Origin of the sequence: Flavobacterium sp. ABG (genome assembly GCF_001027725.1) — a bacterium.
Classification (GTDB): Bacteria; Bacteroidota; Bacteroidia; order Flavobacteriales; family Flavobacteriaceae; genus Flavobacterium; species Flavobacterium cupriresistens.
Map to the genome: position 1 here is coordinate 1 of NZ_LEKS01000004.1, position 115,343 is coordinate 115,343.

Sequence of the window (115,343 nt, forward strand, 5' to 3'; positions counted from 1 at the left end):
GGCTGCTAGTTTTGCTTGTAGTGCTTCTGCATCGGCTTTGGCTTTTGCATCGGCTGCTAGTTTTGCTTGTAATGCTTCTGCATCGGCTTTGGCTTTTGCATCGGCTGCTAGTTTTGCTTGTAATGCTTTTGCGTCGGCTTTGGCTTTTGCATCGGCTGCTAATTTTACTTGTAATGCTTCTGCGTCGGCTTTCGCTTTTGCATCGGCTGCTAGTTTAGCTTGTAATGTCTCTGCATCCGCTTTAACTTTTGCGTCAGCTGCTAATTTTGCTTGTAATGCTTCTGCGTCGGCTTTCGCTTTTGCATCAGCTGCTAATTTTATTTTCAATGCCTCTGCATCGGCTTTCGCTTTGGCGTCGGCTTCTAACTTAGCTTGTAATGCTTCTGCATCCGCTTTCACTTTAGCGTCTGCCGCTAATTTTGCTTGTAACGCTTCTGCGTCGGCTTTAGCCTTAGCATCTGCTGCTAATTTTATTTTCAATGCTTCAGCATCGGCTTTAGCTTTGGCGTCGGCTGCAAGTCTTGCTTGTAGTGCTTCTGCATCGGCTTTAACTTTTGCGTCAGCCGCTAATTTTTCTTTTAAGGCCGCTTCTTCGGCTGCTTTAGCTTTGGCATCAGCTGCCAATTTTGCTTTGTTTGCAGCATCAATGCTAGCTTTTGTTTTTGCAGCTGCTGCAGCTTTTGCTTTTGCATCTGCAGCAATTCTTGCCTGAAGTGCATCAGAATCAGCTTTGGCCTTAGCATCGGCAGCTAAGATGGACTGTAAATCCGCTTCTTCCGCTTTTGCTTTTGCATCAGTTTTACGTTTCGCTTCAGCTGCGTCAGCTTTGGCTTTAGTATCTGCTGCTAATTTTATTCTTAAAGCTTCAGCATCTGCTTTCGCTTTAGTATCTGCTGCTAATCTTGCTTTTGCAGCAGCTTCCGCGTCTGCTTTAGATTTATCAGCTGCTAATTGTGCTGCTGTTTTTTGAGGTGCTACTGGTGTTGCTGTTTTAGCTTTAGCCGCTCCTTCTGCGTCAGCTTTTGCTTTTGCAGCTGCTAATCTTGCTTTCGCAACAGCCTCAGCATCTGCTCTCGATTTATCAGCCGCTAATTGTGCTGCTGTTCTTTGAGGTCCTGCTGGTTTAGCTACAGTTCTGGTTCCGGCAGTTTTTGCTCTTGCTTCAGCTACAGCATCGGCTTTGGCTTTGGCATCGGCTGCTAATCTTATTCTTAAAGCTTCTGCATCTGCTTTCGCTTTAGTATCTGCTGCTAGTCTTATTTTTGCGGCAGCTTCTGCATCTGCACGAACTTTTTCGGCTGCCGCAAGTCTTGCTTGCTGCGCTTCTGCATCTGTTTTAGCCTTCGTGTCAGCTGCTAACTTCGCTTTTTCTGCACCACTCACTCTTGTTACCGGAGTTGTAGAAGCAGTAGTTTTTTTAGACGGTACCGGCTTTGATTGTGCAGGATCAATAAGAGAACCTTCTTCATCATCACCATAATAATAATTTCTGTTTTTAAATTTATAAGCAATAGCAAATTCATGAGAACCTCCTAAATTAGACAGATTACCCAATCCTCTTTCATAGTTATATTCAATAGCAATGCTTGGTGAAATATTAACACCAAGACCCGCTGAAACACCGTATAATGAATTATATCCTGCTTGTGCCCAAACTCCTTTTGGAATCGCCACCATAGCAAGTCCAGAAATGATAGTTTTATCTTGCTTGATTTCTGTTTTTAAGATTCCCGAAAATTTACTTCTGTCAAAAAAACCATAAGCATCAATATAACCGGTATACATAGCATGTAACTGAATGGCTCTTTCCGGATCTTCTTTAACTACTCCTGAACCAAAATTATACAGCACTAAATTATTCACAGACAATCCAAAATCAAGGAATGCAGTACCATAATTAATCCCGGGATTGATCGTTAACATGGTGTTTGAAGGATAATCTGCGTTTAAAACGTCCTGATCATCAGATACAATCTTTCCTTTATTCAAACTGCTTTGATAAATGCCCGCGTTTAAACCAAAAGTCAAATTGCTGTCTTCCTCCAAAACGATATTGTGAGCAAAGTTTCCAACTCCGCCAAACACTGTCATTAGACCATAATTTTGTTGAAAAAGGCTAAAAGCAAAAGCTTCATTTTCTCTAAAACGTCCCGAATAACCGAAAACATAGGTGTTTGGGGCGTTCTCAAACTGAGTCCATTGTCTTTTGTTGTAAAAACTTATATAGGCATTTTGCTCTCTAACAAAGCTAAATGCAGGGTTGATTAGGTATCTATTAAACTTTAAAGAATTTCTGATAGGTAACGAAAACGAAACAACTCCATTCTCAGGGACAGCTGTGTCCTGCGAATAGAGTACATTTGAAAAACCGTAAAATAAAGTTATGAATAGGTAAATTTTCTTCATATTATTTTATCACAGTTATTGATCCTTTTTTATCACCCGAGCTGGATTTAATGACGTAGTAATAGACAGGATTAACATTTTTAAAATCTTTTATAAACGAATTGAATTCGGGATCGTAATTACTTCCAACATCATCATACATTACTTCTCCGTTTGAACTCAAAATTGTAATTTTTGTATCAGGCGTTTTGTATACTTCCGGTACATTCCAATAAGGAGAACTACTACTTAGTTTCACAATATTTGGAACAACATTCGTTTTTGCATCTTCTTCAGAAGTAACTCTGAATGCAAATTCTTTAGAAGAAATACAGCCTGAAGACTGTGAAATTTTTGCTCTGTAGCTACCTCTTACCGCTATCTGATAGGTATCTGTGTTAGCACCATCAATAAGATTGTTGTTTAGATACCACTCGTAAGTTGGATTGGTCGCATCAGAAGTTATAGACACTTTTAAAGTTTCGCCTGCTTTAAGTTTATAGGTATCTGCAACATCAATACTGGCAGAAAAACTATTGCTTTTTAAGTCGATAGTTCCATTAGCCACACATCCTCCAAAATCTACTGCAACCGAATATAATCCGCTTTCATTTGCATTGATAGAACGTGTTGTTTGTCCTGCTAATACTTTACCATCTTTACTCCAAACATAACTGTTTCCTGAAGTAGCAGTCAAAACTGTACCCGCTCCACTGGAACAAAAAGGATTCCCTAAACTTGAGGTTACTGAAACCGCCGAACCGGAACCTGATGACGAAACTGTCACACGATTTGAATACGATTCGGAGCTACAAGTTCCATAATTTGTTTCTACATAATAAACTCCCTCGGCAGTTACGCTGTAACTAGGACCGGTCGCAGCAGCGACTAAGGTTGGAGGCACAGAAACACCATTATCTTTGTACCAGTTATAAGTTAAAAAATCATACTTTAAAGGAGATTCATTTAAAGGATCTGCTCGATCAGGATCAATCGTTAACAAATAACTTCCTCCCGCACAAAATGTAGCGGTTCCTTTAAAATTATTTATAGTATACTGATTGTCATGTGCTTTAAAATAAATTGGGAAAGCCGTTTTATGAGCAAATGAAGTGAATTTAGCACTTGCATAACCGGCAGTTGAAACTCTAAGACTATAAGTATCCGATCCCTTAAGAGTTGAAGGAACCGCAAATTTTATTGTTTTTTGAGTAGGAGTATCGTTTATAACAGGCAGAATTGTAGCAGCAGGAATTACCGTTACAAAATTATCGGTAGATAACTCAACTGTAAACTCTGTTCCCGCCGGAAACCCACTATAGGTAAAAGTGGCATTATATTCATTGTGCACCGTACCCGCACAAATCCTATCAAAAGATAGTATTTCCGGGTTTACAACTTTCGTTTGAGCAAACAAACTCGAGTTGGCACAGAATAACATGCCAAATAAAAGAAAAAATTTGGTAAAAATTAGAGTAGTTTTTTGAATCATATAGTGCGTGTTCTGGCTAAATCTATATCTTCAAAAAACAAAATGTTTATAAATGATTCTGAAAAATCATATCTGTAATTCTCAATAATATCTTTTGCAAGTACTGAATAAGTAGCAGCTATTGATGAATTCTCTTCACATTTAAAAGTAATTAGATTACACTCACCAGTTGTAGCAAGGCTATCCTTGGGGATGGATAGCCCTTCTATAAACTGATTAGAATCAGTATCTAATTGGCTGATACGTTGCTCAGCTATATCTTTGTTTTGGTCAAGCGTTGACGCTGTCTTTTTACATTTATTAAGTACAGAAAAAGTAGGTTCTTCTATTGTACTTTGTGCATATAGACTTAACGTCATAGGCAAAGCCAAAAATATAATACAAGTAAAATATTTTTTTATTGTTGGGGCCATTATATTATGATCTTTATTTGAGTCCGATTTAAGACGAATACATAAATTGTGTCTGGGGACTTAATTAATAAAATTTACGCTCTAAAATAAAAATCTATGTCTTATCTATCTGTTTCCGCTAGAAGCCGTAATCTTTCCTAATTGTAGTCTGAAATCAGGTTTCTTTGGGTTAAAGATGTCAATAAATGTCTCTTTGTTATCACTTTGTGAATACACGTTAAAGAATACGCTATTACCATACCAGCTCTCTAAATCTTCATTGTTAGAATTGTATTCTGTAAAGATATTTCCGTTACATAGGTTGAAATACATTTCTTCAAATCTGATTTTTTTAAGATTGGCATCATTAATCTCTGTTTTACTGTCTAATAATACAGCTGGATTAAATCCGGAGATCACGCTACGTTTCATTTCAAGTGATGCAGTTTCTGCAACATAAATAGCTTCTTTTACTAAACCAGACTGAATGTCAGCTTTAATATTTTCACTATCGTTAAGCATTGTAATATTCGAAGCAACTACTAAAGTAGGTTTTTTAGTAAAATCTGTTTCGCTTTTCTTATCGTATGTTCTAACCTCCATACAACGAGATCCGTCTTTTGTACTAGACAAATAAGAAGATCTGATTGCTAATGAGTTGTATAAACGACATTGAACTCCTTGTGTGAATTTAAAATCATCATTGATTGATTTATAAGAAACCAATTTAGTTGCATTTAAGTCTCCACCATAGAAAGCAAATGAATTACCACCTGAGTAGCTAACCATTACGTTTTCAATTATTGTTTTGTTTCCAACACCTGCAACAGTTAATCCGTTGAAAGAATCTAAACCTTTTACTTTTTTTCCTGCGAATTCGATTCTAACGAATCTTAAAATTCCTGAGTTACCGGCAACATTATCACCACCATAAGTAGTAAGAGTAGGATCAAGATCAAGGTTGTAAGAACCGGCGTTTCCGAATTTATTAATTGGAGAATCACCAAGAATTACAAGTCCTCCCCAATCACCAGCTTTTTTCTGGCTACGGTTTGAAGTAAATACAATAGGATCAGTTTCTAATCCGTCTGCAATAATTGATGCACCTTTTGTAACTACCAATGTTCCTTTAGTTTCGAAATCACCAATGATTAACGTACCTGGTTCAATAGTTAAAACAGCATTATTAGTAACATAAACGTTTCCTTGTAAAACATAAACATTCCTTTTCATCAATTTTGTATTAACAGAAATGTTTCCTGCTAAAATTTGATTTGCTTCTCCATAGTCTACTTTGTTAGGCTTAAATTCGGTCCAGTTATTCAACCAATTGTTGTAGCCCATAATTCCTTTCTCTTGCTGAGCACTCATACTGGTTACTGTCAAAAGGATGCAGATGATTTGAGTAATTTTTTTCATGATAAGGGGGTATTACGGTTAATAATAAATTTGGGTATGCGTATGCGTAATATGATAAAAACTCATCTCGAATTATCTGATCGTAATCAGGATCCTTCGAGAACGAGTTGTTATTTGTACTTCTACTTTTAAAATTTTATGAAACTCTAATAGATCAAAGATTTACATTGTTTTATCGCTCGCTTAGAATAAGAGCTTCAAGTAAACTGTTTTACAGTACTTTAACACTTCTTTTTCTCTTTACAAATGAACTTAAAAAATCAATACTTAGCTTATACAAACAAACAACTAAGTTGTTATAGTTTATACTCGTCACCATATTAATCATTTAACAAGTAAAATACTTTGACAAAAAGGTTTCAGAAATTTTAAAATATTACATTTCGTTCAATTCGTTGAACTCATGTAAAGACTTTAATGTGCTTTCGTAAAATAAAATGGCTGCGATTAGATTTCCTTTATCAGAATATGGCATCATTTTTCTTTGGAATTCAACTGTAGTGTCCAAAAACGTAGCAGTTCCAGTTGCCTGAGAATCCAATACTTTTTTGTGCTCACTGTCGTCCGGAATACCTAAGTCTGCCATCGTAACACCTGGTTTAGTCACCAATGCAATGTAAGGGAGAGTTTTAACTAGTACTTTAATACGCTCGATATACAGTTCCAAAAGTTCACCTTTTTGCATACCACTCAATTCTTTTTGATCGTGATACTTGCGAATAAGCGCTGTTGTACTGATTATACTTCTAGGAGCATTCTTAGCCTGGGCAGAAATTGCTCCAGTTGTCATTAAACAAAATAAACTTAAAAAAATAATTTTCCCTTTCATAGATTCTTATTAAAATTGGTTGTTGATGAAAACAAAAATATGTAAATTATGTTAAAACGCAACTTTAATATTTTCTTTTTTGAAAAATTAAGCTTTTAGATCCTCCGAAAAACTGCCGTATGTCGAGAAAATATGCGTTTTAGCGAGTTTTTTGTTAATTTTGTTAAAATATATATTTGTAGGAATTGACTTTATATATAGTCTCCTTTACGCATTATTGTAGGTAAAAAAAAGATATGTTTTAAATATTTTTATAAAAACTATTAACAAAAAACCATTAATATCTCACCAAATCCCACCCAGTACTTACCCAAGACGAGCCAAAAAAAATAAACAATTTAACAAAACGCTGCCTGTTAAAAATAAAAAAACAGAAACATAATTAATCTTTAATTCCGAAAATTTTTGACTACATCATTTTCTTCTATCTTTGCTACATGCAATTTTCTCAAATTTTAGGTCAAGATTACATCAAAAGTCACTTGATACAAAGTGCATCTTCCGGAAGAATTCCGCACGCACAATTATTTGTCGGGCCAGAAGGAAGTGGTACGCTATCAACTGCTATTGCTTACGCGCAATATATTTTATGTAACAATACGGGCACTGAAAACTCAAACGGAAATGATTCCTGTAATCTCAAATTCCAAAACCTTTCACATCCCGATCTCCATTTTATTTATCCAACCGTCACCACCGAAGATGTAAAAACGAAACCCAAAAGTTTAGATTTTATTCAAGACTGGCGTTCCTTTATACAAGAAATGCCTTACGGAGGTTTATTCGACTGGTATAAAATTTTGGGTGTTCAAAACAAACAAGGAGAAATCAGAGTCGAAGACGCACAGGAAGTTTTGAAATCACTTGCCTTAAAATCGTACGAAGGCGGTTATAAAATTATGATTATCTGGATGGCCGATAAAATGAATATCGCTGCTTCAAATAAATTATTAAAACTTCTCGAAGAGCCTTCAGATAAAACTATTTTTATACTAATCTCTGAAAATGAAGAAGATATCATTCAAACGATCCGTTCTCGTTGTCAGGTGATTCATTTTAACGGATTACCCGAAAAGGTAATCGCTGAGGCCTTGGTTGCTAAAGAAAATATCGATTCTAATTTAGCTTTAAAAATCGCACATCAGGCACAGGGAAATTTTAGTAAAGCACTTTCTATACTCAAAGAAGATGACTCGGAATATCCTTTTGAACAATGGTTTGTCAATTGGGTACGTGCTGCTTTCAGAGCCAAAGGTAATGCCGCTGCCATTCAGGATTTAATTTCCTGGAGCGAAGAAATAGCCGCTCTTGGACGTGAAAGTCAGAAGAAATTTATCCAGTACTGTATCGAAATGTTCCGACAAGCTCTTTTGCTTAATTATCAGGCACCAAGCCTCGTTTACATTGAGCCGAAAGTAGATAAATTCAAACTCGAAAATTTTGCTCCATTTGTTAACGGAAACAATATTCATGACATTTTTAAAGAACTTTCGGAGGCGATGTATCACATTGAACGGAATGGAAATGCAAAAATAATTTTAACAGATCTATCTATAAAACTCACACGTTTAATTCACAAAAAATAATTTGCTAATGAACAATACTGCCACAATTTTACTGTTGGTTTTTCTAGCCTTAACTTTTTTGCAATCCGGTTATGAAAAAGTTTTCTACTGGAAGGATAATGTTTCCTGGTTGAAGGAGCATTTTTCCAAAACAATCTTAAAAAATCAAGTACCACTAGCCCTCTTTCACCTTTTAATTTTAGAATTAATTTCGGGAATTTTATGCGTGGTTGGTGTCATACAATTGCTTACAGACAGCGGTCGTGAATTTGGCTTCTACGGCGCTATTTTCTCTTGTATTTGTTTGTTAATGATGCTCTTCGGTCAACGATTAGCCAAGGATTATGATGGTGCAAGAACCATTGTTATCTATTTTATTCCGGCAGTTATGGCGGTTTACTGGCTGAATTAAATCTACCAAATCCTATTTTACATAATGTTTCAATAGGTAAGATAAAACATCAAATCCAAAAAAGTCTATTTATGCACTTTGATAAAGATTTAATAACCTCACTCAATTATGAGGAAAAAAAACCACAGAATAAAGGATTAAAATGATTAAATAATCTGTGCAAATCCTTTTAATTCAGTGGCAAAAAAAACAATTAGTGCCAATTCGTGAAATTCGTGGCAAAAAAATAAATTTTTACATTAAAAAAATGAAATCAAAACATCCTGCAGAATCTCTAACTATTTTAACCGATTTAGTTTTACCAAGCGAAACAAATCCTTTGAATAACCTTTTTGGTGGTGAACTTTTGGCCCGAATGGACCGTGCGGCAAGTATCGCAGCCCGAAGACATTCGCGTCGAATTGTAGTAACAGCTTCTGTAAATCACGTTGCTTTTAACAGAGCTATTTCTTTAGGCAGCGTTGTTACCGTTGAAGCAAAAGTATCCCGTTCTTTCAAAAGTTCTATGGAAGTTTTTATTGACGTTTGGGTAGAAGACCGCGAATCTGGAAACAGAACAAAAGCCAACGAAGCCATTTACACCTTTGTTGCGGTTGATGATACCGGCAGACCGGTTGAAGTTCCTGCGATCGAACCTGAAACGGAACTTGAAAAGCAGCATTATGATGCCGCTTTACGTCGTAAACAATTGAGTTTGTTGCTTGCCGGTAAAATAAAAGCTGAGGAAGCTACAGAACTAAAAGCATTGTTTTTATAGCAATAAAACAACGTTGTAACTTCAAAAAAAAGAAGTATTTTTACAAAATTACAAGCCCTTTCAAATCTAAATCAGGACGTTATTTGCGGTTTTGATTGGCTTTGAAAAAGAAAAAAATTATAACAATTTAGATGAAAGAAAAGATGAGTTCAGACAAAGAGGCCAAATTAAAAGCGCTACAACTTACGCTTGACAAACTTGATAAAACTTACGGAAAAGGAACCGTAATGAAAATGGGCGACAAAGCCATTGTAGAGGTAGAAACCATTTCTTCTGGCTCTCTTGGTGTTGATTTAGCTCTTGGGGTAAATGGTTACCCAAGAGGAAGAATCATTGAAATTTACGGGCCAGAATCGTCTGGTAAAACCACACTTACCTTACACGCGATTGCCGAAGCTCAAAAAGCGGGTGGAATTGCTGCTTTTATAGATGCCGAGCATGCTTTTGACAGAAATTATGCTGAAAAATTAGGCGTTGACATCGAAAACTTAATTATTTCTCAACCGGATAATGGAGAGCAAGCTTTAGAAATTGCAGAAAACCTGATTCGTTCAGGAGCAATTGATATTGTGGTAATTGACTCGGTTGCAGCCTTGACTCCAAAAAGTGAAATTGAAGGAGAAATGGGAGATTCTAAAATGGGTCTTCACGCTCGTTTAATGTCTCAGGCCTTAAGAAAATTAACCGGAACAATCAGCAAAACAAACTGTACAGTTTTCTTCATCAACCAGTTGAGAGAGAAAATTGGTGTAATGTTCGGAAATCCGGAAACAACAACAGGTGGTAACGCCCTAAAATTCTACGCTTCGGTACGTATTGATATTCGTCGTTCTTCACAAATTAAAGACGGAGAAAATGTAATAGGAAACAGAACCAAAGTAAAAATCGTTAAAAACAAAGTAGCTCCACCTTTCAAAACTGCCGAATTTGACATCATGTATGGCGAAGGGGTTTCAAAAACAGGAGAAATTTTAGATTTAGCTGTTGAATTTGAAATCGTTAAAAAAGCAGGATCATGGTTCAGCTATGGCGATACTAAATTAGGTCAGGGACGTGATGCCGTTAAGTCTTTAATTAAAGATAATCCGGAATTAGCTGACGAATTAGAAGCAAAAATTAAAGCGCACATTAAAGAATTAGCTAACGCATAAAACGTTACAAATCTGATTGTTGCAGATTCTTATACTATAAACCCGACCGTTCTAAAAGCGGTCGGGTTTTTTATTTTGAAAAAAAAACGGAAAAAAATCTACTTCTTGACGCAACCATTTTCCTTTTTGTTCATCTAATCATTATCATGTGACTTTTATTACAAGTTAAAAATCTAATTACCAAGGCTATTTCCTTTAAAACAATTAAGGAAAAAACTAAAAAGCAATTGATTTTGATTTCGATAAAAGTATTGATAAAATAAGATTTTGAATATAAAAGGGGTTTTAAATTCAAAAGAAAACCCGGCATGATTCATACTCAATGCCGGGTTTAATATTTAATTCTTTTTGCTTTTACTTTACGCTCTTAAATTCCAGTAATTTATTGTAAATCACCTGTCTGACCTGATCTCTCAGCTCTTTTCTGTTCTCGCCTGTAAGCCCTTTAGTTTCAATAAACGATAATATCTTACCTCTCATTTTACCGGGACTTCCGCTTAAAAAAGTATACGAAAATCGTTCTTTATTATCCGCAAAAACAATCGGAACAATTGGAATTTGATGCTCTATCGCCAATCTAAACGCCCCATCCTTAAACTCGTCCAGTAAAATCGATTCATCATCTGGAACTCCGCCTTCCGGAAAAATACAGATGCTTAATCCTTGATTTAGACGATCCTGAGCTCGTTTGAAAACATCATTTTTACTCTTCGATGAATTTCTGTCTACCAAAATACAAGTTCTTTTATAGAAAAATCCGAACAACGGAATCTTTACAAGCTCTTTTTTTCCAACAAAAACAAATGGATTTTTAATAATCGCCAGCATTAGCATAATGTCTGTCATTGAAGTATGATTGGCCACAATCATATAACTTTTGCCTCTTTCAAGCTTTTGTTCCCGTTTGATTTTGTAATAGAATCCCATTCCGTAAAGGATGAATTTCGCCCAAATTCGCGCCATTCTGAAAAAATACGGATAACCACTTTCGGTTATAATGGAAGCCAGTAAAAATGGCAACATAATCAATATCGGGATGGCCATTAAAATATAAAACCAAATGCGCCAAATGACCCAAAAAACAATTTTTATTCCTTTCATGGTTTCAAAAGTAATAAATCGAAGGTGATTTATTATAAAAGAATTTATTTTCGTAAAAACTTTGCCAACTTTACGCCAAAGAACAAATAAACTTTGTGTACTTTACAAAAAACTTTGCGAACTTTGCGATCAGGAAAATAAACCTGGCAAACTTTTCAATTAAAAAATACGAAATTTAGGGTTAAAATCAACAATAAACCATGCGAACTTTGCGGTTAAAACCTTGCATCTTTGCGGTTAAGAGAAAACTAGAATGGCAAAAATACTTACCGGTGTTCAAAGTACAGGAACACCACATTTAGGCAACTTATTGGGAGCAATTATTCCCGCAATTGAATTATCTAACAATCCGGCAAACGAATCTTTTTTGTTTATCGCTGATTTACATTCAATTACACAAATCAAAGATGGTAAAACATTAAGAGAAAACACCTACAGTACAGCAGCAGCCTGGTTGGCCTGTGGTTTAAATCCCGATAAAGTTACTTTTTACAGACAATCTGATGTAGCTCAAACAGCAGAACTAACCTGGTATTTAAGCTGTTTTTTTCCGTTTCAACGCTTGACATTAGCCCATTCTTTCAAAGATAAAGCAGATCGTTTAGACGATGTAAACGCTGGACTTTTTACTTATCCGATGTTAATGGCAGCCGATATTTTATTGTACGACGCTCAATTTGTTCCTGTTGGAAAAGACCAATTGCAACACTTGGAAATTACTCGTGATGTAGCCTCTCGTTTTAATCACCAAATGGGTGAAACTTTTGTAATTCCTGAGGCTATAATTCAGGAAGACGGCATGTTGATCCCCGGAACTAATGGCGGAAAAATGAGTAAATCTGCCAATAATATCATCAATATTTTTCTTGACGATAAAACCTTACGCAAGCAGATAATGAGCATCGAGACAGACAGTACGCCACTTGAAGATCCAAAAAACCCGGATACTTGTAATGCCTTTGCTATTTATTCTTTACTGGGTACCGAAGCACAAATTGCCGAAATGAGAGCCAATTATTTGGGCGGAAACTATGGTTATGGACACGCCAAACAAGCCTTGTTTGAATTGATCACAGAAAAATTCAAAACCGAAAGAGAAAAATACAATTACTATATGACAAACCTTACTGAAGTAGAATTACTTTTGAAAAAAGGAGCTGATAAAGCAGCCCTGATTGCGAACGGTGTTTTACAACGCGCCCGCATTAAACTTGGCTTTGAACCATCATAATTAGTCGTTTTAAGACATTATTTATCCCTTTTCAAGCAGAAACTTGGAAAGGGATTTTTATTTGAGAACACCCCGTTAAATAGCCTCAAACAATTTACCCGGTAAAGGTCTTATTACTCCCTTAAGCTCCATTTTTAAAAGGATTCCGGAAATTTTATAAACAGGAAAATCACAACGAAGCGCAATGATATCCAGTACTTCTTTTCCGTTTTTTATTAGAAAATCGTAAATGTTTTGTTCTGCTGCATCTAAAGCTACAAACAGCTGTTTTTGTACTGGTTTTGCTTTATTTTCAATATCCCAGTTCAGCATGTAGATCAAATCGGCCGCACTGGTAAGCACGTTGGCCTTCTGGGTTTTAATCAGATCATTGCACCCCTTACTGTACACATCTGTAACGCGGCCCGGAACAGCAAAAACATCACGGTTGTACTCATTTGCAAAATGAGCTGTAATGAGCGACCCTCCCCGATCTGCAGATTCAATTACAATTGTGGCCTCCGAGATTCCGGCAACAATGCGATTTCGACGAACAAAATTTTCCCTGTCCGGATTAGACGAGCTCCAAAACTCGGTGATAAAACCCCCTTTTTCTTCCATTCGGGCGATATACTTTTTGTGCGCTTTAGGGTAAACCTGATTTAATCCGTGGGCTAAAACACCGATGGTCTGTAAGTTGTTGTCCATTGCAAACTGATGCGCCACAATATCAACTCCATAGGCAAAACCGCTAACAATTACTGGATCCAATGGTGCTAAATCTTCCAGTAGTGTCCTACAAAATTCCAAACCATAGGAGGTAATCTGACGCGTTCCGACTATACTAATTATCTTTCTGTTTTTTAAATCAATATTCCCCGCAGAAAAAATCAAAACCGGCGCATCAAAACAATGTTTCAGACGCTCCGGATACTGTTCTTCCTGAAAAAAAGAAACCTTTATCGCATTTGCTTTTATAAATTCTAATTCGGCATTTGCTTTTTCAAAAACGGTTTTGTCTTTTATATTTTTTAATAAAACAGAGCCGATTCCGTCAATAGCAGCTAGCTGATTGGTTTTTGTTTTAAAAAAAGCCTCCGCACTACCACAATGCAGCAACAATCTTTTAGCCAAAATATCTCCAACTCCATCCACTTTAAGTAAGGCTAATAAATAAAATAATTCCTGATCTGACATCTTGTTAAAATATTATGTAAAATAGAGTCTGTTAAAAATTCGATTTGAGGTTGCAAATATCTATAAATTAAAGTAATTTCTTAATAAAAGACAAGATAAATCGTTTTCGTGCCCTACTCAACATGAAGCAAAAACACTTAACCATTTGAAAATTAATTGTATATAAAATAAAGCGAATTGTTAATAACAATTGTGAATAAAATTTTGATAACTATATTCATTACCTAACTTTGTTACTATGAAAATCGAAACTTACATATCGCAGTTATTGTATCGTTATCAGTGTGTAACGGTTCCAGGGTTTGGAGCATTTCTAACCGAAAATCACCCGGCAAGACTTAATGAAAGCACCAATTCGTTTTCTCCACCTAAGAAAACGATCGCATTCAATAGTCTTTTAAAAAACAATGACGGATTATTAGCCAATCATATCGCTCAGACTGAAAATACTTCTTACGGTTTTGCCGTAAGTGCTATTACACATGAAGTTCTAAATTGGAAAAAAATATTAGACGAACATGGTGTTCTGAATTTTAAAAACATTGGTGATATTCGTTTAAACGCTGATCAAAACATGGTTTTTACACCTAATGATCAGACCAACTTCTTATCTACTTCTTTTGGGTTAAGTCCGTTTGTTTCTCCTGTAGTAAAAAGAGAACTGTTCGAGAAAAAACTGGAAAAAATAGAAGAAAGAGAAACGGTTGCTTTATACGATAATGAAGAGCACGTTAGAACTTCAAAACCATACTTGAGATATGCTGCTATTTTTGTTCTAGGTTTAGGAATTACCGGAAGTATCGGATATCCTTTGTACCAGAATCAAATTGCAAGTCAGACTCTTATTGTAGAAAGTGCTGTACAGAAAAAAGTACAAAACAAAATCCAGGAAGCGACCTTTTTTATACAAAGCCCATTACCGGCTGTAACACTTTCTGTAGATTCTGCTAAAACTGCAACTGAAGAAGTAGAAATAAAAACAATGCCTTACCACATTATGGCAGGTGCTTTCAGAAGCGAACAAAATGCTAGAAAAGCCTATAACCAATTGGTAAAAGACGGCTACAAAGCCAGAATGCTTGGTGAAAACAAACATGGTCTGTTTCCTGTTTTATACGGAAGTTATGCCACTATGAATGAAGCACAAAAAGCACAAAAAGAAATTCAAAAAGGAGAAAATCCGGATGCCTGGATTTTAGTCGAAACGTTATAAATTTTCAATTGCCACTTACTTAACTAAATCCTTTTTTCTTAAACCGAAAAAAGGATTTTTTATTTATACACGTGTCAGTTTTACAAAATCTATTTCTCGTATATCTGTTCCACGTGAAAATAACTTTTGCCTTCAGAAGTTTAATTATTTACGAAAGTTTGTTGAAAGGAAAATGACACTTTTTTAGCAATTACTTTTAAATATTACCAAGACGCTGTTTTAAAAAAACGAATTATCACAGCCAAAGACCTTTACTCCTAGTCATTTTGTTCCGCAACTCGTTTTAATTTCGACAAAAAACTCCCCGATTTAATTCACAAATAACGCCGAAGGCGCCGTTTTTTTTTAAAAAATTGACTTCTAAAAAAATTACATCCCTAAAATAAGTTCTATAATTTCCTATATTATTACTGCCTAAAATCTATGATTTAACCCAACAGTCACCCTGAGTGAATTCGAAGGCTACGTTAGAAAATTTTCGCCTTTTTTCAGTTTTTCTGTGCTTCCTGAAGTTTAGAATTTGATAGATACTTATCCCTAGACCAGCCTTCGACTTCGCTCAGGCTGACATAACGTGCATAAGTGAGATTTGAAGTTTTAAAACTAACGTACATTATTTTGTAAAGCTTATCCCTTCCACGTGAAAACTACATTGCAAAAATGGCTTTAGATCATGGAGCTACTTTTATCAAAAACGAAATAAAGAGATCAAACGATTGTTTTCTTGTTTCACGTGAAATTTTTTAGTTTTTCTGCTGCCTAAAGTTTCTAATTTAACCCAACAGTCAACCTGAGCGAAGTCGAAGGCTACGTTAGAAAATTTCACCTTTTTTCAGTTTTTTAGTGCTTACTAAAGTTTAGAATTTGATAGATACTTATTCCTAGACCAGCCTTCGACTTCGCTCAGGGTGACATTTCGACTTCGCTCAGGCTGACAGAGCGTATATCAGTGAGATTTGAAGGTTTAAAACTAACGTACAGTAATTTGTAAAGCTTAGCCGTTCCACGTGAAAACTACATTACAAAAATGGCTTTAGATCTTGGAGCTACTTTTATCAAAAACGAAATAAAGAGATCAGAGGATTGTTTTCTTGTTTCATGCGAAATTTTTTGTTTTTCTACCGCCTAAAGTCTCTAATTTAATCCAACAGTCACCCTGAGCGAAGTCGAAGGCTGTGTTAGGAAATTTTCGCCTTTTTTCAGTTTTTATGTGCTTCCTAAAATTTAGAATTTGATAGATACTTATCCTCTAGACCAGCCTTCGACTTCGCTCAGGATGACATAACGTATATCAGTGAAATTTGAAGATGCAAAACTAATGTGCATTCTTTTTGCAAAGCTTAGCCGTTCCACGTGAAAATTACATTGCAAAATGGCTTTTGATCTTAAAGTTACTTTTACAAAGGACAAATAAAGAGATTTAAAGGCTTGTTTTTTGTTTCAGGCGGAAGAGTGGCTTTTTATTGTAAAAACAAAAAATACGGCTTAAAAAGCATGGTTTTGCGACTGTTTTCAAACTAACCAGCCATTTTACTTTTATCCAATCACTATTTGTTGCTATTAATGCTAAAAAACGCCGAAGGCGCCGATTTTTTTTTTTCGAATTTAAGCAAAGTCTTGGTCTTCCTTCGAAGTGATGCAAAATTCAATAAGTTTCACAACAAACTCCCCGCCTCTACTCCACAACCAAATCGTCTTGAAAAAAATCTCAAGAGTTTTATCTAAACTGGTCACACAACTTCTACCCAAAATATTCCTGCACAGGGTTTGCGCGAGTGATTCACTTATTTTAAAAATTATCGATTCAAGAATCGTGTTTTATCGCTGTTTTTTTGCCGTTTTGGCATTTAGAAACCAAACGAGTCTTCGTCAAAAAAATTATAATTATAAATTAACACATTGCTAATCAATATATTAATAATAAAAAACAGGTAATTAGTCTAATGTTTTAGTGAATCCAAAATGTTCCACGTGAAACTATTTTCGAATCAAAAGCGTTTTAATCTATCAAACAATTCAAAAAACAAGCAAAATGAAGGCAATACAAAACGCTCTTTTTTAAGTACATCACAGCTGGGTCTTCTTTTGCTATAAAATCGCATTATCAAAACAATAACAATTTACCGTTATCAAATTACATTTTTATCAAACTTATTACTTTGATTTTCGAATATCTCAATAAAATATTTCTTCTTCAGCCTTCGACTTCGCTCAGGGTGACACCCGTCTAAAATTGATCATTAAATAGCTAATAATGCCAATTTATCCCACATTTGAAACTTGAAACTTGAAACTTGGAACTTGAAACTTGGAACTTGAAACTTGAAACTTGGAACTTGAAATTTGGAATTTGGAATTTGGAATTTAAAAACTTGGAATTTTAGTTTATGCTTGCCTTAAACATTTTAAGCTCATCCCAGGTAAATTCATCACCATATTTTTCCTTCAACGGGTTAAGCGATTCTTCTTGATAAAATTGAAAAGCTTCTCGCAGAGCCAGTATTTTATCGTACGGCAATACGTCTGAAATATCCACTTTTTTAGTCTGAATTAGTTTGACTAAATGCATCTCAATTGTCTGCACCGTTAGCTTTCGAATTCGGGCAATATCCTGAATCGAATTCTTTTCTACCCATAGGTCGTAGGTTTCTTCTACCGTGGTTTTTTTGATCGTTTTTGGCTCATTATTGTCGCGCTTTTTTGAAGTGTAACGTACAACCGGTTCTTCCACATTGAAGATATCCGTGTTGCTCATTTTAAACTCTTCACGAATCTTTTCAAGCTTATTTATTTTGAAGTTTTTAATAGCCGATGAAGTCAATTTTTCTTTGCAAATTGTTTCTCCCGCAACCACAATTTCAATCAATAACTTAGCTTTCATCAAGCGTAGAACCGCTTTTGTTTGCAAATCATCCAGCAAAGTCAGCTCTTCGTAAAACTCTTTTACTTTTTTAAACTTCTGAATTTCAGCCATTTTTTGCAGAAGATCTGTCACTAATTTGTCCATTGGACCGAAAAAGTAATCATAAGCTGCCACCATTCTTTCTTCAACAAAATACAAATCGACTGTTTCTTTATTGAAAATTTTGTTGAGTTGTTGGATAAACTTTTGCGAAGGATCTATCAGCTGCTCTATGGTTTCTAAGCGCTTTTGTGCCCAAATAGCATGTTTGGCTTTTTCTGACGCAGCAGCATTTTCGTTGTAACTAAAACGGTGATTGCGCCATTCTTGTGCCAAATCTGACCAATTAAAACTGTTAATCAAATAGTTATGAATAAAGTTTTTTGTTTCGAAATGCAACGATTTCTCTAAAACGTCCTCGGTAGCTTTATTCAAAGCATAATCCATCACATCCTGATCGTTAGAAATCCCATTCATACGCATCGGAGAAAGCAAAATAAGCCCATTTAAGGACCTTAAACGCGATAATGCTACATAGGCCTGCCCGGGAAGGAAAACTTGCGATACATCAAGCGCAGCTTTGTCAAAAGTTAATCCCTGGCTCTTGTGTACCGTAATGGCCCACGCTAATTTGATCGGATAATGCGCAAATGTGCCCAAAACTTCCTCTTCAATCTCCTTGGTGAGCTCATTTACTTTGTAACGGATGTTTTTCCATTCGTACTTTTCTACCTCAATTGTTTTATTCTCTTCGGGGAAATGCACAAAGATTTCTTCCGGTGAAAGGGACTTGATTATCCCCATTTTTCCATTAAAATAGCGTTTTTCAAAGCTCAAATCGTTTTTTACAAACATGACTTGCGCTCCAACTTTCAACTTTAGATTTTCTTCTACCGGAAAAATTTTCTCCGGAAAATCACTTACGATAAAGGGTTGAAAAGAATACTCTTTTCCTGCTAAATCGTTTATCGCCTGCTCGTTAATAGAATCTGCTTTGGCATTATGAGTTGTTAAAGTAATATAACCCGGGTTACTCTTTAAATCAAAATCTGGCTGTACATATTGGTTCAAAAACTGCACATCATCCGCTGAAATCTGATTGTTACGCAGATTGTTCAAAACCGAAATAAAGGCATCGTCTGTTTGACGGTAAATTTTAGATAACTCAATGTACAACGGCGGGTTTTGCTGCATTACGTGAGAATGAAAAAAGAATTTTCCTTTGTAATAATTGCGTAACGTTCGCCATTCTTCATCCCTAATTACGGGTGGTAACTGCAATAAATCACCTATAAACAGTACTTGAACGCCACCAAAAGCATACGAATTTCTGCGAACAGTCTGCATCATAAAGTCAATGGCATCAAGCAAATCGGCCCGTAACATACTTACTTCATCAATAATCAATAACTCCATATTGCGGATTACATTACGCTTCAGACTGTTCATTTTAAAGTGCCTGCGCAACGTATCTTTATTCTCAAATTTCACTGTTTCGGTAAACTGCGAATTCGCCTCAAAAGAGGGTATAAAAGCGGAAAATGGCAGCTGAAACATCGAATGAATCGTCACGCCGCCCGCATTTAAAGCCGCAATTCCAGTTGGGGCAACCACCACAGTATTCTTGTGCGTTGTGGCAATAATTTCCCTCAAAAGTGTCGTTTTTCCTGTCCCGGCTTTACCCGTTAGAAAGATCGACTTTTGCGTTTGATTGATAAATTGTAAAGTGTAAGCTGCTGCTTCTGAAACGTTTTGCATTATGGCTTGTATTGAAAAACTAAAAGTATCGTATTTTTTATAAAAGAAAAAACCTAAATCCGTGTAGATTTAGGTTTTTAGAAATTAGTTTGTTTTGTGTTTTATTTTTTAGCTTCCACACCTTCTTTAGCAGGAGCTTTTTCTTCAGTTTTCGGTGCAGATTTGTACTTATCGTTCAATTCTTTAACGATAACTTTTGTAATATCGTATTTATCTTCAGCATATAATACTGTTGCAGCATCACCTGTACCGTAGATATAAGAATAACCGTTTTTCTTACCGTATTCTTTGATGTATTTTTTCACTCCGCTTACAAGAGAATCCATTTCAACTCCGCTTTCTTGTTGCAATTGTTGCGACAAAGCTTGTTGAGCGTAACCCAATTGTTGCTCTCTTTTTTGCAATTCAGCACCTCTTTGTTGTGCCCATGCCTGACCGTTTGCTTGCGCTTGACTTTGAAAATTAGCAGCGTCTTGTTTAAAACGAGTAATTTCAGCTTGCAGTTGTCTTCCTTTTTCTTCTGCTTGAGATTTGTATTTTGCTTCAAGATCTTTTGCTTCAGTGTACTCTTTCATTAAAACCGAAGTATCAACGTAAGCTGTTTTTACTTCTTTAACTTCTGCTGTTTTACCACATGAAACAACTAAAATTGAAACCGCGATAATTACTAATGCTTTTTTCATTTCTTTAATTTCTATTTTTTTAATGTTGAAGACAAAAATATAAAAAAATAAATAGCATCAACATAAAGTTTAAAAAATGCTCTTTTTTTCTTGTATCAATTTTTGTTATCGGACTTAAGTTATGTATAATTTACTGTTATTAATAATGGATTTCATAGCTCGTTTTTAAGCGAATTTCTAAAAAAAGACACATTCAGAGTCCTTCTTACCTAAAAACGTCGCTAAAACGCGCTAAAAATAAGTTTTAGCTGTTTTTTAGCACGTAAATGTGCGAAGAATATTCCATCGTACGTCTGGCTTTTAGATTTGACTTCAAACCGATCAAAAAAGCACTGATGTAGTTCATTTTTCCTGTTTTGTATTTTTCGGATAATAAACTCACATAAAAAGAATCAAATTTCATCGGAAGCACTTTTTCCAATTTCATATCCACTTTTTCAAAAAGCGATTGAATGGCTTTTTTAGAGAAATGCCAAAAATGAATCGGCACATCATAAGCTGCCCAAAATGAATCGTAATGTTTTGCGTCGTATGATTTAAAATTTGGAACCGCAACAATTAAAGTTCCAGTTGGTTTTAATAAACGTTTCAATTCTGCAATTTGCAATTCCAAATTTGGAACGTGTTCTAAAACGTGCCACATTGTAATTACATCAAACGAATTATTTTCCAGAGCGCTGATTTCGTCCACAAATGAAATTCCTTTTTTAACTGCAATTTCTTTTGCTCTTGCGCTGGGTTCTACTCCAATCGTTTCCCAACCATCATTTTTTGCTGTTAATAAAAAATCGCCAGTTCCGGCACCGATGTCCAAAATTCTGCCTTTCTGAGCTTGCTCTGCATTAATCAAATTCAGCTTATTTTTTAAGGCTATATTTTTCACAAAGTGATAGGCTTTTTCAAATAACGAACGTTTGTTGTCTGTGTGCGAAATATAATCTTCACTTTCGTAATACCTTCCTAAATTTTCTAAATCCGGTTGTGGAGACGTAATTAACATGTCCAGGTTTTCATCATAATACAATTCGAAAATTTCTTTAGAAACGGAATGATCTTTTACCGTAAGAAAGTGTTTTTTATTTAAAACGTTCATTTTATAAATATTGGGGTTTTGATTTAACTTCATAGCAAACCCTAAAAATGAAAAATTCACTTTTAGGGTTTATTCTATTTTATATACTTTTTTAATACTTCCAATTTATTTTGACGGCAGACATTTTCTCGCCTTCATATCTCTTGTCTTCAACCACTACAAATCCATTTTTAATATAAAACGGCAATGGAGATTTGTATGACTCTTTATTTAGTTTCACGTCATTCTCATGATCGATCACCCAACCATTCAAACTTCTTTTATTCTTTTTTAATTCGTTTATCAAAAGCCTGCCGTTACCACTCCCTTGAATATCGCTATCCAAAATTATAGCAAACCAATCTTCTCCCTCTCGTAAAAAAGTAAAAGCCCAGCCTTTGATCCTGCTATTCTCATCAAGCAACAAATAATGCTTCTTTTCCGCCAAAGCATCCAGATACAAATCAAAATCATGCATAGCCTGATAATTTAATTTCACCGGATATTCGTTATTCCAAAGTTGCAACAACGTTTCTTTATCTTGCAATGATAAAACTTCTTTCTCAATTATCTTCATGACTAAACAATAACTTAAATAAAATCTATCACAAAATAGTTTCACGTGGAACAATTATAATTTTAGATTGTGGATTTTCGATTGCGTGGAATCGAAAATTTAAAATCTACTTCCTACGCTCAACAATCTAAAATCCACAATCTAAAATACCTTTATCTTCCCATATAGATCAATAACACCGAAATATCACTTGGTGATACGCCGCTGATTCTTGATGCTTGCGAAATGGTCACCGGACGAATTTTGCTTAATTTTTGTTTTGCTTCAATTGACATTGATTTGATTTTGTTGTAGTCAAAGTTCTCTGGAATTTTCACATCTTCAAGTCTTGTCAATTTGTCTGCGTTATTTCTTTCCTTCTCGATGTATCCGGAATACTTCACTTGAATTTCGGCTTGCTCTAAAATTTCCTGATCAAGATCGTTTGCTGCGATGTATTCTTTCACTTTCTCAAATTTCATGATATCCTCCAAATCAATTTGTGGACGAGAGAACACTTTAAACATTTTATCACCTTGTGTAATCAATGCAGTATCCTTCGCTTCCAAAATAGGATTTGCCTCTCCAACCGAAACACTTGTTTCTTTGAAAAAGGCAACCATCTTTTCAGACTCATTTAATTTGTGTTCCATTCTGCGCAAACGCTTTTCAGAAGCCAAACCAATTTCATGTGACATTGGTGTCAATCTGAAATCGGCATTATCCTGACGCAACAAAGTTCTATACTCTGCTCTTGAGGTAAACATACGATACGGTTCTTCTGTACCTTTCGTAATCAAGTCGTCGATCAGTACTCCGATATATGCTTCATCACGTTTCAAAATCAATGGCGCTTTTTCATGCACTTTTAAATGCGCATTTATACCGGCCATCAAACCTTGCGACGCGGCTTCTTCATATCCGGTCGTTCCGTTTATTTGCCCTGCGAAATACAATCCTTCCACCAGCTTTGTTTCCAAAGTATGTTTCAATTGTGTTGGCGGGAAATAATCATATTCGATCGCGTAACCAGGACGGAAAAACTTCACGTTCTCAAAACCGGCAACAGAACGCAATGCTTTAAATTGAATATCCTCAGGAAGCGAAGTAGAAAATCCATTCACATAAACCTCACAAGTATTCCAACCTTCCGGTTCAACAAATAACTGATGACGTTCTTTATCAGCAAAACGATTAATCTTATCTTCTATCGACGGACAGTATCTTGGGCCGATACTTTTTATACGACCGTTGAACATTGGTGAACGATCAAAACCAGATCTCAAAATATCATGCACGTCCAAGGACGTGTACGTCATATGACATGATCTCTGATGAATCAAAGGCGACGTCACATCCGAGTACGAAAACTTATCCGGCTTTGCATCTCCCTTTTCTTCATTCATTTTAGAATAGTCCAAAGAACGTCCATCGACTCTCGGTGGCGTTCCTGTTTTCATTCTTCCAGATTCAAATCCTGCTTGAACTAAATCTTCGGTGATTCCGTACGCAGCACTTTCGCCTGCTCTACCCCCACCAAACTGTTTGTCTCCAATATGAATCAGACCATTCAAAAAAGTACCATTTGTCAAAACCACCGACTTCGAACGAATCTCAATACCAAGCGAAGTTTTCACTCCCTTGATTTTTCCATTCTCAATAATCAAACCTTTGACCATCTCCTGGTAGAAATCCAAATTTGGAGTTCCCTCCAACATCATTCTCCATTCTTCGGCAAAACGCATTCGATCACTTTGAACTCTTGGCGACCACATTGCAGGACCTTTTGACTTGTTCAACATTTTAAATTGAATTGCCGTCCGATCCGAAACGATTCCGGAATATCCTCCGAGCGCATCAATCTCACGAACAATCTGTCCTTTTGCAATTCCACCCATTGCAGGGTTGCAAGACATCTGTGCAATGTTCTGCAAACTCATTGTAACCAGCAGCGTTTTGGATCCCAAATTTGCTGCCGCTGCCGCGGCCTCGGAACCGGCATGACCAGCACCCACCACAATAACATCGTATTCTTCTAAAAACATTTTGTTTTATTATTCTCCGGAAACCCTTTAAGGTGGCTCTCAGAATTAACTTTATACTCTTTTGTTCCACGTGGAACTTTTCTAAAATTCCAAAAAAATGAAATACCAAATTCCAAAACTTGGGGGTTTTAGCTGCGCTAAAACGGGGCTCAAACTGTTCCACGTGGAACGGATTTGATTTCAAAATTTCAAAACTGAGCGTTCCACGTGGAACGTTTCACGAACTCAAACTCAAAATTTCTTTTTGTTTCACGTGGAACGTTTTCTGGATCTGTCTACAAAAACAGAATATGTTTCACGTGGAACACCTTTTTCAAACTTTCAAAAAGATGTTTAAGCTATAGTTCCACGTGGAACATGGCGATTTTTTCATCTTCTTTTGAGCGCATTAACGCTGCATCAGCATCACTTTTATCTTTGTATCCACAGTAATGTAAAATACCGTGGGCTAAAACACGCTTCAATTCTTCATCAAAAGAAACATTAAAATCCTTAGCATTGTCTTCTACTCTTTCAACAGAAACAAAAATATCTCCGTTTAATTCGTTACCAACAGTGTAATCAAAACTGATAATATCGGTTAGTGTGTCGTGATCCAGATACTCTACATTTATTTTATGAAGATATTCATCGTCACAAAAAATGTAATTTATCACTCCCTCGTTTTTGTTTTCAGAAACAATTACAGCACTCAACCAATCAGTAAAGGCTTCTTCGTTCTCTAAATTAAATTCTGTTTCGTAATTAAAATTGATCATTTTGTATTAAAATATTCTTGAACTTTTTGATTAAAATTCGAGCGCAAAGGTAGTGATTGTCTATTTAAAATCTCCACGCTGTTTAAATAATCCAATAACGAGCTTGGCAACGCATTAGTTCTATTTGTAAATTCAGCTTTATTTGTTTCAGATTGGCGCTTGGTATCTTGACCTTGTTGCTGCACTGCATTGTTTAATTTTAATAATTCTTGCTGGATATTTAATATTCTTTGCAAGTTTTCATTCTTAAAACCTTTATTCAAAAGTTGCTTTTCGGATTGTTTCATTTGCTCAATAACAGATCTTCCTTGAGAATCTAATCCTTGTTTGGCTAATTCCTTTTGTAATGCTTCACGAAGTTTAACTTGTTCTTTATAAATTTCCATTATCGCTTCAGCATCTCCTTCTCCATCTTCACCTTCTTTTCCGTCCTTTTCTCCTTTGCCATTTTGGTTTCCTTTGCTTCCTCCATTCCCACTTTTACCATCTTTACCTTGTCCATCTTTACCTTGACCGCTTTGTCCCTGACCTGATTTTCCGTCTTTACCTTCTTCCGGTTTTTGTCCCGGTTGACTACCCGGCTTCATTCCTTCTTTCATTTTATCACCTAATCCTTTTTGTTTTTGAATGATATCCGGCAATTGCATTCCTTGTCCGTCACCAGGTTTTGGTTTTCCGCTTCCGGGTTTAGACATTGACATCTGCATGTTGTTTAATAAATCACTTAAAAAATCAGCTAATTTATTGGCAGATGAAACAGCATATTGTTGGTGCGAAACTCCTTTTGGAACCTGAACATCGGTTAATGACTCAATAGCTTTATCAATATTGTATTGTACATTTCCTATTTCCTTCGTTACATCTTCGGCTACTTTAGGGTTTCTTAAAGACAAAGCAAACAGACTATCGTCAACGTGTTTGAACTGCTGCTTTAAATTTTGCTGCACTTTTATATTCTTCGTATATATAGATGATCCCAATTTCATTGATCTAAATTGTTTCATTACATCTTCCTGAGATAAAGAATAGGCTAAAAGATTATCCAAAATCTGACGAAGCATAGCCACATCTTCTTCCATTTGTTCTTTCTCCTCACCTTCCATACCGGACTTCATATCTTGTGCCAAGCTTTTCATTTTCTTAGCAGCACTCTTTTGTTTTGGTTTGGCCGAAGAAGTATTCTTTTTATTCAACTCTTCCGAAGCTTTATTCAAATCTTCTTTTACGTCTTTTTCTTTTGAAGCATCTGAAGGAATTTCTAAAGGAGTTTTTAATGATTTATTTTCTTCTTTTAAGTCCTTTAAATCGTCTTGAATTTTCTCGAATGCTTTATTAATTTCTTCTTGTTTATCGGAAGTATTTTCTTTTTCTTTATTAGAAAGCTTTTCTTCTTTCTCAGCAAGCTTGTCTAATTTATCTGCCACTTGTTCGGCTTTCTTTGAAACATAAAAACGCTTTGTAAGTTCGACCAATTGCTCTAAGTTTCTCGATTGGTTTTTACTGATTTGTTTGAACTTTTCCATCTTGTCAAACAACTCTTCGTTGTTTAATTTGTCGTTTAAGTTCTTCAATTCGTCTAATAACTTTTGATTTTTTTCTAAATCTTTATCTGCATTCTCTAAACGCTTTTGCAAATCTTCTGCAGTTTTATCCTTTTTATCTTCTTTGAATTTATCCAGATTCTTGTTCATCTTCTCTGCAAACTGCTTCATCAATTCATCTTGTTGCTTCTGGCGTTTCAGAAACTCATTTATCTTTTGCTGATCTTTAAATTCTAAATTATCTTTCTCTTTTCCGGTATTCTGAATCTTATCCATTTCAGAAAACTGTTTGGTTTGATTCTTTAAAGATTTCTCTAAACTATTAATGTTTTGATTTTGCTGTTGTAATTCTAAGTCTTGCACTTCATCAGTAGTAGCCACTCGATCTGAAAACACAGAAGACTTTGTACTCTTAAAATTATGAGGCGCGTCATTGTCAAAAATTTCAAAATAGTATTCATACGATACACCTTCTTCAACTGCTAAATTACTTGGAAACGAAAAAACGAATTGATCAAAAACAGCTTGCTTTACCGGAATAGTTCCACGTTTGGCAGTCTGTGGTTTATTGCGTTCGTAATAAACAATCTGTAATTTAGATAAACCATAGTCATCCCCAAGTCTTCCTAAAACATAATTTTTGTCTAACTTCAAACTGTCCGGTGCCTGTGCAACAGTGATCGTTGGATGCTGATCTTTGATAACAGAAAGCTGATAATCGAGTTTTTCGTAGTTTTTGACCTTATTATTGGAGGTAAGAATTTGATATTCTGTATTTTGACCTATGTTTTTACTCAATTTAAACTCATTTTCGGCTTTATTGAACTTAAAAACTGATTTTTCATCCTTCCAGACGATCTCTTCCGTAGCCTGAGTTTTCATTTTCCAAGTCACTAAAGTTCCTTCCGGTACAATAGCATTTCCTGTTCCCTGAATGGTTTCTGACTTTTTCTTTAAGTACAATGGGAAGTTTAAAACCATTTCGAAATTGGCAATCGATGGAACTGTGATTACTTTCAATTCATATTCATTAGATGAAACTGAATTCCCTTCAAATGAAAAAGTAACATTCTCTATCGGTTTCTCGATTTTAAATTCAAACTTTCCTGGTTCTGAAGATTCCATAAAATAACTTTCATCACCAATATGAATCATAACATTCTCCGGAACGATCTTTCCAAGAGATTCCATTTTTACAACAAAATCTTTGTTTTGTTCTGTTTGCAAATTCTGATTTAACACCACAAATTTGAAAGGTGCAGGAGGTAAAAAAGTAGCATTAAAATGGACTACCCTATTTAAACTTTGAGAAATAATCGTGCTGTTCCCTGAAATATAAAACACTGCAAAAAGCAAAATTGGAATCAATGCCAATGGCAAATACTTTTTATTCGAATTAAAATTGATTGCATTTCCAAATGGAATTGGTTGCAATGAATTTGCTTTTTGCTCTATTGAAGCCAGCATTAATTCTGAACTTTCTGCTGAATTTTCAGAGGCTGACAATTGTAAAAAGTTCGTCAGTTTATCACTTACTTCTGTAAAATGATTTCCAATAATAGCAGAAGCCTGATTGTAATCAATTCCTTTTTGAAGTTTGAATAACTTAAAAATTGGAAACAAAATAAAACGAAACAAAAGGAAAACTTCCACTCCTATAAAAAGCCAAAACAAAAGAGTTCTTCCCAATGGTTTTAACCAAAGGAAATACTCAATAAAAAGGGTAATCAAAAAATACAAAAGTCCAAAACCGGTAAAAAGAAGCATTCCTTTTATGAGTTCATTGGTATAATATTTTTTAATAAAGGCTTCTAGCTTTAGATATATGGCAGACGTTGTTTTCAAAATGAATCTGTTTTACTTATAACCTATAAAAGTACTAATTATAGCAATTCAATTTCCAAAAAATAAATTCCAAATTCCAACTGCTATAGTGATTTGGAATTTGGAATTTTAAAAAATTTGGATTTTAACTAATATTGTATCTTTGCATCAAAATTTTAAACAAATGTCAAAGCAAGTTCGTGTGCGTTTTGCACCAAGTCCAACAGGGCCATTACATATTGGTGGTGTTCGTACTGCCCTATTTAATTATTTATTTGCCAAAAAAAACAATGGTGTTTTTTACCTGAGAATTGAAGATACTGATCAAACTCGTTTTGTTCCCGGTGCTGAAGCTTATATAATGGAAGCATTAGAATGGTTGGGAATTGCTCCTGAAGAAACCGTTGGGAAAAATGAAAAATTTGGTCCGTACAGACAAAGTGATCGTAAAGCAATCTATCAAGAATATGCCGATCAACTGATCAATTCGGGTTGGGCTTATTATGCTTTTGATACTCCCGAAGCACTTGATGCTTTAAGAAAAGAACATGAAGCAGATGGAAAAACATTTATTTACAACCATCACAATCGTGAAAAGTTAGATACATCGCTTGTAATTTCTGCCGATGAAGTTGCTAAAAGAATCGCAAATGGAGAACATTATGTGATCCGTTTTAAAACTCCGGTTGATGAAACTTTACATTTGAAAGACATCATTCGTGGAGATGTAAAGTTTGAAACGAATCTTCTTGACGATAAAGTTTTGTTTAAAAGTGACGGAATGCCAACCTACCACTTAGCTAATATTGTGGATGATCATTTGATGGAAACTTCACATGTAATTCGTGGTGAAGAATGGTTGCCGTCTATGCCTCTTCACGTTTTATTATACAGAGCTTTTGGATGGGATGCTCCGGAATTTGCTCATTTACCTTTGATATTAAAACCAGTTGGTAATGGAAAATTATCTAAAAGAGATGGTGATAAATTAGGATTCCCTGTGTTTCCGTTAGAATGGAAAACTGAAGAAGGTATATCTTCCGGTTACAGAGAGAAAGGTTTTTTCCCGGAAGCTGTTATCAATTTCCTTGCTTTATTAGGTTGGAATGACGGAACGGATAAAGAATTATTTTCATTGGAGGAACTAGTAGATGCTTTTGACTTAAACAGAGTGCACAAATCAGGAGCAAAATTTGATCCTGAGAAAAACAAATGGTTCAATCACCAGCATTTAATCAAACAAAATGATGCAGATTTAGCCAAAGACTTTACTCCTATTTTGGAAGAAAAAGGGTTCTCGACTTCGCTCGAACTGACAACACGTATTGTGTCTCTTATTAAAGAACGCGCTCATTTTGTTTCTGAATTTTGGGATCTTACTGATTTCTTTTTCCAGGCACCAACTTCTTATGATGAGAAAGCAAGCAAAAACTGGAAGGAAGAAACACCGGCTTTGATGCAGGAACTGATCTCCGTTTTAGAAAATATTACTGATTTTACTTCTGCGAATATAGAAACAATTGTAAAAGATTGGTTGACAAAAAACGAAATTGGAATGGGTAAAGTAATGCAACCTTTCCGACTGAGTTTGGTTGGAGCGCTTAAAGGTCCTCACCTATTTGACATTGTAGAAATCATCGGAAAAGAAGAAACTATTTCGAGAATTCAGAAAGCAATTGCTACTTTATAAAAACAAAAAAGCTCCCAAATTGGGAGCTTTTTTTTAGTCTTTAAATAATAAAACTTTATAAGTTTCTTTATTATCAGTCTGTATTAACCAAATACCCTGATCAGAAAAAACAGTTTCATAATACAATTTCTTACCTTCCTTTGATACACTCTTTAAATAAGTAACGATATTAGGATTTACAATCATGGCAACAAAAGTTATTTGCGAAAAAACTTTATTTTTAAAATCATCGCTAACATAACTGTTATTAACAAAAGCTTTACTTCTTAGATTACTTGTATTATTGTTATACTCCACAAAGCTAACTTTCGAAATAGATCCAGTCGCTTTATCAACTATAGCTGCATTAGAGAATTCAGTAAAAGAATTTACAGATACAGAAAAAGCTAAATTTTTATTATATTCTAATAAATTTACTTGCAATTTCGCACTTTCATGTACTCTCTCAAAAAAATCTTTACCTTCAATCGCATTGATAGATTCCCATACTTTCCTACCCTCTTTATCGAACTTAAACACATAAAATCCTTTAGGATTACAGCCTGCATCTATCTTTTTTGTCGCTTTATCACTATAAATTCCATAAAAATAAATATCTCCGGTTGTTCTATCTTCAAAATAATGATTAATAGACATTGTACCTAAAGTTACATTAACAGTACTAAAACTACTTCCCGGCATAGCTGGTGTAGAATTAATATCCTTAGGACCACCCTGATTATCTGATGTTACAAAAAATTTATCTTTAAGATTTAAAGTAAAAGGTAACTCTTTAATTTTTTTACCATCAAAACTATAAGTTGTTTTATATACAATGGTAGTTTGAAAATCAGATGAAACAGATTTGGTGATTATATCAAAGTTTTCATTCCCGTTTAATTTACTGTTAAAAGATGTTTTCAGTTCCGCTTTTGCAAATGCGTCTCCTTTTAAAAGAGCTAAATCAGGTTTATCTAACTTCATTCTCTTTCTCGCATTATTCTTAATTTCAACCGTCTCCAGATAAATATCATCCTTTTCAAAATCAACTTTGTCTTTTTGCTTTTGATTAGTAAAACCTAAATCATAAACATCATTAAAAGAAGCATTAAAAGGTACATTCGGCCATCTCATTGTTACGGCACACAAAACATTATTATAGTCGTATCTTCCAAAAAAATTAGAATTTAAATCTTCAAGCGCATCGTGATTTACAATTTGAACTCCATTATTTTGGAAAAATTTATAATTTGCTTTCATTGAAAATTTAGTAGCGTCGTAAGCCTTATAAGTATTCTCTGTAACAGAAAATGTAGGACTAACTAACTTCTCCTTCTCAAACAAAACTGTTTTTTTTCCTTCAATATCAAAACTTAAAGCATTAGTAGTTATATAAGAAAGTGTCATAGTTATACCAAAACCTTTATAAACAACAAATTTCTTAGAATTTGGAAGGTATTGAAAACTAACTGGTTCGTTATCATCCTCAAACTTTTCATTAACAATCACAGTCTGAGCTGATAAATAAACAGAAGATAATAAGGCAATACTCAAAAGTATCTTTTTCATAAATTGCATTTTTAATTAAATTATGAGGCAAAAGTATAACACAATTTAACAGAAAAATTCACCCCAAAAGTAAATAATAAGCAAACTCCTTAATATAATTCGTAATTTTAAGAATTAATAAAAACTAAATCAATCTCATTATGTTCACACCATTTATTATCATTTTAGTATTTGCGTTCTTTATTTTAATGTCTTCCTTTTTTACTGTGAAACAACAATCTTCAGTAGTTATTGAAAGATTTGGAAAATTCTTGAGCGTTAGAAATTCAGGATTACAATTGAAAATCCCGATAGTTGACCGATTAGCAGGACGTGTCAATCTTAAAATTCAACAGTTAGATGTTATCATTGAAACCAAAACTAAAGACAACGTTTTTATCAAAATGAAAGTTTCGGTTCAGTTTAAAGTGATCCAGGAAAAAGTATATGATGCTTTTTATAAACTGGAATATCCACACGATCAGATTACTGCTTATGTATTTGATGTGGTTCGTGCTGAAGTTCCTAAACTAAAACTGGATGATGTTTTTGAAAGAAAAGATGATATTGCGATTGCAGTAAAAAGAGAATTGAATGAAGCGATGACTACTTATGGGTACGATATTATCAATACTTTGGTGACTGATATTGATCCGGATATCCAGGTAAAAAATGCAATGAACAGAATTAATGCGGCCGATAGAGAAAAAACTGCTGCTGAGTTTGAAGCAGAAAGTTCAAGAATCAGAATTGTTGCCAAAGCAAAAGCCGAAGCAGAAAGTAAACGTTTGCAAGGTCAAGGTATTGCAGATCAACGTCGTGAAATTGCAAGAGGTTTAGTAGAAAGTGTTGAAGTTTTAAACAATGTTGGAATTAATTCTCAAGAAGCTTCAGCCCTGATTGTAGTGACACAACATTATGATACGTTACAAGCCATTGGAGCTGATGCCAATTCTAATTTAATACTTCTTCCAAACTCTCCGCAAGCTGGAAGTGATATGCTAAATAATATGGTTGCCTCGTTTACTGCTTCTAATCAAGTTGGTGAAATGATGAAGAAAAACAATAAAAAAATTGAAAAACCGAAACCAATTCAGCCACAATCGGGTTATGAAGATGATATAACACCGGAAGAAAAATAATCATAAAAACAAAAAAGAGGCTTAATTGCCTCTTTTTTTATTGATAAACCACCCGATAATATAGGGCAAAATAGACTGTAAAATACTCACATAGGAATTTGAAAAGTACTCTTTGTACGAGGACAAAAAGCCATTAACAATATTCTGTGGTGTTATCGTCTCCTTAGTTTTCTGAAAACTTAAAACTAATTTCTGATAATTAATGTCTTTTTGAAGTTTCAGTATTTCTAACTCTCTTTCAATTTCAGCGTATGAAGCGTATTTTTTTGTTTCCATAATTAATCATTAAAAAAGATTTCTGAAAATTTCTCCAAAATTGGTCCTTCAACAAACTTATCTTTGATAAAGAAAAGTAAAATAGTTGCCACCAAATACATCCCTCCTACTGTTAAAAATCCTAAGGTATAACTCCCAAACATGTTGCTAAAAGCAAACGCTGCTGCAACAGAACCAAATAACAAAACCATAGCAAAACACAATAAAATTAAAGTAAACTTAAAAATTAGTGTGGTAGACTTCATGGCTACTTTAAAACCCCAAAGTTTGTAATATGCTAAGTGACTGTCTAAATACTCTTTAGCCTGATCTTGCATATTTTCGGTATGTTCTTTTAATTCTTCAAAAGCCATAATTTGATTTTTAGTTAAATAATAAAGCACAAAACGCACTTTAAAAATTGCCATTTCCATATTAAAAGTAACCAAATAAACTGGAAATGCAATCTATTAAAAAATTCGTTTTGTGCCTGACTTAGAAATTTACTTTTGAAGTTTGGCGTTTTGCGCTTTCAAATCCGCAAGCTTAGATTCTAAAAATGAAATTACTTCTTCTGTTTTGTAACTCATATTCGAAAGTAAATCATCGTATGTTCCGTCAAGATTCTTTTTTGCATGTGCAAATTTTTCACGTAACACTTCAGAACTTGCTCCTATTGAATCCTTCAAATTATGTGTTGCATCATCTAAACCTTCTTTAAGTTTTGCTCGTGTTTTAGATCCTTTATCCGGAGCAAATAAAATTCCTACTGCGGCTCCTACTGCGGCACCGGCCAAAATTGCGGCGATTGTATTTGATTTATTAGACATATTATTAGATTTAAGTGATTAATAAAGATACTCTTTTTTATAATTACAAAATATTGATTAAAAGATGTTTACAAAAAATTAACAAACTAATTAATACACATAAGCAACTGCTTCGTATTTCCCATTATCTTTCTCGACAATACTTACAAACGGATAACCCTTTAAAGCTGACTTTGTTTTAATCAACATCGCAGTTTGCTTTTGCTGTCCCAATGGTCCCTCTCCTTTTGTCTTAACAGAAACTCCTTCAAAGTTTGCCACTTTTTTTAAACCAACCGTTTTATCCTCAGACAAAACCTGAACCTTATTGTAATCAGATTTCGAAACTACTTCTACCCTATCTGAAACTTTTTGAGTTTGATTGGTCTGTTTGTTGGTAACTTGAGAAACTGCATATTTGCTAATTTTCATTTCTTCAGCACTTCCGTTTAAAGCATAATAAATTAAATCATTTTCACTTTTAATGAAATTAACATCCAATTGTTCTCCATTGTGTTTTGTAATTTGATGTGTTTGAGAAATTGCCACATTGGCAAATAATACGGCTAATGTAAAATATAGTGTTTTCATAAATTTAGATTTAAAATTAAAACTAAAAATCAGAACGAAATTTAAAAGTTAAAACTATCGCATAATCAATGTTATGAAATTTCGAAAATTATGAAACCAATTTGAAAAATGTTTTATAGACAAAACAGCATCAAAATTGGCACACAATAAGAATTAGATCATAAAATTATTATTTTAAGAAATCAATTTAGAGTACACACTAAAACAAAAATTGCTTTTTTGATTCCAGCGAAACTCTCTTTAACATCTTAATACGAGATCATGAATTTTTAAAAAATCACTACTGACTTCTGGTATGATCGTAAAAATACCAACTTTATAAACAATTCTATGTTAATAACCCGTTAAACTAAGAAAAACGAAGATAAAAACTTAAATAAAGCACCCAAATCAACAATAATTTAAAATACACCTATTGGTATAAAAGAAAATAAAAAACAGCTTACGATAGTTTTATGAAGGTCAATTTTAATTATAAACAACTATTAAAATTTAAAATTCAATAGTTTTTATAAATGATTATAGAATACTTACTCAATTAATTTTATCATAACTAAAGTTGATTAAAACTTAGCGTTTCTCTTTTTACAGAAATTTACACACTTCAAAATGACAAATGTCTCTAAAAATAGGAAACCAATTGTATTCTCAACTTTATAAACAATTTGGTGTTAATAAACCAAAAATTCAAGCAAAAATAAGGCTAAAATTAAAATAAAGCTCTCTTTTTAATGATTTTAAAAAAGAGGAATTAGGAGTCGGAGGAAATAAAAAAACGTCTTAAAATACATTTATGAAAGCCGTTTTTAATTACAAATAACTATTAAAATTTAAATATTAATACTTAAAATCAATAATAAACAAATAAGCTAAATAATAAAATAACTATCAGAATAATTGATGATTAGTCTAAAAACCCATTTAGTTCAATTTTATTTTTTTCCCGATCAAAATCTACAAAATAAATTGCGTTTTAAATTTTATAGAAGATTCAGTACCTCACAACCCAAAAATGAAGGCAAAAAAAGGTAAACTTAAAATAAGGCTTCTACTTTAAAGGTTTTTCGAAATACTATTTAGTAGTCGCAAGAAATAAAAAGATGTCTTAAAAAACATTTATGAAAGTCACTTTTAATATGTAATAATTATAAATATTAACTTTATAATAGATAAAATATATAATAATTAAAACATACAATTACAAAACAAATTATCAATAAAATTTATACTAAAGTCCAAAAGTCTCTTTTTAAAACTTAATCCATTCTTCGAGTGGCAAAAAACTACAAAATGACTATAATTATCAACTTTATAAACAATCTAATGTTGATAACCCTAAAAGCAAGGTAAAACAGACGCTAAAATTAAAATAAAGCTCTTTATTTAATTATTTTTTAAAAGATGATTAATGAGTCGGCAGAAACTAAAAAACGTCTTAAAATCAATTTATGAAGGTTGTTTTAAATCTATAAAAATTATTAAACTATAATTTTCAATAGATAAACTATATAATAAAAAAAAGCGCTTTTAAAAGCGCTTTTAATAAATAATCTTGATATTATTTCTTTACCATTTCTCCAAGAATTTCAATTTCTCTCTCAGAAGCATTTTTCGGCGGATTTGAATATAATTTCAAAATGTCATCTTCAAACTGATTTTTGAAAGCTTCATTTTCCAAATCTCTTAAATTTAAAAGTGCTTTTGATCTTACATAAGTCGATTCACTTCTTAAAGACATTGTATATAATTTTTTGATTTCTTCTTCTTCAAAATCAGAAGATTTCAAACTTGAATATTTCAAAATAAACTGAGCAAATAACAACGAACTCTTATTATTATTGCTATTTTTCTTTAAAGAATTTTGCAATAAAGAGAAACTACTAACATTTTTTATGCTCTCCCCTATTGCACTTTCAATTGCAATACGTTCCGCTTTTGTTTCAACTTTGAAATATTTATTGATATCTTTCAAAGAATTATTAATACTGTTTTCTTCTTTTTTACCTTTTTCTTCCCAGGCATCTTTCAATCCAACCGTCTTGTTAAATACTAATTTTGAAGCAGTTGAGTCTTTATCAACCGTAAAATAACCTAAACGTTGAAACTGAAATTTGTCTTCATTTTGTGCTGAAGCCAAACTTGGTTCTACAAAACCTGTCACAATTTCTAATGAATTTGGGTTCACAAAATCCAAGAAATTCTTGTCTTTATAACCATCCGGAGCTTCATCTGTAAACAAACGATCGTACAAACGAACTTCTGCTTTAACGGCATGAGCAATAGAAACCCAATGTAAGGTACCGGATACTTTTCTTTGGCTTGCTTCTGTCCCACTTCCACTTAAGGAATCCGTATCATAAGTTACATGAATTTCGGTAATATTACCTTCAGTATCTTTTATAACACTCTCCCCTTTAATGATATACGCATTTTTAAGACGTACTTCTTTTCCTAAAGTCAAACGGAAATATTTAGCCGGAGCTTCTTCTAAAAAGTCTTCTCTTTCTATAAACAATTCGCGTGAAAAAGGTACTTTTCTGAAACCAGCACTTTCATCTTCCTGATTGTTTTCGGCTTCTAACCACTCTTCTTTTCCTTCCGGATAATTTGTAATAACCAATTTTACAGGATCTAAAACGGCCATTACACGAGGTGCAATTTTGTTCAAATCTTCACGAATACAAAATTCTAAAACCGATACACTAATCAAATTATCTCGTTTTGCAATACCAATAGTATTAGCAAAATGACGTAAAGAAGCAGCAGTATATCCTCTTCTTCTTAAGCCTGAAATAGTTGACATTCTAGGATCATCCCAACCATTAACATGTTGTTCTTTAACTAATTGCTGTAACTTTCTTTTACTTACAACAGTATGCGAAAGATTACGTCTGGCAAATTCTCTTTGCTTTGGACGTAATTTATTTTCATCTAAAATCTGATCTAAAAACCAATCGTATAATTCACGGTGAGGCAAGAATTCAAGCGTACAAAACGAGTGTGAAATTTGTTCTAAATAATCACTTTGTCCGTGTGCCCAATCGTACATTGGATAGATTTTCCAGGTATCTCCTGTTCTATGGTGTTCTTTATGCAAAATTCGGTACATAATAGGATCACGCATCAACATGTTTGTCGATTTCATGTCTATTTTTGCACGAAGAATATGAGTTCCGGCCTCAAATTCACCATTTTTCATTCTTTCGAATAAATCTAAATTTTCTTCAACAGAACGATTTCTATACGGACCGTCTACCCCTTCAGTTGAAGGTGTTCCTTTTTGAATGGCCATATCTTCAGAAGACTGACTATCAACATAGGCTTTATTATTTTTAATTAATAAAACAGCCCAATCATACAATTGTTGAAAATAATCTGAAGCATAACGTTCTTCTGACCAGGTATACCCTAGCCATTCAACATCTTTTTTAATTGCATCAACAAATTCCTGCTCTTCTTTTTCCGGATTAGTATCGTCAAAACGTAAGTTTACAGGCGACTGATAATCAAGTCCTAAACCAAAATTTAATGCAATAGAACTTGCATGTCCGATATGTAAATAACCGTTTGGTTCGGGTGGAAAACGAAAATGAAGTTTGTTATTTGACAGACCTGATTTCAGATCTTCTTCTATGATTTGTTCAATAAAATTGAGTGATTTCTCTTCTGATGCCATTATTTTATAGTAATTTTAGCAAAGATAAAAAAAAGGTTTCAGGTTTCAGGTTTAAAGTTATTTTAGTCACAGTAAACCTGAAACTTAAAACTTGAAACAAAGACAAAATGGGAGTTATAAAATTAAAAAACATCCGTACTTTTTCGTACCATGGGTGTTTAATTGAAGAAGGAAAAATTGGATCTGATTACACTGTCGATCTAAAAATTAAAGCTAATTTACAGCAATCAGCAGCTACAGATCAATTAGCTGACACGGTAGATTATGTCCATTTGAACAAAATTGTAACCGAAGAAATGGCTATTCGTTCGCATTTATTAGAGCATGTGGCTAAAAGAATCGTACTTCGTGTTCTGGAAGAGATAAAATCTATAGAAAAAACTACCGTTTGGGTATCTAAAATAAATCCTCCTATTGGTGGTGATGTTGAGACGGTTACCATAAAAATGACGGAAAAGAGAAAGTAATCCTTTTTAAAAAAGGCGTATTTTTTTAAAATTCTTCTCTTTAAACTTTTGAAATTTAAAGATTTTAGTTACTTTTGCCATCCGTTCAAGTACGGCGTCGTGGCCGAGCGGCTAGGCTGGGCTCTGCAAAAGCTCCTACTCCGGTTCGAATCCGGACGATGCCTCAAAAACCTTCAAAGCAATTTGAAGGTTTTTTTTATGCTAAAAATTTTCTTAAATCCCAATTTTTTAAAATTCCAAATTCCAATCTCCTAAAATACTGTAAAGGTTGTAAAGTTGCAAAGCTTAAACGTTCCGTTTTTTCTTTTGATGAAGGAGAAAAAACAATCAATACGTTGCACCTGACAGGTTTAAAAATCTCTTAGGTACAAAAATTATACTACCTTTTTCTATTTAATAAATTATGTTAAAGCGAATTACATTTAATAGGTATTATTCCCTATTTTTATTTAAAAAACATAAATATGAGAAAGCTACTGTTTATAATTCTATTTTCAAGTTTTGCATCTGCTCAAAACATAGCCCGAGACACTTTGTTAAGTAATAACCAACCTGCAACTATTCTAAAATTAGGAAAAACTAAAGTCTATATCCTTCAAAACAAAGATAAAATAACTCCATACGTGTTGCAAAAAGATGGTAGTTATATCTCTAAAGGTGTCCCCTTTGTTTCGGTTTTAATTGATAAAAAGTATTCAGGAGATACTAATGAGCTTATTAAGGCATTATTTGAAAATAAACAATCTGTACCGGGAGAAATCAATAAATCGATTGTTAAATCTGACGAAACAAACGTCTTTATCAGGACAATTAAACTTAAAAAAGAAAAAAAACTAAGCTTACATGTTACTTATCCTTTAAGTGATCGTTTTATAAATATGTCTTTCGCTGTTAATTATATCGATGATAAAGATGCTGAGGAAAAAGATAATGCAATGAGAGATATAATTCAAAATGGATTTATCGTTCTGGAAAATTATTACGAAACCAGGAAAATATAAACTAACTACAAATTTAGATTAGAATCTAAAAGATATTATTAATTACACCTAACAGGTTTTAAAAACCTGTTAGGTGTAGTTCTTATAAAACATAAAAAAACCTCTCAAATGGAGAGGTTTTATATTTTTATCTAAATGCTAAACTACTTATTTTCAATCTTTTCAAAGGCATTTTTTACCATTTCTTTTTCTTTAGGAAACCAGCCTTGTACGATTAAAACTAATCCGAAAACCATTAAAACGATGCTAATTACCTTTTTGATTTTTAAGATATTAGTCGGTGTCATTTTAGACTTTAATTGCTTGGCTAATAATATTTTAATACAATCAACTGCCAAATAAGTAATGATAACTGAGGTAAAGAAAGTCATCATTCTCGGAGTCTGCATTTGTAATTTTGGTCCGACAGAAATAATAACAGCCAACCAAAAACCAAGGACACCAATGTTGATAACGTTCAATAAAAAACCTTTTACAAACAAACTGGCATAATTTCTTTTTATAATATCGCGATCAATTTCTTCGTCATTAATCTTTTCTTCTTTCTTTAGTTTTACAAAGGAGATAATACCGTACGCCAGCATTATAATTCCGCCGAAAATAAAAAGAGCCGGTTTATCTTTTAAACTCTGAATGAGTCGATAACTCCCTAAATAAGCAATAGCTATAAAAAAAATATCACCTAATACTACTCCGAAATCAAAAACTATTGCAGCTCTAAATCCCTTTGTAATACTGGTTTCCAGCAGTATAAAAAATACTGGACCTACCATAAAACTCAGAAAAAGTCCCCACGGCAGTCCAGCTAAAATATCATTTATCATTCAAATACAATTAATTTACTTTACTTCTTCAATTTTTCCTCCGAAAACCGTTTTCTGATTGATTTGTTTTGGTTTTCCATAAATGTAAATAGAGCCTCCTGCGCTTACTTTAGCATCTACAAGGGTAGAAGCATTCACATCTGCTTTTCCTCCCGCAGAAACGCTTACTTTCGTTTGAGAGGTACTTAATTTACTTGCCAGAAGATATCCTCCTGCTCCCAAACTTGCATCCTGATTCGCTGCTTTACCTGATAAAGTGATTTCACCACCGGAAACAGAACTTACATTTAGTTTATCTACCTCTAATGCTACATTGATTTTTCCGCCTTCTTGTGCACTAACTTTAAAAACAGTAGCTTTTATAGCCTCTTTTCCGTCTACAGTTGCGCCTTCATTAACATCTATTAGCTCAAGATGTTTATAATATAGCGTAATATCCAAATCATTACCGGATAACAATTTAGGGAAAGGCATTCTTAATTTTAATAATCCCTTTTTGTTAACTACTTCAACTTCTGCTTCACGAGTCCCTTTTATAACAATTTTATTTTCTGAAGACGGCACCAGTTTTACACTTAGCTTATCAAAAACTTTTACAGAATCAAAATCTCCTAACTCTTTGGTTACTTGTCCAAAAGACAATTGTGCTACCAATATCGCAGCACCTATAATTAATTTTTTCATGTTCCTTTTCTTTTAATTTAACAACTATTCAGCTCTTCTTAAAAAATGAAAATCCAATTGTTTCTTAACTAAATCTGCATTTTTTACTTTAACGTAAATTTCATCTCCTAATTGTAAAATACTGTTTGAAGTCGCACCAACTAAGGCATACTGCTTTTCATCAAAAGTATAATAATCGTCTTTTATTTCGCGAATTCTAACCATTCCTTCACATTTGTTAGAAACGATTTCAACATAAATTCCCCATTCCGTAACACCTGAAATAACACCCAAAAACTCTTCGTCCTGATGGTCCTGCATGTATTTCACCTGCATGTATTTGATACTATCACGTTCCGCATTAGTCGCTAAACTTTCCATATTCGAGCAATGCAGACATTTTGTTTCATACACCTCTTCGTCTACAGAAGCTCCTTTGTCTAAATAATACTGCAGTAAACGATGCACCATAACGTCCGGATAACGACGAATTGGCGAAGTAAAGTGACTGTAATAATCAAAAGCCAGACCATAATGTCCAATATTCTCTGTCGAATATTTGGCTTTACTCATACTTCTAATGGCAAGAGTATCAATTAAATTCTGCTCTTTTTTACCGTTTACTTCTTCCATCAAAGCATTCAGTGATTTCGAAATATCTCCTTTGTTTCTAAAATCAATCTTGTAACCAAACTTCGCAATAACCGATTGCATGGCAATTAGTTTGTCTTCATTTGGCTCATCGTGAATTCTGTAAACAAATGTTTTCTTTTGTTTTCCAATGTATTCAGCCACTTTTCGGTTGGCTAAAAGCATGAATTCTTCAATCAGATGATTGGCATCTTTTGAAACTTTGAAATAAACACCTTCCGGTTCACCTTGTTCGTCTAAATTGAATTTTACTTCTACTTTATCAAACGAAATGGCACCATTGGCCATTCTTTTTCTTCTTAAAATCTTAGCTAATTCATCTAATTTTAAAGTAGCCTGAACAATTTCATCTGAAACTAAATACGAACTTCCGGTAATTGAAATATCAACCGGGATCGTATGATCTTTTGTTTCAATGATATATTGTGCTTCTTCGTAAGCAAAACGTTGATCAGAATAAATTACAGTTCTTCCAAACCATTGGTTGATAACTTGTGCATTTTCTGAAACTTCAAAAACAGCAGAGAATGTATATTTTTCTTCATTCGGACGTAGCGAACAGGCAAAATTAGACAAAACTTCTGGAAGCATTGGCACTACTCTGTCTACTAAATAAACCGAAGTAGCACGTTGATAGGCTTCATCATCTAAAATTGTTCCTTCTTCCAGATAATAGGAAACATCGGCAATATGGATTCCGATTTCATAATTTCCATTCTCTAACTTTTTGAAAGACAAGGCATCATCAAAATCTTTTGCATCTTTTGGATCTATCGTAAACGTAAGCGTATCACGCATATCACGACGTTTTGCAATTTCAGCTTCCTGAATAGTAGTGTCTATCTTTTGGGCATAAACCTCTACTTCTACCGGAAAATCTGCCGGCAAACCGTATTCTGCTAAAATAGCATGAATCTCTGTATTGTGTTCTCCTGGTTTTCCTAAAACACGAACCACAGATCCAAACGGACTGTCGGCTCTTTTTGGCCAATCTTCAATGGTAACCAAAACAACGTCACCATTTTCGGCTTCGCCTATTTTATCTTTTGGAATAAAAATATCGGTATACATTTTAGGATTTGCTGTAGAAACGAAGGCAAAATTGGCCTGAATGTCAATAACTCCGACAAAATCAGTTTTATTTCTTTCTACAACTTCAATTACCTCACCTTCAGGTCTTTTACCTTTTCTTCGGTTGTAAACGTATACTTTAACTTTGTCTTTATCCAGGGCACGATTCAAATTATTCGTTGGAATAAAAACATCTTCTGTAAAATCAGGGCAAATGAAATAAGCTGTTTTACGGCTTGTCATATCAATTGTTCCTTCGTAGTAATCCTGACTTTCTGCTTTTACTAAATATTTACCGGGTTCAGATTCTATAATTTTTTTTGAAGCAGCCAGAATCTTTAAATCTTTAATAATCTGGTTTCTGCTTTTGGTATCATCAAGTTCTAACTTTGCTCCTATCTGTTTGTAATTAAATGCTTTATTCGGGCTTTGCGATAAAATCTTTACTATCTTACTGGAGAAATCTTTCTCATTTTTTATCGGCTTTCTAATTTTCTTACTCATATATCTTTTCTTATAAGGTTTAAAATTACAAATAAGATATCAGATAACAGATTTTAACAAATAGAATTATTAAAAATATAACTTTCGTATCTTTACAAAAAGACCTTTTATGGAAACCTTTAAAACGATTGCCATATTCAATTTCGAGCACGAAACGGTAATTCTCAAACACTTACTGGAGCAAGAAGGAATTCCTTATTTTTTTGAAAATGAAATCACTTTATCTGTGGTTCCTTTCTACTCTGCAGCGCTGGGTGGAATCAAACTCAAAGTACATCCCAACGATTTCGAACAAGTTCAGGAAATCCTGGACAATCTCAACAATCCTTTGAAAATCGTTTGAAACAATTTACAATTTCAAAAATCAATTTCAATTACAAATCAATCTGAAAACTCAAATTCAGTTTTTTTCTTTTTAAACTTTCAAAGTTGTCAACATATATTAAATACAACAAAAAAGAAATTTTAAATTTAATTAAATTTTGGTTGTTATTATAGCGTGTTAATAGGTACAATAATTTTATTTTTAAAAGTATTGAAATGAAGTTTCTCTTAGTTATCTAGAGTTATCAACATACTTATATTTTGTTAAAGGATTAGTTTTTAAGACTTTTTGAATTTTAATTAACAACGGTTGACAACCTAAAATGAATTGATTTTGTAGATAAGTTCATATGTCGATTTTTGTTGAAAATGGTATTTTTGATCTTGATAACTTTTCTAAAAATTCATGAAACTTTATTAGGTTATTTCATTCCGGTTTTGGATTAGGTTTTTTTTTGACACGACCAAAAAAAACTTCTAATTTTCTATCTTTAGTTATTAACAGATAATGTTAATTTAAGGTTAACTGAATATCAATGAATTAGGTTTCAGTATTAACATTCTAAAATTTTAACAAAAACATTGTTTATTCTTAATTGATAATCAGCTTCTTATGGAGATACTAAAATTGTTAATAACGTTAACATTTTGAAATTAAGGCAGTTGTATTAGATGTTTTTTCGCAACGAATTGCAATAACTTCCACGGATTGAAAAAAGTGTTTATAAAGTGGCTATTTCTATAAATTTTGCATGAAAAATTGGTGAAAATTGGTGTAATTCGATGCAAACTTTTCTTTTAAAATTGGCTTAAAATAAAATATACTACTGATATATTGATAATCAGTAATTTATACAGATGTTGATAATTGTTAATAACGTTAACGTATTTAATATTAGGTAGTTATTTAGTTTTTTTTTTGCCACGAATTACATGAATTACCGCAAATTGAAAAAAAATGTTGATAACCTGTGTATTTCTGTAGTTTTAAAAGAAATATTAGTGAATATTGGTATAATTCGTGGCTAACTTTATATTTTTAAGTTATTTAATTTAGGGTTTGTTATCTTTAGTATCAATGAGTTAGATATAGGTAATAATAGGATATGGTTTAGAATAAAATACACTAATTATATATTGATTATCAGTGTTTTATATAGATGTTAGCAATTGTTAATAACGTTAATTGATTTAAAATCAGATAGTTATTTAGTGTTTTTTTGCCACTAATTGCACTAATTTTCACTAATTGGAAAAAAGTGTTTATCAAATACCTATTTAGGTAATTTTTAAAAAGAAAAATCAGTGAAAATTGGTGGAATTCGTGTTCAGCTTTGCGTTTTAAGCTAGTTTATATTAAAAATGCGCTATTTGTATCTTGATTATCAGTGATTTATATGGATATTAATAATTGTTAATAACCTTAATGTATTGAAAATTAAATAGTTATTTCATTCCCGAATTTCGTAAAATGCCCATTCCTATAATTTTAAAAAGAGGAATTAGTGAAAATTAGTGTAATCCGTGTTGAGCTTTAGGTTTTAAGTTAGTTTATAATAAAAGTGCACCATTTATATCTTGATTATCAGTGATTTATATGGGTATTAATAATTGTTAATAACGTTAAGGTATTGAAAATTAAATAGTTATTTCATTCACTAATTTCATAAAATGCCCATTCCTGCAATTTTAAAAAGAGGAATTAGTGAAAATTAGTGTAATCGGTGTTGAATTTTACGTTTTAAGTTAGTTTATAATAAAAGTGCACCATTTATATATTGATTATCAGTGATTTATATAGATATTAATAATTGTTAATAACGTTAAGATATTGAAAATTAAATAGTTATTTCAGCCACTAATCACGCTAGTTTTCCCGAATTTCATAAAATGTCTATTCCAGTAATTTTAAAAAGAGGAATAGGTGAAAATTAGTGTAATCCGTGTTGAACTTTTCTTTTGAAATAGATTTACTTCAAAATTCTTTGGTTAAATTTGTGCCACACAACTTAATAGTATTTAAAAATGAAAATCTCGATAGGAAACGATCACGCAGGACCAGAGTATAAAAAAGCAATTGTTGCGATGTTGAAAGCAAAAGGATATGAAGTAACCAATTATGGAACTGATTCTGAGGATTCTGTTGATTATCCTGATTTTGGACATCCGGTGGCCACTGATGTATCTGAGGGAAAAGCCGACTTCGGAATTGTAATTTGCGGCAGTGGAAACGGAATAGCAATGACAGCAAACAAACACCCAAAAGTAAGAGCTGGTCTTTGCTGGACTAAAGAAATTGCTTATTTAACCCGTTTACATAATGATGCTAACATTGTTAGTATTCCGGCACGTTTTACTTCTATTCCTCAGGCTGTAGAAATAGTTGAAACGTTTTTAACTACAGCATTTGAAGGTGGAAGACACCAAAATAGAGTGGATAAAATAAGTTGCTAATATATTTTGTGGTATGTTTAAAACCACAATTACAGAAAATAAACATTTGGTTATAAAATAGATAAATTGATAGCCGCTTTTGTTAGTGTTTTAACATTAATAATTGTGGCTTTGTCTTTATGATGAAATTGTGCGCTATTTTGCCCTCAAAAAATTGAATATAAATTTATTGGTTGAATTTCTCTTCTAATACTGTTGCTAAAAGTATAGAGGAGAAAAGTTACTAATCAGTATTCAATCTAAAATATAGAAAAGTAGAAAATTCTTAAGATTTTATAGTTTAAGAAAAATTTTCTGCGGTTATTATTGAAAAAAGTTATTTCAAATAGTAGTCATTTTAAAGAATATCTTATAAAAAAAATGAAAAAATACATTACAATATTCCTGTTTTCCTTTCAATTGTTTTCTCAGGAAAAGTCTAAAATAAATTTGGCAAGCGAAACCATTGTTATTAATTCTGATAATGGTTTAGAAATTGAATCTTTTGTATATGAAAGTAGAGTAGTTTCGAAAAGTAAAAATACAGAAGAATATTCGATTCGAATTCCATTTGATAGTTTTAATGAGATTTCAGATATTAAAGGATCTACTTTTGTTGTAGAAACTCAAAAAAGAACAGATTTAAATTCTTCATCTGTTCAAACATATGATACAAAAATTGAAAATATTTATAAGAGCGATAGTCAATTCAAATATTTTGTACTTCCAAAAGTAGAAGACAACTCGATAATTGAATTCTCTTATAAAAGTAAAATTAAACAACCTCGTTTGTTATCCTTTTTTCAATTTCAACATTCAATAAAAACAGAAGCTTCAAAATTTCAAATTAAATGTGCGCCCAGTATAGAAATTGGGTATAAAGTTTTTGGGAATTACCAAGACAAAATTGTTTTTACCAAAACAAAAAAAGATGGCTTTGATGTTTACACTTGGGAGGCAAAAGATATTCCGGAGTTTAAAAAGGAAGAAAACATGCCAAGTTTACTATATTTTATGCCACACGTTATTTACTACATCAAAAGTTATACTTATGAAGGTAATAAAAAGGAACTATTAGGCACACCGGAAAGATTATATGAATGGTATTTTTCACTTTTAAAAGATATTAATAAAACAGATCAAACAGTTTTAAAAAACAAAACATTAGATATAATAAAAGATAAAAAAACTGATTTTGAGAAAGCTAAAGCAATTTATCAATGGGTGCAACAAAATATGCATTATGTTGCTTTTGAAGATGGAATGGAAGGTTTTATTCCCAGAGATGCCGGAGCTGTTTATCAAAAATTATATGGTGATTGTAAGGACATGGCCAATATTTTGAATCAAATGCTGCGATATGCAAATTTAGATTCTAATATTACCTGGATCGGAACCCGCGGGAAACCTTACACCTATGCCGAAGTTCCAACTCCTTTGGTAGATAATCACATGATAACGAATGTTGTTATTGATGGTAAAAGTTATTTTTTGGATGCAACAGATAAATTTTGCCCTTTTACATTTCCGTCTCCTTTTATACAAGGAAAAGAAGCTTTAATAGGTGGTAAAACGGAAAATGATTTTAAATTAGAGATTGTTCCGCAAGTCGAATCCGATAAGAATAAAGTGGCAATTTTTATGAAATTGAATATCGAAAGTAATCATATTTTAGGAGATGTAAGTGCAACAATTTCAGGACTTAAAAAAAGTGAATTATTAAATAATCTTTCAGCGTACAATCAAAAAGGAAATGAAATTTGGAAAAATACGGTTACAGCTTATAATCAAAAAATACAATTAGAAATAAAGGAATTACAAAAGAATGATTATCAAGAACTTCCTTCAAAAGTAAATTTTAAATTAAAATTAGAAGACGGAGTAAAAGATGTTAATGGTAAATTATTATTAAAACCGGTATTAGTTTTTCCTTTAAAAGAAAGTTTAATAGATGTAGAAAATAGAAAACTTTCAATAGAAAATAGTTTTACTTATGTATACGAAATCCAATATGAGTATGAATTACCTTCAAACTATAAAGTTGAATTTTTGCCGGAAAGTGTAAAAACAGAAAATGATTTAGGAAGTTTTGCTATTCAATACAAAGTACAGAAAAACACAATCAATGTAACACAAAGGGTTGAACATAAAAAATTATTGCTAGAAACTAAAGATTTTGTGTTATGGAATTCTTTTATAAAAGCAGTAATTAAACAATACAATCAATCTATAATTCTTTCAAAATGATAAAAAAAATTACCTTAATTCTTGTCTTATTTTTTTCTGTTCACAGTTATTCGCAAGAAATAAAAAATTACGCATGGGATGAAAAACCTATTTTTAATGAAATTCCGGAAGAGTATAAAAATCAACCAGCAGTAGTTCTTTTTGATAAACGTTGGATACATACGCGAGTAGGATATTATGCCTTTGCTACTTTTGCAATGAACCACACTGCAATAAAAATTAATAAAGCGGAGGAAATTAATAAATACAATAAGATTAAAGCTCAAGATAATGGGTATATCAGAGATGTTAGGGATTTTCATGCACGTGTTATAAAACCTAATGGAGATATAAAAATATTACCTGAGGATAAAATTATTGAAACTGAGATCGATAAAGTAAAATCGATTGTTTTTGAAGGTGTCGAAGCTGGAGATATTTTAGAGTATTATTTTATTGTAAAAGAAAGTCCATCTTCGTATGGAGTTGAAATTTTTCAAAAAGATATTCCCGTTTTATTAGCTGAGTTTATCACTACAAAAGATGGAGTAACGTTCAACACTTTCGCTTCATCAGAATTTGAAATGAGCAATTTTAATGGCAAAACCATTGCAAAAGCTTCAAATATTCCTCCATATAAAGAGGAGGCAAATGCGCGAAATGTAAAGAATTTAATAAAATTAATTTATATGGTTTCTACACCACCGGTAGATACATATAGGTGGAATTATTTTTTACCTACTTATTATAAGAAGCCATTTTTTCAATATTTCAAAAAAAATCAAGCTCGTGATTTTATAGAAAAATTGAATATTAATAGTCTATCAACGGAAGAAAAGTTAATTACAATAGATAATTATATAAAAGAGAATTTTGATTTTGTTTGGAGAGGAGAAACAGCCAAAAAGATAACGAATTTGAACGATGGAAAACAAAAATTGAAGTCAAGTGATCTTTTTGAATTGTATGGATTTGTATTAAAAGAATCAAAAATCCAATACGAAGTTGTTGTTGGTATGTCCAGATTTTTAGGTGAAGTAGAAGGAGAAAGGTTTGTCTTGCCATTGTCACATGAGTTTATGTATTATATTCCGGAGACAAGGAAATTTTTATCTCCTTATGAGAAATATTTAAGTTATGGTTATCCAATGTATGAAATACAAGGATCAAAAGGAGTATCTTATAATCCAGCTCAAAAAGGAAATATAATTTCCAGAATTACTTTTCCAATAGCTCCCGCTGAATATACTGTAAACGAATCACAAAGTACGGTTTCGCTCTCAGAAGATCTGACTACTGCAACAATAGAAAAAACATATTCAAGCAGCGGGTATGATGGACAAATGTATAGAAATTGGATAAAATATCTTAAAGAAAATAAAGACGAAAAAGAACTCGTTGAAGCAATTAAGACGAAAACATTTGGGGATAAATTTAATTTAAAAATAACTACTTACAGCTTCGAAAATCAAGAATTTAAGTATAATTATATCAATACACCTTATGTTGTAAAAGTTAAGGCCGAAGCTGAGGAGTCTTTAATTGAAAATGCTGGTAATCTAGTTTTGGTTAATCTTGGAAAAATAATCGGTAGCCATATTAATTTATACCAAGAAACGGATAGAAAATGGGATGTTGATCTAGGTTGTGCCAAAACTTTTAGGCATAAAATAATTTTTGATATTCCAAATGGTTACGAAGTAGAGAGTTTTAAGGACTTGATAATAGATAAAAAAATGGAAGGGGGCGCAAGTAAAAATTGTTCTTTTAAATCTATTGCTAAAATAGAAGGAAACCAATTAATAGTTGAGGTTTTTGAAATCTATAATTCAATTAATTATCCAAAAGAATTATATCAAGATTATAGAATGGTTGTTAATGCAGCTTCAGATTTTACAAAAGCATCAGTAGTTTTGAGACCAAAGAAATAAGTTTCAGTACAAAAACGGGTAAATAAACTATAATTATCTAAAAATTTGAATACTAATTATTTAGATTTTGTTAGTTAGTTTAAGAAAGAGTGCTAAAATTTGAAGCAATATAATTATCAAAAACTTTACAATAAAAGACGTTTTACTCGTTTTATGTCTAAACAGTAGCATAGCCAATAATAATCCGACTGAGCCGCCAATTAAGGCCATTGTAAACAATGTATTTTCGGAAATTCTGCGTTTATTTTTGATTGCCAGGTATTTATCATATCCAGCAATGAGAAAAGTGAGGCTGTTTACAATTAAAAAATAGAGTAATAAAAATTTCATGGGACTAAAATTAGAAACAAAGATATCATTTAGTGAAAGGAATATTCAGGTGTGATTTTGATTTTAAAAAAAAGAATAAAATTAGTAAAAAATGCGAGATTTGTCTTGAATCTCGCATTTTTTACTAATTTAGTATAAAAATAGTTTTATGTTAGAGCATGCACCCATATCGAAATATGACACTAGCACTATCGATTTGCTTAAGCAACTTACATTATCAGGTGAATTGAAGGAGATTAATGATGACTATTTGTATTGGGATAAAGTAAAATATAAAACCAAATCAATTGAACCTGAACAGTATTGGAATGCTGTTAAATTATCCAGATCGTTCAATAAACAAAATATTCTGTTTGGAACCTATCAGTTTAATTTTAATGTTACGGATTATATTCTAAGACTTTTGCATCATTTTGATTTAAATATCGGAGGTAATTTAGGGAGTAATGTAGGTATAACAGAAACGGATAAGAATAAGTTCTTGATAAGTTCAATAATGGAAGAAGCTATTTCCAGTAGCCAAATGGAAGGTGCAAATACCACCCGAAAAGCTGCCAAGGAGATGATCCAAAAAGAACGGAAGCCAAAAAATAAATCAGAGCAGATGATTATGAACAATTATGCTACAATGAAGTATATTGTTCAGCATAAAAATGATGATTTAACGCCGGAAAAACTTCTTTTTATTCATAGGCTAATAGCTAATAATACTTTAGATTCCATTGAAGAGGAGGGGAAATTCAGAGAGAATAATGATATTTATGTTGTAAATTATTCTAATAGTGAAATAGTTCATATACCTCCAAAAAAGGAAGAAATTGAACTAATAATGAATGATTTATGTGTCTTTTTTAATGAAGAACAAAAAACATTTATTCATCCAATAATTAAAGGTATTATTATTCATTTTATGATCGGCTGGATACATCCATTTACTGATGGAAACGGAAGAACAGCACGCGCCTTATTTTATTGGTATATGCTTAAAAAAGGGTACTGGCTTACAGAGTATTTAACTATTTCAACAATTATAAAAGATACAAAAACTCAATATGAGAAAGCTTTTTTATATTCAGAAATAGATCAAAACGATCTTACTTATTTTATTACGTATCACATAAAAACAATGGAAAAAGCTTTTATTGCTTTGAAAGAGTATATTAGCAGAAAACAAAAGGAAGTGATTCAGGCAGCAAAATTTGTTAAAATACCGAACGTAAATGATCGTCAGGCTCAAATTTTAAAAATTTTAAATGAAGATTCGGATCGAGTTTTAAGTAGTAAAGAAATGGAAAACAGGTTTGGAATATCAAATTTTACCGCCAGATCAGATCTTAACAATCTTGAAAGTTTAGGTTTTCTCGAAAAAATACAAGTGAACAAAATAAAACACAATTTTATAAAAGCGAAACAGTTTAATAAAATTTTAAAATCTTATAAATTATAAAAATTACGAGATTATCATAAAATCTCGCAGTTTTTATATCTTTTTTAAAACAATAAATAATGACTAATATTCAATTCATTGCCAAGTCTGTTCAAACAGCAGCGATCAACATTCAAAACACGGTAAAATTATTAGACGAAGATTGTACGATTCCGTTTATCTCCCGTTACCGAAAAGATACTACGGGAAATCTGGATGAAGTGGTGATTGAACAAATTGCGAAGCTTCAGAAAGAGTATGATACGATTGTAAAACGCAAAGAAGCAGTTTTAAAATCTATAGAAGAACAAAAAGCGCTTACGCCGGAATTGAAGCAAAAAATTGAACAAAGTTTTGATTTACAGGAGATAGAAGATTTTTATCTGCCTTTTAAAAAGAAGAAAAAAACAAAAGCAGATGTGGCCCGTGAATTCGGTTTAGAGCCATTGGCCAAAATTATAATGTCACAAAATGATGTTGACGTTGATTTTATTTCGACGCAATATCTTAATGATAATGTTATTAATGAAGAAGCTGCAATGCAAGGCGCTCGTGATATTGTTGCAGAGTGGATTAATGAGAATATTTATGTTCGTAAACAACTTAGAAGGTTATATCAGCGCAAAGCAACGATCGCTACAAAAGTGGTAAAAAAGAAGGAGGAAGATGAAAATGCCAAGAAATTCAGTCAGTATTTTGACTGGGACGAACCCTTAACCAAAGCGCCTTCACACCGATTATTAGCAATGCTTCGTGCAGAAAATGAAGGTTTTGTTAAAATGAAAATCGAAGTGGATCTTGATGAAGCCTATGATATAATAGACGAGATTGTGATCAAAAAACAAAATAGCACCACAGCACATTTACAATTGGCGATTGAAGACAGTTATAAACGCTTGTTAAATCCGGCAATTGGAAATGAAACCCTCCAGGAAGCCAAAGCCAAAGCCGATGCTAATTCTATTCAGGTTTTTGCCAATAATTTAGGACAGTTGTTACTAGCACCGCCTTTAGGTGAAAAAAGAATTCTGGCGATAGATCCGGGTTTTAGAAGTGGTTGTAAAGTAGTTTGTCTGGACGAACGAGGTGATTTGTTGTACAACGAAACCATTTACCCGCATGCCCCTCAAAATGAGGAAACCATGGCAATTAAGAAAATCCGTTCGATGGTAAATGCGTATCAGATTGATGCCATTTCAATCGGAAACGGAACGGCTTCAAGAGAAACAGAGTTTTTTATTAAAAAAATTGCGTTTGACAAACCGTTGCAGGTTTTTATTGTTTCTGAGGCAGGAGCATCAGTATATTCGGCTTCAAAAATTGCGCGTGAAGAATTTCCAAATTATGATGTTACTGTTCGTGGTTCGGTTTCTATCGGGCGAAGACTTTCTGATCCTTTGGCAGAATTGGTAAAAATCGACCCAAAAGCAATTGGAGTAGGACAATACCAACATGATGTTGACCAAACGAAACTTAAAGAAGAATTAGACAATACGGTAATTCGTTGTGTGAACTCGGTGGGGATCAATATCAATACGGCAAGTAAACATTTACTAAGCTATGTGAGTGGAATAGGAGAGAAGCTGGCCGAAAATATCGTGCAATACCGTTCAGAAAACGGCCCTTTCGAAGATAGAAAACAGTTAAAAAAAGTGCCTCGCTTAGGCGAGAAAGCGTATCAGCAAGGAGCGGCATTTATCCGAATTTCGAATGCAAAAAATCCGTTAGACAATTCGGCTGTGCACCCGGAAGCTTATCCGGTGGTAGAGAAAATGGCAAAAGATCTGAAACTTTCCGTAAACGACTTAATTGCCAACAAAGAGAAAACAGCCCTAATTAAGGCCGAAAACTATATTACATCTGAAATTGGTTTACTAACGTTAAAAGACATCATAAAAGAGCTTGAAAAGCCCGGATTAGACCCTAGAAAGTCTGCAAAGGTTTTTGAATTTGATGCCAATGTAAAATCAATCAAAGATGTTAGAACCGGAATGATTTTACCGGGAATTGTGAATAACATTACCAATTTTGGCTGTTTTGTTGATATCGGAATTAAAGAAAGCGGATTGGTTCACATTTCGCAGCTAAAAGCCGGTTTCGTGAGCGATGTAAACGAAGTGGTAAAACTACACCAACATGTTGATGTGAAAGTAACGGAGGTTGATGAGGACAGAAAAAGGATCCAATTGACGATGGTACTTTAAAAAAAATCCAATTTTGAAATTCCAAATTTATTGGAGTTTTTGAGATAAAAAAAATCCCAAGACTACAGTGTAGCTTGGGATTTTTAATACGTTTAAAAAAACTATTGTTTTGTTTCTTCCTCTTCTTTTTTGGCAGCAGGAGCAGATTGATCGTCTTTGGCAGCATTTTTAAATTCCTTAATTCCGCTTCCTAAACCTTTCATTAATTCTGGAATTTTTTTACCTCCAAAAAGTAATATCACAATACCTACTATTACGAGGATTTCTGTAAGACCTAATCTTCCCATGATTGTATATTTAATGCCGAAGCAAATTTGTATCTAATTTTAGGCAAAGGTATATAGAATTAGCATACGGGAAATGATTTTGCTCGTAATTTTTTATCTTAATAGGCGTTAAATATTCCATAAAATAGTAATTTACGAACATTCCCTTAATTTTGGCAGGTATCAGAAAGATGATTAATTCTTATATTTGCTCGCAATAAATAACGATAATGGCCAGGAAGAAATTCAATTTCAGAAAAAAATTATTCATCAAAAACCGGTTAATTATTTTGAATGAAGATACTTTCGAAGAGCAGTTTTCGTTGAAACTGACCTTGATGAATGTGTTTGTTGTTTTCTCCTTAGGCGGTATTTTTTTGATTTTAATTACTACTTTCATCATTGCATTTACACCACTGCGCGAGTTTATTCCGGGATATTCTTCTTCTGAATTGAAACGAAATGCCACGGAGTTAGCCATAAAATCAGATTCTTTAGAAAGAGCCTTAAAGAAAAATGAGGCTTATATAAAAGGAGTTCAGAAAGTGCTGAGGGGTGAATTGGAGTATGCAAAATTCAATAAAGATTCCATTCTCGCAGAAACAGATGAAGCAGCTGAAGTAAATATGAAAGTTACAGAAGAAGAGCTTAAATTAAGGGAAGAAGTAAATAAGGCAGAGAAGGAGTCCAACGGAAAAATAGGAGATAAAAATAAAAAAGAGAAGAAATAATATCATAAAGGATGTCTATTAAAGCTGTAGCGGCAAAATTATTTGCCAGTAAAATATACTATCAAACATTTGCCTGGGCCAATAAACCGGTCGAAACCCAGCAAGAAGTTTTTAAGCAGTTAATTCAAAGTGCTAAAGAAACTCAGTTTGGCGTTGATCATCATTTTGATAAAATAAAGTCTGTTCACGATTTCAAGAAAAGAGTTCCAATTCGGGATTATGAAGATTTAAAACCGTACATTGATAAGGTTAGAATGGGCGAAAAGGACATATTGTGGAAAGGAAAGCCTCTTTATTTTGCAAAAACTTCGGGAACAACTTCCGGAGCAAAATACATTCCGCTGACCAAAGAATCAATGCCGTATCATATTGAAGCTTCCCGAAATGCGATTTTGCACTATATCTACGAAAGTGGAAATGCAGATTTTGTTGACGGAAAAATGATTTTTCTGCAGGGAAGCCCTATTTTAGTAGAGAAATACGGAATTAAATTTGGCAGATTATCTGGAATTGGAGCACATTTTGTACCGAAATATTTGCAAAAAAACCGAATGCCATCCTGGGAAACCAACTGCATCGAAGATTGGGATACCAAAGTAAATGCTATTGTTGAAGAAACAATTGAACAGGACATGACCATTATTTCGGGAATTCCATCTTGGGTTCAAATGTATTTTGAGCGTTTGCAGGAAAAAAGCGGTGGAAAAAAAATAGGAGAGTTATTCAAAAATTTTAATTTGTTTATTTACGGAGGGGTTAATTACGAACCGTATCGGGCCAAGTTTGAAAATATGATTGGCAGAAAAGTAGACAGCATTGAGTTGTTTCCGGCCTCTGAAGGGTTTTTTGCCTATCAGGATTCTCAAAAAATTAAAGGAATGCTTTTGTTACTGAACTCGGGAATTTTTTACGAGTTTATCAAAGCAGATGAATTCTTCGAAAGTAACCCAAAAAGTTATACAGTTGGCGAAGTAGAAATTGGAGTAAACTATGCATTGATCATTTCTACAAATGCAGGACTTTGGCGATATAATATTGGAGATACCGTTCAGTTTACTACCTTGTTTCCGCATCGCGTGATCGTTTCAGGCCGAATCAAACATTATATTTCTGCTTTTGGAGAACATGTTATCGCCAACGAAGTAGAAAATGCAATGAAAGAGGCGACAGAAGGAACAAAAGTCGTAATTAACGAATTTACAGTTGCACCACAAATCATACCGTCAAGCGGATTACCGTATCACGAATGGTTTGTAGAGTTTGAAACAGAGCCGGAAAGTATGGAAGTCTTTGAAGAAGCAATTGATAACGCAATGCGAAAGCAAAACATTTATTACGATGATCTGATTACCGGGAATGTTTTGCGAAAAGTAGTGGTGACAAAAGTTTCGAAAAACGGATTTCAGGACTATATGAAATCACAGGGAAAATTAGGCGGACAAAATAAAATTCCACGACTATCAAATAATAGGGATATAGCGGATAATTTAAAATAGAAATACAGCTTATTATTTATAAGTTTGAAAATTAAATAAAATGAAAGAGACAAAACACATATCAAGATCAAGAGCACAGGAATCATCAGCAGCGATAGAAAAAATGTACATTACCATGCGTCATTTGTTCAACCGTGGTTTTTACAAACCAATGGGAGTCTCAGGGGATAGTTTACGTGAATCTTTATTGGCGCTTCGTCCGGAAATTTATGGAAACATTGCTGAAGAAAAAGTAGAATTAAATGGACTTTTGTACGTAATAGAACGTCTTCCAATTGGAATTGAACAATGCCGATTTATTAATTTAACCTCAGATGAAGGGTATTCTAAATCTCATTTTCAAGCGATTGTTCCTCCAAAAAGAAGAAGAAACTGTTACCGCATTGATGAGGAGCAAATGAATGTTGAAATCACACGTGGTCGTTCAGATATTTACGATATACTTACGCATTTGACGTTTATTTTCATTGAATCACATAAAATAAAAAACAGAGTTTTACTGGATGATGGAGGCGAAGTTTCACGCGATTGGATGAAATTGGAGCAAGCCGTAATGCAAACCAAAAAATTATCTTTAATAGAAAAGGAAAAAGCCATCTCGCATGTTGCGAATATTTTAGGAAGAACCTTCGAAGAGGTTTTGGATATTTATGATGCTTTTGGTTCAGATGACGTTCCGGATCGTTTTTTACATGTTATTTATTGGTTAGGAAAACTAGCAATCGAAGAAGTAATTGACAACAATAAACGTACGATTACCTTTAGTCCGGTTTTACGAGAGCGTTTAGGACACCATATTCACGGAGAGATCTGGGCAACAAATATTAAGGAAGTTTTAAAAGCAAATAATCTGTTGAAGCGTCCAATACACGTTATTAGTGCCAACATGCACAGTGTAATGAATTCTATTTTTGCAACTCCGTTGTTGAAAACAAAATTCAAGGACAAATCTGATTTCTTTATTTATGAAGAGTTAAGTAAATCAGGTGCTAAAGAAACCAGAAAAGGAGTTGAAGACCTGGCATTGAAAAACGGAATGATTTCGTTATTGGATACCTCAGGAACCAATATTGACGTTCAGATTTTTGATACCGCAAAAATTGACTGGACAAAAACAGCTTTTCCAAAAGCAAAACTGGAGGAAGAAAAACCGGTTATCATTGTAATGGATTATGCTTTTGGAGAACAAGCGTATGAAACCATTGATGAACTTTTAAAACCGTTCAAAAAAGACACTTTGTTAGAAGTAAAATCAGTGTCAATAATGGGGAAAGCCGGAATTTTAGAGGGTGGAAAAGGAGATATCATGATTCCGACTGCCCATATAAATGAAGGAACAGCGGATAATTATTTCTTCGAAAATGAATTAACAGGAGCCATGTTTGAAGGAAATGACATTGCCGTTTTTGAAGGTGCTATGGTAACTGTTTTAGGGACATCATTGCAGAACAGAGACTTGTTAAAATTCTTTCACGAATCGACCTGGGGAGTGATTGGTCTTGAAATGGAAGGTTCTTATTATCAAAAAGCAATACAATCGGCATCAAAAATCAGAAAAAGTGTGCCACACGATATCAAAGTGAGATACGCTTATTATGCATCAGATAATCCATTAGAAACAGGAAGCACCTTAGCTTCAGGAGGTCTTGGAACGACTGGTGTAAAACCAACTTATTTGATCACGATTAAGATTTTAGAGCAAATTTTTAACATAAAATAGAACTTATAGATGAGTACAAAAGTACCTCAAAGCCAAGAAGATCAGGAAATTGATTTGTTGCAGATTTCTAAAAAAATAAATGATTTTTTCCAAATGATTAATTCATCAATTTTTAGAGGAATTCAGTTTTTTATAAAAAACAAGATTGTTGTTTTGGCTTTGGTTATAATTGGCTTTGGTCTGGGAATGTTTTTAGATAAAACTCAAAAAAGCTATGAGCATCAAATTATTGTTGCACCAAATTTTGAGAGCACAGATTATCTATATGCTAAAGTGAATTTAATTGATTCTAAAATTAAAGAGGGTGATACCCTTTTTTTAAAGGGGACAGTTGGAATTCTGCACCCTAAAAAATTTAAGTATATTAAAATCGAACCGATAGCGGATATTTATAAATTGATTGAAGATAAACCTGAAAATTTTGAATTGATCAAGTTAATGGCAGATAATGGAGATATTAAAAAAACCATTGAGGATAATCTGACAAGTAAAAACTACCGATACCATAAGATTTCGGTGTTTACAGATAGTGTAGTTATTGATAATGAAATAATGGAATCTCTTCTTAATTTTTTTAATAAAACAGAGTATTTTAAAAAAATTCAGGAGGCAAATTTGATTAATGTAAAAGCGAAAATGATACAAAATGATACGACCATTTCTCAAATTAATAATGTATTAAAAGAATTTTCTACAAATGTGAATGGTTCTCAGAAAAGTGACAAGTTGGTCTATTATAATGAGAATACACAGCTTAATGACGTTATTAAAACGAAGGGAGATTTAGTTAAAGAACAGGGATATCACAGGCTTGAATTAATAGGCTATGACAAAATTATAAAAGATATAAGTACTACATTAAATATTGAAAAAACAGGTTTATTTTACGGAAAAAAGAAGTTATTGTTGCCTTTCGTGTTTGTTTTTGGCTATATTTTCTTAAGTTTTTTTAGAGCTTTTTATAGAAAACAAAAGTTGATTATAGAGAATAATAATTAATGTTTTTTATCTGAATAATAGCATAAAGATCATGTTATCAGTTTATGTAAAGCATTATTTTTTTAAGTCTTAAAAAACTAATTTAGCCCAAAATTTTAAAAAATGAGAACAAAATTAATTTTTACAAGTTTGATTTTAGCATTAACTTTTATTTCTTGCAAGAAAGAGGTTAGTAAAGAAGAAATTAAACCGATTGAAGTTGAAACGAATAAAAATAATTTTCAAGTAACTTTAACGGCAATAGTCAAAACGGACGATAATTTTCAGTTATACTACAGTCAAGACGAGTATGATGTTCCTTATAAGGAAGAAAATTCGGTTTGGGTAGCTGTAAAAGCGAATGATAATCCACAAGATATTGTTTTTAATTTACCGGAAGATGTAATTCCTAACTATCTCAGAATTGATTTTGGTACCAATGAAGCACAAAAAGAAGTTACCGTCAAAAATTTTAAGATGAAGTATTTCAGCAAAAGTTTTGAAGCCAAAGACTCGCTATTTTTCAACTACTTTATTCCGAATGATTGCGTTAAAATCCTTGACAAAAAGAATTCAGTTGTGCAAAACATCAAATCTCAAAAAGGAATTTATGATCCGTTGTTTTATTCGGAGAAAGCACTTTATGATCAAATACAATTAATTGTAAAATAAGATCATTTCATACTATTCGAGAGCCATATTTTGTGGCTCTTTTTTTTGAAATAGGTAATCTAGGTTTGATCTAAAATGATTTGTTAAGTTGAACTTATATTATTTTAGAACAGACAGGTGACCATATAGTAAATTTGTAAATAAATCATATCATTTTGTTTAAATCAAAATATCTAAATGTATTGCAGCATAATAGAATTAAAAATTTTATTATTTATGGAATTGGCCAGGTCTTTAATCTTGTTAGTCCGCTTTTGGTAATGCCTTATTTGGTTGCTATTTGCGAAAAAGAAGGACTAGGGAAGATTGGCGTTGGGTTTTCTTTTGCTTTAATATTAAATGTTTTGGTTGATTACGGTTCGTATATTAACGGAACCAAAGAAATATCTATTAACAGAAGCAATCGTGAGATCATTAAAAGAAAAATAGTTTCAGTATATATAATGAAATTGTTTTTGATAGTAATATTACTGTTACTCGCCTTTTTGCTGATCTGTTTCGTGCCCTTTTTTAATAAAGAACAAGCGGTTTTCTTCTTTAGTTTTTCATATGTTATTGGGCAATTCATTAACCCTACATGGGTTTTTCAAGGTTTAGAAAATTATAAATGGATTACTTTTGTTAATATTACTTCTAAGATTATCTATGTGGCCGGTGTTTTTATTTTTATCAATAAAAAGGGTGATTATATTTATGCCAATGCGTTTTTGGGATTGGGGTTGATAATTGCGAGTTTAATAGGGGTAATTAGTCTGATAAAAAAATATGATCTTCGACTCTATAAAAATGTTTCAAAGGACGCTTTAGAGCTATTAAAAAAGGATTTTTCCCTAACATTTTCACAATTGTTTCTTTCCTTTTATCAATACCTGCCGATTATGATAATTAGTTATGTGGGAGGAAATAATATGGCAGGACAGTATAGAATCATAGATCAGATTATTATGACTTTCAGAACCTATTTGCAAATGTTTTTCAATTTTATCTATGCAGATGTTTGTTTACAGGTTCATAAGAATTTGAAAAATGGAATTTCACAGTGGTTTAAGTATAATGGTTTAAATTACGTACTAGTATTATCATTATTGATTATTGCAGTTGTTTCTACAAAGCAAATTTTATTATATTTCAATATTCGTTCAAATGAATTAGAATCGATGACATTGTTTTTCAAAACTGGTTTAATTATTCCAATATTTATGGCAATCTCTATGGCTTTAAAACAATTACTTTTTGCATTAGACCGGAATAAGGAATACATAAACATTACAATTGGATCCTCCTTTTTTAGCTTATTTGTGTTTTTCATATTAGTAAAAAACATTGGATTACAAGGAGCTTTTATAGCAACAATAAGCATTGAAATATTGATTATAGTATTATATGGCATCGTTTTAAAACCAATAATAAGATTGAGCAAGTAATGATGAATTTAACCATTTATAAAAGTTTTCCGTATCAGATTTTATTTTTGCTCTGCATCGGAGTCTCTTTGTTTGCTAATTACGAACTCACTTTTGCCGTTTGGGTTTTAACTTTATTGATGACTATTAAGAGAAAATATTCTGTTACTATTATTAAATACAGTGCTATTTTTCTTACGATACTTTCAGTTGCAGTGGTTTCTACTTTATTCAGTGCGACAACCGTTTTTTTATTCATTAGAGATTTTACCTACCTAGTTAAACCCATTTTAGGATTGTTGGTTGGGTATCAGCTTTGTAGATTTAGTAGTAAATTAGCTTTAAAGGTTATAGTGTATACCGGATTAGCAATTGCTTTGATGCACTTGATAATGTTATTTTTTACGGTACTTGAATTTAGAACTTTAAGTGTTAATCTTTTACGGGAGCACGGGGGGTATTTTAGTGATTATGAGATTTATGTACTAATTATTCTTATTTTTTATAAAAATCTGAAAGTAGAAATTTCAAAAAATCAGAGAAGAATATTGCTGGTAATAATAGGTTTATCAAGCTTTTTGTATCTGGCGCGAACAAATTTGATTCAGTTTATAATTTTATATATAGGCTTAAAAGGATATTTAATTTATAGTAAGAGATCTTTAAAAGTAATTTTATTTGTTGCATTGGGTGCAATTATAGGTTACACGACGATTGTTTACATTAACCCAAAAAGAGAAGGGAAAGGGATACAGGCTTTTTTATATAAAGTAAAAATTGCTCCCGTAGAAGCTTTTAAAACAAGAATAGACAAGGATGACTGGAAAGATTTTAACGATAATTACAGATCGTTTGAAAATATAATTGCCGTAAAACAGGTTTCAAGTAAGGGAAACAGAGCTATTTTTTTCGGGGAAGGCTTAGGTTCGACCCTAAACTTGGGCAGAAAAGTTTGGACAAATGATCATGAGTACGTTCAGTATATTCCTATTGTGCACAACGGATACATGACCGTGTTTTTAAAATCGGGACTATTGGGTGTTTTTTTGCTTCTTATTTTTTTGGTCGTTTTATACAGACAAAAAAGATCGGATATCGAGGCAGTACAAACCATTAATTATTTATTAATTGGAACCAGTGTTTTCCTTATCGTTTCCAACTGGGTCTTCCTGGGATTGTATTTAAAATTGGACAATAAATCGATAATAATTGGGTTTCTTATTGCGCTTAGAGAAGTTATTATAAGGGAAAATAATCGTCAAAAAGGCATAGAAAATGAGTAGTAAAAATACCATCAGTATTTTTGTTGATTGTCATGTTTTTGACGATGGCTTTCAAGGAACAAGAACCTATTTAAAAGGGTTATATTCTGAGCTAATCAGACAACAGGAACTTCATTTTTTTTTAGGCAGTACTAAACCGGATCACTTAGCGTCTATTTTTGGGAATCATTCAAATGTTACCTATGTAAAGTATACATACCACAATAAATATTTGAGGTTACTCGTAGATATACCCCAAATTATCAAAAAGTATAAAATTGATTTTGCTCATTTTCAGTACATCGTTTCCCCTCTTAAAAGGTGTAAATATATCGTTACAACCCATGACGTACTGTTTATCGATTTTCCGGGTTTCTTCCCGTTTTTTAGCAGAATGGTCAATAGAATTGTATATAGACAAAGTGCTAAATTGGCCGATATTAGACTAACTGTTTCTGAATATTCTAAACAGCAAATCCAGCAACATTTTGGGATATTTAACTACGAAATAACACCCAATGCTGTTGAGGATGCTTTTTTTAAGGAGTATGATAAAGAATTGATTAAAGCAAAAGTCAGAAAAGAATTCGCTCTGAATGAATATATTATTTATGTAAGCCGATGGGAGCCAAGAAAAAATCAACAGATGGTTTTAAAAGCTTTTGTTGATTTAGAATTATATAAAAAACAGCAACTTCTTTTTTTAGGAAACCATACTATTGTTGCTCAGGAGTATAATGAAATTTATGACAAATTGAGTCCTGAAATAAAAGAGCAGGTAGTTACCTTAGAAAACACCGATTTTCAGACCATGTTGTTGTTGCTTAGAGGAGCAAATGTATCCGTTTATCCTTCTTTAGCAGAAGGTTTTGGAATCCCTCCACTGGAATCAGTGGCAGCTAAAATTCCAACAATTTGTTCGGATAAAACCGCTATGTCAGATTTTAGTTTTTTTGAGGAATTTTATTTTGACCCGTATAATCAGATTGAATTTAATAAAAAACTTCTCCAGATCTTAGAAGAAAACCGAAGCTCAGATTTTGAAATAATGGCGCAGAAGATTAAAGAAAAATACAACTGGGAAAAATCAGCGGATGTTTTATATCGACTAATAAAACAGTATCGCTAATCTGAAAGTCAAGTTATTGATTTTTTGCAGTGTTGCTACCAAATAATTTATTTTTTGTTTTCACTAAAAAATTATAATTTTTAGCAAATTGTTTCTTTAAAAACGAGGCATCATCCTTAGGAAACCAATCTGTAGTTCGTGGTTTTTCAATTTGCCTTTCATGAATTTGATAGGCGTAGGTTGCAACAGACGTTCTAAAACATCCCTCAGGGAAATAGGTCATATCATATCCATGAAGTGTATAAGGGGCACATTGCTGAATAATTAAACGATTAAAAGGTACATCGAGTTCTGCTTCTTGTCCGGTTCTTAAATCGGTTATTTTTAAGCCACCCTTATACTCAGGTTTCCAGTCTTTGTTCAGATACAAAAGTAAATTTAATTCCCGATACCAATTTTTGTTTAAAGGATGATAATTAAAATCTAAGTGCATGTCTAAAAAACTATTCTTCTTGCCTTGATGTAATCCTCCACCATGATTCTTTGGGTCAACAAAAATTGTTTTTGAGGTTATATATGAAATAATTTTATTGAATCGTTCAGACGAAAGGTCGTCATATAAATCACGTAACTCAGGTCCTAGTTCCTTATAATTTGATTTTTCAAATTTATTATTTGCAAAAGAATAATCACGGCTCTTATTATTGAGTTCAGGAATGCTTTTATGCGCTTTTATTAATTTTTCTTCTTCACAAAAGCCATCAATTATTAAATGCGGAAATGGGCTGGCAGTTAGATATTGTAAGCGCAAATCGTCTAAATGTTTTTCCAGATATTCAAAATTAATCATAACCTGCTGAGATAAATTATTCTCAGACAAAAGTAGGAATTTAATCAAACCTATTGGTTAATTAAAATTTAATTTGTTCATAATCAATTAAATTATTTAAGAACTTTTAATTCATTATTTTTGAAGCCTGATTAAAATAATTTAAATGAGAATAGCCATACTTGGAACAAGAGGAATCCCAAATAATTATGGCGGGTTTGAACAGTTTGCTGAGTGTTTTGCTGTTTATGCAGCACAACAAAAGCACGATGTTTATGTCTACAATTCGCATACTCATGTTTTTCAGGAAACGTATTATAAAGGGGTGAATATTATTCATCAATACGATCCGGAAAATAAAATAGGTACCGCAGGACAATTTATTTATGACCTTAATTGTATTCTGGATTCCAGAAAAAGAAATTTTGATGTTATTCTACAATTGGGGTACACAAGCAGTTCGATATGGTCTTTTTTATTACCAAAAAAATCAATTATCATTACTAATATGGATGGATTGGAATGGAAGAGAAGTAAATACTCTAAAATAACCCAAAAATTTCTAAAGATAGCTGAAAAAGAAGCAGTCAAAAGTAGTGATCATTTGGTTGCAGATTCGCTTGGAATTAAACAATATTTAAAAGAGATATACCATAAAGAAGCGGTCTATATTGCTTATGGCGCTGAGGTATTTTTAGATCCACAACAGGATTTGCTTTCACAATATAATGTTGAAAAACACAATTACAACTTGCTAATAGCACGTTTTGAGCCTGAAAATAATATTGAAATGATTTTGGACGGAGTTGTTGATAGTCAAAATAATAAATTAATATTGGTTGTAGGAAATAATGATAATGGTTTTGGAAAATATCTCAAAAAGAAGTTTTCTAACAATCAAAAGATACGTTTTACAGGAGGAATTTATAACAAAGAGCATCTGGATAATTTGAGATATTTCTCCACGATTTATTTTCATGGACATTCAGTTGGAGGAACAAACCCTTCTTTACTGGAAGCAATGGCGGCTAAAACATTAATTGTGGCACATAACAATGAATTTAATCGCGCTATTTTACAGGAAAATGCATTTTACTTTTCGAATGCTACTGAAGTTAAATGTATTATCGAAACAGTAAAAAGAAAGGATTATGAACAAATTGTTCAGGATAACTTTGATACTATAATTAAAGAGTTTAATTGGGAAAAAATAAATGAATCATACCTTAGTTTATTCGAAAAAAGTCTTCAATAAAATTGATGAATTGTGGCAAAATAAGACTTTGCTGGTTTATTTTTTAACAGCAATGCTGATTACACTTCCAATGGAATATATAATTGGTAGCTTGACTTGCATACTTTTTTTAATTGTATCTTTTTCCAAATTCAAAAAAGCAAATTTTTCAATTTCCGGAGCGCTAATACTTCCAATACTATTGTATGGGGTAATGCTTGTGTCGCTCATTTGGACATTAGACAGTAAATTAACAATTAGAGGGTTGCAAAAAGAAGTATTGTTTTTACTGATTCCGTTAGCTTTTTGCGGATTGCCGAAAATAAATCGCAATCATGTAAATAAGGTTTTTAATTACTTCAGTTTTGCAATGGTTGGTTTTGCCGTCTTTTATTTTTTAAAAGCGATTGTAAAATTTTTGGTATCAGGAAACGCAAATGTTTTTTTCTATCACGAGCTAGTCACACTAAAGTTAAATGCAATTTACGTTGCTGTTTTTGCTTCTTTAGGAATGTTTTTTTTTCTGGTTAAGAAGAATAAATTATTTGTTGATAAAGTTGGTTTTGCAATTCTTATTGTCTTTATAATCTTATTGTCATCTAAGAATATTATTATTGTCGATTTGGTTATGATAATGATTTATTATTTCTTTTTTTCTGCAGTTTCCAGAAAAACAAAAACGATATTAGTCTCGACGGTAATTACGGTGTTTTTAAGTTCGATATTTTTAATTAAGCCAGTCAGAGACAGGTTCATGATTGAGTTTGAAACAATATTTGTTGATAGCTCCTTAAAGAAATCTACTGAAGAAAATCAGGGACCGATTTATAATATAAGTTTGAAACAAGCTTGGAACCAGGATAAATTTCAACAGAATGATTTTTTCCCGGGAGCAGCTTTTCGGGTTTTTCAAATTAGAATTTTTAAAGAAATGCTTCAGGAGGATGCTATTTTTTTTACAGGATTTGGATTAGATGCTTCGCAGAATAAAATAAGAGAAAAAGTAAAAGAGTATAATTTACACTCCAGTTATGGAGAGTTTAATTTTCATAATGAATATGTTCAAATATTTTCAGAACTCGGGATACTTGGTTTTTTAATCGTTGTCAGTATGTTGTTTATTTCGATAAAAAAAGGGATCAGGAATAAAGATTTTCTACTTATTTCTTTTTCTGTAACTATGATCGTTTTATTTTTAAGCGAATCTTTTTTGAGTAGACAGAGAGGAATAATTTTCTTTATAGTTATTTACTGTATGTTTAGTTTAGCTAATAATACTGATGAACAGAAAATATAGAGATAAAAGCACTATTTTGAGAAGCTAAGGTTAGTCTTTTGATCCAAAAAGAGAATAATCAGCTTTTGGGCTAAATACTTTAGAGCTTTTTTCTGCATTAGTATAATAGTAATGAATAATAAATTTTTAAAGAATTTATAAAACTGTCCAAATTAATTTAGACAGTTTTTTTTTAGAATAGTTTTTATAATTTTCAAATAAGTTACATTTGCGATGTATAAATAATTACTATGAAAAGAATACTTATCACCGGGGCAGCAGGATTTTTAGGATCGCATTTGTGCGATCGATTCATCAAAGAAGGCTATTATGTTATTGGAATGGATAATCTGATTACGGGAGATCTTAAAAATATTGAGCATTTATTCAAATTAGAGCATTTCGAATTTTACCATCACGATATTACCAAATTTGTTCACATTCCGGGTGATTTAGATTATATACTACATTTTGCTTCGCCGGCGAGCCCTATTGACTATTTAAAAATTCCGATTCAGACCTTAAAAGTAGGTTCGTTGGGAACACATAATTTGTTAGGTTTAGCCCGAGTAAAAAAAGCCAGGATTTTGATTGCATCAACTTCAGAAGTTTACGGAGATCCGTTGGTTCACCCTCAGACAGAAGAATATTACGGAAACGTAAATACAATCGGACCACGTGGTGTTTATGACGAGGCGAAACGTTTTCAGGAGTCGATCACTATGGCATATCATACTTTCCATGGTGTAGAAACCAGAATTGTGCGTATTTTTAATACGTATGGACCTAGAATGCGACTCAATGACGGTCGTGTAATTCCTGCGTTTATCGGACAGGCACTTCGCGGAGAAGATTTGACGATTTTTGGAGATGGAATGCAAACACGTTCGTTTTGTTATGTGGATGATCAGGTAGAAGGAATTTTCAGATTACTGCATTCTGATTATGTATATCCTGTAAATATTGGAAATCCGGATGAAATCACAATTAAGGATTTTGCAGAAGAAATCATTAAATTGACAGGAACCAATCAAAAGGTAGTCTACCATCCATTACCAATAAATGATCCCTTACAACGTCAGCCAGACACCACAAAAGCAAAAGAACTATTGGGCTGGGAAGCAAAAGTAAATCGTTCGGAAGGAATGAAAATTACGTATGATTATTTCAGATCCCTTTCTCCGGAAGAACTTTCTAAAGAAGAACACAAAGATTTCTCCAGTTATATAAAATAATGCACTTCATACAGTCCGGATTTCTTAATTGAATTCGGACTGATTTTTTTTAATTAAAAAATATAAATTCCGATAGTCGTCGTCAAATGAATGAATTAGTATCGATTATAATACCCACCTATAATACTGAAAAGTTCATCAGAGCAACTTTAGAATCAGTTCAGAATCAAAGTTATCAAAACTGGGAAGCAATTTTGGTTGATGATGCTTCAACGGATCAAACGGTTGCTATTATTGCGGAATTTGCTCAAAACGACAACAGAATAAAATTTTTTCAGTTAGCGAAGAACTCCGGAAATGGTTTTGCGAGAAATGTAGCCTTAGAAAAAGCGACAGGAAAATATATTGCTTATCTCGATGCCGATGACTTATGGTTTCCGGAAAAGCTGGAAAAACAAATCTGGTTTTTAAAAGCAAACAATTTGCCTTTTACCTTTTCATTTTATGATTGTATAGACGAAGAAGGCAACGATTTAAACAGAAGAGTAGAAGCACCATTAAAGCTAACTTATAAGCAATTATTTTACTGCAATTATGTCGGTAATTTAACGGCAATTTACGATACCACTTATTTTGGAAAAATTACCTTGCCAGCCTCTCAGAAAAGGCAAGATTGGCGTTTATGGCTTACAATTTTAAAACAAATAAAAGCTACGAAACCTGTACCGGAACCTTTAGCTTTTTATAGAATTAGAAAGGATTCTATTTCGTCGTCAAAATTCAAATTGATTAAACACAATTTTGGCGTTTACAGAAGATTTCACGGTCATAACTTTGTGTTTTCTCTTTTGTTGATGACAAGATTTTTATTTACGCAGTTGGTTATAAAACCACGATATATAAAGAATAAATAGAGTAAGATCGGAGGTTGTAATTTGTAACCTTAAAGAATATTATTTTTTATAACCAATTTTAATTCTTTCACTTTCGTTTTCCTTTTTCTCCGTTAATTCATCTAAGTAACTAAAAACCAATTCTATATTTTTATCGTGATTTTCTAATTTCTTTTGAATTTGGAGAATATCAATTTTCATTTCTGTGGTATCTAAAAGCAATTCTCTCACTTTTGTGAAAATGCGCATAATTTGAATATTAGTTTGGATTGCTTTATCGCTTTTCAAAACGCTTGAAAGCATTAAAATTCCGTGTTCTGTAAATGCCATTGGAGCATAACGTAAACCCATCTTATCAGAATTGGAGGTCACAAACTGTGACCTCCAATTTTTAAACTCTGATTCATTAAGTTCAAACATAAAATCTTCTGGAAATCGAGATAAATTTCTTTTAACAGCTTGTTTTAAAACCTTTGTTTCAGCACCATAGAGCATCGCAAGATCACGATCAAGCATTATTTTTTGATTGCGAATGAAGTATATTTTGTTAGAAATTGTTTCTTCCGGAAGTAAAGATAGATCGTCCATAAGTTTTTAATTGAAAAACAAATGTAAGATTTTATTTATAAATAAGATTTAAACTGTTTTAGTTTTCCACGGTTCGTTCTTTCTAAAACCGTCTTTCGAATAAAACGGAAATTTAAATTAGGTTCTAAATACAAAGAAATTGCCTCTTCTATTTTTTGAATCTGATGGGTATCTAATTCATATTCACTGATATATTCAATTTCAAACGTATCTAATTGGGTTTGTTTGATGATAAACTCTTTTACGTTTCCATCGTCTTCAATTATGCTTTTGGTGACATAATAAAACGTCAATCCGGGTGATTTTTTCCCGCTTGGTAAGAGCGCGACATCATTGGTTCTGCCAACCAGTTTTTTGAGAATCGGTTTTTGAAGCGTACTTTTTTCATCTAAAATTCCAATGTCGCCAATGTCGTATCTTATAAATGGATTTGCTTTGTTAAATAAAGAAGTAATCACAATGCGGCCTTCTTTTCCATAAGGTAAAACCTGATTATGTTCATCCAAAATTTCAATAAAAAGTGTTTCAGAGTTTACCTGCCATTCGCCTTTTGGATTTTCAAAAGCAATCAAATCCAGTTCCGAAGCCCCATATTCATTGATAATCGGAATTCCGAATTGTTTTTCTAAGAGTTTTTTATCCGATTCAAAAAGCATTTCCGAAGTCACAAAACAGGCCTTTAGTGTTGGGCAAATGTCTTTTAAAAGACTATTTTTTTTCTCTAAGAATTTAGCAAACAAAACAATAGAACTGGTATAACCGTTGAGGTAATCGAATTTTTTTGTTTTGAATTTCTGCAGAAATTTTTCCAAAACTTCATCCGATAAATCAAAAACAGGAAATCGGAACCGGTTCCCTAAATAATCTTTAAAGCGTTCTTTTTGATAGCCAACGAAATCCATCGGAATACCGTAAAAACGAGCCTGATAAGAGTGATTAAAATCGATTCCGAACCAGCCAAAACGCATACTATTGGAAGCCCAGGTCATGGCATGAGTATACTTATCTTTAGCAAAAACAAAAGGAGTCCCGCTGGATCCGGACGTTTTGTTACAATAGACATTTTTTAAAGTATAGCCTTTTGAAAGTCTATGTTCAAGTGGCTTTTGCAAATTTTGCTTGTTCAGAACGGGTAAATCTTCCCATTTTTGAACAATTTTGTTTCCAACTAATTCGTTATAAAAAGGATTGTTTTGCAAGTGAAAACCAACAATATCATCTTTTTGTTTTTGAAGAAATTGTAAAAACTCCTTTTCAGAAAGACGAGTGATTGCATCTAAATCAGCCTTTGCTTTCTTTATCGGAAAACCATTTAATTGAAGCGAAAGATCAAAAAGAGAAATCATTTGAAGACTGAATTTTCATCAAAAATAATATTATCCAATTACTAACAGTGATGAATCAACAACTTTTTAAGATTTAATTATTTTTTACGTTCAAAAGCAATTATTTTTGCACCACAACTAAATACAACAACACATGACAATTTTACTATTGGGATCAGGCGGAAGAGAGCATGCATTTGCATGGAAAATGATTCAAAGTCCGCTTTGCGAAAAACTTTTTGTTGCACCGGGAAATGCCGGAACTGCCGGTATTGCCACAAATGTTGCAATGTCTCCAACCGACTTTGATGCTATAAAAACATTTGTACTACAGGAAAAAGTGGGTATGGTAGTCGTTGGACCCGAAGATCCGTTGGTAAAAGGTATTTACGATTATTTCAAAAATGACGAAAGTTTAAAGCATATTCCGGTTATTGGACCATCTAAATTAGGGGCACAATTAGAAGGAAGTAAAGAATTCGCTAAAGAATTCTTAATGAAACATAACATTCCAACTGCAGCTTACGACAGTTTTACGGCTGAAACAGTTGAAAAAGGATGTGACTTTTTAGAAACATTACAACCACCATACGTTTTAAAAGCAGACGGTTTAGCTGCTGGAAAAGGAGTTTTGATTATTCAGGATTTAGAAGAAGCTAAAACAGAATTGAGAAACATGCTGGTTCATCAAAAATTTGGTGCGGCGAGTTCAAAAGTAGTTATCGAAGAATTTTTAGACGGAATTGAATTAAGCTGTTTTGTTTTAACTGACGGTAAAAGCTATAAAATCTTGCCAACAGCTAAAGATTACAAACGAATTGGAGAAGGTGATACAGGATTAAATACAGGTGGAATGGGAGCAGTTTCTCCGGTTCCTTATGTAGATGCCGTTTTGATGGAAAAAATTGAAACTCGTATCGTAAAACCAACAATTGAAGGTTTTCAGAAAGATGGAATTGAATACAAAGGATTTGTATTTATTGGTTTGATTAATGTGAAAAACGAACCAATCGTTATTGAATACAACGTGAGAATGGGTGATCCGGAAACAGAAGTTGTAGTACCAAGATTAAAATCTGATTTAGTTGAACTGTTCTTGTCCGTAGCAGATCAGAAATTAGATTCTTTTGAATTAGAGGTTGATCCAAGAAGTGCCACAACAATTATGGTGGTTTCAGGCGGATATCCGGAAGATTTCGAGAAAGGAAAAGTAATTACCGGTTTAGAAAATATTACTGATTCTATTGTTTTCCACGCGGGAACCAAATTAGAAGATGGAGCTGTTTTGAGCAATGGAGGTCGTGTATTGACGATTACTTCTTACGGAGATGATTTCCAACAAGCCATAAAAAAATCTTACCAAAACATAGATAAACTAAATTTTGATAAGATGTATTTTAGAAAAGATATCGGCTTCGACTTACTTTAAGAAAGAGTGAGCCGTAGTATCTTGATTTTCTGTTCCTGCAGCATCAAAAATGCGTAATTGTTTAATCCAATATACGATTGCTGCAGAACAAATAATCATAAATATCCAGTTAATTGTGTTTGCACCAAACCAAGTAATTAGCTCTAAACGACGTAAAAAGTCAAGTGGAGCAAATAAAATGTTAACGAATAAGTATTGTATTCCTTCAAAAAAAGCTGTCATAATTTATAAAATTATATGTTATTTATTGTTTTGTAACGCATTGAACACAAAATTCAATTGATCGAATCTTTTTCAACTTGTTGGTTTTCCTTTTAAACAAGTATTATATTTACAGTCACAAAAGTATAAAATATCCTTATGATAACAAGTGTTTTTAAAAAATCTACGCCATTAAATTATTCATTGGTCGTAATTTTAATACTGGTTTTCTTTTTTCTTTTTCAAATTCAGGAACCATCCTGGATCAGTTCCCCGTTTTTGGCATTTCAAAAAATAAGTCTTTTGTGCTTTATTTTTGCTTCTTTTTTCCTGATTAATTTTATCGTAAAGAAGAACGGACTCAGTAAAGACAACGGTTACTCGATATTTTTCTACTTATTGTTCTTATTATTTTTCCCCACAATATTTAATGATTCGAATGTAATATATGCGAACTTTTTTATTCTGTTAGCCCTTAGAAGGTTAATCTCACTGCAATCTCTGAAGGCTTCAAAAGAAAAAATATTTGACGCTTCTTTTTGGATTTTAGTAGCTTCTTTATTTCAATTTTGGTGTATTCTTTTCCTGATATTGGTTTTTATATCGATTATTTTTCACGTTTCACGTGATTATAGAAACTGGGTACTACCTTTTATAGCACTTTTAGCGGTTAGCGTGATTTTTTTATTAATCTCTTTGGTCTTTCATATCGATGCCATTCAGTTTTTTGAAAAACGTGCTGTAGTTGATTTTAGTATTGATTATTTTAAGAACAATTACGAAAATGCTGCACTTTCTATATATACTGCGGTAGCTTTATTTTTTGTGTTTTCGATGTTAACAACCTTTTCAAACAGGCCACAAATTGTGCATTCATCATACAAAAAAGTAGTAGCCTGTTTTTTTATAGCGGTTATTGTTTTTATTGTTTCACCAAACAAAAGCAATGATTTATTGTTGTTTAGTATTGCACCTTTAACCATTATGGCATCAGGACATGTGGAATATATACAGCAAAAGCTAAATAACGAAATTGTTTTTTACGCGCTCATTGCCTGTAGTTTATTTACATTTTTGTCCCAATTATAATTTACTGCCATAAGCAAGATCACCGGCATCACCAAGACCCGGAATAATGTAATTTTTTTCGTTTAATTTCTCGTCCAGCGAAGCAACCCATAAGTGGCAATTTTCGGGAAGATTCTTTTCCAGATACTGTATGCCTTCCGGAGCAGCAATCACGACAACAATATGAATTTCGTTTGGAGTTGCGTTCTGAACTAATTTTTCATGAACAGCAACGATAGACTGACCTGTGGCCAACATCGGGTCAAGAAGCAGAACCGTTTTATTATTTATGTTTGAAAGGGCCTGATATTCAACTAAAATTTCAAAAGCATCATCATTATTCGGATGATGTCTGCAAGCAGAAACAAAACTGTTTTCTGCATGATCAAAATAATTTAAAAACCCATTGTGCAGGGGCAATCCGGCTCTTAAAATTGAACATAAAACCAGATCTTCGCTTATTTCGGTTGTTTTTTTAATCCCAAGCGGAGTCTGAATTTCGACACTTTTATAAGCCAAAGTTTTACTCAGTTCATAGGCCATAATTTCGCCGATTCGCTCTATGTTTCTTCGAAAACGCATACTGTCGTTTTGAACATTTATATTTCGAATTTGACCTAAAAAATGGTTTAAAACACTGTTATCTTCCGATATATAATGAATTTTCATAAGGAGTTTTTAGAATTGTTAGGATATAACCTTTATTAATGACGAAAAAGTAAAGTTTTTTTTCGAACTATAAAAGTATAAAAAGTATCTTTGTCTCTCTAAAAAATAAAGACATGTTTTCAAAATTAGCATATTCGGTTTTCGAACAAAGCATCAAAGATTATCACCAGTTTGATAATGTTGATCAACCTATAAATAATCCGTTTCCAAAAGATAAATTTGAACATTTATTATACTTAAAAAACTGGATTGACACTGTTCAATGGCATTTTGAAGATATTATTCGTGATCCGAAAATTGACCCGGTAGCAGCATTAACACTAAAAAGAAGAATTGATGCTTCTAACCAGGAACGTACCGATATGGTAGAATATATCGACAGTTACTTTTTGCAAAAATACAGCGAAGTAAAAGTAAAAGACGGTGCAAAAATCAATTCTGAAAGTCCGGCTTGGGCATTTGACAGATTGTCTATTTTGGCATTAAAAATTTATCATATGCATGAAGAAGCTACTCGTGCAGAGGCTTCACAAGAGCATAGAGATAAGTGTCAGGAAAAATTAAATATTCTTTTAGAACAAAGAAGTGATTTATCTACAGCAATCGATGATTTGCTGACAGATATCGAAAATGGAGATAAATTCATGAAAGTGTACAAACAAATGAAAATGTACAACGATGATGATTTGAATCCGGTTTTATACCAAAACAAAAAATAGTTTGACAGCAAAATTGTCTAAGACTATTCAACATATAGCCGTCATGCGACTCTCTGCAATGGGAGATGTTGCCATGACGGTTCCTGTTTTACGTGCTTTTGTAAAACAGTATCCGACGATAAAAATTACGGTGATTTCACGTCCGTTTTTTAAGCCTTTTTTTGAAGGAATTCCCAATCTTGATTTTTTTGCTTTTGATGAAAAGGAACGCCACAAAGGTTTTCTAGGGCTTTTGAGATTATTTTCAGATGTCAAAAAACTCAAAATTGATGCTTTTGCAGATTTACATAATGTTTTAAGATCTAAAATTGTGAGTTTTCTTTTTGCTTTAACCGGAAAAAAGAGAGCCACAGTCGACAAAGGACGAGAAGGTAAAAAGGAATTAACACGTGTCGAGAATAAAATTTTCAAGCAATTACCAACGATGTTTGAGAGACACACAAAAGTGTTTGAAAAATTGGGTTTTCTCGTCAACTTATCGAATCCTGAATTTCCGAAAAGAGCAGTATTAAGTGCTGAAATTACTGATTTGGTGGGAGAAAGTTACCAAAAACTAATCGGAATTGCGCCATTTGCACAATATGATTCGAAAGTATATCCGTTGGATTTCATGGAGGAAGTAATTGCAAAACTGGCCGATAATAAAGAGCAAACCATTTTGCTTTTTGGAGGAGGAAAGAAAGAAATCGAAATTTTAGAGTCTCTTTCAAAGCCCTTTAAAAATGTAATAAATGTAGCCGGAAAAATTAAATTCCAACAAGAGCTAAAACTAATAAGCAATTTGGACGTAATGCTTTCCATGGACTCCGGAAATGCACATATTGCAGCGATGTTGGGTGTAAAAGTGGTTACGCTCTGGGGCGCAACGCATCCGTATGCAGGATTTCTACCGTTTAATCAAAGTCTTGATAATGCTTTGCTTTCGGATCGAAATCTGTATCCTAATTTACCGTCTTCTGTATATGGAAATAAAATAATCGAAGGTTATGAAGATGCCATGAGAACCATTTCTCCTAAGAAAGTGGCTAAGAGGATTCAGTCGCTTTTGGAAGAAAAAAAGTAGTTTCGGTTTGCCAGTCTCAGTCTCAGTCTCAGTTTGCAGTCACAGTTTATAGTTACAACTCGACAGCATTTATGTCACCCTGAGCGAAGTCGAAGGCTTGTTAGTTAAAAGGGGCTTCGACTTCGCTCAGCCTGACAGTCGCAGTTTTCAGTCACAGTTTTCAATCACATTTTACTATATACATGTCACAATAAATAACATAAAAAAAGAGTTTGCAAAGCAAACTCTTTTTTTATGTCTGTAAACTGAGACTGAAAACCGCGACTGCGACTAAGAAACTCTCCTAAACGTCGTCAAAATCTACGTAAATAGTCTCCGATGTTGGGTGTGCTTGACAGGTCAAGACTAAACCGGAAGCAATTTCTCGGTCAGTTAAAATAGAATTTTTAGTCATTTCTGCCGTTCCTGTTGTGATACGTGCTAGACAGCTGCTGCAAATTCCGCCTTGGCAAGAATAAGGAGCATCGATTCCTTGTTTTAGTGCTGCGTCAAGAATCGTTTGTTTTTGAGACATTTCAAAAGTAACTTCATCATCATCAACTAAAACCGTAATTTTTGTATGTCCTTCTAATGAGGTATTGATTTGATTTTCTTTAGTAGAAGAAGTAAAAAGCTCAAACTTAATAGCAGATTCTTTTATGTTTTTCTCTTTTAGAATACCCGAAACCGTATTGATCATTTCTTCGGGACCACACAAATAGAATTTATCAAATTGTAATTCTTTATGTTTGTTATTCAATACAAAATTCACAGCCGATTTGTCAATTCTTCCAAATAAAGCATTTTCAGCTTTAGCTTGACTAAATACATAATGCACAAATAAGCGCCCTACATATTGCAATTGTAAATCGTGTAATTCCTGATGAAAGATCGTCTCTTCAGGTGTTTTATTTCCATAAACCAATACAAATGAGCTTTTTGGTTCACTTTTTAAAACGGACTTTATAATAGAAAGTACAGGAGTAATTCCGCTACCTGCTACAAAAGCTGCATAATTTTTTTGTCTTTCAGCATCTGGTTCGAAAGTAAATTTTCCTTCAGGGTGCCCTACTTCAAGAACATCTCCGGCTTTTAGTTTGGTATTTGCAAATTGCGAAAACAAACCATTTTTAACCGCTTTTACCGCAATTCTTAATTCACCACTTTCCGGTCCTGAACAAATTGAGTAAGCACGTCTAATCTCTTGGTTATCAAGAGTTAGTTTTAAGTTTATATATTGTCCGGCAGTAAATTTATAGTCCGGTTTTAGTTCTTCGGGAACATTAAAAAGAACAGAAACAGCATCGGCAGTTTCACGTTTTACCTCTTTAATTATAAGTTTTAAGAATGAAGGCATGATATGATATTTTCTGCAAAAGTAGCAAACAACAGCTAATTGATGGTAACGAAATTATTTTTTTTAACTTTTTTTGTAACGTTTACTTACATTTGATCTCTTACTATAAAACTGAAAACCAAAGAACCATGATTAAAAAGTTTATTTACCTGGAATGGAAAGCCTTTATTCGATCTGCCTCATTTGGTTCTAATTTGGCCATGAAAATTCTGATCGGTTTCTTGATGATCTATTTTTCAATCCTTTTTATAGGGATGGGCGTTGGAGCCTTTTATATGCTTAAAGAAATGAATCTGGAACCATTAGTTACGGTTAACAGATTTCTAATTTATTATTTTCTATTCGACCTCGTTATTCGATTGCTGATGCAAGCTATACCGGTGCTTAACATAAAACCGTTACTGGTTTTACCTTTTAAGAAGCCAACAATTGTTCATTTTTCGCTGGGCAAAACAGCTTTATCTTTTTTTAATTGGGTCCATGCGCTTTTCTTTCTTCCTTTTTCGATCGTATTAGCTATTGAAGGGTATGATATTGTGGGTATTATTTTTTGGCATCTGGCGGTTCTTTCGTTAGTATATATCAACAACTTTCTGAATATCATTTTGAGTAATATCGACAAGTTATTTGTTGTTTTTGTAGCTGTAATTGTGGCCTTAGGAGCAGCACAATACTACAAGATTTTCGACATTACAACTTTTACAGCTCCCTTTTTTCAAGGATTTTATAACACAAAAGGAATGGTTTTTATTCCGGTTTTAGTATTAGTTAGTTTGTATGTCTTTACATTTAAATATTTTAAAAACAATTTATATTTAGATGCAGGACTTTCTAAAAAAGAAGACATTGCCAGCACAGAAAATCTTTCGTGGCTGAATCAGTTTGGTACTTTGGGAACATTTCTTAAGAATGATATTAAATTGATTAAGAGGAACAAGAGATCAAAAACAACTATTTTAATGAGTGTTCTCTTTTTGTTTTACGGGCTTATCTTTTTTGGAAATTCACACCAGCCGGCTGTGATGTATATTTTTGCCGGGATATTTGTTTCGGGTGGATTTCTATTTGTTTTCGGACAATTTGTACCGAGTTGGGACAGTTCGTATTATCAATTGATGATGACGCAGAATATTCCGTATCGTGGTTATATTACTTCAAAATGGTGGTTGATCGTGATTGCCACTTTTGTTTCGACAATTATCGCTTCTTTTTATCTTTTTTATGGATGGGAAGTGTACTTAACAATCGTTGTTGGAGCGATTTACAATATTGGAGTTAATTCTCACATGGTACTTTTAGGAGGTGCATTTACTAAAACGCCAATTGATTTGAGTAATGCCGGAGGAGCCTTTAGCGATAAAAAAGCGTTCAACGTTAATGCCATGTTATTGACGTTGCCAAAAATATTATTGCCTTTGGGATTGTATGGTATCGGACTTTATTTGGGAGATAAAACGCTCGGATTAGTATTAGTTGCCGGAGCCGGTTTTTTAGGTTTCATTTTTAGAAATAAGGTCTTTTCTTTAATTGAAAAAAGATACAAAATAGAAAAATATAGTACGATAAGTGCTTACAAACAAAAGAATTAATTAGAAAATGTGTCAATTTGATAATGTGATAATTTTATCGGATGAAAACAATCACTTTTTTAATCTAAAATCAACAATCTAAAATCAAGAATCTAAAGTCTACAATCTAAAATCAGCAATCTAAAATCAGCAATCTAAAATCAACAATCTAAAGTCTACAATCTAAAGTCTACAATCTAAAATCCACAATTACAATGATACAAGTAAGTCAGCTTTCAAAAAAATACAACGGAACAACAGTTTTAAATATTGAGCATCTTGAGATTCCAAAAGGGCAAAGTTTCGGATTAGTTGGAAATAACGGAGCCGGAAAAACCACTTTTTTCAGTTTATTATTGGATTTGATTCAGCCTTCGACTGGAAATATTAAAAGCAATGATATTCAGGTTGATACCAATGAAAATTGGAAATCGTTTACAGGTTCTTTTCTCGACGAAAGTTTCCTGATTGGGTATTTAACCCCGGAAGAATATTTTTATTTTATTGGAGATTTGCGCCATCAGAATAAAGCAGATGTAGATGCCTTGTTGGTAAAACAGGAAGAGTTTTTTAATGGAGAAATCTTGAAAAACAAAAAGTATCTGCGCGATTTATCTAAGGGAAATCAGAAGAAGGTGGGGATAATTGCCACACTTATCGGTAATCCTGAAGTGATTATTCTCGATGAGCCTTTTGCTAATTTGGATCCTACAACCGTAAGTCGATTGAAAAAAATTATTAAAGAATTAGCCGAAGATCCAAACGTAACCGTTCTGGTTTCCAGTCATGATTTGCAGCACACGGTAGAGGTTTGCGATAGAATTGTGGCACTCAATAAAGGAGAAATAGTTAAAGATATTCAAACTTCAAAAGAAACCTTACAAGAATTGGAATCGTTTTTTGCAGTATAAATTTCGATATTACAAAAAGAAGCGTATTTTTACAAGTCATTATACTAAAAATCGTTTTTAGAAGTTAAATGATTTAAACTCTTTTCTATTGAAAAAGAATACTCTTAAATATAGCTTTTTTCTGGTGTTTTTCTTCCTTTTGATAGCCTGCTCTACCAAAAACAACACTTTTTTGTCTCGAAATTCTCATGCTTTAAGTACAAAATATAATATTCTGTACAATGGGGGTATAGGTTTAGACAAGGGATTAAAATCAATTCAAGGCAATAATCAGGATAATTTCTGGAAAATGCTGCCTATTGAGAAAATGCAGGTCGATGAGAGTTTCGCGGATGATACTAAAGCTAAAAATGCGGATTTCGAAAAGGCCGAAACAAAAGCAACAAAAGCCATTCAGAAGCATTCCATGAATATTGGCGGACGGGAAAAAAATTCTCAGATAGACGAGGCCTATCTAATGCTAGGAAAAGCGAGATATTATGATCAGCGTTTTATTCCGGCTTTAGAAGCATTCAATTATATTTTATACAAATATCCCAACAGCAGTAATATTTATACCGCAAAAATCTGGCGTGAGAAAACCAATATGCGCCTGGGAAATGATGCGATTGTTGTAAAAAACATTAACAAACTACTAAAAAATACAGATCTAAAAAAACAAACTTTTTCGGATGCCAATGCACTATTGGCAGAGGCTTTTTTAAATTTAGAAAAGAGAGACAGTGCCGTTACCAAACTTAAAATTGCGGAAGAGTTTAGCCGAATAAATGAAGACAAAGCCCGATACCGCTTTATTTTAGGACAGTTGTATCAGGAAGAGGGTAAAAAAGACAGCGCTATTTATTATTACGACGGAGTTATTGATATGAATCGAAAAGCCGATCGAAAATATATGATGCATGCTTATGCAAAAAAGGCACAACTGTATGATTATGAAACAGGTAATGATACCATTTTTATTGAAAAATACAATAAGCTGGTAGCAGATCGTGAGAACAGGCCCTATTATGACGTACTGTTTTTCGAAATGGGTGTCTTTTTTGATAAAAGAAAAGAACAGGAAAATGCCTTAGAATTCTACAACAAATCATTGGACAGAAAATCCAAAGATCCTTATCTCATTGCTTCCACCTATCGGAATATCGGAAATATGTATTTTAAAAATACAGATTATACCATGGCTGCGAAATACTATGACAGTACATTGGTAAAATTAGATCCTAAAAGCAGAGAGTTTACATTTATAGAAAAAAACAGAAAAAACTTAGACAATGTTATAAAATACGAGGCCATTGCCAAACGCAATGACAGTATTATTACCGTTTATGGTTTACCGGCTCCCGACCGAAAGTTATATTTTGAAAACTATATTGTTGAGCTTAAAAAGAAAGACGAAGCCAAACGTATTCTGGAGGAAAAAGAAAAAGAAAAACTAGCTAACGTAGAGCGTAATACAAAAGCAGATAATGAACCAACGGCTGTTAATCCACAATCTCAGCCGGGTATTGTTCCTCCCGGTGTTGGAGTGTTTAATCCGCCATCTGCTAATGAGACAACAAGTACCTTTTATTTTTACAATCCAACAACGGTTGCTTACGGTAAGTTGCAATTTAGAAAGTCTTGGGGGAACAGAATCTTAGGAGGTTATTGGAGAATGGCTTCATCAAAAGCGGCAAATGATGATGCAATAGCAAAAGAAGCAGCAGAGATGACTCAGGATTCTTTAAATGCGATAAAAGACACCATTGTTATCGAAAAATACACAACAGATTTTTATGAAAAACAGCTTCCGACTACTGAGTTGGCTATGGATAGCATTGGAAAAGAGCGCAATTTTGCGTACTATCAATTAGGGCTTATTTACAAGGAAAAGTTTAAAGAATACAATTTGGCAAGTGGTAAATTGGAGCAATTATTGAAAAATAATCCAGAAGAAAAATTGGTTTTACCAGCCATGTACAATTTGTACAAGATTTACGAAATTACGGATCCACGAAAAGCTCAAGAGATAAAATCGAAAATTACCACAAACTATCCAAATTCAAGATATGCACAAATCTTAAATAACACAGGTAATGATGATTTGGCACTCCCGGAAAAAGAATATCAAAAATGGTATAAATTATTCCAGGAAGAACAATTTGATTTGGTCTTGGACAATATTGATAATTTAATCAATCAATATTCCGGAGATGAGATCGTTTCTAAGTATGAATTATTGAAAGCGAATACATTAGGAAAAGTAAATGGTCTGGCAGCGTATAAGAAAGGCTTAGAAAATGTTGCCGATAATTATCCGAATAGTGTAGAAGGGAAAAATGCGCGTGAAATTTTAGAAAAACAAGTTCCAAACTTAGAAAAACTTGATTTTACAACTGTTGATGCAAAGAATTGGAAAATTATCTATCCAATTGCTAATGAAGATACTAAGACCGGTAAAAAAGTCGAGGAAGCAATTCACAAGTTTTTAGACATAGAGAATTTCCTAAAACTTAGAACATCTATCGATAGGTACAATAAAACCCAGAGTTTTGTGGTTATTCATGGTATAAAGTCGGAAGCTTATGCTAATGATCTTGCCGGTGTTTTCAGAGATGATAAAAAATACAAAATCTCAAATAAGGCAATTATTATCTCGAGCGACAATTATAAAATAGTTCAAATTAAAAAAAATATTGACGTTTACACAGCCCCCAAAATCCCATAATCTAATGTTTGATAAAGTAAAAAAAAACGGAACAGAACTTTTAGGAAAAACCAATAGAATAGTAGAAGGAACCTCGATTATAGGCGACATCGTTTCAAAAGCCGATTTTAGATTAGATGGCGAATTAATAGGTAATTTTACCTCACAAGGAAAATTGGTTATCGGAGTTTCCGGTGTTGTAAAAGGTGAAATCGTTTGTAATAATGCTGATATTGAAGGAGAATTCCAAGGAAAAATAAAGGTTTTAGAAGTTCTTAATATAAAAGCCACAGCGCAAATTCACGGCGAAGTTACCGTTGGAAAACTTTCTATAGAACCCGGTGCTGATTTTACAGCGACTTGCAGTATGTTAACCAATACCAACGAAGTAAAACTAATAAATGGAAAAGGAGCCGAACAAAAGTCCTAACAATAAGTGGATTGCACTCATTAATATTCCAATTCAAATGGGTGCGATTATTTTTTTGTTTTCTTATTTAGGAACTTGGTTAGATGACAATCACCCAAGTGAAAAAGTGTACTACAATAAAATTTTAGTTATGGTTGGTGTTGCTATAGCATTATATAATGTAATTCGCCAGGTAAACGAAATTAACAAGACAAAGTAATAGATCAAATAAAAGAGCTTTAAATAAATGTTGCATCTTTGCAGCAAAATTATTGAAAATGCTTTTAAAAAATTACAGACCGATTTTACATTTATTTTTTCTCGCAACTGCTACCTATATATTGCATAAGGTAGTTTTTTTTGTTTTAAAGGTTAACGAACAGGATTTTCACTATAGTCTTGAAAGATTGTATATAATCTTTTTATTAATTGCAACAGTGCTTTTAAGTTTCCTGTTGAAATTTAAAAAAGACAAGTTTGACAGTATAGGAATGTTTTTTATGTTAGGGACTTTTATTCAAATGTTTTTGGCTTATATTGTTTTGCGACCAATTTTATTAGATAAGATTCACAACGTTCGTTTTGAAAAAATTAATTTTTTTATAACATTTATTTTCTTTTTGTTATTTGAGACGCTTCTAACGGTACGATTATTAAATGAAAAGCGTTAAAATAGGGATTCTGTAAAAGAATGCTCAAAAATAATTTTTTATATCCTTTTGAATATTAATAAAAAATGTACCTTTGCAGCAAATTTTAGAAACGTAAAAAATAAGATTTTCCACAGATATGGTGATTTCAAACAAACCACTCAGATTTATTCTTACAGCAGCTTTCGTAGCCTGTCTGCCATTAATGAGTTTTTCAAATGTTGAGAAAGACTCAGCACATGTACAAACTGAAGAAGCTCATGCAGCCGGTGCAGAAGAACATCATGCTGAGCCAACAGACGTAAAATCAAAAATAAAAGGATTTATAAAACATCACGTTTTAGACTCTCATGATTTTACTTTAACACAAGATGATGAAACAGGAAAACATTATGGTTTCCCATTACCTGTTATTATCTGGGATAATGGTTTACACGTTTTTTCTTCATCAAAATTCAACCATGGTCATGCTGTGGCAGAATCAAACGGGAACTATTATGTAATTAATCATCATGATGGTAAAATTTACAGAACAGATGCTTCTGGAGAAATTACTGAAGATGAGAAATCGGGTCACCCTACAAATGTTCGTCCTATTGACTTTTCTATTACTAAAACAGTAGTCTCTATTTTGGCAGCTGCATTGTTAATGTTTTGGTTATTTACAAGTTTAGCAAAATCGTATGGTAAAAACGGAGGAATTGCTTCTGGAGTTGGAAGAATTTTCGAACCATTAGTAGTTTACATTCGTGACGAAGTTGCTATTCCTAATATTGGAGAGAAACACTATAAAAAATACATGAGTTATTTATTGACTATATTCTTTTTTGTATTGTTTTTGAATATTTTCGGATTAACACCACTGGGGATAAATGCTACAGGTAATTTAACAATTACTTTTTCTTTGGCAATCCTTACTTTCTTAATCACAAATCTTACTGCAAATAAAAATTACTGGGGTCATATTTTTTGGATGCCGGGAGTGCCAAAACCAATGAGAATTATTTTGGCGCCAATTGAATTGTTAGGAGTTTTCATCAAGCCATTTTCGTTAATGATTCGTTTGTATGCTAACATCTTTGCAGGTCACATCGTATTAATGAGTATTATTGGATTAATGTTTATCTTTAAAAGCTGGATTGGAAGCAGTCTTTCTTTTGGATTGTCATTTGTACTTTCAATACTTGAAATTTTAGTTGCCTTTTTACAAGCCTATATTTTTACCATGCTGTCTGCACTTTATTTTGGTTCAGCAGTAGAAGAGCATCATCACGAAGAAGAAGCTCACCATTAAAATTAGATTTCAGAGTTTAGATTTCAGATTTATTAACAATCTAAAAATCTATATTCAAAATCTAAAATCAAAAAAGAATGTTTAATTTTTTAATATATTTATTATGGTAATTCCAAATATCATTGGAGCTGGATTAATTGTAATCGGAGCAGCATTAGGAATCGGTAGAATCGGTGGTTCAGCAATGGACGCTATCGCTCGTCAACCAGAAGCTTCTGGAAAAATCCAAACTGCTATGCTTATTGCAGCAGCACTTATTGAAGGTATTGGTTTCGCTGCGTTATTCGCATCTTAATTAAAATACAAAAAAACAATAGTTGCAACGGTTGGTTGTAACTATTGTTTTAAAATTAAAACATTAAAATTGCTTTTATTAAGTGCAATTTAAAAGTCATAAAATAAAATTTATAATCATTATATAATGGATAAGTTAATATATCAGTTCGAGTTTGGTTTGTTCTTTTGGCAAATATTAATATTTGTTGGATTAGTACTTTTGTTGAAAAAATTTGCTTGGAAACCAATTCTGGATGCAGTAAATGAAAGAGAGCAAGGTATTAAAGATGCATTACTTTCTGCTGAAAACGCAAGACAAGAAATGCAAAATTTACAAGCTGACAATCAAAGAATTTTGAATGAAGCTCGTGCTGAACGTGATGCAATGTTGAAAGAAGCTCGTGAGATCAAAGAGAAAATGATCGCAGATTCTAAAAACGAAGCGCAATTGCAAGGCCTTAAAATGATCGAGCAAGCTAAGGCTGCTATCGAAAGCGAAAAAAATGCTGCTATGGCTGAATTGAAATCTCAAGTTTCAACTTTATCATTAAGCATTGCTGAAAAATTGTTAAAAGAAGAATTATCTAACAAAGAAGCTCAAACTAGATTAGTTGAGAAAATGTTAGGTGACGTAAAGCTAAACTAAGATTATGGCAAGTACAAGAGCAGCAATTCGTTATGCAAAAGCAATTCTGGACTTAGCAAACTCTAAAGGTGTTGCCGAAGTTGTCAATAATGACATGAAATCGATTGCGTCTACAATTGATACCAATGCAGAATTAAGTACTTTTATTCAAAACCCAACTACAAAAGTTGAAGTGAAGGAAAGTGCTCTTTTAGAAGTTTTCGCAAATGTAAATGGAGTAACTAAAGGTTTATTTCACTTATTGTTTGAGAACAAAAGATTTGAGATTCTGGCAGAAATTGCTACAGAATACAGTAAATTATTTGACGAAGGAAATGGAATCGAAGTAGCGAAAGTTACAACAGCAATTCCTATGGATGCGGCATTAGAAGCTAAAGTTTTAGCTAAAATCGCAACATTGTCAGATAAAAAAATAACAATAGAAAATACGGTAGATGCTTCAATTATTGGAGGATTTATTTTAAGAATAGGAGATCAACAATACAATGCTTCTGTTGCAAACAGATTGCAAGTATTAAAAAGAGAGTTAAGTAATTAGTTTTATTACACATAAAAGTGTCTAAATTATAAATTAAGATGGCGGAAATCAAACCTGCTGAAATTTCAGCAATATTAAGAAAGCAAGTAGAAGGTTTTGAATCTGGTGCTACGCTAGAGGAAGTGGGAACAGTACTTCAAGTTGGAGATGGTATTGCTCGTATTTACGGGTTATCTAATGTACAATACGGTGAGTTAGTTGAATTCGATAACGGACTTGAAGCTATTGTATTGAACCTTGAAGAAGACAATGTTGGTGTGGTACTTTTAGGACCATCAACAGGTATCAAAGAAGGATCAACTGCAAAAAGAACACAACGTATCGCTTCTCTTAAAGTAGGTGAGCAAATGGTAGGACGTGTAGTTAACACTCTTGGTTTTCCAATTGATGGAAAAGGACCAATCGGTGGAGACTTATACGAGATGCCGTTAGAAAGAAAAGCTCCTGGAGTTATCTTTCGTCAGCCAGTTACGGAGCCATTACAAACAGGTATTAAGGCAGTAGATGCTATGATCCCGGTTGGTCGTGGACAACGTGAGCTTGTAATCGGTGACCGTCAAACAGGTAAGTCAACTGTTTGTATCGATACAATCTTAAATCAAAAAGAATTTTACGATGCAGGAAAACCTGTATTCTGTATATATGTTGCAATTGGGCAAAAAGCTTCAACTGTAGCAGGAATTGCTAAAATGTTAGAAGAAAAAGGTGCAATGGCGTATACCGTTATTGTTGCAGCTAATGCTTCTGATCCAGCTCCAATGCAAGTTTATGCTCCTTTCGCAGGTGCTGCAATTGGAGAATATTTTAGAGATTCAGGTCGTCCGGCTTTAATTGTTTATGATGATTTATCTAAACAAGCAGTTGCTTACCGTGAGGTTTCTCTTTTATTAAGAAGACCACCGGGACGTGAGGCATATCCTGGAGACGTTTTCTACTTACACTCTCGTTTATTAGAGCGTGCTTGTAAAGTAATTGCTGATGATGGAATTGCTAAAAACATGAATGATTTACCAGACTCTATTAAGCCTATCGTAAAAGGTGGTGGTTCATTAACTGCTTTACCAATTATCGAAACTCAGGCTGGTGACGTTTCTGCTTATATCCCAACAAACGTAATCTCGATTACAGATGGTCAGATTTTCCTTGATGGAGATTTGTTCAACTCTGGAGTACGTCCTGCGATCAACGTTGGTATCTCAGTATCTCGTGTTGGAGGTAATGCACAGATTAAATCTATGAAGAAAGTTTCTGGAACTTTAAAATTAGATCAAGCTCAATTCCGTGAATTAGAAGCTTTTGCTAAATTTGGTTCTGACTTAGATTCTGTTACTTTAAACGTAATTGAAAAAGGAAAAAGAAACGTTGAAATCTTGAAACAAGGTTTAAACGATCCTTATACAGTAGAAAATCAAGTGGCTATTATTTACGCTGGTTCTAAAAACTTATTAAGAAACGTTCCTGTAAATAAAGTAAAAGAATTCGAAGCTGATTTCTTAGCATACTTAAACAGCAAGCATAAAGATACTCTTAATGCTTTAAAAGCTGGTAAGTTAGATGACAACATTACTGATGTTATCGAAAAAGCAGCAAAAGAAATTTCAGCAAAATATAACTAATAAGAGAATTAGTCAATTAGATAATTAGAAAATATCTCCGGATACTTCTGATTATCTAATTTTCAAATTGTCACATTTTCTAATTAATAGATGGCAAATTTAAAGGAAATCCGTAATAGAATTACTTCCGTTTCATCGACGATGCAGATTACATCGGCTATGAAAATGGTTTCTGCTGCAAAGCTTAAGAAAGCACAAGATGCAATCACTGCAATGCGCCCTTATGCCGAGAAATTAACGGAGTTGTTACAAAATCTTTCCGCTACACTTGATGGTGAAGTAGGAGGAGATTATACAACACAACGTGAAGTAAAAAAAGTATTACTTGTTGCGATAACTTCGAACAGAGGTTTATGTGGCGCTTTTAATACTAACATTATTAAAGAGACTAAAAACCGTACTCAGTTTTACGCAGGAAAACAAGTAGATGTTTTTCCTATTGGTAAAAAAGGAAACGATGTTTTAGTTAAAACGCATAAAGTTCACGGTCATCATAATGCAATTTTTGATCATTTAACTTTTGATAATGTTGCTGCAATTGCAGATAACTTAACTGAAAAATTCTTGACAGGAGAGTACGACAGAATCGAATTGATATACAATCAATTTAAAAATGCCGCAACTCAAATCGTTCAGGTTGAGCAATTTTTACCGTTAGCTCCAATTAAATCTGATGTACCGGTTTCAACTGGAGATTATATTTTTGAGCCTTCAAAAGAAGAAATCGTGTTGACTTTGATTCCTAAATCATTGAAAACACAATTATATAAAGGAATTCGTGATTCATTTGCTTCAGAACATGGAGCGCGTATGACAGCCATGCACAAAGCAACTGACAACGCAACTGAATTGAGAAACCAATTAAAATTGACTTACAATAAAGCACGTCAAGCGTCGATTACTAACGAAATCTTAGAGATCGTTGGTGGAGCAGAAGCTTTGAACGGATAATTTATTTAAGAGAAATAAAAAGAGCAGACAGTCATACGATTGTCTGCTCTTTTTTTATAGAACTGTTTTTCTTTCTGTATAATTATAAAATGGTGATTCTCATTTTACTCAAAAAACAAGAATCGACACCATTTTAGAATTGAGTTGCAGAAACCTTAAAATCCGCAATGCTTTGTCTTTTGTGGGAACAAACAAGCTTTATTAGTCCCAATGCTCTGTTTTTGTGGGGTTACAAATCAGCTGTTATCAATCCCTGTTTAGCAAATTTAGAAAAGTATGGATAAAAAGAATTACAGAATTTTTAGCCTTTATTTATATATTTCGCACCATAGGCTGTGAATTATATAACAGGCAATGAAAAAAAAATAAGTATTTTTGTCCTCTATTTTTACACCAATGAAACTACAAATACAAGAACTTACTACGATCCCGGAAATGCTGGCACAAATTGAAACCATGCGATTTCTTTATCCGAATCTAACTGTTGAAAAATACGAAGCTTATCTTTCTGAGATGGTACCGCGTAATTATATCCAAATAGGCGTCTTTGAAGAAGAGCATTGTGTGGGAATTACCGGTTGTTGGACCGCAACTAAATTATGGACTGGTAAATATCTCGAAATAGATAATTTTGTTGTTGATCCTGGGCAGCGATCTAAAGGAATTGGAAAATTATTGACAGATTATATCGAGCAAAAGGCTTTAGATTCTGATTGTAGCAGCATTGTTCTAGATGCTTTTACCGGTAATTTTGCAGCGCATCGTTTCTATTATAATCAAGGTTATGGGCCCAAAGGCTTTCATTTTGTTAAAATTTTGGACGAAACAAAATTAACACACTAAAAAGACCTGCTACGTTTTTTATTGAATCAACAAAAGCAATAATAAACGAAAGAATTGGTTATTTTTGTTTTACGAACTTTATTACAAGTATATTTTGGGATTATATAAAAATCTATTCAAACAAACGGCTATTTATGGACTAGCGACGGTGTTACCGCGAATGCTAAGTTTTTTATTAGTACGCTTGTATACCGGTATTTTACCAACGGCGGAGTACGGGGAAGTTTCTATCGTTTTGTCCTGGATGGTCTTCTTTAACGTAGTGCTTTCTTATGGAATGGAAACGGCATTTTTTAGGTTTTATAGTGCAGAAGACGATAAAAAGAATGTGATTGCTACGGCGACAATATCAATATTCTGGTCTTCAATTGGGTTTTTGTTTGCCGCGTTAATTTTTAGAAATACGCTGGCAAATTGGGCTGAAGTTGACTCACAGTATATTACGTATTCAGTTTGGATTTTAGTTCTGGATGCGTTGGTTTTAGTGCCATTTTCTAAACTTAGAGCCAATCAGAGACCAATGGTTTATGCGGCAATAAAGATTGGAAATGTGGTAATAAACATGGTATTAAATTTTTTCTTTTTAATATACTTACCCAAACTCGCCATCGCAAACCCAAATTCAGTTTGGGATAATTTATATATTGAAAACTTCCAGATCGCTTATATTTTCATAGCGAACTTATTAGCCAGTTTGGCCACTTTTGTTGTATTATCTCCAAATTATCTTTCGCTTGGACGAAAATTCGATCCGGTACTTTGGAAAAAGATGATGAAATATGGTTTACCTATTCTGGTTGCCGGACTTGCGTTTGCTGTTAACGAACATTTTGATAAAATCTTACTAGGTTATTTACTGCCTGAAAATTTGGCTAAATCAGAGGTTGGAGCTTATTCTGCCTGTTACAAGTTAGGTTTGTTTATGGTTTTGTTTGCAACTGCCTTTAGATTGGGTATTGAGCCGTTCTTTTTTAGTCATGCCAAAAACGCCAACGCCCCACAGACCTACGCCGTGATCACGAAGTACTTCGTTATTTTTGGTTCACTGATTTTATTGGGTGTAATTGTTTTTGCAGATTTCCTGAAATTCCTTTTACTGGACAATAAATCCTACTGGGAAGCGATGAAGGTCGTGCCCTTAATTATACTGGCGAATTTCTTCTTAGGAATTTACAACAATTTGTCGGTTTGGTATAAACTGACAGATCAAACCAAAATTGGGGCTTATATCTCTATCGTTGGTGCTATAGTAACGTTGGTTTTGAATTACTTTCTAATTCCAAAATACAGTTATTACGGATCCGCTATTGCAACTATTTCAGCCTACGGAAGTATGATGTTAATATCGTATGTTTTAGGAAATAAATATTACCCGATTCCCTACGACATGAAGAAAATAGGGGCTTATTTAGGAATTTCAATCGCATTTTCTGCTATTTCTTTTTACGGATTTAGAGAGAAATATTACGTTGGAATTCCATTACTTTTAATCTTTATTTATTTTGTTTATCACAATGAAAAAGATACAATCAAAGGAATTATGAATAGAAAATAGAATCGGGTTAAATCCAATTTTATTTTTTTAGAATTTAATATAAAAATGAAAATACAAATTATAAATAAATCACAGCACGACTTACCAAACTACGAAACAATTGCTTCGGCTGGAATGGATTTGCGCGCTAATTTAACAGAATCAATAACTTTAAAACCACTGGAAAGAACCATCGTAAAAACGGGACTTTTTATTGAATTACCAATCGGATATGAAGCACAGGTAAGACCAAGAAGTGGTCTTGCAGCAAAAAAAGGAGTTACGGTTTTAAATTCTCCTGGTACTGTAGATGCGGATTATAGAGGAGAAATAGGTGTAATTTTAGTAAATTTATCAAATGAAGTTTTCGTAATCGAAAACGGAGAAAGAATTGCACAGTTGATTATCGCCAAACATGAAAGAGCAGAATGGGTAGAAGTAGAAGAACTTTCTATAACCTCTAGAGGTGAAGGCGGTTTTGGAAGTACGGGAGTAAAATAATTTACAGTCTCGATTTTCCGTTTATAAACTTTACAACAAACCAAACCAATTGAAGATTTTAAATCTTCCCATAAAAAATAAAAAACAAATGAAAATAATCGTTCCAATGGCAGGTCGTGGATCACGACTTAGACCACATACTTTAACTGTTCCTAAACCATTAATTCCAGTTGCAGGTAAATCAATCGTTCATCGTTTAGTTGAAGACATTGCTGAGATTTTAAAAGAACCAATCGATGAAGTTGCTTTTATTCTTGGAGATCCTGCTTTTTTTGGAGAGGATCTTGTGGAGAGTCTGGAAGAGTTAGCAGGTAGTTTAGGAGCAAAAGCATCTATTTACCGTCAGGACTTACCTTTAGGTACCGGACATGCTATTATGTGTGCAAAAGAATCGTTATCAGGCCCGGCAGTTATTGCCTATGCGGATACTTTAATCAGAGCTGATTTCGAATTAGATCCATCAGCTGATGCGGTAATTTGGGTAAAACAAGTAGAACAACCTGAAGCTTTTGGTGTTGTAAAATTAAACGCAAACAATGAAATTATTGAATTGGTTGAAAAACCAAAAGAGTTTGTGAGCGATTTAGCTGTTATCGGAATTTACTACTTCAAAGAAGTGGGTGATTTGAAAAAAGAACTTCAGAATGTTTTGGACAATAACATCCAAAATGGTGGAGAATATCAGATTAACGACGGAATTAAAGCCATGATGGCAAACGGAAAAGTTTTTAAAACCGGAAGTGTTGATGAATGGATGGATTGCGGAAACAAAGATGTGACTGTTGAAACAAATACGAGAATGCTCGGATTTTTGCATAACGATGGAGAACATTTGGTAGATTTTGATGTGAAATTAGAAAACGCAACAATTATTCCGCCTTGTTATATTGGTGAAAACGTAGTGTTGAAAAACGCAACGGTAGGACCAAACGTTTCATTAGGAAAAGGATGTCATGTGATTGACAGTACCATTAAAAATAGTTTAATACAAACGTTTTCTCAAATAAAAAATGCTAATTTAGACAATGCGATGATTGGAAATCACGTTAGCTATGATGGTAAGTTTACCAGTATTAGTATTGGTGATTATTCGGTTTTAGAATAGACAGGTAGTATTCTTTTGTTTTAAATGAAATTATAAAAATGATGAAAAAGGGAGTTTTAGTAATTTTGTTTTCTGTTTTCTTTGGTAATACAATGTCGGTTGTGGCTCAGACAGAACCGGAGGATATTGCTATGGTTACAGACGAATATAAAGACTCTTTTTTCGAATCATTAAAGCAAAAAGGAATTGAAAATTATGATAAGGCGATCGTTTCGTTGCAGAAATGTATCAAGTTAAAACCCAATGATGCAGTTGCTTATTTCGAACTAGGCAAAAATTATCTGGCTTTAAAAGATTATAAAAATGCCCAGGATTCTTTTGAAAAAGCGACTCAGTTAGATCCAAAAAATAAATGGTTTTGGCTTGGGATTTATGATGTAAGTTTTGAAACTAAAAATTACAATCTCGCAATTGAAACCATTCAAAGAATCATTTTGTTTGATGAAGAGTACAAGGACGATTTGATTTCGATATACATGATAACCAATCAATACGATAAAGCGTTGGTTGCGATTAATGAAATGAACGACAAGTTTGGGAAATCATCAGATCGTGAAATTTATAAAAACCAGATCATGTCTCAGGGGAAATATCAAAATGCAGAGATTGGCAATTTGATTGATCAGATTAAGAAGAACCCAAAAGAAGAATCCAACTATGTAAACCTGATTTTTCTGTATTCGAAAGGAGAAGAAACAGACAAGGCTATAGACGTTGCCAAACAATTGGCAAAAGAAATTCCGACTTCAGATTGGGCGCAGGTCAGTTTGTTTAAAGGGTATTTAGATGCCAATCAGGCTGATAAAGCGATTAAGGCGATGAATGTAATTTTGTCCAGTGCAAAAATTGATTCAAAAATAAAACATCGTACCTTAAATGAATTTTTGATCTATGTGAATAAAAACCCGCAGTACGCTCCGGATCTGGAAAAAGCGATTTCTTATTTTGATAATGATAAAGAAATTGATGTTGCAAAAGAAATAGGAAAGTTTTATCACAGCAAAAATCAATTTGAAAACGCCATTAAGTATTACGAGAAAGATCTAAAATCAAACTCAGATACCGATCGCGAGACCAATTTACTTTTGCTGGAGGCTTATACACAGGCAAAACAATTTGAGCCTATGACAAAAAGAGCCATGTATATGATTGAAGTGTACCCGAGTCAACCGCAATTTTATTATTATGCCGGTTTAGGGAACAATCAATTGAAGCAATTTAAAAATGCAAAAACGGTTTTAGAAATGGGACTGGATTATGTAGTTGACGATATAAAACTGGAATCGAATTTTAATATTCAGTTAGGAGAGGCTTACAATGGGTTAGGAGATGCCAAGAAAAAAGAGGAATACTTTTTGAAGGCAAATGAGTTATTGAAGAAAAAAAAGTAAAGAGTAAATGAAAAAGTATATAATAATACTATCGATGTCCGTTTTTGTGATTTCTTGTAAATCTAAAGCTGTTGCCGTACAAAACAATAAAACGGAAGTAGTTGAGGCAAAAAAAGACAAAAAAGCAATAGAAAAACATTACGATAATAAATTAGATTTTTCAACCGTATACATAAAAGCAAGTGCGAGGTATGTCGATGAAAAACAAAGTCAAAATGTTTCGGCCGAGATAAAAATCGAAAAAGACAAACAGATTTTAATAAGTGTTCGTTTTCTGGGAATTACCATGGCAAAAGCGTTGATAACGCCGACAGCTGTAAGTTATTACGAAAAAATAAACAGTACTTACTACGAAGGCGACTTTACAAGTTTGAGTAAATGGTTGGGTACAGAATTGAATTACAGTAAGGTACAAAATTTATTGGTAGGTGAGGCTTTAGAAGATTTAAGAAAAGGAGACTACACACAAACTATTGTAGAAAACCTCTTTCGTTTGGAAGATCAAAAAGAAGCGAATATCAAAAAAGTATTCTTTCTGGAGCCGGAAAAATATTTGTTGCAAAAGGAACAAATTTCACAACCATCAGAAAACAGAATGTTAGAAATTAAATATTCTGACAGTAAAGTTTTTGATCAGGGAACACTTCCAACTGCAATCGAAATTAATGCGATTCAGCCGAAAGGAAAAACAGATATTAATTTAAATTACAATACTATTTCGTTCAACGAACAACTTTCTTTTCCGTATAGCGTACCAAGTGGCTATAAAAAGGTTATAATTAAGTAAATTTGCAAAAAGAAAAAAGAAACATGCCAAAATTTCTCCTAAGTCTGATTTTTATATGTGCCTCTACAATGCTGTGGGCACAAGATTCGCAACAAGAAAAGCTGGAACAGCGTAAAGCTCAGATTCAGCAAGAAATTAGAGATAATGATAAGATGTTGCAATCCGTAAAGAAAAAAGAAAAATCAGCGGTAAATGTATTTTTAATTCAAGCCAATAAAATTAAGCTGAAAGAAAAGCTGATTAATACTACGGCAAAACAGGAGAAACTTTTAAGTAACGATATGTATATTAACCAAGTTAAGGTTAATAAACTGAAAAAAGAATTGGCGATTCTAAAAGAGGATTATGCCAAGATGATTCTTAAATCGTATAAAAGCCGTTCAGAGCAGAGCAGGGCTATGTTTATTTTATCTTCGGAAAGTTTTTTGCAAGCTTATAAAAGAGCGCAGTATTTAAAACAGTATACGAATTTTAGAAAAAATCAAGGCTTGGAAATTCAATCTAAAACGGCAGAATTAGAAAATTTCAACACAAAACTAAACGGTCAAAGGCAAGTCAAGAAAAAAATTATTGCCGAAAATCAGAAAGAGCGTTCCGCTTTAGAGATTGAGAAAAAAGAGCAACAAAAGCTGGTTAACTCAATCAAAAAAGATAAAAATAAAATCATTGCCGATACCAAAAGCAAGCAGCAGGAAGCAAAAAGAATCGACAGACAAATTGATCGTTTGATTCGTGAAGCTATTGCGGAGGCCAACAGAAAAGCAGCGCTGGAAAGAGCAAAAGAAAATCCGGGATCTACAGCATCAAATGTACCAGTTTCCTCTTCTAAAATTGCATTGACACCGGAAGGAAAAATTTTAGCTGCCGATTTCAAAGCAAACAGAGGAAAATTACCTTGGCCAGTAGAAAAAGGATTTATTTCTCTTGGTTACGGAGATCAGCCGCACCCGCTTTATCCGTCATTAACCGTACACAATTCAGGTGTGGAGATTACGACCGAACAAGGAGCAAATGCCCGTGCCGTATTTGCGGGAGAAGTAGCAAGCATCATGGTTTTATCTCCAATTAACAGGGCCGTTATGATTCAGCATGGAGATTATTTTACCGTATATCAGAATTTAAGTCAGGTATTTGTAAATAAAGGAGATAAAGTAAATATCAAACAAAGTATTGGAAAAGTAAGAACCAGTGGTGATACCGGAAAAACAATCATTAAGTTTCTGATTCTTCAAAATACATCAAATAACAATCCGGAAGGGTGGTTGCAGAATAGATAAAAAAAGGGAGCTCGGCTCCCTTTTTTTATGAACTTTTTTTAATCATATCACTCTAATAAAGGTCTCATCATAGCGATGGTCAAAAAAATGCAACTAAAGATTCCATTATCTGCTAAGGGTATGAATGAAAAACTTTAAAAAAAAGAAGAGTAAAAACACCTTAAAACCACTGCGAATGCAAAAATCAGTCTATTGTTTATTTGAAATGGTATTGATTGAAATTTAAAATAGTATTTTTGCAGTATGGAAACAAATAGACAGAAAAAAATAGGCGGTGTCATCCAAAAAGATTTGGTTGATATTTTGCAAGGTGAAGTGAGAAAAAATGGAATTAATAATTTAGTAATTTCAGTATCCAAAGTAAGTGTTACTTCAGATTTATCGGTTGCTACCGTATATTTAAGCATTTTTCCTCAGGAGAAAGCCAAAGAAACTTTAGAGGGTATAAAATCAAACTCCACTTTAATTAAGCACGATTTATCACAACGCGTTCGTTTGCAATTGCGTCGTGTACCTAATTTGGTATTTTTTATCGATGACTCTTTAGATTATATTGAGAAAATTGACAATGCCTTATCTAACAGAGAAAATCCAATTGAAAATCGTGATCTTTTAGAAAAAAGAAGAAAATCATAAGTTGAATTTCCCATTTTACATAGCCAAGCGTTATATTTTTAGCAGAAGTAAAAACAATGCTATAAATATTATCAATTATATTGCCAGCATGGGGATTATTGTTGGTACGATGGCTTTGTTTGTGGTGTTATCCGTTTTTAGCGGATTAAAAGTATTTAGTCTTTCGTTTACGAATGAAATCGATCCTGATTTAAAAATGACCAGTACCTACGGAAAATCATTTTTGATTACACCCGATCAGGAAAAACAGATTAAAGAAATTAACGGTGTCGTTTCGTATACAAAAATTATTGAGGAACGGGTTTTGTTTCTGTTTAAAGACAAACAACAAGTTACTTACATAAAAGGAGTTGACAGCAACTATGTCGCTGTAAACGATATCAGAAAAAAACTTTTCAACGGACAATGGCTAAAACCGGACACTTATCAGGTAGTCGTTGGTTATGGAATTGCAAGAGATTTTTCGATGGGCATATTAGATTTCGAAAATCCCTTGCAAATATTCGCGCCTAAACCGGGAAAAGGAGCTTTTGAAAATCCCGAAGAAGCGTTTAATAAAACAGATGTTTTACCGGTCGGGATTTATTCCATTAGCGAAGATTTAGATTCAAAATACGTGTTTGCCGACTTAGGTTTAGCACAGGAATTATTGCTGTACAAACCGAATCAGATTTCGGGAATTGAATTTAATATAAAGGAAAATGCCGATGAAAAAGCAATTAACCTTCAATTAGAATCTATTTTCAAAAATAAAATTACTGTAAAAAACAGAGCACAACTTAATGAGTCTCTGTATAAAATGCTCAATACCGAAAATATAGCGGTTTATCTCATTTTCACGCTTGTGATTATTGTGGCACTTTTTAATTTGATCGGGGCTTTGATTATGATGATTTTAGATAAAAAAGGAAATCTTAAAACCCTTTTTAATCTGGGTACGGAAATCAATCATCTGAGAAAAATATTTTTACTTCAGGGAACATTACTAAGTGTTTTTGGTGGCGTTATTGGCCTTGTGCTGGGTATTATCCTGGTCGTACTGCAACAACAGTATGAGTTAATTATGATTACACCAACTTTGGCGTATCCGGTCGTTTTTACTTTAGAAAACGTACTGATCGTAATGGGAACCATTATTTCTCTTGGTTTTGTAGCTTCTTTAATTGCCAGTAGCCGGGTAAGTAAAAGACTATTAGATTAGTGTTTTCTTAGTAAGAAAATAATACCTATATTTATCGTCTTAAAAATTCAAGTTTATGATTGTTTCTGCCTAGTCCTATTTTTATTTTTTTAGAATAATTAGGATACTTACGTTTTTTTTCTTCAGTTCAGGTCTTTGCATCTGGGCTCATTTTTACATTTATCTTAATATATCATGACAGAAACAACCATAAAGAAGAGTTTATTTTCTAAAATTTTCACCACATTAAAATTAGCAATCAAAGGAGACGAGTCTTTTGATTATACCGAAGGAAGCATTAAAAAAGCAGTCATATTACTAGCCATACCGATGGTTTTAGAAATGATGATGGAATCGGTATTTGCGCTTGTCGATTTGTACTTCGTCGGCCATTTGGAGCACAGTAGTTTTGCTATACAAACCGTTGGTTTAACAGAATCAGTCATTACAATTGTATACTCGATTGCAATAGGAATTAGTATGGCAGCAACAGCTGTTGTAGCGAGACGTATTGGAGAGAAAGATCCGATTGCAGCTGCAAAAGCTGGAATGCAGGCTATAATTATCGCTTTTGTAATCAACAGTGTAATGAGTATTTTAGGTTTTATTTATGCCAAAGATATTCTGATATTCATGGGAGCCTCAGTTGATGCGGCTGAACATGGCTATCGATTTACCCAAATTATGATCGGCGGAAGTTTATGTATCATGCTTTTGTTTTTGATTAACGGAATTTTTCGTGGTGCCGGAAATGCGGCTATTGCCATGAAAAGTCTTTGGTTGGCCAATATTTGCAATATCATTTTATGTCCAATTTTGATTAACGGCTTTGGCCCAATTCCCGCGTTTGGACTTACTGGTGCCGCGATAGCAACTACCTTAGGAAGAAGTATCGGGGTATTTTACCAATTGTATCATTTGTTTTTTGGGAAAGGCGTTCTGAGAATTTATGCAGCCTATTTTATTCCTGACTTTACACAAATAAAAGCATTGGTAAAAATTGCTGCTCCGGGTGTTTTACAATTTGTAATTGCCTCTTGCAGCTGGATTTTTCTGGCGCAATTGGTAGCAACAACAGGAGGTGATCACGGCTCTGCCGGATATCAGACGGCTCTTAGAATTATGATGTTTTTTATACTTCCGGCCTGGGGACTTAGTAATGCAGCGGCCACTTTGGTTGGACAAAATTTAGGCGCTAAGCGAATTGATCGCGCCGAGAAATCGGTTATGACAACAGCGAAGTACAATGTCATTTTTATGGCAACAATTATGGTAGTTACATTAGTTTTGGGAAAATATATTATTTCTTTTTTCACCAATGACGAAAGTGTAAAAACCATTGCAGTCGAGGCTTTACAAATTATGAGTATTGGTTTTGTATTCTACGGAATCGGAATGGTTTTAATAAACACATTCAACGGAGCAGGAGATACGTGGACACCAACGGGAATTAATTTCTTTGGATTTTGGTTGTTCCAGATACCATTGGCTTTTTTACTGGCAAAGCACTACCAGATGGGACCAACAGGTGTTTTCATCGCAATTCCGGTTGCTGAAACCGCTATAACATTGGCAGGTATTTTCTTTTACAAACGTGGAAAGTGGAAACGTGTTCAGGTGTAAGTTTTATTTTTGTACAATATTTCTTAATCAGTCTCGTTAGAATTGATTAATAAACCAAAAAATAAACTAGCATGAAAACCAGCACCAAAATTTTAGGAATCCTTAGTACAGTATTATTATTTACCCTTTTTGCTTTTAAACCTGCTGCAGAAAAAAGAGTAATTGTTATTGACGCAGGTCATGGTGGTCATGATTTTGGTGTAGCGATGTATGGTTTTCAGGAAAAGATCATTTCAGAAACGATTGCTAAAAAAGTAAAAGAACTCAATAAAGATGCTAATCTCGAAATCGTATTACTTCGTGATGGGGATCATTTTATGGAATTTAGCGAAAGAGTTTCCATAATCAATAACATCAAACCTGAATTGGTTATTTCATTGCATATCAATTCTTCGAAAAGTTTTGAAACCAACGGAGTCGACGCTTATATCACATCAAGAGAAGAGTTTCACGGAAAGTCAAAAGAAAAAGCAGAGAAGATCCTTACGGAAGTTTCGGGAGAAAATCTTTTGAAAAGAAGAATAAACGAAGCTCCTTTTTATATATTGAAAAATGCTAATTGTCCTGCCGTACTGTTAGAGATGGGATTTTTGTCTAACGAAAAAGACAGAGCTTACATCACCAGTGAAAGCGGGCAAAATGAGGTGGCTGCTAAAATTTTGGAATCAATAAAGTAATAGGAAACATTTAATGTTCTGTGAATAATCTTGATTTCTGGGTCTGTTTCTTTTAAAGATTTGTTGACAGATATACTTTTTATTTACGTTTATTAAGTATCGTTAGATAGGTGTGTCAATTGTGGTACTTCTGAGCTATAGTTCATAACAAGAAAGGAATTACAAAGATTATAATGTGTTTTTGATTCTTAAATTTTGCTTAACTCAAATTATGAGCCATCCAAATTACTAAAGTTTGGATGGCTCATTTTACTTAATTTTGAGATGAAAAGATTTGTTAATCTTTGCCAATTACTTTAATTCGAATTACTGTAAGATTTCCGTATTTTTCTGCATCTTCTTTTGTCCAAAATAGTTCTTTGTCTTTTGATCTTTTTTCAAATACCCAATCAATTGGCTCTTTTACGTAGATAAATAAGCCGATGTTGTTTTTTTCTATTATACTCCCATTTTTAAATGCGTGCGGATCGGTAAAATAAAAAGAGAAATAGGGCTGTTCACCTAGAGTTGCCCAGGCAGTTTTTATTTCCGGTTTTATTTCTTTTAGCAAATTTTTCAAAGGTTTATTTAGAAACTGCTGTTCATTTTCTTTTAGTTTATGCGTATCGGTTGGTGTTTGTACCATCTGTTGTGCAGTACAACTATAGTTTATTAAAAACCATACTATTGCTACTATTTTGATCGTATTTTTCAACGTTTTAATCTTTGCCAATTACTTTAATTCGAATTACTGTTAGATTACTGTATTTTTCAACGTCTTCTTTTGTCCACTTTAATTCTATTTCTTTAGGCCTTTTACCATTACTCCATTCCTCAATTGGTTCTTTTACATACACGACTAGACTTAAATGATTCTGACCTATTCCTTTATTATTTAATTCCTGAATGTCAATGAACCTAAACACAAAATATGATGGAGCATCTAAAGTTCCGAAAGCTATTTTTATTTCGGGTTTAATTTCTTTTAATAAATTTTTTAAAGGTTTGTTAAGAAATTGTATTTCATTTGTTTTTAATTTATAAGCATCGTTAGGCGTTTGTACCATTTGTTGTGCTTGACAACTAGTATTTGTTATCAAGAATAAGATTGCAACTATTTTAAATATTTTTTTCATTTTTTTTTCATTTTAAATTAGATTAATTACAAGGTATTGCAGTATATTTTTTTGATCCATTTGTTTGTGTTGTTTCTTGAATTTTAACAGGATTAAAATCTCCACTTTCATCTTGTTTCATCAAGGTAATACCAGCATTATTTTTATCTAGAATAAAAGCTATAGCCGTTGTTTTTCCTTGATTCGATTGCCCTGTATATGACCTCATATCTAACATTTGATTAAAAATAACGTCTGGGAATTCAGGAGGATAAATAGGTGATATATCGGCAGGATAAGCTTTTACAAATGCTTTTGCCGCCTCTAAATCGTTAACGACAATAGCGTAAACCTCTCCGTCTGTTGCAATAAAAGAAGTGTTAAAGAAAGGGCTCTTTTCATGTAAAGTAATGGTGGCATAAATATCCCATGCTGATAGTGGGGTTTTGTTCGGATGGTTGTGTATAGAGGCAAATGCACCGGGGTAAGTAGCGTTTATCTTTACATCATTTGTCCCCCCGTTGTTCATAGGAGCCTGGCTTATCTCATTATAAGTACTTCTACCCAAGGTAATGCTGTGCTCTTTACCGTCTGCACTTGCGGCAAGTATTTTGGCCAAAGCCGTTTTAAAAGCGTTGCTTTTTGCGTCTGAATTGGTTTGCTTGGCAGTTTCACATGGATCCGGACTGTAATGTTGAGGATTTGAGTTTCCCCCTCCACCGCCGTCTGATGACCCCCACATATAACTCATGTCAGCTGAACTTTCAGGGCTTGCCCCACCTGAAGCCCAGTCAAAATATTCAACATCCAAAGCATATGATTTGTGATATCGGTTAATAATGATAACCTCACGTAATTCTATCTCACCACCAGTACTTTTACTGATTCGTTTTTCTGCTCCAAAATACTGTATAACCAAAAGGCCATTTTCTACTTTAAAACCAGTAATCAGACTACCGTCAATTCTATAAAGAAATAGTTTTCCCGAGAAAAATTCAGTTGATACCTTTTGATCCGGAGTCATTTTTACTATAGCCGATTTCAGTACATTGTGTACCTTAAGTAGAACTAGTCGGGTGGTGCTTTCTTTTTCTGTTGAGAATACGGGTATTACCGTCATAAACTGATCGCTGTTTATTATTTTTTCCTGAGTTATATTTGCTGTATCGGGCGACAAAACAGTTTTTTTACTTGTTGTTGCGTCTGTTGTTATAGCATGCTCTTTTAGAAACCCAAGAGTTTCATCAATACTGACGGTTTTTATGTTTTTGTTCTGTTCTGTATTGTTTTCTTCTTTCTGACAATTAGTTAGTGTCATTGTCAGGAATAAAAATAGTAGTAATTTGTGGATTTTGGGTTTGCTTTTTTCTATCCGGCTCATAGTTAGTTGAGTTTAAGATTTTTCTTGTTTTGATCAAAAATAGGATAAAAATTACAAAGAACAAGTGTAAGAGCGAATAGTTTTTTTCTGAGAAGAATGTTTTTCATGTCAATTTAATAACATAAAAAAAGACCTTCATTTTTGAAGGTCTTTTTACTTTTAAACAAATTCGTATCCGGCATAAACGTCTTTAATTTCATCCATAATTGCGAATAAAATTTCAGGTTCATCGGTTGTAACCAATTTTTGTTTGTATTCTTTAAAAGAGTGAATTCCTTTGAAATAATTAGTATAATGACGACGCATTTCTACAATTCCCAAACGCTGGCCTTTCCAGTCCATAGACCATTGCAGGTGGTTTCTGGCGGCTTCAACGCGATCTCCGACTGTTGGAGCAGCTAAGTGTTCACCGGTATTAAAATAATGCTTGATTTCGTTAAAAATCCATGGATAACCAATGGCAGCACGACCAATCATGATACCGTCAATACCGTATTCGTTTTTATATTTTAATGCTTTTTCGGGGCTGTCGATATCGCCGTTTCCGAAAATGGGCATTGTAATTCTTGGGTTGTTTTTTACACGTGCAATATGTGACCAGTCGGCATGACCTTTATACATTTGGGCACGGGTTCTGGCGTGAATGGTTAGAGCCTGAACGCCAATATCCTGAAGCCTTTCGGCAACTTCATCGATATTGATAGAGTTGTCATCCCAGCCTAAACGTGTTTTTACGGTTACCGGTAAATCAGTACTGCGAATAACAGCTTTGGTCAAACGCACCATCAAGTCAACATCTTTTAAAACTCCCGCACCGGCACCTTTACAAACTACTTTTTTTACAGGACATCCAAAATTGATATCTACTAAATCGGGTTTTACGGCAGAAACAATTTTAGACGAAAGGGCCATTGCTTCTTCATCACCACCAAAAATCTGAATACCAACCGGACGTTCGTAATCAAAAATATCCAACTTCATTCTACTTTTAATAGCATCACGAATCAATCCTTCCGACGAAATAAACTCAGAGTACATTAAGTCAGCGCCATGCGTTTTGCATAATCTGCGAAACGGCGGATCGCTCACGTCTTCCATCGGTGCTAGTAATAAAGGAAATTCGGGTAATTCTATGTTGCCAATCTTGACCATCTTCAATATTTTGTGCAAAATTACAACTTTTAGTTTAATTGATTGCTATTTAGAGGGGCAAAGGGAGAAAGGGGTAAAGCTGTGGGTTAGTTTCACCATATAAGTGATGTAAGTCCAGTGAAGTAGAAGGGAGCTACAAACGTTACTTTCACCATATAAGTGATGCAAGTTCAACGAGCCAAAACACCTAGTTTATATGAACTTACATCACTTATATGGTTTTAAAAAAACCTAAACAGTTGTCTTCCTAAAATCAAAAAAGCGAATAGGTTTTCTGCTCATTGGGTTAAAAACCAATGGGTTTAAAACTTCTTTTGAAGCGAATTCAATTTTTGGAGTAACCCTTAATTTAGCTCTGAAATGGTCTTTTATTTCCTGTAAAAACTCAGGAGTCTGATTTTTTACGGCTATTTTTATAAGGATTTCATCAGTTCCCAAATCATTGGTAGAGATCTCAATAAGATGATTTTCTATATTGTCGAAATCGCTTAACACATCATTCATTGCCGGCGGATAAAGGGTTGTTCCTTTATATTTAATCATTTGTTTTTTACGGCCAATCACCGGACCAACTCGAAAAGTGTTTCTTCCGCAAGCGCAAGGTTCATCATGAAGCTGTACAATGTCTCCGGTTTTAAAACGCAGTAACGGCATGGCTTCAATGCCCAAAGTAGTAAAGGTCAATTCGCCTGCTTCGCCATTTTTTACGGGATTGTTATTTTCGTCCAGAACTTCCGTAATGATTAGTTCCGGATGGTGATGCCCTCCGATTCCATGCTCGCACTCTGTAAAAGCGGTACTCATTTCTGTAGAAGCATAAGTCGAAAACAACTGAATATTCCATTGATCTGTTATTTTTTTGGATAACGTATTCATTGAAAAATCTTGATTTCTCAACGATTCTCCAATGCAAATAGCGCCTTTTATGCTGGAGTTGTTATAATCTATTCCGTGAATTTCGGCATATTCAATCAATTTCAATAAAAAAGAAGGAACCGTTATTAAGTAAGAAGGTTTGTATTTTAAAATAGAATCCCATTGTAATTCCGGGATTCCTGCGCCTACCCGAATGACACCTACCTTAAGTTTTCGCAATCCTAAAAAGTAGGCTAAACCAGCCATAAATTTACGGTCAATTGTCGTCATAAGTTGCACAACATCTCCTTCTGCGATTCCGGCACAGGCAAACGAAATGGCTTCGTTATAAGCCAATCGGTCCAAGTCCGAATCGGTTAAACCAAAAGTTACAGGATCACCTAAAGTCCCTGAAGTTGAGGCGTAATCGATAATTTTATGTTGCGGTACACATAAAAAATCATCATTGTATTGCTGTAAATCTTCTTTTGTAGTTACGGGTAAATGTTGTAAATCTTCAAGCGTTTTTATTTTTGAAATGTCAATATTCTGTCCTGAAAAAAGTCTTTTGTAAAAGGGAGAATGTTGACTGACATAGGCTAAAAGGGCGGCTAATTTTTGCTCTTGAAAAATTTTAATTTGTTCTAAAGAATCCTTTTCTATTGATGGAATCATGTTCATTTTCTTTTGAGTTTTTTTAAATATTTTTCAATTGCCAGTTTTTGAGGAACTGTTGTCACTTCTTTGGTCAATGCTTTCTCAAAGTTTTCCTGTGCAAGTCTAAAGTATTTCTTTTGGTAAAAATACAACCCTGCTTTATAATACACAACCCAATAATCAGGGTTTAATGATTGATATTGTTGAATAAAATCAAAAGGGATTTTTGTTTTATTTTTTAGGTATACATCTATTTTATGATCTTCAGTTTTAAACTTTTTGTAGTTTTTAAAGGCTGTTGTTTGTAAAAAAGGATCTTTGGCAATGTTCCGGTTTTCTTCTTCAAACGAAAGAAGAGGATTTGTTTTCCTTTCTTTAAAAACAGAATCTAAATTGTAACAGACAAACTCGCCTAATTGATACGGATTTGCTGAAATCCAAACCGTTTTTTCTTTCGGTTTGAAAATAATTCCATGATGCGCCATCAACTGATTTAGTGCTTTTTCATTGCCATAACCTAAGGTGCTATTTTGTAAACCTTCTTTGTTTCTGAGAATTTCGGAAGCAATTTGAGGGTTAATTTTTGTGTTTTGACTAAGGAGCTCCTGCATTCTTTCAAAACGATATTCCGAGTGACTGTTGGCAATTTGAAATTGATTTCGTTTATCATCTTTAAAAGCAGCACTCTGAAAATGATTGGAACAAATTAATTGATCACTGTTGGGAACATCGTACACATCCATCTTTTTCGGGGAGACTTCAATCAGAATAGCTTTGTTATCATGTGCACTTCCAACCATGATGGATTCTGAAACAAATACGTTTCTTTTTTTGACAATTGCAATGGCTTCCTCTATATTTTGTGCGTGTTGTAAAATCTCTCTGGTTAGAATAGAAATTGGTGTTTTGGCACTCAAAGGAATTTTCGATTTTCCGGCATTTATGGTTACGGTAAGTCCTTCTTTATTCATTCCCGAAACAGCCCCAATCATTCCGGGCCAGGTTACCATCATAAAAGGATATCCTTCTTTTGGATTAATAAAGGCAACTATTTTATTTTCTGCGAAAGCCTCATTGACATAAAAATCAAAATTGCGTCCCAGAATCAGATTTCCGTCTTCCGATTTTTCATTCCAGGCAGCAAAAGAGGAACAACCAACTAAAGCTAAATCCTGCAAGGCATGGCCAATATCATGTGCTCCATGCAGGTACAAATTGCGCTGATATTGTGGCGCCAGATTGTCAAAAGTATGCGACGTATATTGCGAAATACCATAGATTTCGGCCTGATATTCGTTAGGAACATTGAGATATAATTTTCGATTGTACCATTTTAGAAAATTACGAAGCAAGTTTTGCTGGAATTTAGAGGGAACAATATCTTCAATTCGGGAGAAAAAAATCTGCTCCTGTTTTTTTAAAAGGGAATCTGTTAAAGCACCGGTGCTAAGACCGATTTCAAGCGGATCTCCTTCGACATACAATTCCCAAAGACCTTGTTTATTTTTTAAAAACGAATTTCTTCCGGATACAAAAGCACTGTCCGATTGTTTTGTCACTATCGGTTTTGTTGCATTATAACGGGCAACATCAGGTAAATGATGTTTTGATTTTGAGATACCACAAGAAGTTAGCAGCATCGAAATACCGATAAAGAAAAGAAGTATTCTTCTGCTTTTCATAATGCTTACTTATTCAGATTCTTGATTTATTTTGTCAACCAGATATTCTTTGCCTACAATTTCCGAGCAGGTTACAACAGCTCCGATAGTCACCCCCAGTACACCATGCATATTGATGCTTTGACCTGTGAGATAAAGATTGTCTAATTTTGTTTTGGAGGCAATCAGGGTTTTCATCGGACTATTTGAATCTTTGACGTAACCGTACATATTGCCTTTATCACCGCCAATATAGTCGCGATAAGAAAGAGGCGTAGAAGTATGAACGGATTGGATACAGTCTTTGATTCCTGTAAATTTCTTTTCGATTTGATCTAAAAAAGCAGCAGCCTTTCGGGCTTTAAATTCTTCATAACTTTCGCCGCGATCCTTTTTGTCCACGATCGTATTATGGGTATCTACCCATGGCGAAACATCATCATATTTCATGTAAGTAATAAAAGTCATCCCGTCTGCCCATTCTTCTTCTTTTGCTGAGGCATTCATGGATGCCATATAGGCTTTTGGCCATGAATTTTCATCATACTCATGAGCGGTCCAGACTTCCTGGCTGTTCTTAAAATGATAATAATTATGGTTGATGTATTTGAAACTTTTTGGTTTGAAAACAATATAAAGACTAAAGGCAGAAATGACACCTTCCAGACTTTGAATCCTGCTGTAGAATGATTTTCTGAAATTTTCTTCCCCGACCATTTTCAAGGTAGTTTTCGGTTCAATGTTCGAAATAAAATAGGTACCCGAAACTTCCGTTCCGTCCTTCATTTTTACCGATGTGACCTTATTGTTTTCAACAGGAAAATGAATTACTTCCTTGTGTTTGTAAAATTCTCCACCGTGTTTTTTTAACTGTTTCAGTAGTTGCTTTGTAATCTGACTTCCACCATTAATACAGCGCCAGGAACTTTGGATATAGGAGTTTACCGAGAGCGCGTGCACATAAAAAGGAGATTTGTCTGCAATTCCGGCGTACAGAAAATTAGAACCACTCAAAACGGCTCTTAACTTTTCGTTTTGTGTAAATTCTTCTATAGTTGCCTTGGCATTTAGTTCTAAAATGGCATTGTCATATTTGCCTCCCCATTCCAGATTATAAAGCGGAAAAGAATCGCAGATTGTTCTTAGTTTATCGCAATAATTTTCAATGTTGGTTTTCTCTTCGGGGAAATAAGGTTCTAATTGTTTTACAAAATTATCATACCCTTGAGCATGTGGATATTCGTTTTGATCGTCTTCAAATGAGATCATATCAAAACCATTTTCATCCATTTTTTTTAATTTCAAATGGTCAATTATTCCTAGATATTTAAAATATTTGTGCAGATTTTGCCCTTCACTCAGGCCTCCGATATAATGAATTCCGGTATCAAAAATGGTTTTATCGCGTACAAAAGTTTGCAGATTTCCACCGTATTGATTGTTTTTTTCCAACACACAAACGCTATAGCCTTCTTTCGCCAGGATTATAGACGAAACTAAACCGCCTAAACCGCTTCCTACAATTACGACGTCGTAATGCTCTTTCATCCTAGTTTTTCTTTAATATAATTATGGAGTCTTTGTCTAAAACCGAATTAAAGCCAAAGTTAGTCAAAGTGTCTTTTAAATCGGAAGCATCAATTAAAATAACGACAGAAGTTGTAGCAACAATTTTCTCAAGGTCATTTTTATAGTTTTCGTCAGAAATTAAAACAGCATCGTATTGATTTTGTAAAGTCAGATCAAAATGGTCCAGATAAGTGATTTTTCTTTTTGAAACGATGTAATTGGTTTTTGCAACGGCCAATTTTTCTTCGTCTTTATTGTATGCATCTATTTTTCGTTGTGGCTCTTGTAGCGTCAACAAAACATCCAGTTGCCCATAATCGTTTGATAAATGCAATATTTTAGCCTTCGTCGAAAGATGTTGGTTCAGATTGTGATACGTTCCTAAGTTGGCCTTCAGATCGTTTTTTACACTGTTTACGATTTCAATTTCTTTGTAATCGTAACTGTGCAAAAGCATCTTTTTAAAATATTTCGGGCCTTCTAATTCTTGGCGGATTTTAGCAAATTTGTCTTTAAAATAAGCACCGATTTGTTTTGTTCTTTCGGTGTAATTTTTGCCAAACGAAAGATTATCAGGTGCAATTCTTTCCAGAATAGAAACGGTAAGTGTGGTGTCGTGAATTACAAAATCGCCTTTCGGAATGGCTTCTGAAGCACCATGAATCAAAACAGGAAGAATGTCTAAATTAAATGCTTCGGCAAGGTAAAAAGCACCTTTGTGAAAACGTTTAATCTGATTGCTTTCTGAGCGTGTTCCTTCGGGGAAAATCATTAACGAATAGCCTTCGTTTACTTTCTGACGGAGATGTTCAACACCGCCTTCGAGTCCTTCAGAAACCGGATAGAAGCCCGCTTTTCGAACGGTCGCACCAAAGATTGGCGAATTGTAAACCCAGTCATTTACTAAAAATATAATTTTTGGACTGAGCATTCCCACCAATAAAATATCAAGAAAAGAAGAATGATTGGCGATAATAATAGCCGGTTTTTCAAAATTTTCATTAAAGTTGTTAATGACTTTTTTATGAATATAAGGATTGGTATACAACACCGATTTCATAAATTTTGAAATCGCATATCGAAAGCCTTTCATTTTTGTTTTTTCGTTTAAGGGAATAATCGGCATCACGATTAAACTGAAAAGAGACATTAAAAGACCACCAAGTCCGTAGTAGGCGAAAGACAAAACACCGTGAACAAAACTGCGCAATTCAAAAGGAGCATTTCCTTTTTTAGGACGATTCGACAAAAACAGTTTGAACAGTATCGGATAAAAAATAAAGGTGATGATGAGTGCGGCAAAAACTCCAATTAGGGAGATAGACGAAATAGATCTAAGCGCAGGATGATGTGCAAAAATCATCGCACCAATTCCTAAAATAGTTGTGATTACTGCCAGAATAATGGAAGTTCTGTAGATGGCAATTTCGTTTTTTCCGGTTGTATATTCTTTTTGAAGCGCACTTGTCATGAAAATACTAAAATCGACTCCATGACCAAAAATCAGGGTACAGACTATCATACTGAAAATATTCAGCTGAATGCCAAAAATCCCCATAATTCCTGCGGTAACAATTCCCGTTAAAACAATCGGAATACAGCTTACGATGACCAATTCGATTCTTCTGAAAAAGAAGAATAAAATCAGAATTACAGCCACAAAAGAATAATTTACAAGGGAATTAAAATCAGTCTTTAAAGTGCTAAAGAATGTTTCGTTCATCTGTTGACGGTCAATTGCAATCAGGTCTTTTTGAGTTTCCGCTGCTTTTATAAAAGGATCACGTTGTTCGGGAGTTACTTTTACTAAGGTCGAAATGGTATAAAAGCCTTTCTTTTCTGTTACAAATTCATGCAATTGCAACGCCTGAATTTTTAGATAATCGGCGGGTGTAATGGGTTTGAAATTGTAATCTAAATGCTCAAAAAATGTCGCATAAGTTGTGGGTTTGAAACCTAATTTTGAACCTTCGGCAACTAATTCGGATTGCAGAAGTTGTTTTTTGTGGGTATCCCAAAACGAATTCCATTGATCGATTTTTTGCTTTTGAGCAGATTCTGAAAGCATAATACCACCAACAGAACTGAAATTTAGTATTTTCTGTTGCTGTTTTTCTTTAGCCAAATGAGCAAAAAGACGGCTGTTGTTTTGCAGCACTTCCTCCATACTTTTCCCGTACGAAGCAACATAAATGGTTTTTGAAGTCAGACTGGTGCTTTCCTCGAGGTCTTTTTCGGCCGCTTTTATTTCTTTTGGAACGAAATTTAATTGCGATAAGTCATTGTTGAAACCAACATCATTATAAGTAAAGCAGCAAACAATCGTAATGAGCACACAAAATCCGATTAAGAATTTATTATTGTGAAAGGAGAAATGAGCCAGTTTATCAATCACATTTTTCTTATGCTCAGGAGTATGCTCTTTTGGTTTGTACAAGTGCGGAACAATCAAAAGCGAGAAAAAAGCAGAAGACATTACAATCACGGCTGCAAAAATTCCCAAATCATTCAAGGCATCAGATTTTACAAAAAGCAAACACAAGAAGGCTACAGCAGTTGTTGAACTACTCATGATCACGGGCATGGTGATGTCTTTGTATAACGTTTTTACATCGCTGTTGTGTTTGTAATGCGTGAGGATATGAATAGAATAATCAATTGTGATTCCCAATAGGATAGAGCCAATTCCGAGGGAGATGGCCGAAATCTGGTCTTTTATAAAATACAGAAAAGCCACAGCAAAGAGACCTCCAAAAACCGTTGGCAGAAAAATAATTAACGGGATCAATATTTTTCGGTAAAACAAAATCAGAATCAACATCAAAGTGATCATTGCGATTGAGGTCGTTAGAATAATATCGCTTTTAATCTGATTGGCATTGGCAACCGCAATTAAAGCCGAACCAAAATAACGGATCGAAGTTTTGGTTTTGAATTTCTGATTTAGATGGTCCTGAATCGATTTAAGCTTGGCGGCAAAAAGGGTATTCTTTTCGGTTTCGCTCGATGGAAGATTAGAGGTGATAAAAAGCAATAATTTCTTTTTGTCTTTGGTCATGACAAAACCATTATTGAGGGTGAAATCATCTCCAACATTTAGTTGTTGTAATTTTTTTAAAGCAATAAAAGAAATTCCCAACGGATCCTGTAAAATAAAATCTTTGGTGACAAATCCTGAAGGCGAAATAATTGCTTTATAATTGCCCTGAACGGTTGCAGCAATACTGTCTTTTTGGAGCTTGTTTCCGATGGCGGCATAATCTTTAGTATCCAGAAAAAGTGGCAGATTTTGGTAAACAAAATCGATAGTTTCCTGAATGTTTTCTTCGTCAACTTTCCCTTGAATTCCGGTGATATAGGGTTTACAGGATACCGCAACACTGTCGGAAAAAGCAGTTGCCATTTGGGTTAAATCTTCTTCGGTTCCGTTTTTTTCGAGTTTGAAAATAACGGTAATTTTATCTGCAAAATTAAGCTGTTTAAGCACTTTTGCCGTAACATCAGATTTGTCGTTGGTTGGAATAATTTTGGTAATGTCTTCTTCAAATTTAATTTGAGAAGCAAAAAAGCCAAACACAAAAAGCATCGCAACAGCCAGTACAACCGATAGGGTTTTTCTTCGGTTTACAAATAAGTGAATGGCATAGAAATAGTGATGCATAATTATTTTTTTATTGTTTTTTTTGCCGCGAATTACTCGAATTGACACAAAATAATTCGTTTAATTTGTGAAATTCGTGGCGAATGATCAGAGATCTATAATCAATTTAATCCTTTTAATCTGTGGCAAACCTTTATTTGCTATTTATTTTTTTTAGAACTAAAAGCGGTCAAAAGTAAATAACTGATAAGACCAATTGAAAGCGCTAAAACGGATGCTAAAATAAGACTTCCGACAATATATTGTGTTGCATTTTTTTGAATATCATCAAACGTCACGGAACTGTCTAAAACCAAAGGCGTATCTGTGGACACAAAATAGCTGCCCATTTTTAATGATCCATAAATTACAAATGGAATAAAAGGAGGGAAACTCACATTGGATGACAAATAAGCAATGACTTTGTTGAGTTTAAAAAGAGTAGCAAAAAACAAAAGCAATACGGTTTGAAATCCCCAAAAAGGCGAAATTCCGATAAAAATGCCCAGTGCAATAGCAGCTGCTTTTTTGAAATTGGAATCACTGCTTTCTAAAATGTCTTCGAGAAAGAATCTTTTAAAACCTTTTTTTTTTGCTTTTCGAACAAAGTCCCGGGGCTTAATATACAAAAGGGCATGGAGAACTAAAACGGTATTTAAAATACTGATTCGGGTGAAATCTTTGAAAGGACGAAAGTGTGAAACCCGCTCCGCCGGATCGTATAAAATTTGAATTGGGATATTTTTCACCAAAATCCCTTTCCAGGCAGAGCGAACAATAACTTCAATTTCAAACTCAAATTTATTGGTATAATATTTTTTCGGGATGAGTCTTAACGGGTACAAACGGAAACCCGATTGTGTATCGTCGAGTTTAATTCCGGTTTCGAACCAAAACCAAAAGTTGGAGAATTTATTACCAAAGCTACTTTTTTTAGGCACATTTTCCTGTGTCATATTTCGGCTTCCGATCAATAAAGAATCGGGTTGCTTTTGAATTTCGGCAAGAAAATTTGGAATATCGGTAGCAAAATGCTGACCATCGGAATCAATAGTAATAGCATATTCAAAATTCAGTTCAATTGCTTTTTTGAAACCATTTCTCAAAGCCATCCCTTTTCCTGAATTTTTGGCGTGGTGAATTTGAGTTAACTGCGAATAGTCTTTTAATATAGTGCTGGTTTCATCAGTAGAACCGTCATTGATGATGATGATATTGGGAGTGAAATCCAAAACAGAATCTAAGACTTTTCTTAAAGTTTTGTGGTTGTTGTACGTGGGAACAAGCACACAAAAATGCGTCGAATTAATCAGGTCCTGCTGTGGTAAAGTAGGTTTCATGTGGGAGATTTTTCTTTGTTTACTTTACGAATTGCTTCTCTTTATCGGAGAAACTCTTAGATTGTAAAACAAAATCTTTTAGGTATTCTTTTAAAGCGGCATTTTGCTCGTTGTAATGGGTGGTAATATACTTTTTGTCTTCCTTAATGTTTTTTTTGTAACCTGTAATTCCCGGTACATTTTCCTGAATACTCAACCGAATCATTCGGATTTCAATATTGTTTGGTTCGCTTACAATGGTTGATTCCAGCAATTTTGCCCCTTCCTTGAAACGATTCATTTTTTCTTTCAGTTTTTTTTCAAATTTAGAATCCAATAAGATCGCAGCAGCTTTGTAGGCTACTAAGATTTTGTCGTCATTGTTTGAAACACCGGAGAGCTTTTCTACAAAACTTTTAGCATTAGCTTCTGATTTATTAACGTCAGGATAAGCTTTGCGAATGGAAGCTAAATCCGGATTACCGACAAAACTGAACCATAAAAGTAAGGAGAGTAAAAGTTTCATAATTATATTTTTTTATAAGTGTTGCTTAATTTTAAAGCAACAGTATCATTAAAATACGTAGTGTTTTTTACTTTAACCAACTGCTCTTCTGTAGTGGCAATATCCAATTCTAAACGTAATTCAGGAGTCGCTTCTGGATTGATAAGTGCCATGAATTTTACATTAGAAAGGGTTTGAATCATCAAAGAACTTGCAGTGATTGATTCTGTAAGTTCTTTGATAATCTGAATCATGCAGACACCAGGCATAATGGGGTTTCCCGGAAAATGACCTTTGAAAATTTCGTGTTTTTCATTGACCAAAATCGTGATATTGTATTTCGAATCGGATATTTTTTCCTCCGAAAGGATCTTGTAAAAATCTTTTAAAACCATAGTATCTATTTTCCGAATATATAAGAAACACCAAACTGAAAACTGTTATTTACATTGTATTCCCCTAACCAGTAATAATTATTGGAGTTGTTGGAATAATAACTGCTGTCCAATACGTCAAGAAAACCTTTTTTAAAACGGGCTTCAATTGTCAGACCTGAAGGGAAGCGATAAGCAACTCCGGAAATAAAAGAGATATCATTTCTATTTTTTGTGATTGCTAAATTATCCTCTACCAACACATCTAATGAGGGACCGAATTGGATTTGAATACCAGGTCCAAAAGTAAACTTATTAAGTAAACTTAACGACAGATAATCGAGTTTTAAATCCAGGCGTTCCTCTTTTTCTATTGAAGTACCTGCTTCAAAATAATTTCGGGCAACGTCATTTGAACCCTGTCTGGTATACGTGATTTCCGGTTGAAGCGCATAACGTTTGGTTAAATTAATTTCACCAAAACCACCAACATAAAAATCAGGTTTGTAATCACCATGCATTTCAGAAATGGAAGAAAGACTCAATCCTCCTCTTAAGCCGGGTTTAAAACTAACCTGAGCTTGTGTCTGTAGTATTGTAAAAAAAACAAACAGGAGGAAAACTATTT

The 115,343-nt window shown here is 33.4% G+C and carries 97 protein-coding genes and 1 tRNA gene (1 of these 98 running past the window's edge); 55 read left to right on the forward strand and 43 right to left on the reverse strand.

Features of this window, described 5'->3' with window-relative positions; translation table 11 throughout:
• The 5 genes from AB674_RS05275 to AB674_RS05295 form a co-directional block, all read right to left on the reverse strand.
• On the reverse strand, positions 1–2,406 hold a 2,406-nt coding region (locus tag AB674_RS05275), incomplete at its 3' end, for a type IX secretion system membrane protein PorP/SprF (protein WP_047774521.1).
• Between the two features lies 1 nt (position 2,407).
• Positions 2,408–3,877 (reverse strand): gliding motility protein SprC, encoded by a 1,470-nt coding sequence (gene sprC, locus AB674_RS05280; protein ID WP_047774523.1) that lies wholly within the window; start codon positions 3,875–3,877, stop codon positions 2,408–2,410.
• Positions 3,874–4,290, reverse strand: coding sequence for a hypothetical protein (locus AB674_RS05285; protein WP_047774525.1), 417 nt, complete (start codon positions 4,288–4,290; stop codon positions 3,874–3,876). The genes sprC and AB674_RS05285 overlap by 4 nt, the downstream gene beginning before the upstream one ends.
• 105 nt (positions 4,291–4,395) lie before the next feature.
• Entirely contained in the window at positions 4,396–5,688 is a 1,293-nt protein-coding gene (locus tag AB674_RS05290) for a hypothetical protein (protein WP_047774527.1), read from the reverse strand.
• A gap of 376 nt (positions 5,689–6,064) precedes the next feature.
• Complete coding sequence (locus AB674_RS05295; RefSeq protein WP_047774529.1) at positions 6,065–6,517, reverse strand: hypothetical protein; 453 nt, start codon at positions 6,515–6,517, stop codon at positions 6,065–6,067.
• Positions 6,518–6,954: 437 nt separating this feature from the next.
• Between AB674_RS05295 and AB674_RS05300 the strand changes: the two genes are divergently transcribed.
• The 4 genes from AB674_RS05300 to recA all read left to right on the forward strand — a co-directional run bounded on the left by AB674_RS05300 (position 6,955) and on the right by recA (position 10,402).
• Entirely contained in the window at positions 6,955–8,103 is a 1,149-nt protein-coding gene (locus AB674_RS05300) for an ATP-binding protein (RefSeq protein ID WP_047774532.1), read from the forward strand.
• Between the two features lie 7 nt (positions 8,104–8,110).
• Positions 8,111–8,494 (forward strand): hypothetical protein, encoded by a 384-nt coding sequence (locus tag AB674_RS05305; RefSeq protein ID WP_047774533.1) that lies wholly within the window; start codon positions 8,111–8,113, stop codon positions 8,492–8,494.
• A 247-nt stretch (positions 8,495–8,741) separates the two neighbouring features.
• Positions 8,742–9,251, forward strand: a complete 510-nt coding sequence (locus AB674_RS05310; protein WP_047774952.1) for an acyl-CoA thioesterase — start codon at positions 8,742–8,744, stop codon at positions 9,249–9,251.
• A gap of 143 nt (positions 9,252–9,394) precedes the next feature.
• Positions 9,395–10,402, forward strand: a complete 1,008-nt coding sequence (recA, locus tag AB674_RS05315; protein ID WP_047774954.1) for a recombinase RecA — start codon at positions 9,395–9,397, stop codon at positions 10,400–10,402.
• A 354-nt stretch (positions 10,403–10,756) separates the two neighbouring features.
• On the opposite strand, the gene AB674_RS05320 is transcribed toward recA, so the two are convergent.
• Complete coding sequence (locus AB674_RS05320; RefSeq protein ID WP_047774535.1) at positions 10,757–11,503, reverse strand: lysophospholipid acyltransferase family protein; 747 nt, start codon at positions 11,501–11,503, stop codon at positions 10,757–10,759.
• A 253-nt stretch (positions 11,504–11,756) separates the two neighbouring features.
• On the opposite strand from AB674_RS05320, the gene trpS reads away from it, so the two are divergent.
• Positions 11,757–12,734: a tryptophan--tRNA ligase gene (gene trpS, locus AB674_RS05325; protein WP_047774537.1), complete on the forward strand. Its 978-nt coding sequence runs from the start codon at positions 11,757–11,759 to the stop codon at positions 12,732–12,734.
• A gap of 75 nt (positions 12,735–12,809) precedes the next feature.
• On the opposite strand, the gene dprA is transcribed toward trpS, so the two are convergent.
• Complete coding sequence (gene dprA, locus AB674_RS05330; protein WP_047774539.1) at positions 12,810–13,910, reverse strand: DNA-processing protein DprA; 1,101 nt, start codon at positions 13,908–13,910, stop codon at positions 12,810–12,812.
• Positions 13,911–14,148: 238 nt separating this feature from the next.
• Between dprA and AB674_RS05335 the strand changes: the two genes are divergently transcribed.
• The gene (locus tag AB674_RS05335; protein ID WP_047774541.1) at positions 14,149–15,123 is read left to right on the forward strand and encodes an SPOR domain-containing protein; all 975 of its coding nucleotides are present in this window, start codon (positions 14,149–14,151) and stop codon (positions 15,121–15,123) included.
• Between the two features lie 2,380 nt (positions 15,124–17,503).
• Here the strand turns inward: AB674_RS05335 and AB674_RS05340 are convergent.
• The 7 genes from AB674_RS05340 to AB674_RS05370 form a co-directional block, all read right to left on the reverse strand.
• Complete coding sequence (locus AB674_RS05340) at positions 17,504–19,783, reverse strand: helix-turn-helix domain-containing protein (RefSeq protein ID WP_047774548.1); 2,280 nt, start codon at positions 19,781–19,783, stop codon at positions 17,504–17,506.
• A 101-nt stretch (positions 19,784–19,884) separates the two neighbouring features.
• Positions 19,885–20,466, reverse strand: a complete 582-nt coding sequence (locus AB674_RS05345) for an OmpH family outer membrane protein (protein WP_047774550.1) — start codon at positions 20,464–20,466, stop codon at positions 19,885–19,887.
• A 244-nt stretch (positions 20,467–20,710) separates the two neighbouring features.
• Positions 20,711–21,559 carry a class I SAM-dependent methyltransferase gene (locus tag AB674_RS05350; RefSeq protein WP_047774956.1) on the reverse strand — a complete coding sequence of 283 codons (849 nt, stop codon included), beginning with the start codon at positions 21,557–21,559 and terminating at the stop codon, positions 20,711–20,713.
• Positions 21,560–21,650: 91 nt separating this feature from the next.
• Positions 21,651–22,115 (reverse strand): GNAT family N-acetyltransferase, encoded by a 465-nt coding sequence (locus AB674_RS05355; RefSeq protein ID WP_047774552.1) that lies wholly within the window; start codon positions 22,113–22,115, stop codon positions 21,651–21,653.
• 152 nt (positions 22,116–22,267) lie between these two features.
• Positions 22,268–24,139, reverse strand: coding sequence for a tRNA uridine-5-carboxymethylaminomethyl(34) synthesis enzyme MnmG (gene mnmG / locus AB674_RS05360; RefSeq protein ID WP_047774554.1), 1,872 nt, complete (start codon positions 24,137–24,139; stop codon positions 22,268–22,270).
• Positions 24,140–24,477: 338 nt separating this feature from the next.
• Positions 24,478–24,897, reverse strand: a complete 420-nt coding sequence (gene ybeY, locus AB674_RS05365) for an rRNA maturation RNase YbeY (protein ID WP_047774565.1) — start codon at positions 24,895–24,897, stop codon at positions 24,478–24,480.
• The gene (locus AB674_RS05370; protein ID WP_047774567.1) at positions 24,894–28,283 is read right to left on the reverse strand and encodes a DUF4175 family protein; all 3,390 of its coding nucleotides are present in this window, start codon (positions 28,281–28,283) and stop codon (positions 24,894–24,896) included. Before AB674_RS05370 ends, ybeY begins: the two co-directional genes overlap by 4 nt.
• Positions 28,284–28,446: 163 nt before the next feature.
• Here AB674_RS05370 and gltX point away from each other — a divergent pair, with 163 nt between their 5' ends.
• The gene (gene gltX / locus AB674_RS05375) at positions 28,447–29,952 is read left to right on the forward strand and encodes a glutamate--tRNA ligase (protein WP_047774569.1); all 1,506 of its coding nucleotides are present in this window, start codon (positions 28,447–28,449) and stop codon (positions 29,950–29,952) included.
• Between the two features lie 33 nt (positions 29,953–29,985).
• On the opposite strand, the gene AB674_RS05380 is transcribed toward gltX, so the two are convergent.
• Positions 29,986–31,500, reverse strand: a complete 1,515-nt coding sequence (locus tag AB674_RS05380; RefSeq protein WP_047774570.1) for a hypothetical protein — start codon at positions 31,498–31,500, stop codon at positions 29,986–29,988.
• A gap of 140 nt (positions 31,501–31,640) precedes the next feature.
• Between AB674_RS05380 and AB674_RS05385 the strand changes: the two genes are divergently transcribed.
• Positions 31,641–32,621 carry an SPFH domain-containing protein gene (locus AB674_RS05385; RefSeq protein ID WP_047774572.1) on the forward strand — a complete coding sequence of 327 codons (981 nt, stop codon included), beginning with the start codon at positions 31,641–31,643 and terminating at the stop codon, positions 32,619–32,621.
• A gap of 21 nt (positions 32,622–32,642) precedes the next feature.
• On the opposite strand, the gene AB674_RS05390 is transcribed toward AB674_RS05385, so the two are convergent.
• From AB674_RS05390 to AB674_RS05410, 5 genes are all read right to left on the reverse strand, one after another.
• A complete protein-coding gene (locus tag AB674_RS05390; RefSeq protein WP_047774574.1) occupies positions 32,643–32,897 on the reverse strand; it encodes a DUF6327 family protein in 255 nt (84 codons plus the stop codon).
• 2 nt (positions 32,898–32,899) lie between these two features.
• Positions 32,900–33,250 carry a hypothetical protein gene (locus AB674_RS05395; RefSeq protein WP_047774958.1) on the reverse strand — a complete coding sequence of 117 codons (351 nt, stop codon included), beginning with the start codon at positions 33,248–33,250 and terminating at the stop codon, positions 32,900–32,902.
• A 129-nt stretch (positions 33,251–33,379) separates the two neighbouring features.
• Positions 33,380–33,706, reverse strand: a complete 327-nt coding sequence (locus AB674_RS05400; protein WP_047774575.1) for a YtxH domain-containing protein — start codon at positions 33,704–33,706, stop codon at positions 33,380–33,382.
• A gap of 90 nt (positions 33,707–33,796) precedes the next feature.
• On the reverse strand, positions 33,797–34,276 hold the full coding sequence (locus tag AB674_RS05405) for a hypothetical protein (RefSeq protein ID WP_047774577.1): 480 nt from the start codon (positions 34,274–34,276) through the stop codon (positions 33,797–33,799).
• A gap of 1,558 nt (positions 34,277–35,834) precedes the next feature.
• Complete coding sequence (locus AB674_RS05410) at positions 35,835–37,952, reverse strand: glutamine--tRNA ligase/YqeY domain fusion protein (RefSeq protein WP_047774579.1); 2,118 nt, start codon at positions 37,950–37,952, stop codon at positions 35,835–35,837.
• A 107-nt stretch (positions 37,953–38,059) separates the two neighbouring features.
• On the opposite strand from AB674_RS05410, the gene folB reads away from it, so the two are divergent.
• The 3 genes from folB to AB674_RS05425 all read left to right on the forward strand — a co-directional run bounded on the left by folB (position 38,060) and on the right by AB674_RS05425 (position 39,420).
• Positions 38,060–38,419: a dihydroneopterin aldolase gene (folB, locus tag AB674_RS05415; protein ID WP_047774581.1), complete on the forward strand. Its 360-nt coding sequence runs from the start codon at positions 38,060–38,062 to the stop codon at positions 38,417–38,419.
• A gap of 93 nt (positions 38,420–38,512) precedes the next feature.
• Positions 38,513–38,583 (forward strand) — tRNA-Cys (locus AB674_RS22755).
• Positions 38,584–38,883: 300 nt separating this feature from the next.
• Positions 38,884–39,420, forward strand: a complete 537-nt coding sequence (locus AB674_RS05425; protein ID WP_047774585.1) for a hypothetical protein — start codon at positions 38,884–38,886, stop codon at positions 39,418–39,420.
• Between the two features lie 143 nt (positions 39,421–39,563).
• Here AB674_RS05425 and AB674_RS05430 read toward each other — a convergent pair whose 3' ends face one another.
• From AB674_RS05430 to rnr, 3 genes are read right to left on the reverse strand one after another with little or no spacing between them, the layout of a single operon-like run.
• The gene (locus AB674_RS05430; protein ID WP_047774587.1) at positions 39,564–40,244 is read right to left on the reverse strand and encodes a LysE family translocator; all 681 of its coding nucleotides are present in this window, start codon (positions 40,242–40,244) and stop codon (positions 39,564–39,566) included.
• 15 nt (positions 40,245–40,259) lie between these two features.
• On the reverse strand, positions 40,260–40,928 hold the full coding sequence (locus tag AB674_RS05435; RefSeq protein WP_047774590.1) for a head GIN domain-containing protein: 669 nt from the start codon (positions 40,926–40,928) through the stop codon (positions 40,260–40,262).
• Positions 40,929–40,952: 24 nt separating this feature from the next.
• Positions 40,953–43,133 (reverse strand): ribonuclease R, encoded by a 2,181-nt coding sequence (gene rnr, locus AB674_RS05440; protein WP_047774591.1) that lies wholly within the window; start codon positions 43,131–43,133, stop codon positions 40,953–40,955.
• Between the two features lie 109 nt (positions 43,134–43,242).
• Here rnr and AB674_RS05445 point away from each other — a divergent pair, with 109 nt between their 5' ends.
• The 4 genes from AB674_RS05445 to AB674_RS05460 all read left to right on the forward strand — a co-directional run bounded on the left by AB674_RS05445 (position 43,243) and on the right by AB674_RS05460 (position 50,047).
• Positions 43,243–43,476: a DUF2007 domain-containing protein gene (locus tag AB674_RS05445; protein ID WP_047774592.1), complete on the forward strand. Its 234-nt coding sequence runs from the start codon at positions 43,243–43,245 to the stop codon at positions 43,474–43,476.
• A gap of 2,006 nt (positions 43,477–45,482) precedes the next feature.
• Positions 45,483–45,911, forward strand: a complete 429-nt coding sequence (gene rpiB, locus AB674_RS05450) for a ribose 5-phosphate isomerase B (RefSeq protein WP_047774594.1) — start codon at positions 45,483–45,485, stop codon at positions 45,909–45,911.
• Between the two features lie 360 nt (positions 45,912–46,271).
• Positions 46,272–48,137 carry a DUF3857 domain-containing protein gene (locus AB674_RS05455; protein ID WP_047774595.1) on the forward strand — a complete coding sequence of 622 codons (1,866 nt, stop codon included), beginning with the start codon at positions 46,272–46,274 and terminating at the stop codon, positions 48,135–48,137.
• The gene (locus AB674_RS05460) at positions 48,134–50,047 is read left to right on the forward strand and encodes a DUF3857 domain-containing protein (RefSeq protein ID WP_047774597.1); all 1,914 of its coding nucleotides are present in this window, start codon (positions 48,134–48,136) and stop codon (positions 50,045–50,047) included. Before AB674_RS05455 ends, AB674_RS05460 begins: the two co-directional genes overlap by 4 nt.
• 60 nt (positions 50,048–50,107) lie before the next feature.
• Here AB674_RS05460 and AB674_RS05465 read toward each other — a convergent pair whose 3' ends face one another.
• Entirely contained in the window at positions 50,108–50,377 is a 270-nt protein-coding gene (locus AB674_RS05465) for a DUF1294 domain-containing protein (RefSeq protein WP_047774598.1), read from the reverse strand.
• A 148-nt stretch (positions 50,378–50,525) separates the two neighbouring features.
• On the opposite strand from AB674_RS05465, the gene AB674_RS05470 reads away from it, so the two are divergent.
• Positions 50,526–51,824: a Fic family protein gene (locus tag AB674_RS05470; protein WP_047774600.1), complete on the forward strand. Its 1,299-nt coding sequence runs from the start codon at positions 50,526–50,528 to the stop codon at positions 51,822–51,824.
• A gap of 59 nt (positions 51,825–51,883) precedes the next feature.
• Entirely contained in the window at positions 51,884–54,007 is a 2,124-nt protein-coding gene (locus AB674_RS05475; protein ID WP_047774602.1) for a Tex family protein, read from the forward strand.
• 101 nt (positions 54,008–54,108) lie between these two features.
• Here AB674_RS05475 and AB674_RS05480 read toward each other — a convergent pair whose 3' ends face one another.
• Positions 54,109–54,294 (reverse strand): twin-arginine translocase TatA/TatE family subunit, encoded by a 186-nt coding sequence (locus AB674_RS05480; RefSeq protein WP_047774603.1) that lies wholly within the window; start codon positions 54,292–54,294, stop codon positions 54,109–54,111.
• Between the two features lie 209 nt (positions 54,295–54,503).
• Between AB674_RS05480 and AB674_RS05485 the strand changes: the two genes are divergently transcribed.
• The 8 genes from AB674_RS05485 (at position 54,504) to AB674_RS05520 (ending at position 63,664) form a co-directional block, all read left to right on the forward strand.
• Positions 54,504–55,004 carry a hypothetical protein gene (locus tag AB674_RS05485; RefSeq protein WP_047774604.1) on the forward strand — a complete coding sequence of 167 codons (501 nt, stop codon included), beginning with the start codon at positions 54,504–54,506 and terminating at the stop codon, positions 55,002–55,004.
• 11 nt (positions 55,005–55,015) lie between these two features.
• Positions 55,016–56,500, forward strand: coding sequence for a GH3 auxin-responsive promoter family protein (locus AB674_RS05490; protein WP_047774605.1), 1,485 nt, complete (start codon positions 55,016–55,018; stop codon positions 56,498–56,500).
• Between the two features lie 40 nt (positions 56,501–56,540).
• A complete protein-coding gene (locus tag AB674_RS05495; protein ID WP_047774606.1) occupies positions 56,541–58,220 on the forward strand; it encodes a DUF6909 family protein in 1,680 nt (559 codons plus the stop codon).
• A gap of 9 nt (positions 58,221–58,229) precedes the next feature.
• A complete protein-coding gene (locus AB674_RS05500) occupies positions 58,230–59,219 on the forward strand; it encodes a hypothetical protein (RefSeq protein ID WP_047774607.1) in 990 nt (329 codons plus the stop codon).
• 102 nt (positions 59,220–59,321) lie between these two features.
• Complete coding sequence (locus tag AB674_RS05505; protein WP_047774608.1) at positions 59,322–59,870, forward strand: hypothetical protein; 549 nt, start codon at positions 59,322–59,324, stop codon at positions 59,868–59,870.
• Between the two features lie 155 nt (positions 59,871–60,025).
• Positions 60,026–61,294, forward strand: coding sequence for an oligosaccharide flippase family protein (locus AB674_RS05510; protein ID WP_047774610.1), 1,269 nt, complete (start codon positions 60,026–60,028; stop codon positions 61,292–61,294).
• The gene (locus AB674_RS05515) at positions 61,294–62,556 is read left to right on the forward strand and encodes a hypothetical protein (RefSeq protein ID WP_047774612.1); all 1,263 of its coding nucleotides are present in this window, start codon (positions 61,294–61,296) and stop codon (positions 62,554–62,556) included. The genes AB674_RS05510 and AB674_RS05515 overlap by 1 nt, the downstream gene beginning before the upstream one ends.
• On the forward strand, positions 62,549–63,664 hold the full coding sequence (locus AB674_RS05520) for a glycosyltransferase family 4 protein (protein ID WP_047774614.1): 1,116 nt from the start codon (positions 62,549–62,551) through the stop codon (positions 63,662–63,664). The genes AB674_RS05515 and AB674_RS05520 overlap by 8 nt, the downstream gene beginning before the upstream one ends.
• Before the next feature lie 13 nt (positions 63,665–63,677).
• On the opposite strand, the gene AB674_RS05525 is transcribed toward AB674_RS05520, so the two are convergent.
• Complete coding sequence (locus tag AB674_RS05525) at positions 63,678–64,484, reverse strand: 2OG-Fe(II) oxygenase (protein ID WP_230004082.1); 807 nt, start codon at positions 64,482–64,484, stop codon at positions 63,678–63,680.
• 115 nt (positions 64,485–64,599) lie between these two features.
• Here AB674_RS05525 and AB674_RS05530 point away from each other — a divergent pair, with 115 nt between their 5' ends.
• The 4 genes from AB674_RS05530 (at position 64,600) to AB674_RS05545 (ending at position 69,032) form a co-directional block, all read left to right on the forward strand.
• On the forward strand, positions 64,600–65,688 hold the full coding sequence (locus AB674_RS05530; RefSeq protein WP_047774617.1) for a DUF1972 domain-containing protein: 1,089 nt from the start codon (positions 64,600–64,602) through the stop codon (positions 65,686–65,688).
• Positions 65,648–66,964, forward strand: coding sequence for an O-antigen ligase family protein (locus tag AB674_RS05535; protein ID WP_047774619.1), 1,317 nt, complete (start codon positions 65,648–65,650; stop codon positions 66,962–66,964). The genes AB674_RS05530 and AB674_RS05535 overlap by 41 nt, the downstream gene beginning before the upstream one ends.
• Before the next feature lie 230 nt (positions 66,965–67,194).
• A complete protein-coding gene (locus tag AB674_RS05540; protein WP_047774620.1) occupies positions 67,195–68,178 on the forward strand; it encodes a UDP-glucuronic acid decarboxylase family protein in 984 nt (327 codons plus the stop codon).
• Positions 68,179–68,264: 86 nt separating this feature from the next.
• A complete protein-coding gene (locus AB674_RS05545; protein ID WP_047774622.1) occupies positions 68,265–69,032 on the forward strand; it encodes a glycosyltransferase family 2 protein in 768 nt (255 codons plus the stop codon).
• Between the two features lie 39 nt (positions 69,033–69,071).
• On the opposite strand, the gene AB674_RS05550 is transcribed toward AB674_RS05545, so the two are convergent.
• Positions 69,072–69,599 (reverse strand): ORF6N domain-containing protein, encoded by a 528-nt coding sequence (locus AB674_RS05550; protein WP_047774623.1) that lies wholly within the window; start codon positions 69,597–69,599, stop codon positions 69,072–69,074.
• A gap of 35 nt (positions 69,600–69,634) precedes the next feature.
• The gene (locus AB674_RS05555; RefSeq protein ID WP_047774624.1) at positions 69,635–70,945 is read right to left on the reverse strand and encodes a phenylacetate--CoA ligase family protein; all 1,311 of its coding nucleotides are present in this window, start codon (positions 70,943–70,945) and stop codon (positions 69,635–69,637) included.
• A gap of 133 nt (positions 70,946–71,078) precedes the next feature.
• Here AB674_RS05555 and purD point away from each other — a divergent pair, with 133 nt between their 5' ends.
• Positions 71,079–72,353, forward strand: coding sequence for a phosphoribosylamine--glycine ligase (purD, locus tag AB674_RS05560; RefSeq protein WP_047774626.1), 1,275 nt, complete (start codon positions 71,079–71,081; stop codon positions 72,351–72,353).
• Here purD and AB674_RS05565 read toward each other — a convergent pair.
• Positions 72,345–72,575, reverse strand: a complete 231-nt coding sequence (locus AB674_RS05565; RefSeq protein ID WP_047774628.1) for a DUF6341 family protein — start codon at positions 72,573–72,575, stop codon at positions 72,345–72,347. The genes purD and AB674_RS05565 overlap by 9 nt on opposite strands.
• Before the next feature lie 138 nt (positions 72,576–72,713).
• Here AB674_RS05565 and AB674_RS05570 point away from each other — a divergent pair, with 138 nt between their 5' ends.
• The gene (locus AB674_RS05570; RefSeq protein WP_047774630.1) at positions 72,714–73,643 is read left to right on the forward strand and encodes a DUF6427 family protein; all 930 of its coding nucleotides are present in this window, start codon (positions 72,714–72,716) and stop codon (positions 73,641–73,643) included.
• Here AB674_RS05570 and upp read toward each other — a convergent pair.
• On the reverse strand, positions 73,638–74,291 hold the full coding sequence (upp, locus tag AB674_RS05575; RefSeq protein WP_047774631.1) for a uracil phosphoribosyltransferase: 654 nt from the start codon (positions 74,289–74,291) through the stop codon (positions 73,638–73,640). The two genes, AB674_RS05570 and upp, sit on opposite strands and share 6 nt — an antisense overlap.
• Positions 74,292–74,404: 113 nt before the next feature.
• Between upp and AB674_RS05580 the strand changes: the two genes are divergently transcribed.
• Positions 74,405–75,010, forward strand: coding sequence for a DUF4254 domain-containing protein (locus AB674_RS05580; RefSeq protein ID WP_047774633.1), 606 nt, complete (start codon positions 74,405–74,407; stop codon positions 75,008–75,010).
• A gap of 43 nt (positions 75,011–75,053) precedes the next feature.
• A complete protein-coding gene (locus AB674_RS05585; protein ID WP_047774960.1) occupies positions 75,054–76,073 on the forward strand; it encodes a glycosyltransferase family 9 protein in 1,020 nt (339 codons plus the stop codon).
• Positions 76,074–76,356: 283 nt separating this feature from the next.
• On the opposite strand, the gene AB674_RS23190 is transcribed toward AB674_RS05585, so the two are convergent.
• Positions 76,357–77,409, reverse strand: coding sequence for a ferredoxin--NADP reductase (locus AB674_RS23190; protein WP_047774634.1), 1,053 nt, complete (start codon positions 77,407–77,409; stop codon positions 76,357–76,359).
• Positions 77,410–77,537: 128 nt separating this feature from the next.
• On the opposite strand from AB674_RS23190, the gene AB674_RS05595 reads away from it, so the two are divergent.
• From AB674_RS05595 to AB674_RS05705, 22 genes are all read left to right on the forward strand, one after another.
• Positions 77,538–78,998, forward strand: a complete 1,461-nt coding sequence (locus tag AB674_RS05595; protein WP_047774636.1) for a DUF5687 family protein — start codon at positions 77,538–77,540, stop codon at positions 78,996–78,998.
• 194 nt (positions 78,999–79,192) lie between these two features.
• Complete coding sequence (locus AB674_RS05600; RefSeq protein ID WP_047774637.1) at positions 79,193–79,888, forward strand: ABC transporter ATP-binding protein; 696 nt, start codon at positions 79,193–79,195, stop codon at positions 79,886–79,888.
• Positions 79,889–79,976: 88 nt separating this feature from the next.
• Positions 79,977–82,595: a tetratricopeptide repeat protein gene (locus AB674_RS05605; RefSeq protein WP_047774639.1), complete on the forward strand. Its 2,619-nt coding sequence runs from the start codon at positions 79,977–79,979 to the stop codon at positions 82,593–82,595.
• A gap of 4 nt (positions 82,596–82,599) precedes the next feature.
• A complete protein-coding gene (locus tag AB674_RS05610; RefSeq protein ID WP_047774640.1) occupies positions 82,600–83,004 on the forward strand; it encodes a polymer-forming cytoskeletal protein in 405 nt (134 codons plus the stop codon).
• A complete protein-coding gene (locus AB674_RS05615) occupies positions 82,976–83,203 on the forward strand; it encodes an AtpZ/AtpI family protein (RefSeq protein ID WP_047774642.1) in 228 nt (75 codons plus the stop codon). The genes AB674_RS05610 and AB674_RS05615 overlap by 29 nt, the downstream gene beginning before the upstream one ends.
• Before the next feature lie 569 nt (positions 83,204–83,772).
• The gene (atpB, locus tag AB674_RS05625) at positions 83,773–84,927 is read left to right on the forward strand and encodes a F0F1 ATP synthase subunit A (protein WP_047774645.1); all 1,155 of its coding nucleotides are present in this window, start codon (positions 83,773–83,775) and stop codon (positions 84,925–84,927) included.
• Between the two features lie 103 nt (positions 84,928–85,030).
• Entirely contained in the window at positions 85,031–85,222 is a 192-nt protein-coding gene (gene atpE, locus AB674_RS05630; RefSeq protein WP_047774646.1) for an ATP synthase F0 subunit C, read from the forward strand.
• A 126-nt stretch (positions 85,223–85,348) separates the two neighbouring features.
• Positions 85,349–85,849 carry a F0F1 ATP synthase subunit B gene (locus AB674_RS05635; RefSeq protein WP_047774649.1) on the forward strand — a complete coding sequence of 167 codons (501 nt, stop codon included), beginning with the start codon at positions 85,349–85,351 and terminating at the stop codon, positions 85,847–85,849.
• A 4-nt stretch (positions 85,850–85,853) separates the two neighbouring features.
• A complete protein-coding gene (atpH, locus tag AB674_RS05640; RefSeq protein ID WP_047774651.1) occupies positions 85,854–86,387 on the forward strand; it encodes an ATP synthase F1 subunit delta in 534 nt (177 codons plus the stop codon).
• A 38-nt stretch (positions 86,388–86,425) separates the two neighbouring features.
• On the forward strand, positions 86,426–88,003 hold the full coding sequence (gene atpA / locus AB674_RS05645) for a F0F1 ATP synthase subunit alpha (protein WP_047774652.1): 1,578 nt from the start codon (positions 86,426–86,428) through the stop codon (positions 88,001–88,003).
• A 90-nt stretch (positions 88,004–88,093) separates the two neighbouring features.
• A complete protein-coding gene (gene atpG, locus AB674_RS05650; protein ID WP_047774654.1) occupies positions 88,094–88,954 on the forward strand; it encodes an ATP synthase F1 subunit gamma in 861 nt (286 codons plus the stop codon).
• 396 nt (positions 88,955–89,350) lie between these two features.
• Positions 89,351–89,797 (forward strand): GNAT family N-acetyltransferase, encoded by a 447-nt coding sequence (locus AB674_RS05655; protein ID WP_047774656.1) that lies wholly within the window; start codon positions 89,351–89,353, stop codon positions 89,795–89,797.
• A gap of 94 nt (positions 89,798–89,891) precedes the next feature.
• Positions 89,892–91,352 carry a lipopolysaccharide biosynthesis protein gene (locus AB674_RS05660; RefSeq protein WP_047774658.1) on the forward strand — a complete coding sequence of 487 codons (1,461 nt, stop codon included), beginning with the start codon at positions 89,892–89,894 and terminating at the stop codon, positions 91,350–91,352.
• A gap of 45 nt (positions 91,353–91,397) precedes the next feature.
• Positions 91,398–91,832 (forward strand): dUTP diphosphatase, encoded by a 435-nt coding sequence (gene dut, locus AB674_RS05665; protein WP_047774659.1) that lies wholly within the window; start codon positions 91,398–91,400, stop codon positions 91,830–91,832.
• A gap of 88 nt (positions 91,833–91,920) precedes the next feature.
• On the forward strand, positions 91,921–92,937 hold the full coding sequence (locus AB674_RS05670; protein ID WP_047774661.1) for a sugar phosphate nucleotidyltransferase: 1,017 nt from the start codon (positions 91,921–91,923) through the stop codon (positions 92,935–92,937).
• A gap of 41 nt (positions 92,938–92,978) precedes the next feature.
• The gene (locus AB674_RS05675) at positions 92,979–94,328 is read left to right on the forward strand and encodes a tetratricopeptide repeat protein (protein WP_047774663.1); all 1,350 of its coding nucleotides are present in this window, start codon (positions 92,979–92,981) and stop codon (positions 94,326–94,328) included.
• A 7-nt stretch (positions 94,329–94,335) separates the two neighbouring features.
• Positions 94,336–95,115 (forward strand): DUF4292 domain-containing protein, encoded by a 780-nt coding sequence (locus AB674_RS05680; RefSeq protein WP_047774665.1) that lies wholly within the window; start codon positions 94,336–94,338, stop codon positions 95,113–95,115.
• 23 nt (positions 95,116–95,138) lie between these two features.
• Positions 95,139–96,392, forward strand: a complete 1,254-nt coding sequence (locus AB674_RS05685; protein ID WP_047774667.1) for a murein hydrolase activator EnvC family protein — start codon at positions 95,139–95,141, stop codon at positions 96,390–96,392.
• Positions 96,393–96,635: 243 nt separating this feature from the next.
• The gene (rbfA, locus tag AB674_RS05690) at positions 96,636–97,028 is read left to right on the forward strand and encodes a 30S ribosome-binding factor RbfA (RefSeq protein WP_047774669.1); all 393 of its coding nucleotides are present in this window, start codon (positions 96,636–96,638) and stop codon (positions 97,026–97,028) included.
• Between the two features lies 1 nt (position 97,029).
• Positions 97,030–98,229 carry an ABC transporter permease gene (locus AB674_RS05695; protein ID WP_047774671.1) on the forward strand — a complete coding sequence of 400 codons (1,200 nt, stop codon included), beginning with the start codon at positions 97,030–97,032 and terminating at the stop codon, positions 98,227–98,229.
• A 174-nt stretch (positions 98,230–98,403) separates the two neighbouring features.
• Positions 98,404–99,831 (forward strand): MATE family efflux transporter, encoded by a 1,428-nt coding sequence (locus tag AB674_RS05700; protein ID WP_047774672.1) that lies wholly within the window; start codon positions 98,404–98,406, stop codon positions 99,829–99,831.
• A 71-nt stretch (positions 99,832–99,902) separates the two neighbouring features.
• Positions 99,903–100,508 carry an N-acetylmuramoyl-L-alanine amidase gene (locus tag AB674_RS05705; RefSeq protein ID WP_053004205.1) on the forward strand — a complete coding sequence of 202 codons (606 nt, stop codon included), beginning with the start codon at positions 99,903–99,905 and terminating at the stop codon, positions 100,506–100,508.
• Between the two features lie 277 nt (positions 100,509–100,785).
• Here the strand turns inward: AB674_RS05705 and AB674_RS05710 are convergent, their stop codons facing one another.
• The 12 genes from AB674_RS05710 to AB674_RS05765 all read right to left on the reverse strand — a co-directional run.
• Entirely contained in the window at positions 100,786–101,202 is a 417-nt protein-coding gene (locus AB674_RS05710; RefSeq protein WP_082210600.1) for a hypothetical protein, read from the reverse strand.
• A gap of 4 nt (positions 101,203–101,206) precedes the next feature.
• A complete protein-coding gene (locus AB674_RS05715; protein ID WP_047774675.1) occupies positions 101,207–101,623 on the reverse strand; it encodes a hypothetical protein in 417 nt (138 codons plus the stop codon).
• A gap of 22 nt (positions 101,624–101,645) precedes the next feature.
• Positions 101,646–102,983 carry a hypothetical protein gene (locus tag AB674_RS05720; protein ID WP_131701516.1) on the reverse strand — a complete coding sequence of 446 codons (1,338 nt, stop codon included), beginning with the start codon at positions 102,981–102,983 and terminating at the stop codon, positions 101,646–101,648.
• Positions 102,984–103,142: 159 nt separating this feature from the next.
• The gene (gene dusB, locus AB674_RS05725) at positions 103,143–104,135 is read right to left on the reverse strand and encodes a tRNA dihydrouridine synthase DusB (RefSeq protein WP_047774678.1); all 993 of its coding nucleotides are present in this window, start codon (positions 104,133–104,135) and stop codon (positions 103,143–103,145) included.
• Positions 104,136–104,366: 231 nt separating this feature from the next.
• Complete coding sequence (locus AB674_RS05730) at positions 104,367–105,665, reverse strand: phenylacetate--CoA ligase family protein (protein ID WP_082210601.1); 1,299 nt, start codon at positions 105,663–105,665, stop codon at positions 104,367–104,369.
• Between the two features lie 2 nt (positions 105,666–105,667).
• Positions 105,668–107,329, reverse strand: coding sequence for an acyl-CoA--6-aminopenicillanic acid acyl-transferase (locus AB674_RS05735; RefSeq protein WP_047774682.1), 1,662 nt, complete (start codon positions 107,327–107,329; stop codon positions 105,668–105,670).
• Between the two features lie 9 nt (positions 107,330–107,338).
• Positions 107,339–108,856, reverse strand: a complete 1,518-nt coding sequence (locus AB674_RS05740) for a phytoene desaturase family protein (RefSeq protein ID WP_047774684.1) — start codon at positions 108,854–108,856, stop codon at positions 107,339–107,341.
• Position 108,857: 1 nt separating this feature from the next.
• Positions 108,858–112,538: a 1-acyl-sn-glycerol-3-phosphate acyltransferase gene (locus AB674_RS05745; protein ID WP_047774686.1), complete on the reverse strand. Its 3,681-nt coding sequence runs from the start codon at positions 112,536–112,538 to the stop codon at positions 108,858–108,860.
• A gap of 140 nt (positions 112,539–112,678) precedes the next feature.
• The gene (locus AB674_RS05750) at positions 112,679–113,857 is read right to left on the reverse strand and encodes a DUF2062 domain-containing protein (RefSeq protein ID WP_047774688.1); all 1,179 of its coding nucleotides are present in this window, start codon (positions 113,855–113,857) and stop codon (positions 112,679–112,681) included.
• A 19-nt stretch (positions 113,858–113,876) separates the two neighbouring features.
• Positions 113,877–114,362 (reverse strand): hypothetical protein, encoded by a 486-nt coding sequence (locus tag AB674_RS05755; RefSeq protein WP_047774690.1) that lies wholly within the window; start codon positions 114,360–114,362, stop codon positions 113,877–113,879.
• 2 nt (positions 114,363–114,364) lie between these two features.
• A complete protein-coding gene (locus AB674_RS05760) occupies positions 114,365–114,736 on the reverse strand; it encodes a 3-hydroxyacyl-ACP dehydratase (RefSeq protein ID WP_047774694.1) in 372 nt (123 codons plus the stop codon).
• 5 nt (positions 114,737–114,741) lie between these two features.
• Positions 114,742–115,343, reverse strand: partial view of an outer membrane beta-barrel protein gene (locus tag AB674_RS05765; protein ID WP_240478066.1) — the 3' portion only. 16 nt of this gene lie beyond the right edge of the window; 602 of the gene's 618 nt are visible here — the last part of the coding sequence; the start codon falls outside the window, past its right edge; the stop codon is at positions 114,742–114,744.

What these genes read in the sequence shown, in the direction of transcription:
- AB674_RS05405 (WP_047774577.1), bottom strand. Translation starts at nt 34,276, where the DNA reads ATGAAAACACTATATTTTACATTAGCCGTATTATTTGCCAATGTGGCA.
- AB674_RS05400 (WP_047774575.1), bottom strand. Translation starts at nt 33,706, where the DNA reads ATGTCTAATAAATCAAATACAATCGCCGCAATTTTGGCCGGTGCCGCA.
- AB674_RS05320 (WP_047774535.1), bottom strand. Translation starts at nt 11,503, where the DNA reads ATGAAAGGAATAAAAATTGTTTTTTGGGTCATTTGGCGCATTTGGTTT.
- upp (WP_047774631.1), bottom strand. Translation starts at nt 74,291, where the DNA reads ATGAAAATTCATTATATATCGGAAGATAACAGTGTTTTAAACCATTTT.
- AB674_RS05750 (WP_047774688.1), bottom strand. Translation starts at nt 113,857, where the DNA reads ATGAAACCTACTTTACCACAGCAGGACCTGATTAATTCGACGCATTTT.
- AB674_RS05395 (WP_047774958.1), bottom strand. Translation starts at nt 33,250, where the DNA reads ATGGCTTTTGAAGAATTAAAAGAACATACCGAAAATATGCAAGATCAG.
- AB674_RS05675 (WP_047774663.1), top strand. Translation starts at nt 92,979, where the DNA reads ATGAAAAAGGGAGTTTTAGTAATTTTGTTTTCTGTTTTCTTTGGTAAT.
- AB674_RS05700 (WP_047774672.1), top strand. Translation starts at nt 98,404, where the DNA reads ATGACAGAAACAACCATAAAGAAGAGTTTATTTTCTAAAATTTTCACC.
- AB674_RS05350 (WP_047774956.1), bottom strand. Translation starts at nt 21,559, where the DNA reads ATGAACGTTTTAAATAAAAAACACTTTCTTACGGTAAAAGATCATTCC.
- AB674_RS05600 (WP_047774637.1), top strand. Translation starts at nt 79,193, where the DNA reads ATGATACAAGTAAGTCAGCTTTCAAAAAAATACAACGGAACAACAGTT.
- AB674_RS05755 (WP_047774690.1), bottom strand. Translation starts at nt 114,362, where the DNA reads ATGAAACTTTTACTCTCCTTACTTTTATGGTTCAGTTTTGTCGGTAAT.
- rpiB (WP_047774594.1), top strand. Translation starts at nt 45,483, where the DNA reads ATGAAAATCTCGATAGGAAACGATCACGCAGGACCAGAGTATAAAAAA.
- AB674_RS05545 (WP_047774622.1), top strand. Translation starts at nt 68,265, where the DNA reads ATGAATGAATTAGTATCGATTATAATACCCACCTATAATACTGAAAAG.
- AB674_RS05585 (WP_047774960.1), top strand. Translation starts at nt 75,054, where the DNA reads ATGCGACTCTCTGCAATGGGAGATGTTGCCATGACGGTTCCTGTTTTA.
- atpG (WP_047774654.1), top strand. Translation starts at nt 88,094, where the DNA reads ATGGCAAATTTAAAGGAAATCCGTAATAGAATTACTTCCGTTTCATCG.
- AB674_RS05595 (WP_047774636.1), top strand. Translation starts at nt 77,538, where the DNA reads ATGATTAAAAAGTTTATTTACCTGGAATGGAAAGCCTTTATTCGATCT.
- AB674_RS05455 (WP_047774595.1), top strand. Translation starts at nt 46,272, where the DNA reads ATGAAAAAATACATTACAATATTCCTGTTTTCCTTTCAATTGTTTTCT.
- ybeY (WP_047774565.1), bottom strand. Translation starts at nt 24,897, where the DNA reads ATGATCAATTTTAATTACGAAACAGAATTTAATTTAGAGAACGAAGAA.
- AB674_RS05520 (WP_047774614.1), top strand. Translation starts at nt 62,549, where the DNA reads ATGAGTAGTAAAAATACCATCAGTATTTTTGTTGATTGTCATGTTTTT.
- AB674_RS05535 (WP_047774619.1), top strand. Translation starts at nt 65,648, where the DNA reads ATGAATCATACCTTAGTTTATTCGAAAAAAGTCTTCAATAAAATTGAT.
- AB674_RS05425 (WP_047774585.1), top strand. Translation starts at nt 38,884, where the DNA reads ATGAGAAAGCTACTGTTTATAATTCTATTTTCAAGTTTTGCATCTGCT.
- atpE (WP_047774646.1), top strand. Translation starts at nt 85,031, where the DNA reads ATGGTAATTCCAAATATCATTGGAGCTGGATTAATTGTAATCGGAGCA.
- AB674_RS05740 (WP_047774684.1), bottom strand. Translation starts at nt 108,856, where the DNA reads ATGAAAGAGCATTACGACGTCGTAATTGTAGGAAGCGGTTTAGGCGGT.
- dprA (WP_047774539.1), bottom strand. Translation starts at nt 13,910, where the DNA reads ATGTCAGATCAGGAATTATTTTATTTATTAGCCTTACTTAAAGTGGAT.
- AB674_RS05435 (WP_047774590.1), bottom strand. Translation starts at nt 40,928, where the DNA reads ATGAAAAAATTAATTATAGGTGCTGCGATATTGGTAGCACAATTGTCT.
- AB674_RS05390 (WP_047774574.1), bottom strand. Translation starts at nt 32,897, where the DNA reads ATGGAAACAAAAAAATACGCTTCATACGCTGAAATTGAAAGAGAGTTA.
- AB674_RS05505 (WP_047774608.1), top strand. Translation starts at nt 59,322, where the DNA reads ATGAGAACAAAATTAATTTTTACAAGTTTGATTTTAGCATTAACTTTT.
- AB674_RS05430 (WP_047774587.1), bottom strand. Translation starts at nt 40,244, where the DNA reads ATGATAAATGATATTTTAGCTGGACTGCCGTGGGGACTTTTTCTGAGT.
- AB674_RS05680 (WP_047774665.1), top strand. Translation starts at nt 94,336, where the DNA reads ATGAAAAAGTATATAATAATACTATCGATGTCCGTTTTTGTGATTTCT.
- AB674_RS05745 (WP_047774686.1), bottom strand. Translation starts at nt 112,538, where the DNA reads ATGCATCACTATTTCTATGCCATTCACTTATTTGTAAACCGAAGAAAA.
- AB674_RS05345 (WP_047774550.1), bottom strand. Translation starts at nt 20,466, where the DNA reads ATGAAAAAAGCATTAGTAATTATCGCGGTTTCAATTTTAGTTGTTTCA.
- sprC (WP_047774523.1), bottom strand. Translation starts at nt 3,877, where the DNA reads ATGATTCAAAAAACTACTCTAATTTTTACCAAATTTTTTCTTTTATTT.
- AB674_RS05730 (WP_082210601.1), bottom strand. Translation starts at nt 105,665, where the DNA reads ATGATTCCATCAATAGAAAAGGATTCTTTAGAACAAATTAAAATTTTT.
- atpH (WP_047774651.1), top strand. Translation starts at nt 85,854, where the DNA reads ATGGCAAGTACAAGAGCAGCAATTCGTTATGCAAAAGCAATTCTGGAC.
- AB674_RS05385 (WP_047774572.1), top strand. Translation starts at nt 31,641, where the DNA reads ATGTTCACACCATTTATTATCATTTTAGTATTTGCGTTCTTTATTTTA.
- trpS (WP_047774537.1), top strand. Translation starts at nt 11,757, where the DNA reads ATGGCAAAAATACTTACCGGTGTTCAAAGTACAGGAACACCACATTTA.
- AB674_RS05465 (WP_047774598.1), bottom strand. Translation starts at nt 50,377, where the DNA reads ATGAAATTTTTATTACTCTATTTTTTAATTGTAAACAGCCTCACTTTT.
- AB674_RS05445 (WP_047774592.1), top strand. Translation starts at nt 43,243, where the DNA reads ATGGAAACCTTTAAAACGATTGCCATATTCAATTTCGAGCACGAAACG.
- AB674_RS05480 (WP_047774603.1), bottom strand. Translation starts at nt 54,294, where the DNA reads ATGGGAAGATTAGGTCTTACAGAAATCCTCGTAATAGTAGGTATTGTG.
- dut (WP_047774659.1), top strand. Translation starts at nt 91,398, where the DNA reads ATGAAAATACAAATTATAAATAAATCACAGCACGACTTACCAAACTAC.
- atpB (WP_047774645.1), top strand. Translation starts at nt 83,773, where the DNA reads ATGGTGATTTCAAACAAACCACTCAGATTTATTCTTACAGCAGCTTTC.
- AB674_RS05285 (WP_047774525.1), bottom strand. Translation starts at nt 4,290, where the DNA reads ATGGCCCCAACAATAAAAAAATATTTTACTTGTATTATATTTTTGGCT.
- AB674_RS05355 (WP_047774552.1), bottom strand. Translation starts at nt 22,115, where the DNA reads ATGAAGATAATTGAGAAAGAAGTTTTATCATTGCAAGATAAAGAAACG.
- AB674_RS05550 (WP_047774623.1), bottom strand. Translation starts at nt 69,599, where the DNA reads ATGGACGATCTATCTTTACTTCCGGAAGAAACAATTTCTAACAAAATA.
- gltX (WP_047774569.1), top strand. Translation starts at nt 28,447, where the DNA reads ATGTCAAAGCAAGTTCGTGTGCGTTTTGCACCAAGTCCAACAGGGCCA.
- AB674_RS05540 (WP_047774620.1), top strand. Translation starts at nt 67,195, where the DNA reads ATGAAAAGAATACTTATCACCGGGGCAGCAGGATTTTTAGGATCGCAT.
- AB674_RS05705 (WP_053004205.1), top strand. Translation starts at nt 99,903, where the DNA reads ATGAAAACCAGCACCAAAATTTTAGGAATCCTTAGTACAGTATTATTA.
- AB674_RS05530 (WP_047774617.1), top strand. Translation starts at nt 64,600, where the DNA reads ATGAGAATAGCCATACTTGGAACAAGAGGAATCCCAAATAATTATGGC.
- atpA (WP_047774652.1), top strand. Translation starts at nt 86,426, where the DNA reads ATGGCGGAAATCAAACCTGCTGAAATTTCAGCAATATTAAGAAAGCAA.
- dusB (WP_047774678.1), bottom strand. Translation starts at nt 104,135, where the DNA reads ATGGTCAAGATTGGCAACATAGAATTACCCGAATTTCCTTTATTACTA.
- AB674_RS05340 (WP_047774548.1), bottom strand. Translation starts at nt 19,783, where the DNA reads ATGCAAAACGTTTCAGAAGCAGCAGCTTACACTTTACAATTTATCAAT.
- AB674_RS05565 (WP_047774628.1), bottom strand. Translation starts at nt 72,575, where the DNA reads ATGACAGCTTTTTTTGAAGGAATACAATACTTATTCGTTAACATTTTA.
- AB674_RS05610 (WP_047774640.1), top strand. Translation starts at nt 82,600, where the DNA reads ATGTTTGATAAAGTAAAAAAAAACGGAACAGAACTTTTAGGAAAAACC.
- AB674_RS05655 (WP_047774656.1), top strand. Translation starts at nt 89,351, where the DNA reads ATGAAACTACAAATACAAGAACTTACTACGATCCCGGAAATGCTGGCA.
- AB674_RS05685 (WP_047774667.1), top strand. Translation starts at nt 95,139, where the DNA reads ATGCCAAAATTTCTCCTAAGTCTGATTTTTATATGTGCCTCTACAATG.
- AB674_RS05290 (WP_047774527.1), bottom strand. Translation starts at nt 5,688, where the DNA reads ATGAAAAAAATTACTCAAATCATCTGCATCCTTTTGACAGTAACCAGT.
- AB674_RS05300 (WP_047774532.1), top strand. Translation starts at nt 6,955, where the DNA reads ATGCAATTTTCTCAAATTTTAGGTCAAGATTACATCAAAAGTCACTTG.
- recA (WP_047774954.1), top strand. Translation starts at nt 9,395, where the DNA reads ATGAGTTCAGACAAAGAGGCCAAATTAAAAGCGCTACAACTTACGCTT.
- AB674_RS05310 (WP_047774952.1), top strand. Translation starts at nt 8,742, where the DNA reads ATGAAATCAAAACATCCTGCAGAATCTCTAACTATTTTAACCGATTTA.
- AB674_RS05615 (WP_047774642.1), top strand. Translation starts at nt 82,976, where the DNA reads ATGGAAAAGGAGCCGAACAAAAGTCCTAACAATAAGTGGATTGCACTC.
- AB674_RS05495 (WP_047774606.1), top strand. Translation starts at nt 56,541, where the DNA reads ATGAAAGAGACAAAACACATATCAAGATCAAGAGCACAGGAATCATCA.
- AB674_RS05635 (WP_047774649.1), top strand. Translation starts at nt 85,349, where the DNA reads ATGGATAAGTTAATATATCAGTTCGAGTTTGGTTTGTTCTTTTGGCAA.
- AB674_RS05380 (WP_047774570.1), bottom strand. Translation starts at nt 31,500, where the DNA reads ATGAAAAAGATACTTTTGAGTATTGCCTTATTATCTTCTGTTTATTTA.
- AB674_RS05475 (WP_047774602.1), top strand. Translation starts at nt 51,884, where the DNA reads ATGACTAATATTCAATTCATTGCCAAGTCTGTTCAAACAGCAGCGATC.
- mnmG (WP_047774554.1), bottom strand. Translation starts at nt 24,139, where the DNA reads ATGTTTTTAGAAGAATACGATGTTATTGTGGTGGGTGCTGGTCATGCC.
- AB674_RS05555 (WP_047774624.1), bottom strand. Translation starts at nt 70,945, where the DNA reads ATGATTTCTCTTTTTGATCTTTCGCTTCAATTAAATGGTTTTCCGATA.
- AB674_RS05295 (WP_047774529.1), bottom strand. Translation starts at nt 6,517, where the DNA reads ATGAAAGGGAAAATTATTTTTTTAAGTTTATTTTGTTTAATGACAACT.
- AB674_RS05715 (WP_047774675.1), bottom strand. Translation starts at nt 101,623, where the DNA reads ATGAAAAAAATATTTAAAATAGTTGCAATCTTATTCTTGATAACAAAT.
- folB (WP_047774581.1), top strand. Translation starts at nt 38,060, where the DNA reads ATGGGAGTTATAAAATTAAAAAACATCCGTACTTTTTCGTACCATGGG.
- AB674_RS05335 (WP_047774541.1), top strand. Translation starts at nt 14,149, where the DNA reads ATGAAAATCGAAACTTACATATCGCAGTTATTGTATCGTTATCAGTGT.
- AB674_RS05485 (WP_047774604.1), top strand. Translation starts at nt 54,504, where the DNA reads ATGGCCAGGAAGAAATTCAATTTCAGAAAAAAATTATTCATCAAAAAC.
- AB674_RS05500 (WP_047774607.1), top strand. Translation starts at nt 58,230, where the DNA reads ATGAGTACAAAAGTACCTCAAAGCCAAGAAGATCAGGAAATTGATTTG.
- AB674_RS05580 (WP_047774633.1), top strand. Translation starts at nt 74,405, where the DNA reads ATGTTTTCAAAATTAGCATATTCGGTTTTCGAACAAAGCATCAAAGAT.
- rnr (WP_047774591.1), bottom strand. Translation starts at nt 43,133, where the DNA reads ATGAGTAAGAAAATTAGAAAGCCGATAAAAAATGAGAAAGATTTCTCC.
- AB674_RS05515 (WP_047774612.1), top strand. Translation starts at nt 61,294, where the DNA reads ATGATGAATTTAACCATTTATAAAAGTTTTCCGTATCAGATTTTATTT.
- purD (WP_047774626.1), top strand. Translation starts at nt 71,079, where the DNA reads ATGACAATTTTACTATTGGGATCAGGCGGAAGAGAGCATGCATTTGCA.
- AB674_RS05720 (WP_131701516.1), bottom strand. Translation starts at nt 102,983, where the DNA reads ATGAGCCGGATAGAAAAAAGCAAACCCAAAATCCACAAATTACTACTA.
- AB674_RS23190 (WP_047774634.1), bottom strand. Translation starts at nt 77,409, where the DNA reads ATGCCTTCATTCTTAAAACTTATAATTAAAGAGGTAAAACGTGAAACT.
- AB674_RS05470 (WP_047774600.1), top strand. Translation starts at nt 50,526, where the DNA reads ATGTTAGAGCATGCACCCATATCGAAATATGACACTAGCACTATCGAT.
- rbfA (WP_047774669.1), top strand. Translation starts at nt 96,636, where the DNA reads ATGGAAACAAATAGACAGAAAAAAATAGGCGGTGTCATCCAAAAAGAT.
- AB674_RS05305 (WP_047774533.1), top strand. Translation starts at nt 8,111, where the DNA reads ATGAACAATACTGCCACAATTTTACTGTTGGTTTTTCTAGCCTTAACT.
- AB674_RS05570 (WP_047774630.1), top strand. Translation starts at nt 72,714, where the DNA reads ATGATAACAAGTGTTTTTAAAAAATCTACGCCATTAAATTATTCATTG.
- AB674_RS05760 (WP_047774694.1), bottom strand. Translation starts at nt 114,736, where the DNA reads ATGGTTTTAAAAGATTTTTACAAGATCCTTTCGGAGGAAAAAATATCC.
- AB674_RS05460 (WP_047774597.1), top strand. Translation starts at nt 48,134, where the DNA reads ATGATAAAAAAAATTACCTTAATTCTTGTCTTATTTTTTTCTGTTCAC.
- AB674_RS05410 (WP_047774579.1), bottom strand. Translation starts at nt 37,952, where the DNA reads ATGGCATCAGAAGAGAAATCACTCAATTTTATTGAACAAATCATAGAA.
- AB674_RS05735 (WP_047774682.1), bottom strand. Translation starts at nt 107,329, where the DNA reads ATGAAAAGCAGAAGAATACTTCTTTTCTTTATCGGTATTTCGATGCTG.
- AB674_RS05670 (WP_047774661.1), top strand. Translation starts at nt 91,921, where the DNA reads ATGAAAATAATCGTTCCAATGGCAGGTCGTGGATCACGACTTAGACCA.
- AB674_RS05490 (WP_047774605.1), top strand. Translation starts at nt 55,016, where the DNA reads ATGTCTATTAAAGCTGTAGCGGCAAAATTATTTGCCAGTAAAATATAC.